At 32.2% G+C, this 115,343-nt stretch carries 111 protein-coding genes and 3 tRNA genes (1 of these 114 running past the window's edge); 66 read left to right on the plus strand and 48 right to left on the minus strand.

Annotation, left to right across the window (positions count from 1 at the left end; translation table 11 throughout):
* The first annotated feature begins 691 nt into the window (after nucleotides 1–691).
* The 6 genes from thrS (at nucleotide 692) to N534_RS0103565 (ending at nucleotide 5,789) form a co-directional block, all read left to right on the plus strand.
* Nucleotides 692–2,638, plus strand: a complete 1,947-nt coding sequence (thrS, locus tag N534_RS0103545; RefSeq protein WP_028891164.1) for a threonine--tRNA ligase — start codon at nucleotides 692–694, stop codon at nucleotides 2,636–2,638.
* Nucleotides 2,639–2,712: 74 nt separating this feature from the next.
* On the plus strand, nucleotides 2,713–3,231 hold the full coding sequence (gene infC, locus N534_RS15185; protein ID WP_081728292.1) for a translation initiation factor IF-3: 519 nt from the start codon (nucleotides 2,713–2,715) through the stop codon (nucleotides 3,229–3,231).
* A 47-nt stretch (nucleotides 3,232–3,278) separates the two neighbouring features.
* The gene (gene rpmI / locus N534_RS0103550) at nucleotides 3,279–3,476 is read left to right on the plus strand and encodes a 50S ribosomal protein L35 (protein WP_028891165.1); all 198 of its coding nucleotides are present in this window, start codon (nucleotides 3,279–3,281) and stop codon (nucleotides 3,474–3,476) included.
* Nucleotides 3,477–3,571: 95 nt separating this feature from the next.
* Nucleotides 3,572–3,916 (plus strand): 50S ribosomal protein L20, encoded by a 345-nt coding sequence (gene rplT, locus N534_RS0103555; RefSeq protein WP_028891166.1) that lies wholly within the window; start codon nucleotides 3,572–3,574, stop codon nucleotides 3,914–3,916.
* A 96-nt stretch (nucleotides 3,917–4,012) separates the two neighbouring features.
* Complete coding sequence (locus N534_RS0103560) at nucleotides 4,013–4,597, plus strand: hypothetical protein (RefSeq protein ID WP_028891167.1); 585 nt, start codon at nucleotides 4,013–4,015, stop codon at nucleotides 4,595–4,597.
* A 151-nt stretch (nucleotides 4,598–4,748) separates the two neighbouring features.
* Nucleotides 4,749–5,789: a hypothetical protein gene (locus N534_RS0103565; protein WP_028891168.1), complete on the plus strand. Its 1,041-nt coding sequence runs from the start codon at nucleotides 4,749–4,751 to the stop codon at nucleotides 5,787–5,789.
* A 76-nt stretch (nucleotides 5,790–5,865) separates the two neighbouring features.
* On the opposite strand, the gene N534_RS0103570 is transcribed toward N534_RS0103565, so the two are convergent.
* Entirely contained in the window at nucleotides 5,866–7,542 is a 1,677-nt protein-coding gene (locus tag N534_RS0103570) for a formate--tetrahydrofolate ligase (RefSeq protein WP_028891169.1), read from the minus strand.
* 207 nt (nucleotides 7,543–7,749) lie between these two features.
* Here N534_RS0103570 and secDF point away from each other — a divergent pair, with 207 nt between their 5' ends.
* From secDF to N534_RS0103590, 4 genes are all read left to right on the plus strand, one after another.
* On the plus strand, nucleotides 7,750–10,728 hold the full coding sequence (gene secDF, locus N534_RS0103575; RefSeq protein ID WP_028891170.1) for a protein translocase subunit SecDF: 2,979 nt from the start codon (nucleotides 7,750–7,752) through the stop codon (nucleotides 10,726–10,728).
* 87 nt (nucleotides 10,729–10,815) lie between these two features.
* Nucleotides 10,816–11,934, plus strand: a complete 1,119-nt coding sequence (locus N534_RS15190) for an adenylate kinase (protein WP_081728279.1) — start codon at nucleotides 10,816–10,818, stop codon at nucleotides 11,932–11,934.
* Nucleotides 11,935–12,004: 70 nt separating this feature from the next.
* Entirely contained in the window at nucleotides 12,005–12,994 is a 990-nt protein-coding gene (obgE, locus tag N534_RS0103585) for a GTPase ObgE (protein WP_028891172.1), read from the plus strand.
* Nucleotides 12,995–13,112: 118 nt separating this feature from the next.
* Entirely contained in the window at nucleotides 13,113–13,676 is a 564-nt protein-coding gene (locus N534_RS0103590; RefSeq protein ID WP_028891173.1) for a hypothetical protein, read from the plus strand.
* Nucleotides 13,677–13,686: 10 nt separating this feature from the next.
* On the opposite strand, the gene N534_RS0103595 is transcribed toward N534_RS0103590, so the two are convergent.
* Genes N534_RS0103595 through surE form a run of 4 tightly spaced genes read right to left on the minus strand, consistent with a single transcriptional unit; the run spans nucleotide 13,687 to nucleotide 16,419 of the window.
* A complete protein-coding gene (locus N534_RS0103595) occupies nucleotides 13,687–14,244 on the minus strand; it encodes a C40 family peptidase (protein ID WP_028891174.1) in 558 nt (185 codons plus the stop codon).
* 7 nt (nucleotides 14,245–14,251) lie between these two features.
* Complete coding sequence (gene lpxB, locus N534_RS0103600) at nucleotides 14,252–15,364, minus strand: lipid-A-disaccharide synthase (RefSeq protein ID WP_028891175.1); 1,113 nt, start codon at nucleotides 15,362–15,364, stop codon at nucleotides 14,252–14,254.
* Between the two features lie 9 nt (nucleotides 15,365–15,373).
* Nucleotides 15,374–15,661, minus strand: a complete 288-nt coding sequence (locus N534_RS0103605; RefSeq protein ID WP_028891176.1) for a hypothetical protein — start codon at nucleotides 15,659–15,661, stop codon at nucleotides 15,374–15,376.
* On the minus strand, nucleotides 15,649–16,419 hold the full coding sequence (surE, locus tag N534_RS0103610) for a 5'/3'-nucleotidase SurE (RefSeq protein ID WP_028891177.1): 771 nt from the start codon (nucleotides 16,417–16,419) through the stop codon (nucleotides 15,649–15,651). The genes N534_RS0103605 and surE overlap by 13 nt, the downstream gene beginning before the upstream one ends.
* A 380-nt stretch (nucleotides 16,420–16,799) precedes the next feature.
* Here surE and N534_RS0103615 point away from each other — a divergent pair, with 380 nt between their 5' ends.
* Nucleotides 16,800–18,920: a carboxy terminal-processing peptidase gene (locus tag N534_RS0103615; RefSeq protein WP_028891178.1), complete on the plus strand. Its 2,121-nt coding sequence runs from the start codon at nucleotides 16,800–16,802 to the stop codon at nucleotides 18,918–18,920.
* Nucleotides 18,921–18,962: 42 nt separating this feature from the next.
* On the plus strand, nucleotides 18,963–19,577 hold the full coding sequence (locus N534_RS0103620) for a hypothetical protein (protein WP_051435836.1): 615 nt from the start codon (nucleotides 18,963–18,965) through the stop codon (nucleotides 19,575–19,577).
* Here N534_RS0103620 and N534_RS0103625 read toward each other — a convergent pair.
* The gene (locus tag N534_RS0103625; protein ID WP_028891180.1) at nucleotides 19,572–20,366 is read right to left on the minus strand and encodes a DUF2797 domain-containing protein; all 795 of its coding nucleotides are present in this window, start codon (nucleotides 20,364–20,366) and stop codon (nucleotides 19,572–19,574) included. The genes N534_RS0103620 and N534_RS0103625 overlap by 6 nt on opposite strands.
* A 66-nt stretch (nucleotides 20,367–20,432) precedes the next feature.
* Here N534_RS0103625 and N534_RS0103630 point away from each other — a divergent pair, with 66 nt between their 5' ends.
* The gene (locus N534_RS0103630) at nucleotides 20,433–21,941 is read left to right on the plus strand and encodes a GH3 auxin-responsive promoter family protein (RefSeq protein ID WP_028891181.1); all 1,509 of its coding nucleotides are present in this window, start codon (nucleotides 20,433–20,435) and stop codon (nucleotides 21,939–21,941) included.
* 2 nt (nucleotides 21,942–21,943) lie between these two features.
* On the opposite strand, the gene N534_RS0103635 is transcribed toward N534_RS0103630, so the two are convergent.
* Genes N534_RS0103635 through N534_RS0103650 form a run of 4 tightly spaced genes read right to left on the minus strand, consistent with a single transcriptional unit; the run spans nucleotide 21,944 to nucleotide 25,644 of the window.
* Nucleotides 21,944–22,408, minus strand: a complete 465-nt coding sequence (locus tag N534_RS0103635; RefSeq protein ID WP_028891182.1) for a hypothetical protein — start codon at nucleotides 22,406–22,408, stop codon at nucleotides 21,944–21,946.
* A gap of 36 nt (nucleotides 22,409–22,444) precedes the next feature.
* A complete protein-coding gene (locus N534_RS14995) occupies nucleotides 22,445–23,698 on the minus strand; it encodes a tetratricopeptide repeat protein (protein ID WP_028891183.1) in 1,254 nt (417 codons plus the stop codon).
* A 51-nt stretch (nucleotides 23,699–23,749) separates the two neighbouring features.
* A complete protein-coding gene (locus tag N534_RS0103645) occupies nucleotides 23,750–25,279 on the minus strand; it encodes a M56 family metallopeptidase (RefSeq protein WP_028891184.1) in 1,530 nt (509 codons plus the stop codon).
* A complete protein-coding gene (locus N534_RS0103650; protein WP_028891185.1) occupies nucleotides 25,276–25,644 on the minus strand; it encodes a BlaI/MecI/CopY family transcriptional regulator in 369 nt (122 codons plus the stop codon). Before N534_RS0103650 ends, N534_RS0103645 begins: the two co-directional genes overlap by 4 nt.
* 119 nt (nucleotides 25,645–25,763) lie before the next feature.
* Here N534_RS0103650 and N534_RS0103655 point away from each other — a divergent pair, with 119 nt between their 5' ends.
* From N534_RS0103655 to N534_RS0103675, 4 genes are all read left to right on the plus strand, one after another.
* On the plus strand, nucleotides 25,764–26,264 hold the full coding sequence (locus N534_RS0103655) for a DUF456 domain-containing protein (RefSeq protein ID WP_028891186.1): 501 nt from the start codon (nucleotides 25,764–25,766) through the stop codon (nucleotides 26,262–26,264).
* Nucleotides 26,265–26,692: 428 nt separating this feature from the next.
* The gene (lysS, locus tag N534_RS0103665) at nucleotides 26,693–28,390 is read left to right on the plus strand and encodes a lysine--tRNA ligase (protein WP_028891188.1); all 1,698 of its coding nucleotides are present in this window, start codon (nucleotides 26,693–26,695) and stop codon (nucleotides 28,388–28,390) included.
* Nucleotides 28,391–28,557: 167 nt separating this feature from the next.
* Nucleotides 28,558–29,430 carry a hypothetical protein gene (locus N534_RS0103670; RefSeq protein WP_028891189.1) on the plus strand — a complete coding sequence of 291 codons (873 nt, stop codon included), beginning with the start codon at nucleotides 28,558–28,560 and terminating at the stop codon, nucleotides 29,428–29,430.
* Between the two features lie 52 nt (nucleotides 29,431–29,482).
* Entirely contained in the window at nucleotides 29,483–31,510 is a 2,028-nt protein-coding gene (locus N534_RS0103675; RefSeq protein WP_028891190.1) for a ComEC/Rec2 family competence protein, read from the plus strand.
* Nucleotides 31,511–31,513: 3 nt separating this feature from the next.
* On the opposite strand, the gene N534_RS0103680 is transcribed toward N534_RS0103675, so the two are convergent.
* From N534_RS0103680 to N534_RS0103695, 4 genes are all read right to left on the minus strand, one after another.
* Nucleotides 31,514–32,035 (minus strand): DUF255 domain-containing protein, encoded by a 522-nt coding sequence (locus tag N534_RS0103680; RefSeq protein ID WP_028891191.1) that lies wholly within the window; start codon nucleotides 32,033–32,035, stop codon nucleotides 31,514–31,516.
* Nucleotides 32,036–32,133: 98 nt separating this feature from the next.
* Nucleotides 32,134–33,897, minus strand: a complete 1,764-nt coding sequence (locus N534_RS0103685; protein WP_028891192.1) for a peptide MFS transporter — start codon at nucleotides 33,895–33,897, stop codon at nucleotides 32,134–32,136.
* Between the two features lie 71 nt (nucleotides 33,898–33,968).
* Nucleotides 33,969–35,513: a peptide MFS transporter gene (locus tag N534_RS0103690; protein ID WP_038005472.1), complete on the minus strand. Its 1,545-nt coding sequence runs from the start codon at nucleotides 35,511–35,513 to the stop codon at nucleotides 33,969–33,971.
* Nucleotides 35,514–35,529: 16 nt separating this feature from the next.
* Nucleotides 35,530–37,674 (minus strand): S9 family peptidase, encoded by a 2,145-nt coding sequence (locus N534_RS0103695; RefSeq protein WP_028891194.1) that lies wholly within the window; start codon nucleotides 37,672–37,674, stop codon nucleotides 35,530–35,532.
* A 137-nt stretch (nucleotides 37,675–37,811) separates the two neighbouring features.
* On the opposite strand from N534_RS0103695, the gene N534_RS14390 reads away from it, so the two are divergent.
* From N534_RS14390 to N534_RS0103710, 3 genes are read left to right on the plus strand one after another with little or no spacing between them, the layout of a single operon-like run.
* Nucleotides 37,812–39,551, plus strand: coding sequence for a hydroxymethylglutaryl-CoA reductase, degradative (locus tag N534_RS14390; RefSeq protein ID WP_255326688.1), 1,740 nt, complete (start codon nucleotides 37,812–37,814; stop codon nucleotides 39,549–39,551).
* Nucleotides 39,551–40,477, plus strand: coding sequence for a GYDIA family GHMP kinase (locus N534_RS0103705; RefSeq protein WP_028891195.1), 927 nt, complete (start codon nucleotides 39,551–39,553; stop codon nucleotides 40,475–40,477). Before N534_RS14390 ends, N534_RS0103705 begins: the two co-directional genes overlap by 1 nt.
* A complete protein-coding gene (locus tag N534_RS0103710) occupies nucleotides 40,477–41,685 on the plus strand; it encodes an NAD(P)/FAD-dependent oxidoreductase (RefSeq protein ID WP_028891196.1) in 1,209 nt (402 codons plus the stop codon). Before N534_RS0103705 ends, N534_RS0103710 begins: the two co-directional genes overlap by 1 nt.
* Before the next feature lie 64 nt (nucleotides 41,686–41,749).
* Here N534_RS0103710 and N534_RS0103715 read toward each other — a convergent pair whose 3' ends face one another.
* The 3 genes from N534_RS0103715 to N534_RS0103725 form a co-directional block, all read right to left on the minus strand.
* A complete protein-coding gene (locus N534_RS0103715; RefSeq protein ID WP_028891197.1) occupies nucleotides 41,750–42,052 on the minus strand; it encodes a hypothetical protein in 303 nt (100 codons plus the stop codon).
* Between the two features lie 22 nt (nucleotides 42,053–42,074).
* Nucleotides 42,075–42,305 (minus strand): hypothetical protein, encoded by a 231-nt coding sequence (locus N534_RS0103720; protein WP_028891198.1) that lies wholly within the window; start codon nucleotides 42,303–42,305, stop codon nucleotides 42,075–42,077.
* Nucleotides 42,306–42,372: 67 nt separating this feature from the next.
* Nucleotides 42,373–42,711, minus strand: a complete 339-nt coding sequence (locus tag N534_RS0103725) for a MotA/TolQ/ExbB proton channel family protein (RefSeq protein ID WP_028891199.1) — start codon at nucleotides 42,709–42,711, stop codon at nucleotides 42,373–42,375.
* A gap of 198 nt (nucleotides 42,712–42,909) precedes the next feature.
* On the opposite strand from N534_RS0103725, the gene N534_RS0103730 reads away from it, so the two are divergent.
* Genes N534_RS0103730 through N534_RS0103760 form a run of 7 tightly spaced genes read left to right on the plus strand, consistent with a single transcriptional unit; the run spans nucleotide 42,910 to nucleotide 49,077 of the window.
* Nucleotides 42,910–43,962, plus strand: a complete 1,053-nt coding sequence (locus tag N534_RS0103730) for a sensor histidine kinase (RefSeq protein WP_028891200.1) — start codon at nucleotides 42,910–42,912, stop codon at nucleotides 43,960–43,962.
* Nucleotides 43,955–44,662, plus strand: a complete 708-nt coding sequence (locus N534_RS0103735) for a LytTR family DNA-binding domain-containing protein (RefSeq protein WP_028891201.1) — start codon at nucleotides 43,955–43,957, stop codon at nucleotides 44,660–44,662. The genes N534_RS0103730 and N534_RS0103735 overlap by 8 nt, the downstream gene beginning before the upstream one ends.
* A 34-nt stretch (nucleotides 44,663–44,696) precedes the next feature.
* Nucleotides 44,697–45,776: a diphosphomevalonate/mevalonate 3,5-bisphosphate decarboxylase family protein gene (locus tag N534_RS0103740; RefSeq protein ID WP_028891202.1), complete on the plus strand. Its 1,080-nt coding sequence runs from the start codon at nucleotides 44,697–44,699 to the stop codon at nucleotides 45,774–45,776.
* Nucleotides 45,777–45,793: 17 nt separating this feature from the next.
* Nucleotides 45,794–46,288 carry a toxin-antitoxin system YwqK family antitoxin gene (locus tag N534_RS15000; RefSeq protein ID WP_051435838.1) on the plus strand — a complete coding sequence of 165 codons (495 nt, stop codon included), beginning with the start codon at nucleotides 45,794–45,796 and terminating at the stop codon, nucleotides 46,286–46,288.
* Between the two features lie 51 nt (nucleotides 46,289–46,339).
* Nucleotides 46,340–47,266 carry a mevalonate kinase gene (locus N534_RS0103750; RefSeq protein WP_028891203.1) on the plus strand — a complete coding sequence of 309 codons (927 nt, stop codon included), beginning with the start codon at nucleotides 46,340–46,342 and terminating at the stop codon, nucleotides 47,264–47,266.
* Nucleotides 47,267–47,275: 9 nt separating this feature from the next.
* Nucleotides 47,276–48,193, plus strand: a complete 918-nt coding sequence (locus N534_RS0103755; protein ID WP_028891204.1) for a geranylgeranylglycerol-phosphate geranylgeranyltransferase — start codon at nucleotides 47,276–47,278, stop codon at nucleotides 48,191–48,193.
* 47 nt (nucleotides 48,194–48,240) lie between these two features.
* Nucleotides 48,241–49,077 (plus strand): pseudouridine synthase, encoded by an 837-nt coding sequence (locus tag N534_RS0103760; RefSeq protein ID WP_028891205.1) that lies wholly within the window; start codon nucleotides 48,241–48,243, stop codon nucleotides 49,075–49,077.
* 34 nt (nucleotides 49,078–49,111) lie between these two features.
* Here the strand turns inward: N534_RS0103760 and N534_RS0103765 are convergent, their stop codons facing one another.
* Genes N534_RS0103765 through N534_RS0103775 form a run of 3 tightly spaced genes read right to left on the minus strand, consistent with a single transcriptional unit; the run spans nucleotide 49,112 to nucleotide 52,205 of the window.
* The gene (locus N534_RS0103765; protein ID WP_028891206.1) at nucleotides 49,112–49,477 is read right to left on the minus strand and encodes a heavy-metal-associated domain-containing protein; all 366 of its coding nucleotides are present in this window, start codon (nucleotides 49,475–49,477) and stop codon (nucleotides 49,112–49,114) included.
* A gap of 21 nt (nucleotides 49,478–49,498) precedes the next feature.
* Complete coding sequence (locus N534_RS0103770; RefSeq protein ID WP_028891207.1) at nucleotides 49,499–51,736, minus strand: TonB-dependent receptor; 2,238 nt, start codon at nucleotides 51,734–51,736, stop codon at nucleotides 49,499–49,501.
* A 58-nt stretch (nucleotides 51,737–51,794) separates the two neighbouring features.
* Nucleotides 51,795–52,205, minus strand: a complete 411-nt coding sequence (locus N534_RS0103775) for a hypothetical protein (RefSeq protein ID WP_028891208.1) — start codon at nucleotides 52,203–52,205, stop codon at nucleotides 51,795–51,797.
* Nucleotides 52,206–52,314: 109 nt separating this feature from the next.
* Here N534_RS0103775 and N534_RS0103780 point away from each other — a divergent pair, with 109 nt between their 5' ends.
* The 9 genes from N534_RS0103780 to N534_RS0103820 all read left to right on the plus strand — a co-directional run bounded on the left by N534_RS0103780 (nucleotide 52,315) and on the right by N534_RS0103820 (nucleotide 60,623).
* Nucleotides 52,315–52,767 (plus strand): GAF domain-containing protein, encoded by a 453-nt coding sequence (locus N534_RS0103780; RefSeq protein ID WP_028891209.1) that lies wholly within the window; start codon nucleotides 52,315–52,317, stop codon nucleotides 52,765–52,767.
* 87 nt (nucleotides 52,768–52,854) lie between these two features.
* Nucleotides 52,855–52,980, plus strand: coding sequence for a hypothetical protein (locus N534_RS15540; RefSeq protein WP_255326689.1), 126 nt, complete (start codon nucleotides 52,855–52,857; stop codon nucleotides 52,978–52,980).
* Nucleotides 52,981–53,125: 145 nt separating this feature from the next.
* Nucleotides 53,126–54,652 carry a bifunctional phosphoribosylaminoimidazolecarboxamide formyltransferase/IMP cyclohydrolase gene (gene purH / locus N534_RS0103790; RefSeq protein ID WP_028891210.1) on the plus strand — a complete coding sequence of 509 codons (1,527 nt, stop codon included), beginning with the start codon at nucleotides 53,126–53,128 and terminating at the stop codon, nucleotides 54,650–54,652.
* Between the two features lie 82 nt (nucleotides 54,653–54,734).
* Nucleotides 54,735–55,763, plus strand: coding sequence for a rod shape-determining protein (locus N534_RS0103795; RefSeq protein ID WP_028891211.1), 1,029 nt, complete (start codon nucleotides 54,735–54,737; stop codon nucleotides 55,761–55,763).
* A 16-nt stretch (nucleotides 55,764–55,779) separates the two neighbouring features.
* The gene (gene mreC, locus N534_RS0103800) at nucleotides 55,780–56,607 is read left to right on the plus strand and encodes a rod shape-determining protein MreC (protein ID WP_028891212.1); all 828 of its coding nucleotides are present in this window, start codon (nucleotides 55,780–55,782) and stop codon (nucleotides 56,605–56,607) included.
* Entirely contained in the window at nucleotides 56,600–57,106 is a 507-nt protein-coding gene (gene mreD / locus N534_RS0103805) for a rod shape-determining protein MreD (protein WP_028891213.1), read from the plus strand. Before mreC ends, mreD begins: the two co-directional genes overlap by 8 nt.
* A complete protein-coding gene (mrdA, locus tag N534_RS0103810) occupies nucleotides 57,103–58,989 on the plus strand; it encodes a penicillin-binding protein 2 (protein WP_028891214.1) in 1,887 nt (628 codons plus the stop codon). The genes mreD and mrdA overlap by 4 nt, the downstream gene beginning before the upstream one ends.
* A complete protein-coding gene (gene rodA, locus N534_RS0103815) occupies nucleotides 58,970–60,247 on the plus strand; it encodes a rod shape-determining protein RodA (protein ID WP_028891215.1) in 1,278 nt (425 codons plus the stop codon). The genes mrdA and rodA overlap by 20 nt, the downstream gene beginning before the upstream one ends.
* Before the next feature lie 55 nt (nucleotides 60,248–60,302).
* Complete coding sequence (locus tag N534_RS0103820) at nucleotides 60,303–60,623, plus strand: hypothetical protein (RefSeq protein ID WP_156025543.1); 321 nt, start codon at nucleotides 60,303–60,305, stop codon at nucleotides 60,621–60,623.
* Nucleotides 60,624–60,634: 11 nt separating this feature from the next.
* Here the strand turns inward: N534_RS0103820 and rpsT are convergent, their stop codons facing one another.
* The 4 genes from rpsT to proS all read right to left on the minus strand — a co-directional run bounded on the left by rpsT (nucleotide 60,635) and on the right by proS (nucleotide 62,731).
* Complete coding sequence (gene rpsT, locus N534_RS0103825; protein WP_028891217.1) at nucleotides 60,635–60,886, minus strand: 30S ribosomal protein S20; 252 nt, start codon at nucleotides 60,884–60,886, stop codon at nucleotides 60,635–60,637.
* A 35-nt stretch (nucleotides 60,887–60,921) separates the two neighbouring features.
* A tRNA-Glu gene (locus tag N534_RS0103830) sits at nucleotides 60,922–60,993 on the minus strand.
* A 111-nt stretch (nucleotides 60,994–61,104) separates the two neighbouring features.
* Nucleotides 61,105–61,176 (minus strand) — tRNA-Glu (locus N534_RS0103835).
* Nucleotides 61,177–61,252: 76 nt separating this feature from the next.
* Nucleotides 61,253–62,731, minus strand: coding sequence for a proline--tRNA ligase (gene proS, locus N534_RS0103840; protein ID WP_028891218.1), 1,479 nt, complete (start codon nucleotides 62,729–62,731; stop codon nucleotides 61,253–61,255).
* 147 nt (nucleotides 62,732–62,878) lie between these two features.
* Between proS and N534_RS15275 the strand changes: the two genes are divergently transcribed.
* The 5 genes from N534_RS15275 (at nucleotide 62,879) to N534_RS0103870 (ending at nucleotide 67,977) form a co-directional block, all read left to right on the plus strand.
* Nucleotides 62,879–64,165 (plus strand): hypothetical protein, encoded by a 1,287-nt coding sequence (locus N534_RS15275; RefSeq protein WP_156025545.1) that lies wholly within the window; start codon nucleotides 62,879–62,881, stop codon nucleotides 64,163–64,165.
* Between the two features lie 15 nt (nucleotides 64,166–64,180).
* Nucleotides 64,181–65,533 carry an OmpP1/FadL family transporter gene (locus N534_RS0103855; protein WP_028891221.1) on the plus strand — a complete coding sequence of 451 codons (1,353 nt, stop codon included), beginning with the start codon at nucleotides 64,181–64,183 and terminating at the stop codon, nucleotides 65,531–65,533.
* A gap of 99 nt (nucleotides 65,534–65,632) precedes the next feature.
* Nucleotides 65,633–66,526 carry a NifU family protein gene (locus N534_RS0103860; protein ID WP_028891222.1) on the plus strand — a complete coding sequence of 298 codons (894 nt, stop codon included), beginning with the start codon at nucleotides 65,633–65,635 and terminating at the stop codon, nucleotides 66,524–66,526.
* A 25-nt stretch (nucleotides 66,527–66,551) separates the two neighbouring features.
* On the plus strand, nucleotides 66,552–67,280 hold the full coding sequence (gene ubiE, locus N534_RS0103865) for a bifunctional demethylmenaquinone methyltransferase/2-methoxy-6-polyprenyl-1,4-benzoquinol methylase UbiE (protein WP_028891223.1): 729 nt from the start codon (nucleotides 66,552–66,554) through the stop codon (nucleotides 67,278–67,280).
* Nucleotide 67,281: 1 nt separating this feature from the next.
* Entirely contained in the window at nucleotides 67,282–67,977 is a 696-nt protein-coding gene (locus N534_RS0103870; protein WP_028891224.1) for a porin family protein, read from the plus strand.
* 279 nt (nucleotides 67,978–68,256) lie between these two features.
* Here the strand turns inward: N534_RS0103870 and N534_RS0103875 are convergent, their stop codons facing one another.
* Genes N534_RS0103875 through N534_RS0103885 form a run of 3 tightly spaced genes read right to left on the minus strand, consistent with a single transcriptional unit; the run spans nucleotide 68,257 to nucleotide 69,870 of the window.
* Complete coding sequence (locus N534_RS0103875; RefSeq protein WP_051435839.1) at nucleotides 68,257–69,075, minus strand: hypothetical protein; 819 nt, start codon at nucleotides 69,073–69,075, stop codon at nucleotides 68,257–68,259.
* Between the two features lie 25 nt (nucleotides 69,076–69,100).
* Nucleotides 69,101–69,295, minus strand: coding sequence for a hypothetical protein (locus tag N534_RS14400; RefSeq protein WP_038005480.1), 195 nt, complete (start codon nucleotides 69,293–69,295; stop codon nucleotides 69,101–69,103).
* Between the two features lie 5 nt (nucleotides 69,296–69,300).
* Nucleotides 69,301–69,870, minus strand: coding sequence for an RNA polymerase sigma factor (locus N534_RS0103885; protein WP_028891226.1), 570 nt, complete (start codon nucleotides 69,868–69,870; stop codon nucleotides 69,301–69,303).
* Between the two features lie 213 nt (nucleotides 69,871–70,083).
* Between N534_RS0103885 and N534_RS0103890 the strand changes: the two genes are divergently transcribed.
* Together N534_RS0103890 and rpe are read left to right on the plus strand one after the other, a co-directional pair.
* Entirely contained in the window at nucleotides 70,084–70,947 is an 864-nt protein-coding gene (locus tag N534_RS0103890) for an RNA polymerase sigma factor RpoD/SigA (protein WP_028891227.1), read from the plus strand.
* 150 nt (nucleotides 70,948–71,097) lie between these two features.
* A complete protein-coding gene (rpe, locus tag N534_RS0103895) occupies nucleotides 71,098–71,754 on the plus strand; it encodes a ribulose-phosphate 3-epimerase (RefSeq protein WP_028891228.1) in 657 nt (218 codons plus the stop codon).
* A gap of 89 nt (nucleotides 71,755–71,843) precedes the next feature.
* Here rpe and N534_RS15280 read toward each other — a convergent pair whose 3' ends face one another.
* Complete coding sequence (locus tag N534_RS15280; protein ID WP_156025546.1) at nucleotides 71,844–72,020, minus strand: hypothetical protein; 177 nt, start codon at nucleotides 72,018–72,020, stop codon at nucleotides 71,844–71,846.
* A gap of 102 nt (nucleotides 72,021–72,122) precedes the next feature.
* Entirely contained in the window at nucleotides 72,123–72,542 is a 420-nt protein-coding gene (locus tag N534_RS0103905) for a CBS domain-containing protein (RefSeq protein ID WP_028891229.1), read from the minus strand.
* Nucleotides 72,543–72,686: 144 nt separating this feature from the next.
* Between N534_RS0103905 and N534_RS0103910 the strand changes: the two genes are divergently transcribed.
* From N534_RS0103910 to N534_RS0103965, 13 genes are all read left to right on the plus strand, one after another.
* Entirely contained in the window at nucleotides 72,687–73,319 is a 633-nt protein-coding gene (locus N534_RS0103910; RefSeq protein ID WP_028891230.1) for a Crp/Fnr family transcriptional regulator, read from the plus strand.
* 65 nt (nucleotides 73,320–73,384) lie between these two features.
* On the plus strand, nucleotides 73,385–74,368 hold the full coding sequence (locus N534_RS0103915) for a DUF3365 domain-containing protein (RefSeq protein ID WP_028891231.1): 984 nt from the start codon (nucleotides 73,385–73,387) through the stop codon (nucleotides 74,366–74,368).
* Nucleotides 74,369–74,372: 4 nt separating this feature from the next.
* Nucleotides 74,373–74,672 (plus strand): thioredoxin, encoded by a 300-nt coding sequence (gene trxA, locus N534_RS0103920; RefSeq protein ID WP_028891232.1) that lies wholly within the window; start codon nucleotides 74,373–74,375, stop codon nucleotides 74,670–74,672.
* Between the two features lie 75 nt (nucleotides 74,673–74,747).
* Complete coding sequence (locus N534_RS0103925) at nucleotides 74,748–76,076, plus strand: cytochrome ubiquinol oxidase subunit I (RefSeq protein ID WP_028891233.1); 1,329 nt, start codon at nucleotides 74,748–74,750, stop codon at nucleotides 76,074–76,076.
* Between the two features lie 3 nt (nucleotides 76,077–76,079).
* Nucleotides 76,080–77,156, plus strand: coding sequence for a cytochrome d ubiquinol oxidase subunit II (gene cydB, locus N534_RS0103930; RefSeq protein WP_028891234.1), 1,077 nt, complete (start codon nucleotides 76,080–76,082; stop codon nucleotides 77,154–77,156).
* Nucleotides 77,157–77,259: 103 nt separating this feature from the next.
* Complete coding sequence (locus tag N534_RS0103935) at nucleotides 77,260–78,717, plus strand: NAD(P)/FAD-dependent oxidoreductase (RefSeq protein ID WP_028891235.1); 1,458 nt, start codon at nucleotides 77,260–77,262, stop codon at nucleotides 78,715–78,717.
* A gap of 34 nt (nucleotides 78,718–78,751) precedes the next feature.
* Nucleotides 78,752–78,880, plus strand: coding sequence for a hypothetical protein (locus N534_RS15545; protein ID WP_255326690.1), 129 nt, complete (start codon nucleotides 78,752–78,754; stop codon nucleotides 78,878–78,880).
* A 209-nt stretch (nucleotides 78,881–79,089) separates the two neighbouring features.
* A complete protein-coding gene (locus tag N534_RS0103940) occupies nucleotides 79,090–79,617 on the plus strand; it encodes a DUF2202 domain-containing protein (protein ID WP_156025547.1) in 528 nt (175 codons plus the stop codon).
* Between the two features lie 120 nt (nucleotides 79,618–79,737).
* A complete protein-coding gene (locus N534_RS0103945) occupies nucleotides 79,738–81,051 on the plus strand; it encodes a TolC family protein (RefSeq protein WP_028891237.1) in 1,314 nt (437 codons plus the stop codon).
* 20 nt (nucleotides 81,052–81,071) lie between these two features.
* Nucleotides 81,072–82,145 (plus strand): efflux RND transporter periplasmic adaptor subunit, encoded by a 1,074-nt coding sequence (locus N534_RS0103950; RefSeq protein ID WP_028891238.1) that lies wholly within the window; start codon nucleotides 81,072–81,074, stop codon nucleotides 82,143–82,145.
* Between the two features lie 87 nt (nucleotides 82,146–82,232).
* The gene (locus tag N534_RS0103955; RefSeq protein ID WP_028891239.1) at nucleotides 82,233–85,439 is read left to right on the plus strand and encodes an efflux RND transporter permease subunit; all 3,207 of its coding nucleotides are present in this window, start codon (nucleotides 82,233–82,235) and stop codon (nucleotides 85,437–85,439) included.
* A gap of 1 nt (nucleotide 85,440) precedes the next feature.
* Entirely contained in the window at nucleotides 85,441–85,746 is a 306-nt protein-coding gene (locus N534_RS0103960) for a hypothetical protein (RefSeq protein ID WP_028891240.1), read from the plus strand.
* A gap of 2 nt (nucleotides 85,747–85,748) precedes the next feature.
* A complete protein-coding gene (locus N534_RS0103965; RefSeq protein ID WP_028891241.1) occupies nucleotides 85,749–85,937 on the plus strand; it encodes a DUF2892 domain-containing protein in 189 nt (62 codons plus the stop codon).
* 4 nt (nucleotides 85,938–85,941) lie between these two features.
* Here N534_RS0103965 and N534_RS0103970 read toward each other — a convergent pair whose 3' ends face one another.
* The 16 genes from N534_RS0103970 to mraZ all read right to left on the minus strand — a co-directional run bounded on the left by N534_RS0103970 (nucleotide 85,942) and on the right by mraZ (nucleotide 102,990).
* Nucleotides 85,942–86,745 (minus strand): zinc-dependent peptidase, encoded by an 804-nt coding sequence (locus tag N534_RS0103970; RefSeq protein WP_038005484.1) that lies wholly within the window; start codon nucleotides 86,743–86,745, stop codon nucleotides 85,942–85,944.
* Nucleotides 86,746–86,907: 162 nt separating this feature from the next.
* A tRNA-Arg gene (locus N534_RS0103975) sits at nucleotides 86,908–86,981 on the minus strand.
* A gap of 11 nt (nucleotides 86,982–86,992) precedes the next feature.
* Nucleotides 86,993–87,439: a GatB/YqeY domain-containing protein gene (locus tag N534_RS0103980; protein WP_028891243.1), complete on the minus strand. Its 447-nt coding sequence runs from the start codon at nucleotides 87,437–87,439 to the stop codon at nucleotides 86,993–86,995.
* Between the two features lie 71 nt (nucleotides 87,440–87,510).
* Entirely contained in the window at nucleotides 87,511–89,370 is a 1,860-nt protein-coding gene (gene ftsZ / locus N534_RS0103985; RefSeq protein ID WP_028891244.1) for a cell division protein FtsZ, read from the minus strand.
* Between the two features lie 86 nt (nucleotides 89,371–89,456).
* Nucleotides 89,457–90,812 (minus strand): cell division protein FtsA, encoded by a 1,356-nt coding sequence (gene ftsA, locus N534_RS0103990; RefSeq protein WP_028891245.1) that lies wholly within the window; start codon nucleotides 90,810–90,812, stop codon nucleotides 89,457–89,459.
* Nucleotides 90,799–91,539 (minus strand): cell division protein FtsQ/DivIB, encoded by a 741-nt coding sequence (locus tag N534_RS0103995; protein WP_028891246.1) that lies wholly within the window; start codon nucleotides 91,537–91,539, stop codon nucleotides 90,799–90,801. The genes ftsA and N534_RS0103995 overlap by 14 nt, the downstream gene beginning before the upstream one ends.
* Nucleotide 91,540: 1 nt before the next feature.
* Nucleotides 91,541–92,887, minus strand: a complete 1,347-nt coding sequence (gene murC, locus N534_RS0104000; protein WP_028891247.1) for a UDP-N-acetylmuramate--L-alanine ligase — start codon at nucleotides 92,885–92,887, stop codon at nucleotides 91,541–91,543.
* On the minus strand, nucleotides 92,887–93,978 hold the full coding sequence (murG, locus tag N534_RS0104005) for an undecaprenyldiphospho-muramoylpentapeptide beta-N-acetylglucosaminyltransferase (RefSeq protein ID WP_028891248.1): 1,092 nt from the start codon (nucleotides 93,976–93,978) through the stop codon (nucleotides 92,887–92,889). Before murG ends, murC begins: the two co-directional genes overlap by 1 nt.
* Before the next feature lie 72 nt (nucleotides 93,979–94,050).
* Nucleotides 94,051–95,241, minus strand: coding sequence for an FtsW/RodA/SpoVE family cell cycle protein (locus tag N534_RS0104015; RefSeq protein WP_028891249.1), 1,191 nt, complete (start codon nucleotides 95,239–95,241; stop codon nucleotides 94,051–94,053).
* Between the two features lie 16 nt (nucleotides 95,242–95,257).
* Nucleotides 95,258–96,592, minus strand: coding sequence for a UDP-N-acetylmuramoyl-L-alanine--D-glutamate ligase (murD, locus tag N534_RS0104020; protein ID WP_028891250.1), 1,335 nt, complete (start codon nucleotides 96,590–96,592; stop codon nucleotides 95,258–95,260).
* On the minus strand, nucleotides 96,593–97,819 hold the full coding sequence (gene mraY / locus N534_RS0104025) for a phospho-N-acetylmuramoyl-pentapeptide-transferase (protein WP_028891251.1): 1,227 nt from the start codon (nucleotides 97,817–97,819) through the stop codon (nucleotides 96,593–96,595). It lies immediately after the preceding gene.
* A 3-nt stretch (nucleotides 97,820–97,822) separates the two neighbouring features.
* Nucleotides 97,823–99,289, minus strand: a complete 1,467-nt coding sequence (locus N534_RS0104030; protein WP_028891252.1) for a UDP-N-acetylmuramoyl-L-alanyl-D-glutamate--2,6-diaminopimelate ligase — start codon at nucleotides 99,287–99,289, stop codon at nucleotides 97,823–97,825.
* Nucleotides 99,290–101,251 carry a penicillin-binding protein gene (locus tag N534_RS0104035; RefSeq protein ID WP_038005489.1) on the minus strand — a complete coding sequence of 654 codons (1,962 nt, stop codon included), beginning with the start codon at nucleotides 101,249–101,251 and terminating at the stop codon, nucleotides 99,290–99,292.
* Between the two features lie 56 nt (nucleotides 101,252–101,307).
* Nucleotides 101,308–101,640, minus strand: coding sequence for an FtsL-like putative cell division protein (locus tag N534_RS0104040; protein WP_028891254.1), 333 nt, complete (start codon nucleotides 101,638–101,640; stop codon nucleotides 101,308–101,310).
* Nucleotides 101,640–102,536, minus strand: coding sequence for a 16S rRNA (cytosine(1402)-N(4))-methyltransferase RsmH (gene rsmH, locus N534_RS0104045; RefSeq protein WP_028891255.1), 897 nt, complete (start codon nucleotides 102,534–102,536; stop codon nucleotides 101,640–101,642). The genes N534_RS0104040 and rsmH overlap by 1 nt, the downstream gene beginning before the upstream one ends.
* Nucleotides 102,523–102,990, minus strand: a complete 468-nt coding sequence (gene mraZ / locus N534_RS0104050) for a division/cell wall cluster transcriptional repressor MraZ (RefSeq protein WP_028891256.1) — start codon at nucleotides 102,988–102,990, stop codon at nucleotides 102,523–102,525. The genes rsmH and mraZ overlap by 14 nt, the downstream gene beginning before the upstream one ends.
* Nucleotides 102,991–103,191: 201 nt before the next feature.
* Between mraZ and N534_RS0104055 the strand changes: the two genes are divergently transcribed.
* Genes N534_RS0104055 through N534_RS0104080 form a run of 6 tightly spaced genes read left to right on the plus strand, consistent with a single transcriptional unit; the run spans nucleotide 103,192 to nucleotide 108,536 of the window.
* Nucleotides 103,192–103,956, plus strand: coding sequence for an alpha/beta fold hydrolase (locus tag N534_RS0104055; RefSeq protein ID WP_028891257.1), 765 nt, complete (start codon nucleotides 103,192–103,194; stop codon nucleotides 103,954–103,956).
* 19 nt (nucleotides 103,957–103,975) lie between these two features.
* The gene (yihA, locus tag N534_RS0104060) at nucleotides 103,976–104,587 is read left to right on the plus strand and encodes a ribosome biogenesis GTP-binding protein YihA/YsxC (protein ID WP_028891258.1); all 612 of its coding nucleotides are present in this window, start codon (nucleotides 103,976–103,978) and stop codon (nucleotides 104,585–104,587) included.
* A gap of 38 nt (nucleotides 104,588–104,625) precedes the next feature.
* Complete coding sequence (locus N534_RS0104065; RefSeq protein ID WP_028891259.1) at nucleotides 104,626–105,312, plus strand: RluA family pseudouridine synthase; 687 nt, start codon at nucleotides 104,626–104,628, stop codon at nucleotides 105,310–105,312.
* 29 nt (nucleotides 105,313–105,341) lie between these two features.
* Nucleotides 105,342–106,373 carry an alkane 1-monooxygenase gene (locus N534_RS0104070; RefSeq protein WP_028891260.1) on the plus strand — a complete coding sequence of 344 codons (1,032 nt, stop codon included), beginning with the start codon at nucleotides 105,342–105,344 and terminating at the stop codon, nucleotides 106,371–106,373.
* A gap of 3 nt (nucleotides 106,374–106,376) precedes the next feature.
* Entirely contained in the window at nucleotides 106,377–107,750 is a 1,374-nt protein-coding gene (locus tag N534_RS0104075) for an aldehyde dehydrogenase (protein ID WP_028891261.1), read from the plus strand.
* Between the two features lie 51 nt (nucleotides 107,751–107,801).
* Nucleotides 107,802–108,536 (plus strand): nitroreductase family protein, encoded by a 735-nt coding sequence (locus N534_RS0104080; RefSeq protein WP_028891262.1) that lies wholly within the window; start codon nucleotides 107,802–107,804, stop codon nucleotides 108,534–108,536.
* Here the strand turns inward: N534_RS0104080 and N534_RS0104085 are convergent.
* Both N534_RS0104085 and N534_RS0104090 read right to left on the minus strand, forming a co-directional pair.
* On the minus strand, nucleotides 108,533–109,090 hold the full coding sequence (locus tag N534_RS0104085; RefSeq protein ID WP_028891263.1) for a hypothetical protein: 558 nt from the start codon (nucleotides 109,088–109,090) through the stop codon (nucleotides 108,533–108,535). The genes N534_RS0104080 and N534_RS0104085 overlap by 4 nt on opposite strands.
* An 88-nt stretch (nucleotides 109,091–109,178) precedes the next feature.
* Nucleotides 109,179–111,563, minus strand: a complete 2,385-nt coding sequence (locus N534_RS0104090) for a penicillin acylase family protein (RefSeq protein WP_028891264.1) — start codon at nucleotides 111,561–111,563, stop codon at nucleotides 109,179–109,181.
* A 156-nt stretch (nucleotides 111,564–111,719) separates the two neighbouring features.
* On the opposite strand from N534_RS0104090, the gene N534_RS0104095 reads away from it, so the two are divergent.
* The 3 genes from N534_RS0104095 to N534_RS0104110 all read left to right on the plus strand — a co-directional run bounded on the left by N534_RS0104095 (nucleotide 111,720) and on the right by N534_RS0104110 (nucleotide 113,731).
* A complete protein-coding gene (locus N534_RS0104095; RefSeq protein WP_028891265.1) occupies nucleotides 111,720–112,847 on the plus strand; it encodes a DegT/DnrJ/EryC1/StrS aminotransferase family protein in 1,128 nt (375 codons plus the stop codon).
* A 16-nt stretch (nucleotides 112,848–112,863) separates the two neighbouring features.
* Nucleotides 112,864–113,265: a hypothetical protein gene (locus tag N534_RS0104100; protein WP_028891266.1), complete on the plus strand. Its 402-nt coding sequence runs from the start codon at nucleotides 112,864–112,866 to the stop codon at nucleotides 113,263–113,265.
* Nucleotides 113,266–113,536: 271 nt separating this feature from the next.
* Complete coding sequence (locus N534_RS0104110) at nucleotides 113,537–113,731, plus strand: hypothetical protein (RefSeq protein ID WP_028891267.1); 195 nt, start codon at nucleotides 113,537–113,539, stop codon at nucleotides 113,729–113,731.
* Nucleotides 113,732–113,809: 78 nt separating this feature from the next.
* Here N534_RS0104110 and fabD read toward each other — a convergent pair whose 3' ends face one another.
* A complete protein-coding gene (gene fabD / locus N534_RS0104115) occupies nucleotides 113,810–114,694 on the minus strand; it encodes an ACP S-malonyltransferase (protein WP_028891268.1) in 885 nt (294 codons plus the stop codon).
* 65 nt (nucleotides 114,695–114,759) lie between these two features.
* Between fabD and N534_RS0104120 the strand changes: the two genes are divergently transcribed.
* A protein-coding gene (locus tag N534_RS0104120) for a queuosine precursor transporter (protein WP_028891269.1) crosses the window boundary here: on the plus strand, nucleotides 114,760–115,343 show its 5' portion. 106 nt of this gene lie beyond the right edge of the window; the window shows 584 of its 690 coding nt (coding positions 1–584); the start codon lies at nucleotides 114,760–114,762; its stop codon lies beyond the right edge, outside the window.

The following is a 115,343-nucleotide window of genomic DNA, read 5'->3' on the forward strand; positions in this document are numbered from 1 at the left end:
AAACTGTTTTTATTCTGACAAAAACTTTTTTAAAGTTTTTTTTAGTCTGTTTTTCGCTGTTTTAATGAACTGTCTCCGTTAAAATCGGACTGCAAAGATACTACCTTTACTTTAAATAAAACAAGAAAAAATTAAACTATTTTTTAACCTTTTCTTATTGTATCACACACCCTATTTTAATGAACTCTTACTAACTTTTTAGCTTACCGCTTTTCCGTTAGCGGGTGCAAATATAGAACCCTTTTTCAATACAACAATGACTTTTTTTGCCTTTTTTTAAACCCAAATTTTAATACCTTAAACCTTAATACTTTATAACCAAAAGCTTTTTTATTCACCTCTCTTCCCTCACGAGCACACTCTCTATTTTACCCCCCTACCATTAAAAAGGTAGAGTTCTTTATTTATACACCATAATAACGGCTACAATTCGCGTTAGGGATTGCAGCGACATCCTTTTGTTTTTATTTTTAAAGTTTAGTTGAGACTAAAAACAAAAGATATAGTGGAAAGCCCGACAGTTTGTATTGTTGTAGCGCAGCGGAAACCAATGACAAAGTGGAACGCCCACACAAATAGATTAGCTTATTTGAAATACCTTATATATATATTGTATTAAAAATGCTTTTACAATATCTTTGCATTTCAAAATTTCCACTTGTAAGGAAATTACACATAACAGATATATATAATGATTAAGATTACATTGCCTGACGGGAGCGTCAAAGAATTTGAAAAGAACAACACTCCAATGGATGTTGCAAAAAGTATTAGTGAAGGTTTAGCTAGAAATGTTATTTCTGCCAGTTTTGAAGGAAACACTATTGAAACCACCACCCCACTTACCACAGACGGCTCGTTAGTTTTATACACCTTTAACGATAATGCAGGTAAGAAAGCATTTTGGCACTCTTCGGCTCACGTATTAGCACAAGCTATTCAAGATTTTTATCCGAACGCAAAGTTAACCATAGGACCTGCTATTGAAAATGGGTTTTACTATGATGTTGATTTTGGTGAGGATACCATTTCTGAAAAAGACTTTGATAAAATAGAAAAGAAATTTTTAGAGCGTGCTCGCGAAAAAGCAGAGTTTAAAATGCGTTCTATTTCTAAAGCTGATGCTTTAGCTTATTATAAAGCACAAGACAACCAATATAAGGTGGAGCTTATTGAAGGTTTAGAGGACGGTGATATTACTTTTTGCGACCATAGTGATTTTACCGATTTATGTCGTGGAGGACACATTCCAAATACTGGAATTATCAAAGCTGTAAAGATTATGAATGTTGCTGGTGCATATTGGCGCGGTGATGAAAAGAACAATCAGCTTACTCGTGTATACGGAATATCTTTTCCGAAGCAAAAAGAATTAAAAGAATATTTAGAACTTCTTGAAGAAGCCAAAAAACGTGATCATAGAAAACTTGGAAAAGAATTAGAACTTTTCACTTTTTCTCAAAAAGTAGGTCAAGGCTTACCTTTATGGTTACCTAAAGGGGCTGCTTTACGTAATAGACTTGAAGACTTCTTAAAAGCCGCTCAAAAGAAAGCTGGTTATGAAATGGTAATGACTCCACATATTGGTCAAAAGGAACTATATGTTACTTCTGGTCACTATGCTAAATATGGTGAAGATAGTTTTCAGCCTATTACTACCCCAAAAGAAGATGAGGAGTTTTTATTAAAACCGATGAACTGCCCTCATCACTGTGAAGTTTACAACCACAAACCTTATTCATATAAAGATTTACCTAAACGCTTTGCTGAATTCGGTACAGTATATAGATATGAGCAAAGTGGTGAACTACACGGTTTAACACGTGTACGTGGTTTTACTCAAGATGATGCACATATTTTCTGTACTCCAGAACAATTAGATGAAGAATTTAAAAACGTAATTGACCTTGTATTATATGTATTCGGATCATTAGGTTTTGAAAACTTTACCGCTCAAGTTTCTATCAGAGATATGGAAAATCCTGATAAATATATTGGTTCTGTTGAAAATTGGGAAAAAGCTGAACAAGCAATTATCAATGCAGCTAAAGATAAAGGTTTAGATTATGTAATTGAAGAAGGTGAAGCAGCTTTTTATGGACCGAAGTTAGACTTTATGGTAAAAGATGCTTTAGGTAGAAGTTGGCAGTTAGGAACTATTCAGGTAGATTACAACTTACCAGAACGTTTCGATTTACATTATAAAGGAGCTGATAACCAATTACACCGTCCTGTAATGATTCACCGTGCACCATTTGGTTCTATGGAACGTTTCATTGCTGTTTTATTAGAACATACCGGTGGGAATTTCCCACTTTGGTTAACCCCAGAACAAGTTATTATACTGCCAATCAGTGAGAAATATCAAAATTATACCAAAAAAGTTTTAACTTTGTTGGAAAATTCCGAAATTCGCGCCCTCGTTGATGATCGCAACGAAAAGACGGGAAGAAAGATTCGTGATGCCGAAGTTAACAAAATACCATTTATGGTAATTGTTGGTGAACAAGAAGAAAAAGATGGCACAGTATCTGTAAGGAAACATGGCGAAGGAGACCTAGGTACATTTACTATAGAAGAGTTCATTTCTCTAATACAGAATGAAGTTAGTAAAACATTAGTTCCTTTCGGTAGTTAAAAAAATAGATAGTAATTTTAAATTTATAAGTCATAGCAATTAGAAGAAAAGGCGGTAGAAGACCCGCAAGAGTAATTAAAGAAGATCAACATAGAATTAACGATAAGATTAAATATGTTGACGAAGTTCGTCTAGTAGGCGATAACGTAGAAGTAGGTGTATACCCTTTAGCTAAAGCTAAAGAGATTGCACGAGAGTTAGAATTAGATTTAGTTGAAATTTCACCTAAAGCAGTTCCTCCTGTTTGTAAAGTTATTGATTACAAAAAGTTCTTATACGAGCAAAAGAAACGTGAAAAAGCTTTAAAAGCAAAAGCTACCAAAGTTACTGTAAAAGAAATTCGTTTCGGACCTCAGACTGATGAACATGATTATGAGTTTAAAAAGAAACATGCCGTTAAGTTTTTACAAGACGGAGCAAAATTAAAAGCATTTGTTTTCTTTAAAGGACGTTCGATTGTATTTAAAGAACAAGGACAAATTTTACTATTAAAACTAGCTCAAGAACTAGAAGAATATGGTAAAGTAGAGCAAATGCCAAAATTGGAAGGAAAACGTATGATTATGTTTATTGCCCCTAAAAAGGTTAAATAAACAAATCTGTAACGATAATATAAGCAAGATAAAACTAAAGATCAAAGATGCCTAAAATTAAAACAAAATCTAGTGCCAAGAAACGTTTCAAGTTAACTGGTTCTGGAAAAATCAAAAGAAAGCACGCGTTTAAAAGTCACATCTTAACAAAGAAGTCTAAAAAACGTAAGCTTGCATTAACACACGCTACATTAGTACACAAGTCTGATGAAGCTAACATTAAGCAACAATTAGTATTAAAATAATTGTTAGCCAGGTAGTAAATTAATTATTAACCATGGAGTTAGGCTCATTAAAGTACTTTTAAATAAGTCGCCTACTACAAAAACACATTTGAATTATGCCAAGATCAGTAAATTCAGTAGCTTCAAGAAATAGAAGAAAGAAAATCTTGAAGCAAGCAAAAGGTTACTTTGGACGTCGTAAGAACGTTTACACAGTAGCAAAGAATGCGGTTGAAAAAGGAATGCTTTATGCATACCGTGACCGTAAAAACAACAAGAGAAACTTCCGTTCATTATGGATTCAACGTATTAACGCTGGAGCTCGTCAGTTCGGAATGTCTTACTCACAGTTTATGGGTAAAGTTAAAGCTAACAATATCGAGTTAAACCGTAAGGTTTTAGCTGATTTAGCTATGAACAACCCAGAAGCTTTTAAGGCCATTGTAGAGAAAGTAAAATAAGTTTCATAACCTTGCTTATACTAAAAACCCAAACCTAAACGTTTGGGTTTTTTTAAACCATCTTATATTCATCAATTGAAATAAAATACCAATCCTATGAAATTTTTCAAAATAGCATTCATCTTTATTTTTACTCAAAGTATTATCGCTCAAGAAAACCTTCCTGAACAACCAAATACTGTTGAGAATCAATTTAATGAACTTTATAAAAAATCAAATAATTACCAGATTTATAAAGTAATAAAGAAGAATGAATACTTAAGACTTCAAAAAAGTATATTAGACAGTATAAAGGTAATTAAAACAGATGCTGCTTCTAAACAAGTTAAAATAAACGAACAACAAAAAAGTATTACTGAGTTACAAACAAAAATTGATACTCTAAATACGGATTTAGCTACTTCTATTGGTAAAGAAGATGCGATTTCATTTATTGGAATTCCTTTAGACAAGGCTACCTATAACACTATTGTATGGGGTATTATTTTTTCATTATTAGCTGGATTAGCTTTCTTTATTTATCGTTTTAATAATAGTAATGTAGTTACTAAAGAAACTAAGAGTTTATTAGCTGATACTGAAGAAGAGTTTGAGCAGTACAAAAGGAAGTCTATAGAAAAAGAACAAAAATTACGTAGACAATTACAAGATGAAATAAACAAACAACGTGGTGTAAATTAACCTCACCACTCGTTAACATAAAAAAGCAACCCTCATCTGGCTACTTCTGTAACCTAAGGGTTGTTTTTTGGTTTAACCTTTTACATTATTTAGATAATTTTTGTCTGTATAAAAAAGCTATTTGAAATTAATACACTTAACAAATTAATTAATGAAAAAGAATTTAACACTCTTACTAATTTTCACTTTCCTGAACACATTTAGTCAAACCAAATACGAGATTAAAGGTTTTTCAGAAAAATATAAAGGACTGTTAACTATTGAAAAAGGTTATGAAAATGAAATTTTTAAAAAAGGAAGTGTTGTCGTTTTTGACTCTAAAACAAATACAAAAATAATAGAAATCTACTCCGACGAATTAACCTTTGAATTAGAGACCATAGGAGTTGTTAAAACTAATATTTTAGAACTTCCTTATGGAGAACAAAGTATTTTAATATATAAAGATTTTAATTTTGATGGCATTAAAGATTTAGCCATTATGGATGGTCAATTTAGCTGCTATCATGGTCCATCTTTTAGAATATATCTAGAAATTAACAACAAACTAACATTTAGTCCTGAGTTTACTCGATTAGCACAAGAATATTGTGGTATGTTTCAAACGAATGACAACACAAAAACCATTCACACTATCACAAAAAGTGGTTGTTGCTGGCATCAATATTCAACTTTTAAAGTAGTTAACAATATACCAACCCCTACTCTAATCATAGAAGAAAGTGCTGAAAATGCTCCTTTTTATTCGACTACTACAACAGAATGGAGTAACAATAAAAAAAGCAAAAAAACTACAAAAACACTAGATTTAGAATATGATGGAATCTCTCAAATACTATCATTTAATCTTATTAAAAACCAAAAACAGGTAGTTCTATTCAGCATGAATGACCAAGAACTTAATTATGCGTTGATTAAGCCTAACGGAGTTGTAGAATTTTCATTTCCTCTTGAAACGATACAAGAAAATCATAATTTCACCCTCAATAGGAAAGATAACACATTGACCTTTAAAAACAGGAATGCAACTTACCAAATCTATCAAAAAGGTGAAGAAAACAAAATTAATAGCATTGGAATACTTGTTACGGTAAATGGTAAAAAATACGATTTAAAAGGAGAACTAAGTTCTATAGAAGGAAGCTTAGAAACTCTGAAAAACATAAAATTAGACAATCTAATCAGCAAATAAGTTTTAGCTTCGAATATTTTCAACAAAAAATCCCGAGTTTGTAACTCGGGATTTTTTTATGTGCTATTCTACCTATTTAAGATAAACCAGAGATTACTCCGTTATTATCAATCTTCATGTTTTCTGATGCTGGCACTGCAGGTAACCCAGGCATACGCATCATTTTTCCTAAAATAGGAATGATAAATTGTGCACCAGCTGCAATTTCTATTTCACGAACATTTACGGTAAACCCTTCCGGCCTTCCTGTTAAACTTTCATTATCAGAAAAAGACTTTTGAGTTTTAGCCATACAAATAGCAAAATCATTAAAACCTAATCTATCTATTCTTCGCAAGTTTAATTCTGCTTTTTTATCGTAAGTTACTCCACTAGCACCGTAAATCTCTTTAGCTATCTTTTCTATTTTCTCTTTTACAGGACTTTTCCAATTGTACAACGGTTTGTATTGAGTTGCTTTATTTTCAACTACATCAACCACAGCTTCGGCTAATTTTTTAGTTCCTTCACCTCCTTTAGCCCATCCTTCTGAAACGACTGCTTGCACTCCTAATTTAGCACAAGCGTCAATTACAAACTGTACCTCTTCATCAGTATCAGAAATAAAAGAATTAATAGCTACAACAGGTTCAATATTGAACTTTCTAATATTTTCAATATGCTTTTCAAGGTTTTTGAATCCATTCTGTACTCGTTCTAAACTCGGCGTATTGTATTCTTCTTTTGGTGAACCTCCGTGATGACGCAATGCTCTAATAGTAGCTACCAATACCACACATTTAGGGTTTAATCCTGCATATTGTGATTTGATATTCAAAAATTTCTCAGCTCCTAAATCTGCACCAAAACCAGCTTCTGTAACAACATAATTTGATAATGACAATCCCATTTTAGTCGCAATAATTGTGTTTGTTCCTTGTGCGATATTTGCAAAAGGTCCACCATGAATAATTGCAGGATTCTCTTCCAATGTTTGTACTAAGTTAGGTTTTATCGCATCTTTTAATAAGATAGCCATAGCATCTTGTGCTTTTAAATCACGAGCAAAAACTGGTTTTTTATCAAAAGTAAATCCAATAAAAATATTCCCTAAACGTTCTTTTAAATCGTCAAAATTAGTTGCCATACAAAGAATTGCCATTACTTCAGATGCTGGTGTAATATTGAATCCGTCTTCTCGAGGAATTCCATTAGCTGTTCCTCCCAGTCCAATCGTTATTTGACGCAAAGAGCGATCATTCATATCAATAACACGCTTCCATAAAATAGTTCTTGGGTCAATATTTAAATTATTAACGCTACTCTGTAAATTGTTATCAATTAACGCTGATAATAAATTGTTTGCTTTTTCAATAGCATTAAAATCTCCAGTAAAATGTAAATTGATATCTTCCATAGGAACTACCTGAGAGTACCCTCCACCTGCAGCACCTCCTTTAATACCAAAAACAGGCCCTAATGAAGGTTCACGTAATACGACAGCAGCTTGTTTTCCTACTTTGTTTAATCCTTCAGTTAACCCAATAGAAACTGTTGTTTTTCCTTCACCTGCTGGTGTCGGAGTTAATGCTGTTACCAACACTAAATTATTCTCTTTTATTTTTTCTTCATCAATTAAATCAAGTGGTAATTTAGCTTTGTACTTTCCATACATTTCTAAGTCATCTTCACTTACTTTTAATTTACTGGCTATATGTTTAATATGTTGTAATTCTTTTGCTTGAGCAATCTCGATATCAGTTAAATGCGCCATGGCAAATTGTTTAAAATTTAAGTTATTTGTTTGTTGTAAAAAGTAGGTAAATATACGCAATATAATCCCTACAAAAACTGACTTTTGTTAGCATTTATTCCCCAATTATTAGCTTATTACATAAATATGATAAAAGAATTGGCTTTTCTTTTAACGAAACGCTATATTTGCACGTTTTTAAAATAAAGTCGATTTAAATTATTTACAATGCAAAACAAAGGATTAATTAAATTATTTGCTATACTTTTTGGTTTAGTAAGTATTTATCAATTATCGTTCTCGTTTTTCGCCAATAAGGTAGAAGACAGCGCGAAACAGTATGCGAAAGCAAATGTTAGTGATAACAATGGAAGAGCTTTAGCAAGATATGAAAGAAAATACTTAGATAGCGTAGCTAACAAAGAGGTAGTAAACTTAGGATTTGCTAAGTACTCTTACAACGACATCAAAGACAAAGAAATGAACCTTGGTCTTGATTTAAAAGGGGGTATTAATGCAATTTTACAGGTATCAGTAAAAGATATCTTAATTGGATTATCTAACGATTCTCAAAACACAACTTTTAAGCAAGCATTAAAAAATGCTGATGAAGCTCAAAAGAACAGTCAAGCGAATTACTTAGATTTATTCTACAATGAGTTCGAAAAATTAAGCAACGGTAACGTTAAATTAAGCGACCCAAGCATTTTTGGAACTAAAGCTTTACGTGATAAAATAGACTTCAATAAAACCAACGAGCAGGTTAAATCGACTTTACAAGAAGAAATCAACACTTCTATCAACACTGCTTTTGAAGTATTACGTAGCCGTATTGATAAATTTGGAGTTGTTCAACCAAACATTCAACGTATTGGAAACTCTGGTAGAATTCAAGTAGAATTACCAGGAGCAAAAGATATTGATCGTGCTCAAAAATTATTACAAAGTACTGCTGAATTACAATTTTGGGAAGTACACACCAATGCTGATGTACAAAACTTCTTCTTTACTGCGAATGCTAAAGTTGCTGAATTATTAAAAGATGACTCAGCTACTGAAGAAGTTAAAGACACTACTAAAACAGCTGATAATATTGATGATTTATTAGGTGAGTCTGCTGATTCAACAAATGTTGAAACTCAAAAGAACTTATTCACTTACTTATACCCTAATGTAGCTCGAAGTCCTCAAGAAGTGAGTCCTTTAGTAGCTCAATCTAGAGTTCAAGATACAGCAAAAGTTAATAACTTTTTACATAACAAAGAAGTAAGAGCTTTATTACCTAACAACTTAAAATACACTAAGTTTTTATGGGATTATAAAGCACATCCAGGTGCTGATGGTAGTGAACTTATAAATTTATACGCTATTAAATCTAATAGAAAAGACAAAGCTCCAATTGATGGTGACGTTATTGCCGATGCTAAGCAAGAATATAATGAAATGAGTAAGCCTGTGGTATCTATGTTAATGAATGCTACAGGAACTAAGCAATGGGCAAAAATGACAAGTGAAAACGTTGGTAAATTCGTTGCTGTTGTTTTAGATAATTATGTATATACAGCCCCTAGTGTAAACCAAGTAATTTCTGGAGGTAGCACTCAAATATCTGGAGGTTCTATGACCGTTACAGAAGCACAAGATATTGCAACTGTATTAAAAGCTGGTAAATTACCTGCACCTGCTAGAGCTATTCAAATGGAAGTAGTTGGACCTTCTTTAGGTAAAGAATCTATCGATGCAAGTATGGCATCATTCGGATTAGCTATTATTTTAGTTTTAGTTTGGATGTTCTTATATTACGGAAGAGCTGGTTTATATGCTAACATTGCCTTAGTGGTAAACATCTTATTCATCTTCGGAATTTTAGCTTCTTTCAACTCTGTATTAACATTACCAGGTATTGCGGGTATTATCTTAACTATAGGTATGTCGGTTGATGCGAACGTAATCATTTTCGAAAGAATTAAAGAAGCTTTAAGCGGAGGTAAAAACTTAGGTGACTCTGTAGAGGAAGGATTTAGTATAAAAGGAGCATTATCTGCAATTATTGATGCTAACATTACCACTTTATTAACGGGTGTTATCTTATATACTTTTGGTACAGGACCAATTAAAGGATTCGCTTTAACATTAATGATTGGTATTGCTACTTCTTTATTTACTGCTGTATTTATTACTCGTTTATTTATTGATGGAGCAGTTGCTAAAGGAACAAGTTTACCTTTCAATACTGGATTATCTAAAAACTGGTTTAAAAACATCTCTATCGAGTTTTTACAAAAACGTAAAATCGCTTATATCATTTCAGGATTCTTCATCGTTGTTGGTTTAGTTTCTATATTCACTGTAGGATTAAAACAAGGAGTTGACTTTAAAGGAGGTCGTTCTTATGTAGTTCGTTTTGACGAAGCTATGAAAGGTAACGAGGTTGCTGAAGAATTAAAAGCTGTATTCGGTACTGCTCCTGAGGTTAAAACTTACGGATCTGATCATCAATTAAAAATTACAACTGCCTTTAAAATTGACGAGGAAGGAACTGAAGTTGATGACGAAGTACAAACTGCTTTATACAACGGATTAAAGTCTCACTTAGGAAATACTTCTTATGAAGATTTCAAACCAGGTTTTGAAAAAGCTGGAAACGGAATTATGAGTTATATGAAAGTAGAACCTACAATTGCTGACGATATTAAGCAGGCTGCTTTATGGGCGGTATTAGGATCGTTAATTGTAGTATTCTTATATATCTTATTACGTTTTAGAAAAATGGCTTACTCTATCGGTGCAGTAGTTGCTGTTTTCCATGATGTATTAGTAGTATTAGGAGTATTCTCTTTACTTTACAAATTCATGCCATTTGATATGGAAATCGGCCAATCGTTTATCGCTGCTATCTTAACCGTAGTAGGATACTCATTAAACGATACCGTGGTAATTTTTGATAGAATTAGAGAGTTTACTGAGGGTAAAAATTCAGTTACTGCTAACTTAGTAAACAAAGCATTATGTAGTACTTTAGGAAGAACTATCAACACCTCTTTAACAACATTATTAGTAATGTTAGCTATCTTCTTCTTCGGAGGAGACAGTATTAAAGGATTCATGTTCGCATTAATCGTAGGTGTAGTAGTAGGTACTTACTCTTCTTTATTCGTTGCAACACCAATTATGTTTGACGTTTCTAAAAAAGAAGAAAACAAATAAGCGCTACTTAAACATATATAAAACCGTTTTGAAGTTTATTCAAAACGGTTTTTTCATTTAATATCAAGAAACTATCTTTGCATTCTGATGAAAATTACAAAACTTCACGATTTATATTTTAAAGAGTTCATTTCAGCTAATGAAATCTCTAGCATTATTACATCTTTAGCTAAACAAGTTAAAAATGATTTACCCAAAGACGAGGTTCCTGTTTTTATAGGGATTTTAAACGGTTGCTTTGTTTTTACTGCCGATTTTTTACGTCAATACAAAGGTGATTGTGAAATAAGCTTTGTAAAATTATCTTCCTATGAAGGTACTAGTTCAACAGAAAATGTAAAAAGTTTAATAGGTCTTAACGAAGACTTGACGGGACGTACTGTTATCATTTTAGAAGATATTATTGATACCGGAACAACACTTCAAGAAATCTACGAGATTTTTGCAACAAAAAATTTAAAAGAATTAAAAATAGTTACACTTTTCTACAAACCAGATGTATATCGTAAAGAATTACATATAGACTATATCGGAAAAGGTATTGAAGATAAGTTTATTGTTGGTTACGGTTTAGATTACAAAGGTTATGGTAGAAATTTACCCGCTATTTATCAATTAACAACACAACCCAAAATGAAAAACATCGTATTATTCGGTCCTCCAGGTGCAGGAAAAGGTACACAAGCAGAAATTTTAAAAGAAAAATACAATTTAGTACACATTTCTACAGGAGACGTATTCCGATTTAATATTAAAAATCAAACTGAATTAGGGTTATTAGCAAAAACATATATTGATGCTGGTGATTTAGTTCCTGATGAAGTTACAATTAACATGTTAAAAGAAGAGGTTAACAAAAATGCTGACGTAGCAGGATTTATTTTTGATGGTTTTCCTCGTACAGAATCTCAAGCAGAAGCTTTAGATACATTTTTAGCTGAAAAAGGTGAGCGCATTAACGGAATGGTTGCTTTAGAAGTTCCTGAAGACTTACTAGTTGACCGTATTTTAGAAAGAGGAAAAACAAGTGGTCGTTCTGACGATATGGACGAAAGTAAAATTCGTAATCGTTTTAACGAGTACAACACTAAAACAGCTGTTTTAAAAGATTTTTATCAAGCTCAAGGTAATTACTACGGCATAAACGGAGTTGGTTCTATTGAAGAGATCACACAACGTTTATCAGACGTATTTGATACATTATAAACAAACAAAAAGGTAAAGGTTAAGGGCAAATGTTCTTTTGCCTTTTATCTTTAACCTAAAACCCAAAACAATGACTGAAGGAAATTTTGTCGACTATATAAAAATTTACGCATCATCTGGTAAAGGTGGTCGTGGATCTGCTCACTTACATCGCGAAAAGTATATCACCAAAGGTGGTCCTGATGGTGGTGATGGTGGTCGTGGTGGACACGTAATTTTACGTGGCGATAAGAATATGTGGACACTTTTCCATTTAAAATTTAAACGTCATTTTAGAGCAGAACATGGTGGTGATGGTAGTGCTAGTCGTAGCACAGGTCATGATGGTGCTGATGTTATAATTCCTGTTCCGTTAGGTACTATTATCCGTGATGCTGATACTGACGAAATTTTACATGAAGTTATTGAAGACGGACAAGAAATCATCTTATTAGAAGGTGGTAAAGGCGGTCGTGGTAACTGGCACTTTAAATCATCAACCAACCAAACACCTCGTTATGCTCAACCAGGTATTGACGGACAGGAAGGTTGGTACCGTATTGAGTTAAAAGTTTTAGCTGATGTTGGTTTAGTTGGTTTCCCAAATGCTGGAAAATCAACGTTATTATCAGTTATTACCGCAGCAAAACCGAAAATTGCTGATTATGCCTTTACAACCCTAAAACCTAACTTAGGAATTGTAGAATACCGTAATCATCAAAGTTTTGTAATGGCAGATATTCCTGGAATTATTGAAGGGGCTGCTGAAGGAAAAGGTTTAGGACATCACTTTTTACGTCATATCGAGCGTAACTCTACCCTACTCTTTTTAATTCCTGCCGATAGTGAAGATATTCAAAAAGAATATGAAATCTTGCTAAATGAATTGCGCAAACACAATCCTGAATTGTTAGATAAAGATCGTTTGTTAGCTATTTCGAAATCGGATATGTTAGACGACGAATTAAAAGAAGAAATTAAACAAGATTTACCAGAAGGTATTGAAACTATTTTTATCTCTTCTGTTGCCCAACAAGGCTTAACAGAACTGAAAGATAAATTATGGCAAATGTTGAATTAATTATTCTGCTAAATAATATTTATAAAAAGCAATCTCTAGTGAGGTTGCTTTTTTGTTTTGGTTATTAATAGACAAAAAATTAAATTAGTAAATTAACTACTCGTTAAAAAAAATTAACATGAAAAAGACAAGTTTACTAATACTGATTTTATTAATTTCAACTAATATTTTTTGTCAAACTAAAATAGATAGTTTAGAAATCTTAATTAACAACCTTAAAGAAGAAAAAAGCATCATAGATGAAAAAATAAAAAATGCAGAAAAAGAAATAATCAAGATTATTAAGGCTGAAGGTTATGAAATCACAGTTAAACTCCCTTATTATAAAAAGTATTTAGAGGTAAAAAACAAAATTAAAGGAGGGAGAATTATCGCCAAAATTAAAGATGGAGAAAAACTTCTTGTTATAGGTAAAGAAGATATTTATCTAAAAGTAAAAATTAAAGACAAGATTGGATTTACTTTTATTTCAAATCTAGAGCCTCCAATTAATTTATTAAGTCAAAAAAAAGAATATTATAATTCTTTCAAAAAAAACACTACTTCGAAATCTTTTAACTATTCTAAAGATAAAACTTATAAAAGTAAATGTTCAAGTACTCAATGCACTGGAAGGACAAAAAAGGGTTCTAGATGTAGAAATAGAACAACTAACTGTAGCGGAAGATGTTACAGACATTAGTAAAAACCGTTTACAACACCCTCTTCGCTTCTATAAAAGCTCGTTTCCAGTAGTTTTCATGTAGTGAGGTTACAATAACTCCTTGCGAAGTGGTAGAGTGAATAAAACGTACATCCCCATTATCAACAGAAGTTACCAAACCTACGTGATTTATAGGTCCTTTCCTCCCTCTTGTTTTAAAAAATAATAAATCGCCTCTTTGCACTTCTCGTAACGAAATTCTTTCACCTTGTCGATACATTTCACGAGAACTTCTAGCTATGGATACATCTCGTTGTTGAAATGACGTAAAAATTAACCCCGAGCAATCCATTCCTTTTTTAGTCATTCCGCCAAAACGATACGGAACTCCTTTGTAGGTAACTGCTGTCCATATAATTTTATCGGCAACGGTTACTTCGTTCACCTTAACCTCTTCAGTAGCTTCTGACTTAACACTTGCTACATCAACTGCTTTAGGAGTAATTGTTGATGCTGTTTTTTGGTAAGTTCCACTCACATTTTTTGACGATCCACAAGAAATCATTAAAAACGACAGTGTACATACAAAGAGGATTTTTTTAATCATAGGTGTTTTATTTTTTTACTCCATCAACAATTAATTTTGCTGCTTTAGCAGAGGCTCCTTTACCTCCTAGTTTTTGTTCCAAATCGAAATACGATAAAAATAATTGCTGACGATGTTCTGTTTCTAAAATACGCTCTAACTCATACTTTAAGCTTTCTTTCGTAAAATCATTTTGAATCAATTCTTTTACCACTTCTCTATCCATAATCAAGTTGACAAGTGATATATAACTTAACGTAATTATTCGTTTTGCTATTTGATACGATATGTTGCTTCCTTTATAACAAACTACTTGAGGCACTTTAAATAGTGCTGCTTCTAAGGTTGCAGTTCCTGACGCTACCAAAGCAGCATACGAAATACTTAATAAATCGTAGGTTTCATTATTGATAAACTTCACATTCGCATCGCCAATAATTTCTTTGTAAAACTCATACGACTGACTAGGAGCACCTGCTACTACAAATTGATACTCAGGAAAATCATCTACCAACGATAACATTACCGATAGCATTTTGGTTATCTCCTGTTTTCTACTTCCAGGTAATAATGCTATAATTTCTTTATAGCCTAAATCATGCTCTTTTCTAAATTTATCTATCGACACCTGCTTTCTACCAGCAATTCCGTCAATTAAAGGATGTCCTACAAAGTGTACATTGTATCCGTACTTTTTGTAAAACTCTTTTTCAAACGGAAGAATCACAAACATTTCATCGATATCACGTTTAATATCTTTTACCCTACCTGCTCTACTTGCCCAAACTTGTGGAGAAATATAATAATTGGTTCTAAAACCTTGTTGCTTTGCCCATTTAGCAATACGAAGATTAAAGCCTGAGTTATCTATAAAAATTAGTACATCAGGATTAAATTGAGCAATGTCTTTTTTACAGAAAGAAATCATACCCAAAATCTTTCGTAAGTTCATCAACACCTCAACAAACCCCATAAAAGCACGTTCTTTATAATGTTTAACCAACGTACCTCCTACTTCTTGCATCAAATCTCCACCCCAAAAACGAATGTCTGCTTTCGGATCTTGTTTCAACAACGCCTTCATTAAGTTTGCTCCGTGTAAATCACCCGAAGCCTCTCCTACAAGAATGTAATACTTCATCTACTAAAATTAGAAAAATTTTAAAATTGCGGTTAATAAAGCTACTGCAATCGTAGTTATTAACACTCCTCTTGCTCTATAATCTTGTTTCTTTTTTAAAAAGACCCAAAACACAAATAAATTAGGTATTGCCGATAATGCTATTACCGATCCTAACATACCTCCTTCTTTTATTTTGCTTAGTGTTTCAGATATGTCTGATTGTGAAATGTATTGTATATACACAAAAAAACCAGATGCTGTTGCCAATAACGATACTAAAATTCCTATGGCTATTTCTTTCTTTATATGTCCCATGAATGTAATTTTTGAATTGCGTGATGTGCCGTCATATCAAACTGAACAGGTACCACAGAAATATAACCGTTTTCTAACGCCCAAATATCGGTATCTTGTCCTTTATCTCTGTTTACAAACTCTCCTGATAGCCAGTAATATTCTTTTCCAAACGGACTTTTACGTTTATCAAACGTTTCTTTCCAATATCCATTTGCTTGTCTACAAATACGAACTCCTTTAATATCTTTCTCTTTTAACTTCGGAATGTTTACGTTTAAAATCACCCCATCTGGTAAACCATTTAGTAAAACATTTAACGCAATTTTTTCTATAAACTTACGTGCAGCTCTAAAGTCGGCATGCCAATCAAAATCTAACAATGAAAAACCTATAGCTGGAATTCCTTCAATACCAGCTTCAACAGCAGCACTCATTGTTCCTGAATAAATTACATTAATGGAAGAATTAGACCCGTGATTAATTCCTGAAACACATAAATCAGGTGTACGATTCAATATTTCGTTCTTTGCCATTTTTACACAATCGGCTGGAGTACCCGAACAACTGTATTCAATTTGCGGACCTTCATCTATGGTAATTGGATTACAATGTAGGACATTATTTACTGTAATTGCATGCCCCATTCCACTTTGTGGACTATCAGGAGCGACAACTACTACATCTCCTATTTTATTCATAATTTCAATCAACATTCGAATACCTGGAGCAGTAATTCCATCATCATTAGTAACCAAAATTAAAGGTCTGTCTTGCATGGTATGTAAGTTTTACAACAAATGTAACACAAAAAAAGGATTCTTTTTTTAACATTTCGTAAAGACAGATTCGTTTATTTTATGTGTAAAATTGTGGTAATCAAACACAAGCGTCATGACACAAATTATTGTTCATCTCTCTATTTTCATTATTTCGGCTTTTTGTGCTATTATTTCAATCTAACACAATATAATTATCTAAGTATTTTTAGATAAATAGTAATGTTACTTACTTGAATGAACCTAAAGTTTGAATTAAGAGTATATAAATTAAATCGCTGCTTTTATAAAAAGCATCAAAACTTAAAAAATTGGCATTATTTTAGTAGCTTAGCAACACAACTAAACTACCCAACACAAATTTAAAGATAGAAGGTTTTATGAAGACGAAGTTTATTATTCCATTTTTAGCAATTACATTATTATTTTCGAACTCTGTTAGCTCGAATACACTTCCTAATAATGACCCAGAAAAAGATAGAGTTATAGTATATGTTTTAAAAAATATTTTAAGTCGTTACCACTATGTTCAAAAAGATTTGAATGATGATTTTTCTGAACATGTATACACTACTTTTATTGATGGTTTAGACCCAAGTAAACGCTATTTTACGCAAGAAGATTTAAAAGAATTTTCTCAATATAAATATCAAATAGATAATCAATTAAGAGAATCTAACATTGATTTTTACAAACTAGTTTATAATCGTTTCCTTGAAAAAATGGAATCAGGAAAAGCAAACTATCGTGCTTTATTAAAACAACCTTTTAACTACAAAAAAAATGAGGTAATTGATATTGATTACGACAAGGTTCCTTATGCTAAAAATGAAACCGAATTAACTGATTACTGGAGAAAACAATTAAAACTATCTATTTTAAGCAATATAGAAGATGCTGAAGCACAGCAAAACGAAAAGGCTAAAAAAGATAAAAACTTTAAAAAGAAATCTTTTAAAGAATTAGAAGTTGAAGCTAGAAAGAAAGTATTAAAAAACATGGACGATTTGTACATGCGTATTGGAGAATTGGAAAATTCTGACTGGTACTCTACTTTCTTAAACAGTGTGGTAAGTGGTTTTGATCCACATACAACTTATATGTCACCTAACATTAAAACACGTTTCGACCAAGAAATGTCTGGTAAACTTGAGGGAATTGGTGCTCGTTTACAAAAGAAAGGAATTTACACACATATTGTTGAGTTAATCTCTGGAGGACCTGCTTGGAAACAAGGAGAACTAGAAGCTGATGATATCATATTAAAAGTTGCTCAAGGAGACGAAGAACCTCTAGATATTGTAGGAATGCGTTTAGATGATGCTATTAAATTTATAAAAGGAAAAAAAGGAACAGAGGTACGTTTAACCGTTAAGAAAAAAATTGATGGTTCTATTAAGATTATTCCTATTATTAGAGATGTGGTAGAACTTGAAGAAACTTTTGTAAAATCGAGTATTGTTGAAAAGGACGGTAAAAAATACGGAGTAATAAACCTTCCAAGATTTTATATTGATTTCAATGACTTAAGCAGAAGAGATGCTGCAAAAGACATGGAGCAAGAAATTGAGCGTTTAAAGAAAGAAAATGTAGAAGGTTTAATCGTTGATTTACGTGATAACGGAGGTGGCTCATTAAAAACAGCCATTGAAATTGGAGGTTTATTCATTAAAGAAGGACCTATAGTACAAGTAAAGTATCGAGGGGAAGACCCTTTGGTAAAAAATGATACTGATTCTAAAATACAATGGGGAGGTCCATTAGTAGTAATGGTAAATGAATTCTCTGCTTCTGCTTCAGAAATTTTTGCTGCAGCTATGCAAGATTATAAACGTGGAGTTATTATTGGTGGTAAACAAACTTATGGTAAAGGAACCGTACAAAACGTGTTACCAATCAATCGTTTTTATGAGCAATACCCTGACGATTTAGGTGCTTTAAAAATGACCATTCAAAAGTTTTATAGAATTAATGGTGGTTCTACACAAATTGAAGGTGTTTATTCTGACATTTCACTACCAAGCAGGTATAGTTACATGGATTTTGGTGAGCGTGATTTGGAAGGTGCTTTACCATGGGATAAAGTTAAGCAGGCTAATTATACTGCTACCAATACCTATAGCAATTTTGCTGATGTTGTTTACAATAGTAAGCAACGTGTAATGAGTAATGAAAAATTCAATAAGATAAACGAGTATGCAAAATGGTTAAAGAAAAACCAAGACGAAAGAATATACTCATTAAATTACGAGACCTTTAAAAAAGAAGGTGAAGCAAAAGTTAAAGAAGGGGAAAGTTTCAAAGATATTTTTAAATTCGATTCTCATTTAACATTTAAATCACCTAAATACGAATTGAACCTATTTAAAAAAGATACGGTTTTAGAAGAAAAACGCGTTACTTGGCATAAAAACTTACAAAAAGACATTTACATTAATGAAGCATTAAATGTATTGAGTGAGTTACGAATGAATAACCACCAAGTTGCTATCAAGAATTAAAAAAACGGGGATATCCCCGTTTTTTTTATCTAATTACTACTTATGCTAAAAAACACTTTTCTAAGTTTGGCTGCTAATTATTCAAGTGACAAAACACTACACCTAACTCTTTGGGAAGAAATCGTTGAAAATTACACTAGCAAAAAGCGATACTATCATACATTAAAACACCTTGAGAGTTTACTTTTTCAACTTACTCCAATAAAAACTGAAATAAACCATTGGAACACCATTTTATTTACTCTTTTCTATCACGATGTAATCTACAATTCATTAAAAAGTAATAACGAAGAAAAGAGTGCTGAATTCGCTATTCAAAGAATGCAACTACTTTCTGTTCCCCAAGAAATTATTAAAAGGTGTGAAAATCAAATTTTGGCTACAAAACACCATAAGCTATCAGAAGATACTGATACTAATTATTTTACCGATGCTGATTTAGCTATTTTAGGCGCGAATTGGGAAACATACGAGCAATACTATAAAAATGTAAGAAAAGAGTACGTTGTCTATCCTAACTTAGTTTACAATTCTGGTCGAAAAAAAGCACTAAAGCATTTTTTAACCATGGATAACATATTTAAAACTGAATATTTCTATAAAAAATTTGAAAAAACTGCTCGAAAAAATATTCAACGAGAAATTGACTTCTTATAAAAGTTCTATCTTCACTACTAACCCTTCATTAGCACGAACATTAAACACCGTTTCGTCTTCAAAAATTAAGTATTGTCCTTTTATACCAACCAATTTACCAGTATAAGTTTCTTGCTTTTCTAAGTTTAAACTCTTAGGTTTTTTGGGGTATTTTTCTACAGGAAATTGAATATTTGTTTCCGTATTCGTAGCTATATAATATTCTTTCGCTTCTTCAGGAATAAACTCTTGTAAACGCTCTCTCCACTCCACCAAATTTTCATCCTTAATATCGTTTTTCAACATCGTTCTCCAATTGGTCTTATCGGCTACATGCTCTTTTAAAGCAACTTCTGTTATTCCTGCTAAATATCGATTTGGCACCTCAACTATTTCAATAGCTTCATGTGCTCCTTGATCTATCCAACGAGTTGGCACTTGTTGTTTTCTAGTTACACCAACTTTTACATTACTTGAATTTGCTAAGTACACGATATGCGGTTGTAACTGCACTTTTTTCTCATACTCTAAGTCTCTATCTTCCTCTCCCAAGTGCGCTTTACTCAATTCAGGACGCATAATCCAATCTCCTGCAGTAGGGATTTCAAAAAAACAGCTCTTACAAAAACCTTGACGATAAATTTTCTTTTCTAAATGGCAGTTTAAACACTCATAAGTAACAAAACTTAAAGACATGTCTCTATTCAATAACTGATTCATATTCAAATAACCAGATGGCATCTCTAAATAATACTGAACAGTTGTAAGATTCTCGGTAGGCATTTTTTTTAAAACTCCTTGGTATTGCATGTCTTAAATTTTATTACTTTTAGCTTCACAAACTTACTGTAAAAAAATTGAATTAAGAGTTAAACTATGACGTTTCCATTTATAAATTCAATCATTTCTTGGTTCTTAAAAAAGCGTAAACATCAAGTAGAGTTGTTTTTAAAGTATCCTATTGATGTGCAAGATGAATTGTTACTCAAACTCGTAAGTACTGCTAAGAATACTGAATTCGGAAAACAACAAAACTTTGCTTCAATTAAAAACTACTCCGACTTTGCTAATAACATTCCTATTCAGCGTTACGAAAGTATTGAACCACTTATTGAACGCTGTAGAAAAGGAGAACAAAATTTGTTTTGGCCAACGCCAATTCGTTGGTTTGCAAAATCTAGCGGTACTACCAATGCAAAAAGTAAGTTTATTCCTGTAAGTGATGAAGCTATTGAATATTGCCATTTCAAAGCAGGAAAAGACATGTTGTGCTTGTATATTAACAACAATGAAAATGCTAAATTGTTTACAGGAAAAAGCCTTCGTTTAGGTGGAAGCTCAGCTGTGTACGAAGACAACAACTCTTATTTCGGAGACTTATCGGCAATTATTATTGAAAACATGCCTTTTTGGGCAGATTTTAGCTCTGCTCCAAGACAAGAAACAGCATTGATGAGTGAGTGGGAAACCAAAATGGAAGCTATTATAAACGAAACCATTCATGAAAATATTACCAGTTTAGTAGGAGTTCCTTCTTGGATGCTAGTTCTGCTAAACAAAGTTCTAGAAAAAACCGGAAAGGATAATATTTTAGAAGTTTGGCCTAATTTGGAAGTATACTTTCATGGAGGAATCAACTTTAACCCGTATCGTGAACAGTATAGAAAATTAATTCCGAAAAACGATTTTAAATACTATGAAACCTACAACGCTTCTGAAGGATTCTTCGCTATTCAAGATCGGAACAACTCTGACGAAATGTTATTGATGTTAGATTACGGAATTTTTTATGAGTTCATTCCTATGGATCAATACGATGGAGAAAACTCTAACGCAATTCCTTTATCCGAAGTTAAAAAAGATGTGAACTATGCTATTGTAATAACTACTAATGGTGGTTTATGGCGTTACTTAATTGGAGACACGGTTAAATTTACCTCAACTGATCCCTATCGTATAAAAATTACTGGGCGTACCAAACATCACATCAACGTTTTTGGTGAAGAATTGATTATTGAAAATGCTGAAGAAGCACTGAAATCCGCTAGCGATAAAACCAATAGTGAAATAAAAGAATATACCGTTGGACCTATTTTTATGAATGGAAAGGAAAATGGAGCTCACGAATGGATCATTGAATTTGAAAAACCTCCTAAAAATCTTGCCTTCTTTACTGAAATGTTAGATAACGCTTTAAAAAATTGTAACTCTGATTACGAGGCTAAACGTTATAACAATATGACCTTGGCAATGCCTAAAGTACATCAAGCCCGCAAAGGTTTATTTTACGATTGGATGAAAGAAAAAGGGAAATTAGGTGGGCAACACAAAGTTCCGAGATTATCTAATGAGCGTAGCTTTGTTGAAGAACTGTTAAAACTCTAAACTCATTTTGTTTGAATTTTTAATGGCAAGTGATATTGCGTAACTACAGGAATACCTCTTTTTGTTGCTGGTTGTATTTGTGGTAATTTTTCAATAGTAAATTTTAAAATACTGTCTAACTCTGGAAGCTGCTGATTAACATCCTCCGATGCTGTAATATTTTTCAATATAAATTTACCTTCTGCATTAATTAGTAAGTCGATAAGCACCTCTTCTTCTATTCCTTCTTGTATTACGAAAGAATATTCTTGTAAACTTTTAGCAAACCTTTCATGGATTTCTTCTCTAAAACACTTTGATTTTTCTTCTTCTGAAAGACTTCTACATCTATTGAAAGCAGGGGAAACATCTACTTTCGTAAAATCTACTATAGTATCAAAAGCTTGAAGATTCCCTTGTTTAGGTAGTGACAAAAAATCACAAGAAGTAGTTAGTAAAAGCAAAAAAACTACATAACGTATATTCATCTTATTGATTTTAAGATGAATATACGGATTTTACCACTAATCTAAAATTTCTCCTTGTAAAAAATAATACTTCTTAATTTCTTCTATCCTATCTTTTGCATGTTCAGTCATAGAAGAATCCTCTCTTTCAAAACGATTTACATAATTTTTATAATGCTTATACGCTATTCTTTTATCCTCATAATAGTTTTCACTCTTTCTTGCTAACTGATACAAAGCCTTATAATTTTTCCTGTTTTCTTCTACCGCTTTTTTATAAAAATTCAACTCTTCTTTAGGATTTCCTAATTTTTCATAAACTCTAGCTAATTGATAATACTCTACATCTCTAGGTTCTTTACCTGCAAAGGTTGCCATCATATAATCTAACTGCGCTTTATAATACTTTTTTTGCGCAAAGTTGATATCTCCCAAATAAGTATATGCTTTAAAATCTGATCGATCTATTTTAAGTGCTTTATTAAAATACTCTTTTGCTTTTTTATACTTCTTCAAATTAAAATAACTGCGCCCTAACATTTTTTGAGTATAATGTTCATTAGGTTCTATAGAATCTATCTTTTCTAATAGTTTAATTGCTTCTTTATACTTTTCTTTTCTGTATAGATTATTAATTTTAAGCTTGTTTAAAGCTATGTGATTTGGATCTACTTCTAATCCTCTATTAATAAAAATACTTGCAGAATCTTTATCTCTTAAAAAAGTATAAGCTAACGCCAATTGATGAATCGATTTAATATGTTCTTCATCATTTTTATAAGCTTCTAAAAAGCTATTAATTTTTAAATTTCTTTTATTCAACATTGCATATCCAACCCCTAATTGATAATAGTAGTTTGCATTGGTACTATCTTGCTGAATTATATTCTTAAAAGTCTCTATTGACTTAGCTGGTTGTTTGGTTTTTGCGTATAATTTTCCTAGTTGATACTGTATCAACAAATTTTCGGCATCTTCATTTACAATTCCTTCATAAATTTCAATTGCCTTTTCTAATTTTTTTTCTTTTTGATACGCTTTTCCCAAATTTACTTTTACAGTATAATCGTCTTGCAATGCCAATGCTTGCTCATAATATTTAGAAGCTTGCTTATTATTATCTATAGAAGCATAAATTGCTGCTATTTTTGAAGTTGATTGAAAAGTAGTATCCAACTCATGTAACTTTGTTAATGCTGTTTGATAGCGTCCTTTGTTTAGTAAACTATCAATAGTTTGAAAAGCCGAAACTTGCGCCTCGACTTTTATTATTCCTAGTACAAAAACAATAAGTAAAATTTTATTTTTCACGTTTCTATTTTTGATATTATTCATTGGTTATCTGTGACCAAGATACTTATTTTATTTCACCTCAAAAGTAATTGGTAAGGTATACCCTACTTGAACTTTTTTACCTCTATACTCACCTGGTTCCATTTGCGGCAATTTTTGTGCCAACTCTTCCGCGTACTGTTGTAATGCTGGGTGTGGTGCTCTTGCTCTTACATCTATTACTTTACCTTCTTTATCTATTTTAAACTGAACATAAATTCGTTTTTTTCCTGCAGAAAGCCCAAGATCTTTAGTTATCGACATATCAAAATTATCTTGAACAAACTTACTCACACTTTTATGAAAACAGTCTTTATCTCCTTCTGCACATCCAGGAAACGTTGGTACTTTATCTAAAAGTGAAAAAGGAACATCGTCTCCCTCTATTATGCTTCCTTTATTAGATTTAATTTTTTTAAGTGAAACACTCATATCCATAAATAAAACTTTACGAGCTTTATTTTCAAACCCTTCATAAACTTTTAAGTCTATGTCTTGACCTTTTTCTTTAAACCTATTTACAACTTCGTTGTATTCGGACAACTCTAAACTCGTTAGATCTTTTAATTGCACTTCTTTTGTTTTAGGTTCTTCAATCCCCATATACACATCCATATAAGATTGTTTTGATTCAAAAATTCGCTTATTAATTCCTGACTCATCTAAATACATTACTGAATTTTCTTTTTGCTGCTCAACATTACTTGTTTCACTTGAACATGCCGTATATAAAATCATACTTCCTAAGAGCGGAATTAACAACAAATACTTTAATTGTTTCACTTTTTTTGATTGTGCTTTCGTCATCATAATAATTCGTTTTTTGATTAATGAATGTTTATAAAATTGATTAATGAATGAAATATGCTCGACCTGAAAAATATCGGTGAGTAAATGGTTTATATAGTTTTCTTTTTTATCTGATTTGCTGGCTACAACAGCATCTGAAATATATTCATGAACCAGCGAAATGCGGTTTTGATACACATACACCATTGGGTTAAACCACATAATAATTTTTAAAAACTCAAAAAACAGCAGATCTAATGTGTGCTTTTGTTCGCTATGTACCAATTCGTGCTGAATGATTTTTTCTTGCTTTGATGATGGAATATCCTTTCCTAAAAAAATATAATTGAAGAATGAAAATGCCTTAGTTTCTTTTGGTAGTAATACCAATTTATAATTTTCTTTTCTAGCAACCCCATATTGTAAGACCAATCGTACGATTCGTTCTAACTTTATTAAAAACACTACAAAAAACAATAAACATCCAATCCAAAATAGTAGATCTAAATAATTAACAGATTGATACCAAGCAGCTTTTTCGATTACTTTTTGTGGAGATAAAACTACTTCAGGCAATAAAATATAATACTCTTGTGGCACCGCCTTTTGAACTGTTGGAATTTTCAACAATGGCAACACAAAGGACAACACCGCTGTACTTAGCAAATACCACCTATTTTTTGTAAAAAATGTTTCTTTACTTAAAAAGAAATCATACACCGCTACAAAAAGTACTTGAAATAATATAACTTGGATAATATAGTTTATCATGACTCCTTATTTTTATTCACCTCTTTTAAAATACTTTCGAGTTCTTGGATATCCATTTTGTTTTCTTTCATAAAAAACGATACCATACTTTTAAACGAACCTCCAAAATAGCCGTCCATAAGCTTATGCAAGCTCTCATTACTATACTCAGCCTTCTCTATTAGCGGATAATACTCATATCCTCTACCCTTTGGCTTATGCCCTACAAACTCTTTAGTTTCTAAAATCCTGATAATAGTTGAAACAGTATTGTATGCAGGTTTTGGTTCTGGTAACTGTTCTATTACTTCTTTTACAGAAGCTATTTTTAGTTCCCATAATACCTGCATTATTTGCTCTTCTGCTTTGGTTAATTGTTTACTCATAATATTCTTGTGACATATTTCTGAAACAAATATAACTAAAAAATTAGTTTAAACTAATTTTTTAGTTAATAAATATGTAACAAAGCTTTAATATCTTCGTCTTATTAATAAAAAAATTAATGGATATATTTTTAGTTATACTAGGGTTTGTATTTGCTTGTTTAGGAATGGTTGGATCATTTTTACCTGTATTACCAGGACCTATTACTAGTTGGGTAGGTTTATTATTATTACACTTAACAAGTGTTATCCCTCAAAACTGGACGTTTTTAGGAATTACCTTAGCTATTGCTATTATTATATTTATCCTTGATTATTTTATACCCGCTATGGGAACCAAACGTTTTGGAGGTACAAAATATGGAGTATATGGTACTACTATAGGTTTAATTATTGGACTGTTTACGCCAATTCCCTTCGGAATTTTAATCGGTGCTTTTGTAGGTGCTTTAGTTGGTGAATTAATTTATGACAGTAAAGATACCAACCGAGCTATTAAAGCTTCATTTGGTGCTTTTCTAGGTTTTTTAGCATCGGCAACTATTAAATTTTCTATTGCTACAGTATACTTAGTATTGTTTATTGTGAAGTTTTTTGAATACAGTAATTCTTTCTTTTAGAAAAGAACTTCATCTATATTTCAATTCTAGCTGATAACTCTAAGATTTCTCTCTTCGGTAGAAATGACGATTCTCATAATTAACTATTTAGCCCCGATTGCAGCATTTGTTTGAGCTCCTCGCAGAGAGCGAGTGCGAAAAGCGGGAAATAGCTTCTAAAAAACACTTAAATTTAATGCAAAAAAAAAGCAACCCATCTCAGGGAAGCTTTCCATTGGTTAACAAAACCATGGTACTATTTAAAGTACCTAACAACACAACTAAATGCTGTCCTTTTAAAATTAGACAGCCTGCAAATATACACCCTTTTTTAAAGTTTGCAAACTTTTATTCTTTTTTTACAAAAAATGTGAATCTGTTAAGCGTTGTTTAATTCTGCAATTGATTGTATCTTTGCAGCTTCATTAAAAATTAATAAAAATTAACCCATGCAATTATCAGAACAAGAAGTTGTACGTAGAGAAAAGTTAGGGAAGCTAAGAGAATTAGGCATCAATCCCTACCCAGCTGATTTATTTCCTTTAAATTCAAATTCAACAAAGATTAAACAGGAGTTTGAAGAAGGAAAAAAGGTGGTGATTGCAGGTAGATTAATGTCACGTCGTATTCAAGGAAAAGCTTCTTTCGCTGAATTACAAGATAGCGAAGGTCGTGTGCAAGTATATTTTAACCGTGACGAAATTTGTACTGGTGAAGACAAAACTTTGTACAACGAAGTGTACAAAAAATTATTAGATATTGGTGATTTTGTAGGTATTGAAGGTGAGTTATTTAAAACTCAAGTTGGAGAAATTACTGTAATGGTAAAAGATTTTAAATTACTAAGTAAATCTTTAAAACCATTACCACTACCTAAAGTAGATTCGGAAGGAAATACGTTTGATGGTTTTACTGATCCTGAAATGCGTTACCGTCAACGTTATGCTGATTTAGTTGTAAATCCACAAGTAAAAGAAGTGTTTGTAAAGCGTACAAAATTATTCAATGCAATGCGTCAGTTTTTTAACGATGCAGGGTATTTTGAAGTAGAAACGCCTATTTTACAACCAATTCCTGGTGGTGCTGCTGCAAGACCATTTATTACACACCATAACGCATTAGACATTCCGTTATACATGCGTATTGCGAATGAGTTATACTTAAAGCGTTTGATTGTTGGTGGTTTTGACGGTGTATATGAGTTTTCTAAAAACTTCCGTAATGAAGGAATGGACAGAACACACAATCCAGAATTTACTGCAATGGAAATTTATGTAGCTTACAAAGACTACAACTGGATGATGGAATTCACCGAAAAATTATTAGAGCATTGTGCTTTAGCTGTGAACGGAACTACTGAAGCTACTTTTGGAGAACACAAAGTTGACTTTAAAGCTCCGTATGCGCGTGTTACCATGGCAGACTCTATCAAACACTTTACTGGTTTTGACATCAACGGAAAATCAGAAGATGAAATCCGTAAAGCTGCTCAAGACATGGGTATCGAAGTGGATGAAACGATGGGTAAAGGAAAGTTAATTGATGAGATTTTTGGTGAAAAGTGTGAAGGAAACTACATTCAACCAACCTTTATTACAGATTATCCAAAAGAAATGTCTCCGTTGTGTAAAGAACACCGTGACAATCCAGAATTAACTGAACGTTTTGAGTTAATGGTTTGTGGTAAAGAAATTGCCAATGCATATTCTGAATTGAACGACCCAATCGATCAACGTGAGCGTTTTGAAGCGCAGTTAAAATTAGCAGCACGTGGTGATGACGAAGCTGGTGAGTTTATCGATCAAGATTTCTTACGTGCCTTAGAATATGGTATGCCTCCTACTTCTGGATTAGGAATTGGAATGGATCGTTTAATTATGTATTTAACTAATAATCCGTCAATTCAAGAAGTATTATTCTTCCCACAAATGAAACCTGAGAAGCAAGCTCCTACAATTGAATTGAACGACGATGAAAAAGCATTGTTAACTTTAATTGAAAAAGCTGAAAAAATAGATTTAAGCGAATTAAAAACTCAAAGTGGTTTGTCTAACAAAAAGTGGGACAAAACTATTAAAGGTTTAACTAAAAATAACCTTGCAAAGGTTGAAAAAACTGAAGAAGGTTTATTTGTAGAAATCGTATAATATATTTCTAAAACTAAATAGAATTGAAAAGCAATCTCATTTGAGGTTGCTTTTTTTGTTTGGTTTTTATGCTTATTTAGATAACTTAGCTATAAACAGATATAAGTCAATAAAACGAACTCATACCCAATATAACGCTTGTAAACATTAACAAAACTCTTACTTAATTGAAACAAACTTATTTTTTAAAAAACACATACTACAACACCAATCAAGAAAATATTACAAAACTGATTGATTATCTAACTTTAATTGGTGGAAAAAACCTAAAATTAAATTGTAAAAGAAGTAATATCTTTAAAGTTAAATGGACTGATAAAGAATTCCCTTTAATAACAAGATGTCATGTGCAATCAAGTATTGACTACCTTAAAACTTTTAATGATGATTTTAAAGAAAAACAGATAAAAATTGTAATCGCTGATATTGCGAATATCATTAAATTTCTAGATAAGAATGAGAACATAGATTTTATCTTAGTGAGTACAAATACACTTCCTTCTGCTATTCATTTTAGCTTTGCCGAAAACCTCTTTTTTAATCATCAGATTAAAGAACAGAATCAAAACAATTATTCTACTGATTTACTAACTATTTATGCATTAAGGTTATCATTAGAAAATCGAATTAGAGGATTATTAGGAATAGATTTTGCCACAAGTAATGGACAAAACATAGGATTATCAACTTTAATCAAAGTTGCTAAAAGCCTTAAAAAAGTTGAATATTCAATGAATGTCAATTGGGATGAAATTGAATGGGTCAACCATTGGTTAAATCATCATATGCATAGACATATTAGACCTTTTCCGTGGATAATATTCCAAGCTATAGAAATACTGAAACCACTGATTGACCCGAAAGAACCTATTTTAATAAATGGAAAAAAAACACACTCTTTTTATAATGCTACAATCATTGAAAATGAATTTGAACTTCAAAAAGAAATTGAATACATTTTAAAAGAAAAGTATGAGAATATTATAATAAACTGGAAATCAAAAAGAGAAGTAGTTAAAATAATTAATAACAATATATAACTAAAAGCCATACTTTTCATATTCATAGTTTTTTTCATAACTTTAAAAGGCTATGAAAAAACTATTACCATATCCTCCTTTTCATTTTTTGCTATGTGCTATTATCGGAATAACACTTCAGTTTTACACACAGATTTGGCAATTTAATTTTCTTTATTTAGGTTATACTTTACTAGGTTTTATAGCTATTCTCTATTTCTTAAAAAGACTTCAAAAGCGTAAAATTTTTAGTTTAGTTAGCTTATTCCTGTTTGTTTTCATTGGAGTTAGCGCCACCTATATTCATAATCCAAAGAATTATGTGAATTATTATGAATATCAATTAACAGATGGCTCGTATTCTATACTTACTATACAAAAAGTATTAAAACCAGGGAATTATTATACAAAATATGTAGCTAAAGTCTCTCAGCTTGATTCTACTACAACCACTGGATATATCCTTCTAAACATTCAAAAAGACAGCACTGAAACCCCATTAAAAATTGGTAATCAAATTTTCATAAAAACTCCTTTTAAAGAGCTGACTCCACCTTTAAATCCGCATCAATTTGACTACAAACAATATTTAGCCAAACAGTATATTTATCATCAAGTGTTTTTAAGCAAACATGAGTTTAAACAACTTAACAATGCTAGTTTTTCTTTAATCGCTTTATCGGCTAGTATCAGAGAAAAAATACAGACTTCCTTAAAAAAGCATCATTTTTCAAGAAATGAATTTGCAGTGATTAATGCTTTATTACTCGGTCAACGTCAAGAAATATCAAAAGAATTATTAGAAAGCTACACCAATGCTGGTGCTATTCATATTCTAGCTATTTCAGGTCTTCATATAGGTATTTTGTTACTACTACTCTCCTATCTATTTAAGCCTTTGGAAAGACTTCCGTATGGGATGATTCTTAAAACTGTTTGCATTGTAATACTACTCTGGTCTTTTGCTTTTATCGCTGGTTTATCAGCCTCAGTAGTACGTGCCGTAACGATGTTTACTTTTGTAGCTATCGGATTATCATTTAAACGAAGTAAAGTTATTGAGTATTCTTTGATAAGCTCTATGTTATTTTTACTATTGATAAAACCGATGTTTTTATTCGATGTTGGATTTCAACTTAGCTATTTAGCCGTTTTTGGAATTGTTTGGGTACAACCATTACTCTATGATTTATGGAAACCTAAATTACGATTTCTAAACAAAGGATGGCAATTGTTTACGGTTTCAATAGCTGCACAAGCAGGCATATTACCTATTAGTTTGTATTATTTTCATCAGTTTCCGGGGTTGTTTATCCTGTCTAATTTAATTATCATTCCTTTTTTAAGTGCAATTTTGTTCGGAGGAATAATAATTATTCTTCTAGCAACATTCAATATATTACCTCAATTTATAGCTGATATATACGGGTTCGTTATTTCTTTGATGAATTATTTTGTTGGCTGGATTTCACATCAGGAAGATTTTCTATTGAAAGAAATATCGACGTCTTTCTTGGAAATGTTGGCTTGGTATGTATTTATTATCTTTTTGTTTCAGCTTTGGGTTCAGAAAACGGCTAAAAGTATTGTTTTCTTTCTGACTTCAATTCTTCTTTTACAAGGAGTTTATTTTTATGAAAAATACCAGCGAGTAAACAAAAGTGAGTTTATCGTGTTTCATAAAAGTCGACACTCAATTTATGGAAAAAGAAATGGCGGTGAACTACACATTTTTAGTTCGTTGAATGATTCTATTCTTCAACAAGAAAAACTTTTACAATCCTACAGAATTGGCGAACATATTCTTTCTAAAAATATAGATTCAATATTTAACTTTACATCTTTCAACAATAAGCAGGTATTGGTAATAGATAGTTTAGGAGTATATCAAATAAAGGGAATTCGAAAGCCTATTGTAATTTTACAAAACAGTCCTAAAATCAATTTAGATAGATTAATTACTACTCTAAAACCTCAGCAAATTATTGCGGATGGTAGTAATTACAAGTCATACATTAATAGATGGAAAGAAACTTGTAATAAACAAAAAACACCATTTTGGTATACTGGCCAAAATGGTGCTTATATTTTTAAAGAATAACTTTTACATGGCACTTTTGAAGTTTTTTTCAAACTCTAGCCAAGGTGTATTCTTATAATTATCTTTGTTAAAGTACGCTAGTATTTTTTCAAACCTTTTTTCTTCTAAATACCCAGGTACATTTTGCAACAATTGTCTTTCTGTATTAAAAAAAGCTGTTGAAGGATAACTTAACTGACCTCTCATTATAGCAGCTGCTAGCTGGTGATACCCTCTTCTTCCTTGGGCTTGGTAAGAAAATGTTTTTCCTTGAAATGTAATATCATGTTTAGCCTCTCCATTTAATTTTACAGGGTAATAATGTGTATTGATATAATCTACAATCACCTTGTTTTTATAAGTAGTTTTATCCATTTTTTTACACCAACCGCACCAATCAGTATAAATATCTACCATAATTGGTTTAGGATCTTTCTCACTCATTTCCATTGCTTGCTCAAAAGTTAACCAATTAATCTTATCATCTTGTGCTCTTACTCCAAATGAAATAATGGTAAAAACAGCTACTAATATTATTTTTTTCATATCCTTAAAGTCTCAATAAGTGTTCCAAATTTACAAAAAAACCTGCCAAGTTATTGTCTTGACAGGTTGTTAAAAGTTCTTTTAACCTAAATTTAGGGTTATTTCACCCCGTGCATTAATTTTTTTGTTACTGGATATAATATTGCTGACAATACAGCTAATCCTATAGAAATAGCAGTTAACAACCAAAAGAAACTGCTTAAACCACTTTCTTTAGCTATACTTTCAGAATGCTCAGCAAATACACCAGCTAATTTCATACCAATAGCTACAGCTAAGTACCAAATACCAAACATAAAGGCAATCATTCGCCCTGGTACTAACTTGGAAACATATGACAACCCTACTGGAGAAATACATAACTCTCCCATAGTATGGAACAGATATACTAAGATTAACCATATCATACTAACTGATGCTGTTTTTGCCCCTGGCTCAATACCTGAAGAACCTATTGCCACACATGCCATTCCTAAACCTAACAATACCATTCCTATTGCCCATTTCATATTTGCATTCGGATTGTATTTGCTTTCCCACCATTTGGAGAACAGAGGTGCCAATGTAATAATAAATAAGGAGTTTAAAACAGAAAACCATGATGCTGGCACTTCTGTTGTATCTTTTAAAAACTCAGTATATAGCATCCATAATGCTATACCCCATACTATTACAAAACTTAGCCCTAAGAAAATATTTGATAACGCATACTTAGCAAAAGTCTTTTTGAATAATAGAAATAACACCCAAGTAATAATTCCTAAGGGAACTATAGTCATTAGTGAGTTAACTACCTTAAAAATTGTCCCTGCACTACCTTCAAGTGTTCTCTGAGTATAATCTTTAGCGAATACAGTTAATGAACTTGGAGACTGCTCAAATATGGCCCAAAAGAAAATCGTTACAAATGCAAAGAAAACTACCGCTAACATTCTATCCCTTAATACGATTGTATACTTAGGAATACGAATTACTAATAAAGCAATAAAAAGACCTAAAGCAACTAAAATAGCGATATTCGAACCTGAAAGTCCAGCAACTTCAAACGGGAATAGATTGTATTTTCCTTCAGAAATTTTGGAAATTGGGTCATTAAATATCCAAGCTAAACCCAACAACGAAGACACTGCTATCATTATTTTTTGAATACTCGTGAATGTATTTCTTCCTTCTTTAGCCTTAACTTCTTCAGCTGTTACTTGATCTATAACATCATTGTTTTTGTTTTTAGGACCATCTCCTATTTTACCAAAAATCCCTTGAGCAAACCAAAATTGTAACATTCCAAATAACATGAAAATACCAGCAACTCCAAATCCCCAAGACCATCCTACTTTTTCTCCTAAATATCCGCATAATAAAATTCCTAAAAAAGCTCCGGCATTTACTCCCATATAAAAAATGGTATAAGCTCCATCTTTCTTCTCTTCTTTTCCTTTATACATTTCTGAAATAATAGAAGTCATATTTGGTTTAAAAAAACCACTCCCTATAACTAGCAACCCTAAACCTGCATATATAAAAAACGGGGTTTCTACTGCCATACATCCATGACCTAATGTCATTAAAACAGCTCCTAAAACTACTGCTTTACGAATACCAATAACATTATCAGCAAAATAACCACCTACCATTGTTGATAGATATACTAAAGAGGTATATGTACCAAAGATTGCGTATGCCCATTCACGAGGCCACCCCCAACCTTCATCCATTAGTGAAGCAGTGAAAAACAAAATTAATAGTGCACGCATTCCATAGTAAGAAAAACGCTCCCACATTTCTGTAAAAAACAAAACGAACAACCCTGCTGGATGCCCTAAAACTTTGTCTTTAAATAAATTTTCGATATCTGTACTCATTTTTTTTAATATATAGTTTATATATAACAAACCTCATGATAGTTTTTTATCATGAGGTTAAATGTTCCTTATTATTTTACTCCGTGCATTAACTTTTTAAGCGGGAAACTTAAAAGGAATAATACTATACCTCCTGCTATTGGAATCCAAACTAAGATGTTAAAGAAATCTGCCATAGAAGATTCTTGAGCAATTTTTTCCATGTAACTAGAAAAAGATCCTGCTAATTTATTACCCATCGCTGAAGCGAAGAACCAGATACCAAACATGATACCTAATAATCTTTTTGGTGATAACTTATTAACATAAGAAAGTCCTACTGGTGATAAACTTAATTCTCCCATAGTATGTAACAAATAAGCTAATACTAAGAAAATCATACTTGTTTTTTGTACTGAATCAACACCTAATCCTGCTGATCCTATTACCATTGGAATAAAACCTAATCCTAATAATATTAAACCTATTGCAAATTTTTGAGGTCCGTTAGGATTGTATTTTGTCTTGGCCAACTTTTGCCAAATCCAAGAAAATAATGGTGCTAAGGTAAAGATGAATAATGCATTTAAACTCTGGAACCATGTTGCAGGTACTTCTGGGTTTTCATCAAAAAATTGGTTGTAAATCATGTACCCAATAATTCCCCATAAAATGACTACACTTAACGCCATAAACATCATTGCTGTAGCATACGTTTTACCAATTGCCTTGAACATCCCTATGAATAACCAAGTTAAAATTATTACTGGCAAAGCAGATAACAAAGCACCAACTACTTTAAAAATTGTAACTCCAACTCCTTCTAAACTTCTGTCTGTGTATTCACTTGCAAAAATGTTCATACTTGAACCTGCTTGTTCAAAAGCTGCCCAGAAAAAGATAGAGAAAAACGCTAAAACACCAACAACAATTAATCTTTGTGTTTCTACTTTTGTTAATGGCTCTTTTTCTACTGCTGCAGTTTCTTCTGAAATTTCCTTCTTTGGTGCTAATCCAATTTCTCCAAACATTTTTTGTGCTAAATGGAACTGAATTAACCCTATAAACATAAATACACCTGCTAATCCAAAACCATAATGCCAACCTAAAGTCTCCCCTAAATAACCACATAAGATTGAGCCTAAGAAAGCTCCCACGTTAATTCCTTGGTAAAAAATAGTGTATCCTGAATCTTTTTTATCACTCCCTTCTGGATATAATTGCCCAACAATTGAAGAAATATTAGGTTTAAAAAATCCGTTACCTACAATTAATAAACCAAGCCCTAGGTAAAAAGCAGGCATTGGTTCAAAAGCTAACGATAAATGCCCTAAAGTCATTAATACAGCACCTATGATAATTGCTTTTCTAAATCCTAAAATTTTATCAGCTATAATTCCTCCAATAATTGGAGTAATATAAACAAGCATTGTGTACCAACCATATAAACTACTAGCATCACTTTTAGTCCATCCTAACCCTGGATTATCACTAGCTACTTCGCTAATTAAATATAAAACCAGTAAAGCTCTCATACCATAGTATGAAAAACGTTCCCACATTTCTGTAAAGAACAACATAAATAATCCTACAGGATGCCCAAATATTTCCCTTTCGGTTGCTACATTTTTAGCCATAATATATTGTTTTAGTTTATAAGTTGTTTTTAATGAAGTTAGTCATCTTAGTATATAAGTGTAAACGCGTATTACCTCCATATATACCATGATTTTTATCTGGGTAAATACCCCACTCAAATTGCTTATTAGCTTGAATTAAAGCTTCAGCCATTCTGTAAGCGTTTTGTACGTGCACATTATCATCACCTGTTCCATGAATTAATAAATATTTCCCTTTTAATAATTCTGGATAATTTAAAGGTGAGTTGTCATCATATCCTGCTGGATTTTCCTCTGGTGTACGCATGTAACGTTCTGTATAAATAGTATCATAAAAACGCCATGTAGTTACTGGTGCTACAGCAATTGCAGCAGCAAACACATCGTTTCCTTTTAATAAACAGTTGGTACTCATATGTCCTCCAAAAGACCACCCCCAAATACCAATTCTATTTGCGTCTACATAAGGTAACTTAGCTAATTCTTTAGCTACTGAAATTTGATCTTCAGTTTCATGTTTTACTAAGTTCATGTAGGTTACTTTTTTGAAGTCTCGACCTTTAAAACCTGTTCCTCTTCCGTCAACACAAACAACAATATAACCGTTTTGTGCTAACATTTGATGCCAATAATCATTAGAACCATTCCAGCTATTCTTTACATTTTGAGAACCTGGACCAGAGTATTGATACATTAATACTGGATATTTTTTGTTCTCATCAAAGTTTACAGGCTTGATAGTGTACATATTTAAGTCGTTTCCGTTAACATTAATTGTAGAAAACTCTTTTTTACTTAAATTATATCCTGTAATAGTTTCTTTTAAAGCTGCATTATCAATAATCGTTTTTAACACTTTTCCTTCATTATTTCTTAATGTATATACAGGCGGTGTGTTTGCATCAGAAAATGTATTGATAAAGTAGTGCATGTTTTTACTAAAAGAAGCTCTATTTGTTCCTGAAGGATTACTTAACAACTTCTTGTTATTTCCGTCTAGAGAAACACTATATACTCCTCTATTGATAGAACCATTTTCTACAGATTGATAATAGATGGTTTTCTTATCAGCATTATAACCGTAGTAAGAAGTAACTTCCCAGTTTCCTTTAGTTACTTGATTTAATAACTGCCCGTCTTTACTATAGTGATAAATATGGTTGTAACCATCTTTTTCACTTGTCCAGATAAAACTATTATCATCTAAAAATGTTAAATCATCATTAATGTCTACATAAGCTTTATCTGTTTCATTTAAAACTAAGTGACTTCTGTATGAGTTAGCATCAACAAAATACATTTTTAAATCGTTTTGATGACGGTTTAAAGTGCGTACAGCTAATAAATTAGCATCTTTTGTCCAGTTAATTCTCGGAATATACTCGTAATCTCCCACTCTAATCTCAGCAGTTTTACCAGTATTTAATGAGAAAATATGTAAGGAAACTTTAGCATTAGCTTCTCCTGCTTTTGGATATTTAAAAACGTGTTGTGATGGATACTTTTCTTTTCCGTAAACATCCATAGAAAACGTTTTTACTTCAGTTTCGTTAAAACGTAAAAAAGCCAAGTTATTACCATCTGCACTCCAATCGAAAGCTTTTACAAAACCAAACTCTTCTTCGTATACCCAATCAGTAATACCATTAATTATCTCATTCTTTTTACCGTTGCTAGTTATTTGAATAACTGTATTATTAGAAAAATCTTTAATAAATAAATTATTTGCTTTAGCATAGGCTACTTTTTTGCTATCAGGAGAAAATGTAGGTTCTTGAATATCTGTACCTATAAGATCCAATGTCTTTTTAGCAATATCGTACACATAGAATGTACCTAAAAAAGAATGACGAAAAATTGGTTTAAAGTTGGTACCTAAAATCAATTTAGTTTCGTCATTGTTAAAACTGTATGATTGAAATGTTTTCAATCCCGCTAAATCTTTACTATTTACAATAGTGGCTACTTTTTCTAGAGTTTCATAGCTGTATTTATCTACTGAAGTACTTCCGTTTTCATAGTTTAGTAGCGAATAAAAATCTCCATTCATAGAGTTTAAAGAATTCATATAATCTACTCTAAACGTGCCTTTTATCCATATATCCTCTAAGGAAATATCTTTTTTCTGAGCTTGCACTAGCGAAGATATCCCTATAAATAATAGTAATAATTTCTTCATATTAAGTTGTTGTTTATCTAAAAAGTTTGCCAAGTTTACGGAAAAATAGCCAAAAATCCCCTCAAAAAAATCATAAAAACTAAATATCACCTCTATTTTAACACGTTTAACTTATCTTTGAACCATCAAAAAATGAATTGAGGATGTCTAAAACAATCTCTGGTTTTTCAAAACTTACCAAAGAGGAAAAAATAGACTGGTTGGCTAAAAGTTACTTTAACAATCAACCAGAAATTACACAAACCATTAAGCAATACTGGAATGTAGATGAAAAACTACAACAGTTGCATGATGATTTTATCGAAAATACTATTTCTAACTTCTATATGCCTTATGGCGTTGCTCCTAACTTTGTAATTAATGGACGTAGTTATGTAATACCAATGGTAGTTGAAGAAAGCTCTGTGGTTGCTGCTGCTTCTAAGGTAGCTAAATACTGGAGTACCAGGGGTGGGTTTAAAACAGAAGTGATTTCTACAACTAAAATAGGTCAGGTACATTTTATGTATGCCGGTGATAAAAAAGAGTTAGAAACTTACTTCAACCAACAAAAAACTGAATTACGTGCTGCCACGGCACCCATAACTAAGAACATGGAAAAGCGCGGTGGTGGAATTTTAGATATTCAATTAGTTGATAAAACTGATAAACTTGCAAACTACTATCAATTACATGTTACGTTTGAAACAAAAGATAGTATGGGGGCTAACTTCATTAACTCTTGCTTAGAAGCTATTGCAAAGGCTTTTAGAAAAGATGATATTGAAATTGTAATGAGTATTCTTTCTAACTATGTTCCTGAATGTTTGGTTAGAGCTGAAGTAAGCTGTAAAGTTTCAGAATTAGGTAGTAAAAATCCTGAAAAATTTTCTCAAAAATTTGAACAAGCAGTTAAAATTGCTGAGATAGAACCTTATCGAGCAGTTACTCATAATAAAGGAATTATGAATGGAATCGACGCAGTTGTTTTAGCAACAGGTAATGATTTCAGAGCTATTGAAGCTGGCGCACATGCATACGCTTCTAAAGATGGACAATATAAAAGCCTAACACACTGTGAAGTAAAAGACGGTATTTTTAGGTTTTGGATTGAAATTCCTTTAGCATTGGGAACCGTAGGTGGATTGACCGCCTTACACCCAATGGCAAAATTATCGTTAGACATGATGCAAAAACCAAGTGCACGCACCTTAATGCAAATTATTGCTGCTGCTGGTTTAGCTCAAAACTTTGCTGCTTTACGCGCCTTAACCACTAAAGGTATTCAACATGGGCACATGAAAATGCACTTGATGAATATCTTAAATCAGCACAAAGCAACCAATGAAGAAAAAGAAGCTGTGGTAGCTTATTTTGATGACAGAACTGCCTCACATAGTGCTGTGGTAGAAAAATTAAACGAGTTACGTAAACCCAAAGTACAATGGGTAGATTTTTTAAATGAGGAAGAAGTACGTAGTACACTTGCTAATTTAAAAACTGATGCAAAACCTTTATTTGGAAAAATGAATGGACAGCAAATGGTGGAGCACGTAAGTGCAGTAACTCAAATAGCTAATGGAAACTGGAATGTCGACATTTATGTTTCTGATGAGAAGTCAGCTAGAAGAAAACCGTTTTTAAATTCTGATAGTGAATTACAAGTCGGGTTTAAAGCTCCATTTTTATCAGAAGACCCAACTCCATTAAAGTTTAACTCTATGGAAGAAGCTGTTGATGATTTAATCGAACAAGTACAATATTTTGAAACTGTTTTTAATGAAAATCCAAACAGAAAGGTAGTACACCCATTTTTTGGTGAGCTAGATTATGAATATTGGAAAAAATTCCAAGTAAAACATTTCACACATCACTTTAAACAATTTGGATTAGTATAATGCGACACTATTCTAACGGAAAATTATTACTCACTGGAGAATATGTTGTTTTGGATGGTGCAACCTCATTAGCTGTTCCTACTAAGTTTGGGCAAGATTTAATTATTGAACCCATCAAGGAACCTCAACTTATCTGGGGAAGTTTTACACATACTGGAGAATGTTGGTTCGAGGCTTCTTTTGATTTACCAAAACTAAGATTAACTTCAGCAACGTTTAATTCAGACAAAGAAGGAAGTGCTGAGTTTATTGCTGAGACTTTACGAGATATTTTACAAGAAGCAAAACGTTTAAATCAAGAATTTTTAAATACTGAGCACGGTTTTATTGTAAAAACCAATTTAACTTTTCCACAAAACTGGGGATTAGGAAGTTCATCAACCTTAATTAACAATATTGCTACTTGGGCAAACGTGAATCCGTTTACACTGCTTTGGAATGCTTTTTCTGGTAGTGGTTACGATATTGCTTGTGCAAAACACAATACACCAATTCTATACAAACTAAAAGAAAAACAACCTCTTATTGAAGAAGTTAATTTTAAACCTAGTTTTTCTGAAGAGTTATTTTTTATTCATTTGAATCAAAAACAAAATAGTAGAGAAGGAATTGCTCACTATAAAAAACATAAAGTAGAAGCTAAAACATTAATTCCTGAAATTGACAACTTAACTCAAGAGTTTTTAAAAGCTAAAACTTCCAAAGACCTGGGTAAAATTATCATTGAACATGAGCGAATCATTAGTTCTATTACAAAGCAAATCACTGTAAAAGAGAGATTGTTTTCTGATTATTTTGGTGAAGTAAAAAGTTTAGGAGCTTGGGGTGGTGATTTTGTTTTAGCTACTGGAAACGAAGACACAATAAGTTACTTTAAACAAAAAGGATTCGAAACTGTTCTTTCGTATAAAGAAATGATTTTATAATGAAAAAAGTAGTTATTATAGGTGGTGGAGCAGCAGGTTATTTTACTGCAATAAATGCAAAAGAGTTCAATCCTAAATTAGACATTACAATTCTCGAAAAAGGAAAAGAGGTTTTACAAAAGGTGAAGATTTCTGGTGGAGGTCGCTGTAATGTTACTCATGCTTGTTTTGAACCCAAAGAACTAACAAAATTCTACCCAAGGGGTGAAAAAGAACTACTTGGCCCATTTCATAAATTTATGACTGGTGATATTTTTGAATGGTTTGAAAATCGTGGAGTTCCTTTAAAAATTGAAGAAGACAATCGAGTATTTCCTGAAGCTAATACTTCTCAAGCTATTATAGATTGTTTTCAAGATGCTGTTGATAACCTCGGAATTACAGTGTTAAAAAACCATGGTGTAAACTCCATTTATCAACAAGGTGAGAAATGGTTTATCAACACAAAAAATCAAGATTTTGAAGCTGATTTTGTGGTTGTTGCTGCAGGAAGCAGTAAAAAAGTTTGGGATTTATGTAAAACCCTAGACCATACTATTATTGAACCCGTTCCTTCTTTATTTACTTTCAACATAAAAGACAAACGAATTATTGATTTAGGCGGAATTTCGGTACCTAATGCAGAAGTTTCACTTGTTGGAACTAATTTAGAAAACTCTGGTCCTTTATTAATTACTCACTGGGGTTTAAGTGGACCTGCTATTTTAAAATTATCCGCTTTTGGTGCTCGTATTTTAGCTGACAAAAATTATCAATACAATGTACTGGTAAATTGGTTAGGGCAAGATACGAATTCTGTTCTCGAAGAGTTACAAGGACTAAAGAAATCACAGGCTAAAAAACAGATAATTTTAAAATCACCTTTTAGTGATATTCCACGCCGATTATGGGAACGATTGGTTACAGCTTCAGAAATAAAAAACAATCAGAACTGGGCTGATCTTTCCAACAAACAGCTTCAAAACTTAGCCAATCAATTAACACAAGGCTTATTCAATGCTAATGGTCGTACTACTTTTAAAGAAGAATTTGTAACTGCTGGTGGTGTGGATTTAAAGGAAATCAACTTTAAACGTTTTGAAAGTAAAAAACATCAAAATTTATTCTTTGTCGGTGAAGTATTAAATATTGACGCCGTTACTGGAGGGTTTAATTTTCAAAATGCTTGGACAGGTGGTTTTATTTGTGCCAAAGCAATAGCAGAATAAATTAAAAATCATTTCGAACAAAGTTTTAAAAGTTCTTTCTTCGTTCGAAATGACTTTACTTTTTTTAATCTTCGTCTTCTCCTTCTTCTTCGTAGCAGTTAAAAATGATAGAGTATCCATACTCTACAGCTTCTTCATATAATTCTTTTTGCTCATCATCTTCTACATCATCAACAGAATCTAGCGTAAAATATTCATCTTCTATTTCTACTATTTTCCAGTCTTCATTTTTGATGTAAAATTTAGCTAATTGCATAGCTCCTTCAATATCTTTATAGTCGATATACAAACTCACATAAGCACCCAAAACTTCATCGTAATGTTCAGAAGATTTTTTAGGTTTTGCTAAGGCATTAATTAAAAACATAGGTTTATTTTTTTTGTGTTACTTAAGCTAATTCTCCTCTATGAGGCTTTAATGCATCTCTAAAAACTTTCATATACTCTTCATCAACCACTATAAAAGCTGTGGTATGCATTTCGTTTAAAGATACAAAATTTACTTCATGATATGGTAAGTTATCTATCTGCGAAAATTCTTTTAAATGAATACAGTGATGCTTTGCCGTTTCCAATCCATCTGGACCTTTAAAATCCCAAATCAATTTAATTTTTCTCATGCAACAAAAATACCCATTTCTATATTAGAAATGGGTATTAAAAGAACTAACTGATCAAAAAACTAGATTAGTCTTCTCTTTTCCATAGCAAGACAATATCAAAGAGTCTTCCTAAAAGAAAAATAAACAATCCAAAAGCTGGCGCCAACATTCCTGCTCTAAACCCTGCCGCTAAAACTTGAGACGAAACTCCGTTTGCTACTGATATAGCCGCCAAAGCACCTAACATACCTAAGACAAATTCAAACACACCAAACACTAAAGAAAATAAGCCAATAGATTTAATAAGTTTAGCATTTTTCTCTGTATTATTCTTCAATCCTCTAACAAATAAAATAACTATAAGTATTAATAATACTACAAGTGTAATCATAAACGGTGCTCCACCTTCAATAATAAAATCCATAAAATTAGTTTTTAAATTATATGTTGTAAAAGTATGATTGACCTCAAATAAAAAATTAAAATTACGATAAACAACCTACTTCTTTCCTCTTTTAACAAGTTTAACTTCCAAAATAGAAAACTGGTTAAAAAACCTACTTAATCCTTATTTCATCTATTTTTACTTTTATTTGAGCTTAAAAATGTGCTTTTTTACAAGATGTTAAAGATATTTACTCCTTTTTTATACAAAATTCCTCTTCATATTTTATTTTGGGGGCTTGTATGGTTATTTTTTTACTTATTCTTTAGTACAGGGAGTAACAACCCTCAATTCCTTTTTTGGTTCACTAGTATTTTATCCGCTATTTCTATTATAACATCCTATGTTTTTGCGTACAACTTAATTCCTAATTATTTACTTACTAAAAAATATTGGTCGTTTTTACTATACACTAGTTATGCTATCATTTTTACACTTTTTGGTGTATTGGCTACTGTTGTTTTTGGGTTTGTTTTCTTTTTTAATTTAGAATTTCAAAACATGCCTGCCTTAACCAAAAGTTCCTCTGTTATTTTGGTATGTGTATTTTTAATCATTGTTTTAGCCAGTGGATATAAAATACTAAGCCATAATTATAAATCGATTGAAGAGAAAAAAACCTTAGAAAATAAATTCTTACAGACTCAATTACAGCTAAAAGAACAAGAACTAAAATTCTTAAAAATGCAGATCCATCCACATTTTTTGTTCAACACTTTAAACACCCTATACGGATTTGCCCTTAAAAAATCGGATACTGCACCAGATATGATTTTAAAGCTTTCCAACTTATTAGATTATATCCTCTATCAAGTTGATAAACCTTCAGTACTATTAAAAAATGAAATTCAACATATTGAAGATTATATCTCTTTGGAGAAAATGCGTTTTCAAGAAAGTTTAGAAGTTAATTTCATCAAAAACTTACATGATGACACTATTCAAATTCCACCAATGTTATTGTTACCCTTTGTTGAAAATGCTTTTAAACACGGTACACAAATTAACAATGTTTTACATATTAATATTAATTTAAAAACTACTGAAGATTTTTTGAGTTTCCATATCAAAAACACATTCAAAGAAAACACAAACAACAAGAAAGGAATTGGATTAGAAAACATTCAAAAAAGATTAGAAATGTTGTACAAGCAACAGTCTAAACTTTCTATTTCATCTGAAAACGATCTCTTTATTGTTGATTTAAAAATCCCGTTAAAAAATGGCTAAGAAAATAACTTGTGTAATTGTTGACGATGAACCAATAGCTAGAGAAATTCTCGAATCGTTTATAAAAAAAACACCTAACTTAGAGTTAATTGCAAGCTGTAAAAATGCAGTAGAAGCATTACAGGTTACACAAACTGATGCAATCGATTTATTCTTCTTAGACATTAATATGCCAGAAATTAACGGATTAAGCTTAGCTAAAATCATTAATAAAAAATCTAACATAATTTTTACCACAGCTTATCGAGACTATGCTGTTGATGGTTTTGATTTACAAGTTACAGATTACCTACTAAAACCTATTGCCTTTGATCGATTCTTACAAGCTGTTCAAAAAATTTCAACACCAAACTCCTTTATAAATACTTCTAAAGAAAATGAAACTTTTAAAGATTTTATGTTTGTAAGAGCTGATAGAAAAATGGTGAAAATTAACTTCTGTGACATCTTATACATTGAAAGTTTAGGCGACTATGTAAAAGTATTTACCAACGATAGCACAATAATAACTAGAGAAACAATTAGTAGTTTTGATGAGAAACTACCTAAAGAACAATTTTTACGTGTACATCGTTCTTTTATTATAGCACTTAATAAAATTGACTCATACACCAATGAGTATATCGAAATTCAAAAAAAAGCCATTTCAATAAGTAGAAGTTACAAAGACACTGTTTTACAAAAATTAGCACAAGTGTAAGTGAAACTTTATCTTTACCGCAAAATTTTACACCTTGAATACATCTGATTTTATATTTCAATCTCAAGACAAAAAAGTAGAAAACTTAACAGTTACTTGGCAAACACCTAGCAATATTGCTTTGGTAAAATACTGGGGAAAAAGCGAACCACAAATACCTAAAAATGCTTCAATAAGCTTCACGCTAAATAACTGCCATACTACTACAAAAATTGAGTTTACAAAGACTGACTCTAAAAACCAAACAGAGTTTGAGTTGTTTTTTGAAGGAAAAAAGAAAGATGATTTTAAGCCTAAAATCGCTAAATTCTTTGAGCGAATTCAAGACTATTGTCCGTATATCTTAGAATATTCTATGGTTATTTCTTCGGAAAATTCATTTCCTCATAGTAGCGGTATTGCTTCTTCAGCAAGTGGAATGAGTGCTATCGCAATGTGTTTAATGAATTTAGAAAAAGAATTAAATCCCACTTTAACTAAAGAATACATTAATAAAAAAGCTTCTTTTTTAGCTCGCTTAGGCTCAGGAAGCGCCAGCAGAAGTATCGAGGGCCCATTAGTTGTTTGGGGTGAACATCCTGAAATTAAAGGAAGTTCTGACCTTTATGGAGTAAAATTTCCACACGAAGTACATCCTATTTTCGAAAATTATCAAGACACAATTTTATTAGTTGATAAAGGAGAAAAACAAGTTTCAAGTACTGTTGGTCATAATCTAATGCACAACCATCCATACGCTGAAAATCGTTTTATTCAAGCGAATGAAAACCTTGAAAAATTATCAAAAATTCTTCAAAATGGAGACATTAAAGCTTTCATTAATTTAGTAGAAAGCGAAGCATTAACATTACATGCTATGATGCTTACCAGTAATCCTTATTTTATTTTAATGAAGCCTAATACGCTAGAAATTATCAATAAAATCTGGGAATATAGGGAGGGAAACAACAGTAATATCTGCTTTACTTTAGATGCAGGTGCAAATGTACACGTATTATACCCTAATTCAGAAAAGTCTGAAATAGAAGCGTTTATTAAGAATGTTTTAGCTACATACTGCCAAAAAAATCAGTATATTTGTGATAGTGTGGGTTTTGGCGCAAAACCTATGTAACCTAAATCTCCATTATTATGAGAAATTCAACTATACTACTATCCTTTTTTGCTCTTTTTATCACTACGTCTATCTTAGCACAAGACACAGTATGGTTTGATAAAAACTGGCAAGAAACGACAAAAGAAAATCACGAATTTTACAGACCCACTCCTAAAAGAATGAATAATGGCTATTGGATTGTAGATTACTACAAGAATGGACAAATTCAAATGGAAGGATTTAGCACTGTTAACATTCCTAATGAAGAGGAATTTGACGGTTTAGTTTTGTATTATCACCCAAATGGTAAACCTTTTCACAAAGCCAATTACAAGAATGGAAAATTACATGGTATACGAAAAGTTTACTACGAATCGGGAGAACTTAAGGAAGAAGGTAAATATGAAGACGGTAAAAGAGAAGGTATTTGGAAAACTTTTTACAAAAATGGTAAAATAGAATCCAAAGGAAAGTACCGCGAAAATGAGAAAGTTGGTATTTGGAAAACTTTTTACAAAAATGTATACTAGTTTGTAAACTAGCACTTTTACTTGTATGTTTGCACTGTAATTAAACTATCTATGAAAGGACCCTTATTTTACGCTAAAATATTACTCTTCGGAGAATATGGAATCATCAAAGATTCTAAAGGATTAGCTATTCCTTTTAGCTCTTATAAAGGCGCATTAAAGTCTGCTAAAAACCTAACGGGAGAAGCTGAAAAATCAAATCAAAGTCTAGCTAAATTTTACACCTATTTGGCAAACTTGAATTCTGATTTAGTTTCTTTTGATTTAAGATCATTAAAAAATGATATCGATAATGGTATGTACTTCGATTCTTCTATCCCACAAGGATATGGAGTAGGAAGTTCTGGTGCTTTAGTAGCATCTATCTACGACCAGTATGCTAATAATAAAATTACTGTTTTAGAAAACCTTACACGCGATAAGTTACTTACGTTAAAACAAATCTTTTCTTTAATGGAATCTTTTTTCCATGGAAAAAGCTCTGGATTAGATCCGTTAAACTCATATTTAAGTTTACCAATCCTAATCAATTCAAAAGAACATATTGAACCAGCAGGTATTCCTTCTCAAAAAGAAGGAAAAGGAGCCGTTTTCTTATTAGATTCAGAACAAGTAGGCGAAACAGAACCTATGGTTAACATCTTTATGAACAAGATGAAAAATGAAGGTTTTCGTAAAATGATTAGCGAAGAGTTTGCTACTCATACTGATGCTTGTATTGAAGATTTTTTACAAGGAAACGTAAAATCGTTATTTGGCAATGTAAAAAAGTTATCAAAAGTAGTATTAGCTAACTTTAAACCTATGATTCCTACCGCTTTTCATAAAGTTTGGGAAAAAGGAATTCAAACTAACGATTACTACTTAAAGCTTTGTGGTTCTGGTGGTGGAGGTTACATCTTAGGGTTTACTGAAGATTACGAAAAAGCAAAAAATAGTTTAAAAGATTATAAATTAGAGTTGGTGTATCGCTTTTAAAATGCTACTATGAGTACATTTAAAAACAACACCTTACTTTTAAAAATATTTAGCCTTTTATCTGTCATAAGAGGTTACAACATTTTAGTATTAATAGCAGCTCAATATTTAGCTGCTATTTTTATTTTTTCTGATACAAAATCAGTAAAACCCGTTGTTTTCGACTGGCACCTACTTTACCTGGTTATCGCTACTGTTTGCGTGGTTGCAGCAGGATATATCATTAATAATTTTTATGATAAAAATGCTGATAAAATTAATCGCCCTATAAAAACAGGGATTGACTCTTACGTAAAACAAGAAACAAAACTCAGACTTTATTTTTTACTGAATTTTATAGGTTTTGGTTTTGGCTGGCTAGTATCTTGGAGAGCTGCCTTCTTTTTTGCTGTGTATATTTTTGGCATCTGGTTCTACTCACATAAATTAAAGAAATATCCTCTAATTGGACTCATCACTGCAACCATTTTAACTATACTTCCTTTTTTTGTCATTTTTGTTCACTATAAAAATTTTTCTAAAGTAATTTTTGTACATGCCATTTTTCTCTTTTTGGTTATTATGACAAGAGAGTTAATTAAAGATTTAGAAAACATAAAAGGAGCAATTGCTAACAATTACAACACTTTCCCTGTAATTTATGGTGAACACAACACCAAAAAAACTATTATTTTATTAATGTTTCTCACATTAATACCTATCGGAATTATAAACACTTACCCTGCGATTGAGTACATGAAATATTACTTTTATTTAGCTGCAATTACCTTAATCTTTGTAGGGTTCTACACATGGAATTCTGTTCAAAAAAATCAATACCGATTAGCACACAACATTTTAAAAGTGTTATTATTAATTGGTGTGTTCAGTTTATTGTTTATTGATAAGTCTTTAATTTTAGATAAAGTAATCGAAGTTTTAGATTAAAAACCAAATAATTAGCGTAAATTTGCGCACTTTTTAAAAACTTAATAATGAATTCAAAAAACTCGTCGAGAGGACGACAAGCTGGACGCAACAGCAATCCTCAAGGAAAAAATCAATTCAAAAAAGATTTCAGAAAACCTAAAACCAACAAACCTGTTCAGAAAAAAGCAGAAGACACTGGTATTCGTTTAAACAAGTTTATCTCAAATTCTGGAATATGTTCTCGTAGAGAAGCTGACACCTACATTGAGCATGGAAGCGTTTCAGTAAACGGAAAATTGGTTACTGAAATGGGGTACAAAGTACAACCTACTGATGAAGTTCGTTTTGATGGAACGTTAATTTCTATGGAAAGAAAGCGTTACGTACTACTTAACAAACCTAAAAATTACATCACTACTATGGAAGACGATCGCGGTCGTAAAACAGTGATGGAAATTATTGCTAATGCTACCAAAGAACGTATCTATCCTGTAGGAAGATTAGACAGAAACACCACTGGTTTATTACTATTCACTAATGATGGTGAAATGGCCAAGAAATTAACGCATCCAAAACACAACGTGCGTAAATTATACCACGCTTCGTTAGACAAAAAATTAACTTTAGCTGATTTAGAAAAATTACGTGGCGATGTAGTTATTGAAGGACGAAAAGTATTTATTGACGCTGTTTCATATGTAGATGGAGAAAAGAAAACAGAAGTTGGTATTGAAATTCACTCAGGAAGAAACCGTATTGTTCGTAAGATTTTTGAACATTTCGGATACACAGTTATTAAGCTTGACAGAGTTGTTTTCGCTGGTTTAACCAAAAAGAATTTACCTCGTGGTAGATGGCGCGAACTTACACAACAAGAAATTAACAATTTACAAATGATGTAATAAAAAAATCCCGAGCCTTAACTCGGGATTTTTTTTATTTCTTAGGCTTTTTGTGATCTTCCTTCACTTGTTCATCACGATATTTACAACATTCATGTAAATTATCATACGCTTCTTTAGGTGCTTTAAAATCTTTCGTATCGTGACCTACACCCGCAATAGTTTTTTTAACTACTTCTGTATTCGTCTTACGTTCATCAATAATTAAACTTAATTCATGTGTATTAACATCCCATTTTGCATACTTTACACCTTTTGTTTTTAGTGCTGCTTTTTCAATACGTTGTTTACACATCATGCAAACGCCATCTACTTCAAAAGAAACTTTAGCATTTTTTTTCTGAGCAAATGCTGATGTACTTACTAGTAAAACTACTGCTAATAAAAATATATTTTTCATCTATTCTTTATTTTTTATTTATTAATTTATTTTAAATCGTAATCCTGCATAGAAGTTACTCCCAAAAACTGGCGCATATATAATTGTGGTATCAAAATTTGCACCAAATGGATTATCACTTCCTAATATAGGATTTTTTTGTTTGTAATTTGTGATGTTTTCAGCTCCAACATACACTTCAAACTTTTTTGAAAACACTTTTGTTATTTGGGTATTTAACAAGTTATAGCTATCCGAATACCTCGGTAACTGGTTATTTGTATTAGGTAAACGTTGTTCTCCAATCCAATTATAAGTTACATCAAACTTCCAGCTAGCATCACTTTCTTCGGTTTTAGTTTCGTAAGATACATTAGCAAAAAAGCGATGTTTTGCCTGCAAAGCTTTTGCTAAATTTCCTGATTTATAATCTGTAGAAACATCATAAAATTTATACGAAAATCGAGTATTAAAGTATGGAATAATGTTTTGATTCATCTCTACCTGAAAGCTATTGGCTATACTTTTTCCTTCTAAATTATAGAAAGAAATTTCTTGCGGGTTTTCCCAATCGACTACCACCTGATTTGAGAAGTTTGTTTGATAAAAATCAAATGTTACATCTCCTTTTTTTCCAAATAACTTATACCCCTGCAAAAAAGACACTCCGTAATTCCAAGCCACTTCTGGATCTAAACCATAAATATTTCCGTCTGCATTTTCAATAGTAATTGCTCTTGATGAAGCAAAAAGCTGTTGATTCTCTGCAAAAATATTAGCGCTTCGTTTTCCTCTCCCAACAGAAGCTCTTAACACACCTCTTCCCCAAGGAACATAACGCATGTGTAACCTAGGTGTTACAAAAGTTCCTAATAAATTATGATGATCTAATCGAAGTCCTGCAGTAACACTTAAATTATCGGCATTATCATAAGCGTATTCAAAAAATGCACCTACAGAGTTTTCTTTTCTATCAAAATTCGGATTCATTGCTGCACTAACAAATTCATCGTATTTATCATAGGTAAAGCTAGCCCCTGTTTTAAATTTATTACGAGTATCTCCAATAATAGAACTAAACATGAAGTTGCTATAAAAGCTTTCATGCTCAATATTATAGTCTCTCAATCCAAAATATGAATCTTGTTTATGACTGCTGTAAGCTGCTTGAATCCCCATATTTTGAAAAGGCATATCTGGAAAAACATATCCTATTTTTAACGATGTATCAAAACGCTTGGTTTTAATTTCACTTCCCCAGACAGTATTAGACCCTTTGTCTACTTCTGGATTGAAGTTAATCTCTCCTACTTGTTTTGAATCGTTTAAATACCTAAAATTGATAAAGCTTACCCAGCCTTTTTCTGTATCTGTATATTGCCAACGATTCATCACGTTAATTTGTTCTGCTAACGGATTATCTAAAAAATTGTCGTTGTTTTTATCAAACTTTTCTCCTCTATAATTTCCATGAACATACAAACCTGTTTGCCATTTCTCACTCACTTTTTGATTAAAATGGGTATTTAATTCTAACCTACCTCCTACTGCTCCATAAGCATTAAGGAAAAACTTATGATTGGTTGATGGTTTTACTAACTCGGTATTTATTTGACCTGAAATACTTTCAAAACCATTTACAACACTACCTGCTCCTTTGGTAATTTGAATACTTTCTACCCAAGTTCCAGGCGTAAATGTTAACCCGAATGCTTGTGCTGCTCCTCTAATTGAAGGTATATTTTCTTGAGTAATCAACAAATACGGACTTGTTAGCCCTAACATTTGAATTTGTTTTGTACCCGTTAATGCATCAGAAAAATTAACATCAATAGATGGGTTGGTTTCAAAGCTTTCGGACAGGTTACAGCAAGCTGCTTTTAACAATTCATCACTATTAATAGTCACCAAGTTCTGTGTTTGTAAATACGACCTTTGTGTTGAGCCTTTTTTGGCTGAAACAGCCACCTCATTTAACGTATTACTTTCTGTTAAATAGTGATTGATTGGTTTTGTACTGTTAACATTTATTGTATCTGTCTTATAACCAACAAAACTTATTATTAATTTTTTATACTCCTTTTTATACGGAATTTTAAACTCTCCTTTTTGGTCTGTTGTAGCTCCAACACTCGTATGTAACCAATATACATTGGCTCCAAAAATTCCTAAATTCTTTTTTGGATAATTTTTATCTTTAATAGTTCCTGTTAACGCCTGTTGAGCAAAAAACATGGATGGTATCAGTAAACATATACTGATTAAAAATTTATTTTTCATTTTTTATCTATCATACTCTATTTTAAAATTCTTATTTACTTGTAATAGAATTTTAAAATCATATGATAAAAACTTCGTGAAGTACCTGTATGTCGGAAAACAGTTCGGGTGGTATATACAACCTGTGTGGAACAAACTGTTTTTCTAAATTTAGAAATAATTGTTTGTTATAAATATATGAAGTAATTACTGTGGCAATCTTTGCAAAGATTACTTTTTCAACAGATGATTTTTGAATTTGAGTTTGTCCTTTTAAAAACTCTGTATCGTCTTTACAGCATGAAGGGTCTATTGTTTTACTCTCACAACTGTCTTTCTCTACATCATTACAGCTATCTACATTACCTACATAAGAAATTGCCACTAAAGAATCTCCACAAAAGTGTTTTTCTACATTAAAAGAAAATGTAGATAGTAACACAACAAGTGCTAAGAGTGTAGCTATTATTTTAGAAACGAATTTCTTCATCCATTACAAACATACAAAAAATTAAAAATTCCGTTTTTTATCACAATACATCCAATTATTTTTGTAAGCTTTAAATACTGTTTACGAACAAGATAAGAAACATAAAAAAATGAACATACAAGAACTAAAAAACAATATTGACACTATAGCTAACAACACCTCTTCTAAAGAAGAAAAACTTCAGCAAATCTGCGATTATTTAGCTTCAGAAATTGCTTACTATGATTGGGTAGGTTTTTATTTTAGAAACGGCAATAAAAAAGAGCTTAAGCTAGCACAATTTAACGGAGAGCCAACCGAACACACTATCATACCTTTCGGAAAAGGTATTTGTGGTCAAGTTGCTGTAAGTAATGAAAATTTTGTTGTACAAGATGTAAATCAACAAGACAATTATATTTCTTGTGGATGGAAAGTAAAATCAGAAATTGTAATTCCAATTTTTGTGAACGGAGAAAATATTGGTCAAATAGACATTGATTCTCACACCGTTAACCCTTTCACCTCAAATGACGAGGCTTTACTAGAGTATGTATGTGAAAGAGTAGCAAGTTTTATCTAATTTTTTTTAGATAATCATTTGATTATTAGGATTTTTTTTATTTTATTTGGTAAGTTTTATAATAAACCCCATTTAATCCCCTTAATTATGAGCAATAGAGAATATCCTTCTTATGCAGCATTAGGTAATGCTAATGCTCGTTCAGCATCACAACAATCTTTATTAGAAAAATTTACTACTTGGTTTCGTAACTTTTTAGAAACTGCAGAGTAATGTTTTCTTTTTTCATATTTGTTGTATGAAAGCGCCACCAGAATTGAATTAATTTTGGCGGCGTTTTTTACTTTTCAAAACTTAAAATTTTATTGTGTAAGCCCTAGCGTTTTACTAGCTTTGCAAGCTTAACAACACAACAATAATGAACAATACAAAAACTATTAAATCAGCATTAATTTCCGTTTTTCATAAAGACGGATTAGAGCCTGTCGTAAAAAAGCTTAACGAATTAGGGGTTACTATCTATTCTACTGGTGGTACAGAAAAATTTATCAACGACTTAGGTATTGAAGTTGTACCTGTAGAAGACGTTACTTCATACCCTTCAATTTTAGGAGGACGTGTTAAAACATTACATCCAAAAGTTTTTGGCGGAATTTTAAACAGACAAGACCACGATGGTGATGTTGCTGAAATGGAAGAGTATAATATTCCACAATTAGATTTAGTGATTGTAGATTTATATCCTTTTGAAAAAACAGTAGCTTCTGGTGCTTCTGAACAAGATATTATTGAAAAAATTGATATCGGAGGAATTTCACTAATCCGTGCAGCTGCTAAGAACTTTAAAGATACTGTTATTGTTTCTTCAATGGAACAATACGAAGAGTTCCTAAATATTATTTCTGAAAACAACGGAAACACTTCTTTAACCGACAGAAAAAAGTTTGCTGCAAAAGCATTTAATATTTCGTCTCACTACGATACAGCCATCTTTAACTATTTTAATGAAGATGAAGTTGTTTACAAAGCAAGTGAAACTACTTCTAAAGTGTTACGCTATGGAGAAAATCCACACCAAAAAGGATTTTTCTTTGGCGATTTAGATGCAATGTTTGACAAATTACACGGAAAAGAGTTAAGCTACAATAACTTATTAGATGTTGATGCTGCTGTAAACTTAATTGAAGAGTTTAAAGGTGAAGATCCTACATTTGCCATTTTAAAACACAATAATGCTTGTGGTTTTGCACAACGTAAAACAATTCATCAAGCTTATGTTGATGCTTTAGCTGGTGATCCTGTTTCTGCTTTTGGAGGTATTTTAATTGCAAATACAAAAATTGACAAAGCTACTGCTGAGGAGATTCACAATTTATTCTGTGAAGTTGTTATAGCTCCTGCATACGATGCTGATGCTTTAGAAATTTTAAAAGGTAAAAAGAACAGAGTAATCCTAGTTCAAAAAGAAATAGAATTACCAAAACAAACAGTTAGAACTGCTTTAAACGGGGTTTTAGTTCAAGATAAAGACTATATTACTGATAAATTAGAAGATTTATCATACCCTACTAACAATAAACCATCAGAAAGTGAGTTAGAGGATTTGTTATTTGCATCTAAGCTATGCAAAAACACAAAATCTAATACAATTATCTTAGTAAAAGATAAGCAATTATTAGCTGGTGGTACTGGTCAAACAAGTAGAGTTGATGCTTTAAGACAAGCGATTGAAAAAGCAACAAGCTTTAACTTCGATTTAAACGGAGCGGTTATGGCTAGTGATGCTTTTTTCCCTTTTCCTGACTGTGTAGAAATTGCAGATAAAGCAGGAATTAAAAGTGTAATTCAACCAGGTGGTTCTATTAAAGATCAATTAAGTATTGACTATTGTAATGATAACAATGTAGCAATGGTTTTTACTGGAACAAGACATTTTAAACATTAATTATATTCAATGTAAATTACCCACAGATTTTTATTAGATTTGTGAAAATACATTAAACTAAATATAAAATAACGAAATCTTTATGGGTTTTTTCGATTTCATGACAGAAGATATTGCAGTAGATTTAGGTACTGCCAATACACTTATAATTCACAATGGTAAAGTTGTTATCGACAACCCATCTATTGTTGCTCGTAACAGAATAACAGGTAAAATTATTGCCACAGGTCATGAAGCAAATAGAATGCAAGGAAAAACCCATGAAAATATCAAAACTATACGTCCTTTAAAAGACGGTGTCATAGCAGATTTCCAAGCTTCTGAAGAAATGATTAAGGAATTTGTAAAACAAATTCCTGCAATTAAAAAGAGGCTTTTTCCACCATCATTACGTATGGTAATTTGTATTCCTTCAGGGATTACTGAAGTAGAAAAACGAGCGGTAATTGATTCTGGTCGTCATATGAACGCTAAAGAAATTTATTTAATCTTTGAACCTATGGCTGCTGCTATTGGTGTTGGTGTTGACATAATGGAGCCTAAAGGAAATATGATTATTGACATAGGTGGTGGTACCACTGAAATTGCTGTTATAGCATTGGCTGGCATTGTATGTGATCAATCAGTAAAAGTAGCTGGTGACTTATTTACAAGCGATATTATGTACTACATGCGTACCCAACACAACTTATATGTTGGAGAAACTACCGCTGAAAAAATAAAACTACAAATAGGTTCTGCTACTGAAGATTTAGATAATCCACCTGAAGACATGATGGTACAAGGTCGTGATTTATTAAGTGGAAAACCTAAGCAAGTACAAGTTTCGTATCGTGAAATTGCTAAAGCTTTAGACAAGTCTATTCTACGTATTGAGGATGCTGTGATGGAAACATTATCTAAAACTCCTCCTGAATTAGCTGCCGATATTTATAATACTGGTATTTATCTTGCTGGTGGAGGATCTATGCTTAGAGGTTTAGATAAACGTTTGTCTAGAAAAACAGATTTACCTGTATACGTTGCTGAAGATCCGTTACGTGCGGTTGTTCGTGGTACTGGTATTGCGTTAAAAAACATAGAGAAATACAAAACAGTATTAATCAAATAAAATTGAATGACTATTTATGCAACAGCTTATTTATTTCTTTCAGAAGTATAAGTTCTTCTTATTTTTTCTATTTCTAGAAATTATAGCTGTTGCATTAATCATTAACAACCACTCTTTTCATAAAAGTAAATTTATCAGTTCTACTAATTTTATTACTGGTGGTTTATATCAAAAATCTTCTAACTTATCCGAATATTTCAGTTTAAAAGAAAAAAATTTAGTTTTAGTTGAAGAAAATTTATCCTTAAAAAATAAATTAGAAAGACTGAACAGCTACTTTGACAGTATTTCAAGCCATCAGGTTATAGATACAATTAAACTGAACCCTGATTACACTTATACCTCAGGGAAAATAATCAAAAACTCCTATAGCAAAACTGATAATTTTATAACAATCAATAGAGGGAAAAACGATGATATTTCAAAAGAAATGGCTGTAATAAACAGTAAGGGTATCATTGGAATCACTGATAATGTATCTAATAATTTTGCTAGAGTACAGTCTATTTTAAACTCTAAAAGTAACATTAACGCTAAGTTTAAAAACAACCATCACTACGGAACATTAATTTGGAATGGTGAAAATTATAATATTGTTCAATTAACAGACATTCCTCGTCAAGCAGTATTCAAAGTAGGTGACACAATTATTACAGGAGGTAGATCTACTATTTTTCCCGAAGGAATTCCTATTGGTACTATCATAAAAGTTCCTGAAGAATTATCTGCTGTTAACAGTATTGATATTAAACTTTTTAATGACATGTCTAACTTAGGGTATATTTATGTCGTAACGAATCTTCACAAAGAAGAAATCAAAAATTTAGAAAACAATAATGAATAGAACTATTTACTTAATACTTTTATTTGTTTTTCTCTTGTTACTACAAGTACTTGTTCTTAATAATATTTTATTTTTAGGATATGTAAATCCTTACATATACATTGTATTTATCTTTCTATACCCTATTAAAGAGAATCGTTTTTCTATTCTAATTACTGCTTTTTTTTTAGGACTCTCGATAGATGCATTTTCTAACTCCGGAGGTATACACACTTTTGCTACCTTGTTTATAGCTTACATTAGACTATTTTTTTTCAAGGTTATCTTTAAAAAAACTACTACAGACTATCAACTTTTTAACTTAAGACACGAATCTTTTGATAAAGTGTTTAACTACACTGCTATTTTAACACTTATTCATCATTTTATCTTGTTTAGTTTAACTAACTTTAGCTTTTACAATTTTACTAACGTACTTATAAATACACTATTTTCTAGTATTTTCACGTTACTCTTGTATTTTTTAGGAAGTTTTATATTTAGGAAAAAGCTAACATGAAACGAAGTTTTTTACTCATATTTTTAATTACCCTTATCGGAGTTATTTATATCTCAAGATTGTTTCACTTACAAATAATGAAAGGAAGTGAAAATAGTCTTACTCACAGCGCTACTATCAAGGTTGAGTATGATTACCCTGAACGAGGTTATATATACGACAGAAACGGAAAGTTACTCGTAGCAAATCAATTATCTTATGATGTAATGATTGTTCCGAAAGAAGTAGAACCTCTTGACACATTAGAATTTTGTAGTCTTTTAAAAATAGACAAAGAAGATTTTAAAAAACGATTTACTAAAGCTGAAAATTATGCTCGTTGGTTACCATCTGTATTTTTAAAACAATTAGCCAAAGAGGATTACGCCTACCTTCAAGAAAAACTACCTAAATACAAAGGTTTTTATATTCAAAAACGTATTATTAGAAACTACCCCGTTAAATCCGCTGCAAATGTATTAGGATATATTAGTGAGGTAAGTGAATACAAAGCTAAACAAAGCGACTATTACGAACAAGGAGAATTAATTGGTGCCTGGGGTGTAGAAAAACAATACGAAAAAGAATTAAGAGGAGTAAAAGGAAAAAGATACTATAAGAGAAATAACTTAAATGAAATTACTGGTTCTTTTAAAGATGGAATCTATGACACTTTAGCAGTTCCTGGAAAAGATTTAATATTAACCATTGATAGCGAATTACAACAATACGGAGAACTATTAATGTCTGGTAAAAGAGGAGGAATTGTAGCTCTTGAACCTCAAACAGGTGAAATTTTAGCACTAGTAACTGCCCCTTCTTATGATCCTAATTTATTAGTCGGACGAAATCGCTCTCCAAACTCAGTAAAACTTTTTAATGACACAATTGACATGCCTACTTTCGACAGAGGTTTACAAGCATCATACGCACCAGGTTCTCCTTTTAAAATACTTACAGGTTTAATTGGCTTACAAGAAGGTGTTATTGATGAAAACTCAGGTTTCTTCTGTAATCATGGTTATCGTTATGGTAGAAGACCAAATGAATTTATGGGATGTCATTGTAGAATTGTTGGTCGTCCTGTTCGTTTAAAAACAGCTATTGCTAAATCGTGTAACACATATTTTGCTAATACTTACAGAAAAATTGTAGACAAATACGAAAATGCAACCATTGGCACAAACGCTTGGAGTGAACATGCTAAAAGTTTTGGGTTAGGAAATTATTTAGGATACGACTTGCCTTCTGGTCAAAAAGGACGAATTCCTGATGGGAGCTTTTACGATAGAAGTTATGATTTTAGATGGGGAGCAACAACCACTATTTCAAATTCTATTGGTCAAGGTGAAGTAGAAACCACACCTATTCAGTTGGCAAATATGACAGCTGCTATTGCTAATAAAGGTTATTTTTACACCCCACATATTGTTAAGAAAATTGAAGACAAACCTAATCTTGATTCTATATATGTAACTCGTAGAAATACAACAGTTTCTCCTAAACATTTTCCTATTGCAATTGAGGCGATGTATGAAACATTTACCAGAGGTACAGCTAGGTATAGTCAAGTTAAGGGAATAGACATTTGTGGGAAAACAGGTACCGTTGAAAACTTTATTAGAGTTAACCGAAAAAAAGTCCAGTTAGTTGATCATTCAATCTTCGTTGCTTTTGCCCCTAAAGATAACCCAAAAATAGCCATTGCTATTTTTGTTGAAAATGGAGGCTACGGATCTACAATCGCAGCACCTATCACAAGCCTTTTAATTGAAAAATATTTAAACGGTGAAGTTACAAGAAAACATGTAGAAGATAGGATGATTAATTTAAGTCTTCAGGAACGATACGACAACCAATTACTAATTCAAAACACAGATACAATTGCGACAAGAACGAAATAATATTTTTGCAGGAATTGACTGGCTACTTGTTTTATTATATATCATCTTAGTTGGTTTTGGATGGATGAACATTTATGCTTCCTCTTCAACAGAAGAATCTAGAGAAATATTTGACTTCTCAACAAAATATGGAAAGCAACTTATTTTTATAGGATTAAGTATACCTGTAATTATTTTTATCCTATTCTTTAATTCAAAGTTTTACGAACAATTTGCAAGTGTTTTATATATAATTTCGCTAGTGCTACTGGCTGGCGTTTTAGTTTTTGGAAAAAAAATTAATGGCGCAACTTCTTGGTATAACTTTGGAGGAATTGGATTACAACCCTCTGAATTTGCAAAAGCTTTCACTGCATTGGCCTTAGCTAAATTGATGAGTGATCGGCAATACAACCTTAAACTATTAAAAAATCAAGCAAAAACTTTTATTGTCATCTTTTTGCCCGCTTTTTTTATTGCTCTTCAACCTGACATGGGTTCTGTATTAATTTACTTTGCTTTCTTTTTTGTATTAAACAGAGAGGGGCTTACATTAAGTTATATCTTATTTGGAGCAACAACTATTATTCTATTCATATTAACCATTTCTTTTGGTTCTAAATGGGTTCTTAGCTCTTGTTTATTTATTATAACACTTGCCACACTATATGGTATTTATAAAGACAAACGTTTTTTCCGCTTTAATGCATTAAAAATATTTAGCTCATATGTTTTTACTACTTTGTTTATTTTAGGTATAAGCTACACTTATAACAATGTTCTTGAGCAACATCAAAAAGATAGATTTGACATTTTGTTAGGAAAAGTTGAAGATAATAAAGGAATCGGATACAACTCATTTCAATCAGAAAAAACTATTAGTTCTGGTGGCCTCTCTGGAAAAGGATTTTTACAAGGAGATAGAACACAAGGAAACTTTGTTCCAGAACAACATACGGATTATATATATAGTACCGTAGGTGAAGAATGGGGCTTCATTGGAAGTACTTTAGTTATTATTTTATTTATGATACTTCTATATAGGATTATATACCTTTCTGAAATTCAAACTAACAAATTTGCAAGGATATATGGCTACAGTGTAGCCTCTATCTTCTTTTTTCATGTTGCTGTAAATATAGGCATGGTAATAGGTTTATTTCCTACTGTAGGAATCCCTCTACCCTTTTTTAGTTATGGTGGTTCATCCTTATGGGGATTCACACTACTCTTATTTATCTTTATTCGTTTAGATGCTCATAAGAAGTATGATTGGTAACACCTTAAAAATATTTGCTTTTATTTTTCTCTTTATCTCATGTAACAAAAAAGAGATGAAAATTTATGGAAAAGTAGTTGATATTAACTCCAAGAAAATCATTAATAATGCAACTATATACAGTAGAGCCTGGGTTTATAACATTAAACTAGATGAATCTTACCCATTAATAGACTCTATCAAAGTGACAAATAATGGTAGCTACACAATTTACATAAAGGAAGCTGAATCTGTTGATTTAGTAGCTGTAGCCGACGGTTACCTTAATCAAATTAAACATATAGATGCTTACGCAGCAAAAAAGAAAATAAACTTCAATTTAATAAAACAACAAAAAACGCCCCGATTAAATCGAGGCGTTTTAACTATTAACTAACCTTAAAACTCTTATAAAGCTGCAACGTGCTTAGCCAACTTTGACTTTAAGTTTGCTGCTTTATTCTTATGAATAATGTTGTTCTTTGCTAACTTATCTAACATAGATACAACAGTCGAAAACATTCCTTCTGCTTCCTTCTTATCTTCTGTAGCTCTTAATTTTCTAACAGCATTACGTGTAGTTTTATGCTGATATTTATTTCTTAAGCGCTTTGCTTCGTTACTTCTGATTCTCTTTAATGCTGACTTATGATTTGCCATTGTACTAAATTCGTTAATTGTTTATAAAAAACTTGTAGTCCGTACGGGAATCGAACCCGTGTTACCAGGATGAAAACCTGGCGTCCTAACCCCTAGACGAACGGACCAAAACAATCGTTCTGATTGCGGGTGCAAATATACAACTCTTTTTGTTATTTGCAATAATTTTTATCTTTTTATTAGTTTTATTTTTTCTTCTAAAACTAACTTAGAACTTGTAGTCCGTACGGGAATCGAACCCGTGTTACCAGGATGAAAACCTGGCGTCCTAACCCCTAGACGAACGGACCAAAACAATCTATTTTGCGATTGCGGGTGCAAATATAGAAACTGTTTTTTATTGCACAAAGTTTTTTTTATTTTTTTTTAATAGGCTTTGGCAAAAAGCACTCTTTTACCAGATGGTTTACCTGTAAACACACATATTCCCTCCTCTTCTTTTGCGTCGTTAGGAATACATCTTATGGTTGCTTTTGTTAATTCTTTAATCTTATCTTCTGTTTCAATAGTACCATCCCAGTGTGCAGAAACAAATCCTCCTTTATTCTCTATTACATCTTTAAACTCATCAAACGTATTTACTTCCGTAATATGGTCGTTTCTGTAGTTTAATGCTCTTGTATATAAATTCTCTTGAATCTCTTCTAATAAATTAGCTACAACGTCAACTACCTCTTCTCTAGAAACAGTTTGTTTTTCAAAAGTATCACGACGAGCAACCTCAACAGTTCCGTTTTCCAAATCACGTGCTCCCATAGCAATTCGCACAGGAACACCTTTTAATTCGTATTCTGCAAACTTAGCTCCTGGTCTAAAAGTGTCTCTATCATCAAACTTTACCGAAATTCCTTTAGCTCGTAATTCTTTTACAATTACATCAACTTTTTCTGAGATTGCATTTAACTGCTCCTCTCCTTTATAAATAGGTACAATTACTACTTGAATTGGCGCTAACCTTGGAGGTAATACCAAACCTGCATCATCAGAATGTGTCATGATTAACCCTCCGATTAAACGAGTTGACACCCCCCATGATGTTGCCCATACATATTCTTGCTTTCCTTCTTTAGAAGTATATTTTACATCAAATGCCTTAGCAAAATTCTGACCTAAGAAATGAGAAGTTCCTGCTTGTAATGCTTTTCCATCTTGCATCAATGCTTCAATAGTTAAAGTATCGTCTGCTCCTGCGAAACGCTCACTTTCACTTTTTGCTCCTTTTACTACTGGCATAGCCATAAAATCTTCTGCAAAAGTTGCATACACTTCTTGCATTTGTTTTGCTTCTGCTATTGCTTCAGCTTTTGTAGCATGTGCAGTATGACCTTCTTGCCATAAAAATTCTGCAGTACGTAAAAATAAACGTGTACGCATTTCCCAACGTACTACATTTGCCCATTGATTAATTAATAATGGTAAATCTCTATGTGATTGAATCCATCCTTTATATGTATTCCAAATAATTGCTTCGGAAGTTGGACGAACAACTAACTCTTCTTCTAATTTTGCCTCTGGATCCACACGAAGTTTCCCCTCATTTTCAGGATCATTTTGTAAACGATAATGCGTAACTACCGCACACTCTTTCGCAAAACCTTCGGCATTTTTTTCTTCAGCTTCAAACAAACTTTTGGGAACAAAAAGAGGAAAATATGCATTTTGATGTCCTGTTTCTTTAAACATTCTATCTAACTCTTTTTGCATGTTCTCCCAAATTGCAAATCCGTAGGGTTTAATAACCATACAACCTCTAACCGCTGAATTTTCAGCTAAATCAGCTTTGACAATCAATTCGTTATACCATTTCGAGTAATCTTCGGCTCTTTTTGTTAAATGTTTGCTCATAATCAAAAGTTTGGCATAAATATTGTTATTTTTTATGCGTAAATTGTGTCTGCAAAACTACATTAAATAAGGTAACAAGCCCAACAAAGAAATTAATTTTTGCTGCTCAATAAAAAAATAATTTGCATTAACTAAAAACATAAGGTCATGAAGTTCCAATACGCCAATACCAAACTTCCTCTTTATATTCTATCTATTATTACGGTAGCTACATTCGTTTCTTGTGGGTCTGCACAAACGGTTACTAGTAACGACGACGGAATTTATGCGGACGACATTGAACAACCACAACGTAGAGTAATTATTGCTGATGATAGGCAATATGATGAATATGAAGAAAATTACTTTACCAAAGAAGTAGAACGCTTAGGTACTTTAAACGGAACAGATATTTTTACAGATATAGAAAACTACAAATCTGAAAATGCTGATTATTATGATGACGAAGATATTATTTATGAAGATGAGCCTGAAACAAGAATTACTTATAATGACAATGAGCCTTGGGGATATAGTAACAGTAGTGACGTAGTTATAAACATTAATACATATCCTAGATGGAGCTATTATAACGACTGGTATTGGGACTCTTATTATGGCTATGGATACAATTATTACAGACCTTGGTGGTATTACAGCCCTTGGTGGGGATCTCGTTATTATAACTACTGGGGGCACAGCAATTGGCACCCTTACCACTGGAACTCTCCTTACCATAGATACAATTATTACAGACCTTATTATTATAATAGATACTATAATAACAATTACTACAGAACACGTAGAGGAGCTAACTACTACAGAAGCAATAGAACCGCTACAACTTCTAGAAGAGGCTATACAACTGGACGCAGAGGGACTACTGTATCAAGACGCTCATCTGATGTTTATAGAAGAAGCAGTGACAGAACCTATCGAAGCTCTAGAAACACGCGCTCTACAAGAAATACAAGAGGATACAATACAAGAACCAATAGATCTAACGACAGAAATATAAACCGTTCTACAAGAACAAGAAGTTACAATTCAAGCGGAAGTCGTTCTAACGGAAGCTACAGAAGTGTACCACGTACTACTAGAAGTAGAAGCTCTAGAGGACATGCTGCAAGAAGTCATAACGACAACTCATACAACAACAGAAGTACAACAAGATCTACCAGAAACTCTAGAAGTTATAACACCAACAATACTAGATCCGTAAAAAAATCTACACCAACAAGAAGTTCTCGTAGCTACACTAGATCTAATAACCGAAGTAAAAAAGAGTATGCTTCTCGTAGCAGCAATACTAGAAATAACAGAAGCTATTCAAGATCGTCTAACAGATCTTCATCTTCTCGAAGTTATTCTGCTCCTTCAAGAAACTCTCGAAGTAACTCTTCAGGAAATAATTCAAGCTCAAGAAGTAGTAATTCAAGAAGTCCAAGGAGATAATTTAAACATGAACACATGAAAAGAATTTTAACTTTTGCGATGATAATTGCGAGTACTTATACAGCCTTTTCTCAATCATTAGGATATAATGATTTAGGAATTTTATTCTCAAAAGACGATAATTACGGAACAGCTCGTTTTGAAGCAATGAGTGGTGCTTTTGGAGCATTGGGAGGAGATATTTCTTCCTTTGGAATTAACCCAGCAGGTAGTGCCGTTGCTATTAAAAGTACCTTTGGTGTTACTTTAGGTAATAGAAACACTGAGTACATCTCTAATTACTATAGAAATTCTACTAGCACAGAAGATGATTTTTTCAACATAACTCAAGCAGGAGGTATTTTATCTTTTGATTCTGCCTTTAGCTCTGATTGGAATCGTTTTGCATTGACTTTTAATTACCGAATCAAAAAAGATTTTAGCGGGTTCCATGCTGCAGAAGGTAATAGTCAATATTTAATTTATAATGAACACGTTGCTGATCCAAAAACTATAAAAACTCAATTCGACAGAAGTCTCGATCAATATAACTCTAGTTATATTGATGGTAAATCGAGTGTATTTAGTTTAGGTTTCTCTTCTGTACACCAAAACAAATTATATGTTGGTGCTTCTTTAAACTTTCATGATTTAGAATTTTACAGAGAACACCTTTTTAATGAAGTAAATGACGACATAGATGGCAACATTTTAGATGTAGAAAATTATACTGAAAGCTACATACAAGGAACTGGTTTTTCTATAGGACTAGGATTTATATATAAACTTAACCAAAATATTAGATTTGGTTTAGCCTATGAAACACCTACTTGGTATCAGGAGGTTTTAGAAGACTATTATGATGAGCTTTTAATGAAAAGAGTTGAAAATTTAGGCATCCCTGAAGATTTTGATGTTATTGGTCCTGAATCATATTTATACAAATTTAAATCCCCTAGTAGATTTACTGCCAGTGGAGCTTATGTAATAGGGAAACAAGGGTTGATAAGTGTAGACTACACCTATAAAGATTTTAAAAACATAAAATATAGTGGAGGAAACTTCACTAATACAAACACTAATTTTTCTAACGATTATAGAAACACACATGCACTAAATATTGGTACAGAGTGGCGCTTTGATAATTTAAGTGTTCGTGGCGGATATCATTATGAAAAAGACCCTAATTTACTTTTAGGCAGCAACACTAACAATGATAATGTACAAGGATTTTCTGCTGGATTAGGATATAATTTTGGCAACATGAAAATTGATTTAAGTTATAGCAAATCAAACAACAATGAATATTATACAATTTATCAAAATAGTGATTTAAACATAGAAAACAATACTTCAAGAATTTCAGGAACTGTAACATTTAGTTTATAATTCTTAACAATACTATATAAAAATCCTGCTTCCATGCAGGATTTTTTATATATCCATATCTCAGTTTTTTACCTTAATTTTGCTCCTTATTTACAACTTATGAGTTCTATCAAAATAAACATACAAGAAACCAATAACGAAACCATCTTAAAATTTGTTAGCAATAAAATTTTAGTCAACGGTGGTAGTTATGAATACAATAATATTGACGAAGCTAAAAACTCACCTTTAGCTCAACAACTTTTTTATCTTCCATTTGTAAAAAAAGTATTAGTTACTGCTAATTTTATAGCAATTCAACGATACGACATTGTACAATGGAATGATGTTGAAGAGGAAGTTAGAGAACAAATTGAAGCTTATATTCAAAGTGGAAATTCGGTAGTAAAAGAAGAGACTACCAAAAAAGATGCTATTGAAGTATATGCTGAAGTTACTCCGAACCCAGCAGTTATGAAATTTGGCACCAACAAAGCTTTAACACAAACCGATGTTGAGTTTACAAATATTGAAGAAGCCAGTAAATCTTCTCCTTTAGCTCAATCCTTATTCAATTTTCCTTTTGTAAAAGAAATTTTCATTTCTGAAAACTATATTTCTATTACAAAATACGATATGATTGAATGGAATGAAGTATACCAAGAGGTTCGTACATTTATCCGCAATTTTCTTCAAGAAGGTAAAGCAATTATTACTGAATTACCAAAACAACAAACAAAACAAAACGTTGAAATTCCTAAAGAAAGTTTAACTGATGTTGAAGCTAAAATTGTTGATATTCTTGATGAATATATCAAACCTGCTGTTGCTTCTGATGGAGGAAATATTGCTTTTCAATCATACGATTCAGAAAGCAAACGAGTAAGCGTAATTTTACAAGGAGCATGTAGCGGATGCCCGTCTTCAACAGTTACACTGAAAAATGGTATTGAAACCATGCTAAAAGAAATGTTACCAAACCAAATCAACGAAGTAGTCGCTATTAACGGATAATTTCACCGTAAACTATACAAAACACATGTCTGAAAACATCAAACCATATAAAGATTCTGAATTAGGAAAAAAAGAACAAGTTGCTAAAATGTTTGACAATATTTCTGAAGATTATGACGGGTTAAACCGTGTTATTTCTTTTGGAATAGATGTTAGTTGGCGTAAGAAAGTAGTAAAACTAGTAGGAGAAAATAATCCGAAGCAAATTTTAGATATTGCAACTGGTACTGGTGATTTGGCCTTGATGATGTCGCAATTAAACCCTGAAAGAATTGTTGGTTTAGACATTTCTGAAGGTATGCTACAAGTAGGAAGACAAAAAGTTGCCAAAGCCAACTTATCCAACAAAATAGAAATGGTTGTTGGCGATAGTGAAAACATTCCTTTTCCTGACAGCACTTTTGATGCTATTACAGTTTCTTTTGGAGTTAGAAACTTTGAAAATTTAGATAAAGGTTTAACTGAGATATTTCGTGTATTAAAACCTGGAGGTAAATTTGTTGTACTAGAAACTTCAAATCCAACTAAATTTCCTTTTAAACAAGGGTATAAATTGTACACAAATTTTATTTTACCTATTATTGGTAAACTCTTTTCAAAAGACAAAGTTGCTTACTCATATTTATCTGAAACAGCAAATTCTTTTCCTTTTGGAGAGGCTTTCAACAATATTTTGCAAAAAAATGGGTTTAAGAATGCAAGGAATACACCTGTTACATTTGGTGTAGCATCAATTTATACCGCTTTAAAATAGTATGTTAAAAAGGCTTTTACTTTTCGGAATTTTCGCAGCTTCAATCTCTGCTCAAGCTCAAAGAGAAAAAATATTAAAATTACCTAGTTTTGACAAACCTCTTTTTCATTATGGTTTTTATTTAGGAGCTAATAATAATAGTTACAAAATAGGTTACAAACCAAGTAGTATTAGCAATCCCGAAATTGAAGTAGAATCGTCTATAGGTTTTAATGTTGGTTTAATTGCTGATTTAAGACTTCACAATAACATAAATCTTCGTTTTGAACCTGGTTTAATGTCTAACACCAAAACATTACGTTTTAATCATATACCAGGTCCAGAAAACATAAACACACGTGAAGTTGGTGCTACATACTTACATTTACCTTTATTATTAAAGTTTAGCACAAACAGACTTAACAACATGAGGCCTTATGTGATAGGTGGAGTTTCGTACGATCATAATTTTTCGAGTAACGAACGCAACAATGATGATAATTATGCTGGTGAATTTAGAACAACAACTAATAATTTTATGTATGAAGTTGGTATAGGTGTAGATTTTTACCTAAGTTACTTTAAATTCTCTCCTTCTATTAGAGGGGTTTTTGCCATAAATAACGAGGTTAAATATGATAATAAAGCTTCTCAATGGACAGATCCTATTAACTACTTAGGAACAAGAGGGGTATTTTTACATCTAGCTTTTGAGTAAGATTATATTTTATTCTATATATAGAAAAGGCTATCAGAATTCTGATAGCCTTTTTCTTTACATTAGATATAGAAATCCCCCGAAATCTATTTACTCTATTAGTTTAGACACATTTTATATCTATAAGTCACATTTTTAAAATAAAAAAAGGTCACTTTCGTGACCTCTTTTCATAAAGATTTCTCTTTATTATTAGATAGAAGTCCCCCGAAATCTATCGTACTGTAAAAACATTGTTTTTATACAACTTCAAAGATATAAAAAAATGTTAATTTTTTGCTAATTTTTTATAACTATTTTATTATCTACCACATCTCTAATTGGTAAAATAACCTTACCTTCTACAGTAGCAATAGTTACACAAATATTATCAATAGCAACAACAACCCCTTCTATATCATTAATAATAACCTTAGCTCCTATCTCTATGTTTTTTCTAGAATAATAACCATAAAGTAATCTAGAAACTGCTTCTCTTGCTCCAAAACCAAAGGCTAAAGTAAAAGCTAAAAGTACTGATCCTATTAATAATGTTACATTACTTTTTATTACTGAAGTATCAACTCCTGCTTGGTCTAGTGCTGTGATAGACAAGAACACAACTATCAAATAAAAAGCAATATTTCCTACTAAGTTTCCTCCTGAAACCTCAAAAGATTTAAACATTGATTGGATTGCTTTTTTAACCATAGTTCCTAAATAAGCCCCCGCAACAAAAATTCCTAACGCAGTTAATAATTTAGGTAAGTAAGCAAAGAAACTTTTTATTCCTTCCGAAACAACTTCTAAGCCAAACATTTCTGCTCCTACCATTACAAAAACAAAAATTAAAAACCACTTTAATACAGCCAAAATCACATTCGTTAATACAATATTTATTGTACTATCACCAAAAATTTCTGTCTTTCGTAATTTTTTTGACCATTCATCTATTTTTGTCTTCGCTAATGCTTTTCTAACTACATATAAAAATACCTTTATTACTAGCCATGAAAGGATTATAAAAAAAATAAACATTGCTACCATTGGCAACGTGTTTATAATTTCTTGAAAAATATCTTTAAAAGGCTGTAAAACATCTATTTCTAAAAAATTCATAACTGCTATACTATATTTGGTTCAATTAATTATTATCGTCTTTTTTATCTTGGGCTTTTCCTCCTCCCATTAAATCTATAATCGTGTTGGGGTATTTTACAACAAATAAATCAGCCATATCAATGGATAGTTTTATCATTGCGACATCATTAAGCACTCTACTTTTAAGTACTTCGGGCAACTCTTCGTTATGTAATATTTTTTTGAATGGGTTATCCATAATTATTACAATTCATTATACGCTTTAATTACTTTCTCCTTAGCTCTTTTTAAGCGCATTTTTACAGCACTTTCCCCTAATTCTAACCCCTCTGAAATATCCTTTATACTCATTTCGTCTTGATATTTCATTAATAATATCATTTTCTCAGAAGGAGAAATCATTTCGAGTGCTTTAGCCAGTTTATCTGACTTTAACTCGAATAATGTAGTATCATCTATATCGTTAACACTATTTTCCTCTTTTATCTCATCTGTTACTACAGTTACTTTTTCTTTTCTTTTCTCTTTATTTCTTTGTACGTAATTCACACAAAAATTGTAGGTAAAAGAATACAACCATGTAGAAAACTTCGACTTTCCTTTAAAAGTTCTCAATTTTACAAATAAACGAATAAACACATCATGCGTTAAATCTTGTGCTTCCTCTTTACTTGATGAAAATCCATAACATTTGTTATACACCACACCAGCATAACGGTCGTATAAAGCAGCAAACAAATGAGTATCATTTTTTTCTACTATTTTACGAACCAATTCTTCGTCGCTTAATTTTGTTACATCAATACTCTCCAAGGGGCAGTATAGTTAGTTTTCCTTTAGTTATAATGGTTGTAAGACACAGAATTTTAAACGGGGGTCACTAACTTTTTCTTTTAATTTACAAAATTAACAAAACATTAACAATTAAGTGAATTATCTCAAAAAAATATCTTTTTTTTGTAACAAAAGATTCTATGCTTACGTATAAGATAATGTAGAGTGAAATTAAAATACATTTGAAGTAGAATGAGACAGCTTAAAATTACAAAACAGGTTACCAACAGAGAAACCGCGTCTTTAGACAAATATTTGCAAGAAATAGGAAAAGTAGACTTAATTACTGCCGATGAAGAAGTAGAATTAGCGCAAAGAATTAAAGCTGGTGACCAAAGAGCTCTTGAAAAATTAACCAAAGCTAACTTACGTTTTGTGGTATCGGTTGCAAAACAATACCAAAATCAAGGATTAACACTTCCTGATTTAATTAACGAAGGAAATTTAGGGTTGATTAAAGCTGCGAAACGTTTTGATGAAACTCGTGGATTTAAGTTTATTTCTTATGCTGTATGGTGGATTCGTCAATCTATCTTACAAGCGTTAGCTGAACAATCTCGTATTGTACGCTTACCTTTAAACAAAATTGGTTCTATTAATAAAATTAATAAGATGTATGCTTTCTTAGAGCAAGAAAATGAGCGCCCTCCAAGTGCTGAAGAAATTGCCAAGAAATTAGACATGACTGTAAATGATGTTAAAGAGTCGATGAAAAATTCTGGTCGTCACGTATCGATGGATGCTCCATTAATCGAAGGTGAAGACTCTAACTTATATGATGTATTAAACTCTGGTGAATCGCCAAATCCAGATAAAACTTTATTACACGAATCATTACGTATCGAAATTAATCGTGCTTTAGAAACATTAACTCCACGTGAAGCTGATGTTGTAAAGTTATACTTTGGTTTAGGAGAGCACCAGCCAATGACTTTAGAAGAAATTGGTGAAACATTTGATTTAACTCGTGAACGTGTACGTCAAATTAAAGAAAAAGCCATCAGAAGATTAAAACATACATCTCGTAGTAAGATTTTAATGACTTACTTAGGTTAATAATATAAACAACAACAAATAGTTATCGTAACTATTCGTTTTTTGATTAATGAATGAAAGCTCTCAAATTTGAGAGCTTTCTTTTTGGTTTTAATGCTCTTAGTTTTAACTATATTTGCAATTAATAACAACACAACAACTTATATATTAATGGAAAAACTTGTAGCCCCATCAATTTTAGCGGCTGATTTTGGTAACCTACAACGTGATGTTGAAATGGTTAATGATAGTAAAGCAGATTGGTTTCATATTGACATTATGGATGGTGTTTTTGTACCAAATATTTCTTTCGGAATGCCTGTTTTAAAGTCAATTGCAAAACATGCTAATAAAACTATTGATGTACACTTAATGATTGTAGATCCTGATCGTTACATTCAAACTTTTGCTGATTTAGGCGCCGATATTTTAACCGTACATTATGAAGCTTGTACACATTTACATAGAACTGTACAGGCAATAAAAGCTGCTGGTATGAAAGCTGGGGTTGCCTTAAATCCGCATACACCTATCGCAGTTTTAGAAGACATAATAAAAGACTTAGATGTAGTTTGTATTATGAGTGTAAACCCTGGGTTTGGCGGACAATCATTCATTGAAAATACGTACAAGAAAATTCAACAATTAAAAAACTTAATTGAATTTAGCGAAGCATCTACCTTAATTGAAATTGATGGAGGTGTAACTGACCAAAATGCAAATAAGCTAATCGAAGTTGGTGCTGATGTATTGGTTGCTGGTAGTTTTGTTTTTAAAAGTGACGACCCTACAGATACAATTGAAAATTTAAAAAATATTATAAATTAAGAACAACATACTTTTAGTAATAAGTAGGATTAAATAATATTATTAAAAAAAGCCATATAAATATTTATATGGCTTTTTTTCACGAAAGCTTATTCTCCTCCGCAGATAACATCATTCATACAAACATAACCTCTAGGAAGAGGTTCACAGTTATGACATAAAACATAAATCCATCCCCCATTAACTGATTTTTGTTCTGACTTATTTAAAACTGAACCTAAGCTTGAAATATTTTTTAACATAATAAAGTGTTTTAAGTTTCTCAAAAATAAATTCTGTCAAATAATTCGCTTCAGAAAAAGCCATAATAAAAGTAAGGTATTTCCTTATTATTAACTTATTATCTGTGTTTATTTCCTATATAAAAACTAAAACTGTTCTAATAAATAATTAATCAAATCGGTCGTTGTTACTATACCTACTAATTCATTATTATTTACAACAGGTAACGCATGAAACTCTTTTTTTGCTAAAATCTCAGCTACCTCTTTAATCGTTGTATCTGAGTTTACAGTTACCAGATTTTTCGCCATTACTTGGTCTATTGTAAACATATTATACACTACTGTATCTACGTCGGTTTCATTTTCATCAACTGCATCTGCAAAACTTATTCGTAATAAATCTGTATAACTTAACATTCCTTTTATTTCGCTTCCACTTACTACTGGAATATGTCTAATATTCTCTTTCTTAAATATTTTTTCAGCAGTCATTAAATCATCAGTACTACTTAAAGTGATTACTTCTTTTGTCATTATTGCTGAAACTGGAGTTCTTTTTTTCATCTTTACTATAGTTTTGTGTTATTATCTATTTCAAATTTCAGCATTATATTTAAGTAAAAAACTGATTTAAATCATAGATTCACTCCTATTTTATTTATATCTAAAGTGTAAATATTTACTTATTTTTACAAAAAACATTTTATCTTGACTGAAGACTTAAAGAAATACTACGGCTACTTATTTGAAGATGCATTATTAAAAGAAATAGCTGATGTCGCCATAGCAAAAGATGTAAAAGCAAACGATGTTATTATTGATATAGGAAGCTACATTACCTCTATACCTCTGTTATTAAGTGGTGCCATTAAAATTTTACGTGAAGATAAAGAAGGGGACGACCTTGTTTTATACTATATTGAAAAAGGTGACACTTGCGCCATGACTCTTTCTTGCTGTATGGGGGAAACTAAAAGCAAAATAAAAGCGGTTGCTGAAACTGATGTGAAACTTTTAATGATACCTAAACAAAAAATGAGTGAATGGCTTAGTAAATATAGAAGCTGGCAAGAGTTTATCTTACATAGTTATCATAGCAGATTACAAGAGTTCATTGATGCTATTGATACCATTGCTTTTTTAAACATGGATCAACGTTTATTAAAATATTTAAAAGACAAAGCATTGGTAAATCATAACGATACTATAAATGTAACACACCAACAAATTGCTAATGATTTACATACCTCTCGAGTTGTTGTATCTAGACTTTTAAAAGCTTTAGAAAAACAACATAAAATAGAGTTATATCGTAACCAAATTAAAGTGTTAGAATTATAAGCCTGTAACTTAAGTTACATATTTTACAGGAGAATCGTTCTATCTTTATAGTAAATTTTAGAACGATGAAAAAATTAATAGCTTTACTTACTATTTTATCTATTGTTAGCTGTAATCAAGCTAAAAAAAGTGATTACTCTAAGAAAAACTCCAAAAATATTGTAACAGAAGAAGCTAGTATTCCTCCTGGAAAAAAACTGCTTGAAACAAAATGTTTTGTTTGTCATAATGCCGCTACACCACATGACGAAAGGGTTGCTCCACCAATGATCGCCATTAAAGCGCATTATATTAACGAGAACACCTCAGAAGAAGAGTTTACTAAAAGTTTCATAAATTTTGTAGCAAACCCTACAAAAGAAAGCGCTAAAATGAGAGGCGCTATCAAACGATTTGGACTAATGCCTTATCAAAAATTTGATGAAGAAGACCTTAAAAAAATAGCTAATTACTTGTACAACTATCAAATTGAAGAGCCTAGTTGGTTTAAAGAGCATTGGGAGTCTAAGCAAGGTAAAAGCTATATTAATTCAGGTAGAAAGATAAGCGATATCCAACCTAGCAAAACTCCTGAAGAAACTGGATTAGAGTACGCCATGGAAACTAAAAAAACATTAGGTAAAAACTTAATGAGTGCAATTCAAAAAAAAGGAACTTTACACGCTTTACAATTTTGTAATGAAAAAGCTTACAAGCTAACCGATAGTATGGCTACAAATTTTAATGCTTCCATTAAAAGAGTTTCAGACAAACCAAGAAACCTCAACAATACTGCAAACACTGAAGAGTTAAATATTATTGAAGGATACAAAAGAATTGTACATAATAACGAAACTATCAATCCTATTACGAAACAAATAGGGAACAAAACCCAATTCTATTACCCTATTATAACGAATAACATGTGCTTACAATGCCATGGAACCCCTTACACACAAATAAAACCTGAAACTTTAAAAGAATTAGCTCTCCTATACCCTACCGATAAAGCTCAAGGTTATGATGTAAATCAGGTACGAGGAATTTGGAGCATAACATTTAAAAATTAAAATTATGGGAAAATTTTCTGAAATAATTAAAGGAGACAAACCTGTTTTGGTTGATTTCTTTGCTGAATGGTGTGGTCCATGTAAAATGATGGCTCCTATATTAAAAGAAGTAAAAGAAGATTTAGGAGAAAATGTTATTATTTTAAAAATAGACATTGATAAAAATCAACAAATAGCCAATACCTACCAAATTAGGGGTGTTCCTACCTTTATGCTTTTTAAAGAAGGCAAACTATTATGGAGACAATCAGGAATGTTATATAAGAACGATTTGATTAGTATTATTAATAACCATGTGAAATAATATCATTATTTTTATTCCTCCTTATTGCTACTAAAAAAACGTTCTTATTTAATAACCTCATAAACAATCTTCGGTATGGAAGACATGCTCTTTTATGATAGAATGCAGTTTGCTTTCACTATTACTTTTCACTACTTATTTCCACAATTAACAATGGGACTATCGTTAATGATAGTTTTCTTTAAATGGAAATTTTTAAGAACTAAACTTGAAAAATACAACGATGCTGCTAAGTTTTGGATGAAAATATTTGCTTTAAACTTTGCCATGGGAGTAGTTACTGGGATTCCTATGGAATTTCAATTCGGAACTAACTGGGCTAAGTTCTCCGAGCTTACTGGGGGTATTATAGGTCAAACATTAGCTATGGAAGGAATGTTTTCTTTCTTCCTAGAATCTTCCTTTTTAGGATTATTTTTATTTGGTGAAAAAAAGCTAGGACATAAACTTCATTTTTTAACTGGGTTCCTTGTCTTTTTAGGCTCTTGGGCAAGTGGCTTTTTAATCATTGCTACACATTCTTGGATGCAAAATCCTGTAGGTTATGAAATACTAGCCAACGGTAAGTTTGTACTAAATAACTTTTCAGCCTTATTCTCAAACCCATGGTTATGGCCTTCTTATTTGCACAATCAAGCAGCCTCCTTGGTTACCAGTTCTTTTGTAGTTGCTGGTATTGGAGCTCTTTACCTTTTAAACAAGAAGCATTTAGAATTTGGTAAATTATTTTTAAAAACTGGAGTTGTTTTCGGAGTTGTAGCATCTATTTTAGTTGCTTTTCCTACAGGCGATTTAGCCGCTAAAAATGTAGTAAAATATCAACCTATAACCTTTGCCGCTATGGAAGGAATATTTGAAACAGAAAAAGGAGGTTCTGAAATAGTTCTAATTGGACAACCAAATATGCTGGAGAAAAAATTAGACAATAAAATTGCTGTTCCTAATATCTTAAGCTTTTTAACCTATCAAGAATGGAATGCAGAAATTAAAGGACTAAATGAATTTGATGAAAAAAACTACCCAACAAACATACCTGGTTTATATTATGCATATCATATAATGGTGGGGTTGGGAACTATTTTTATTGCTTTGATGTTAGCTAGCATTGTTCAATTATTTAGAAAAAAGTTATATGATACAAAGTGGATTTTATGGTCTTTACTCTTCATAATTCCATTTCCTTATATTGCTAATACCACCGGTTGGTATACTGCTGAACTAGGTCGTCAACCTTGGTTAGTTTATAATTTGCTACGAACATCTGCTGGAGCATCTCCTACAGTATCATCAGGAAACACTTTATTTACTCTTTTAGGATTTATCGGATTATATCTACTATTAGGAATGTTATTTTTAATTTTAGTCGGAAAAATCATTAACAAAGGACCTCAAACAACACGTTAAGTTATGGAACTATTTTGGTATGTAGTATTAGTTACAATGTTAGCCATTTATGTTATTTTAGATGGTTATGATTTTGGCGCAGGAATTATTCATTTATTCTTTGCTAAAAAAGAAGAGGACAAAAAAAAGGTTGTAAAAGCAATAGGGCCATTTTGGGATGCAAACGAAGTATGGTTGATTGCTGCTGGTGGTGTTTTATTTTTTGCTTTCCCTACTTTATACGCTTCATCATTTAGTGGTTTTTACCTCCCTTTAATGATGGTTTTATGGTTACTAATTTTTAGAGCTATTGGTTTAGAACTTAGAGGACAAATACACAATAGAATATGGGAAAGTATTTGGGATAAAGCTTTTGGAATTGCCAGCTTACTTCTTGCTTTATTTTTTGGAGTTGCATTAGGAAATGTTGTGCGTGGTGTTAATCTAGGAAATGTGGTAGATGGTGTTTCTACTCATGAGGCACATTATTTTTTCCTCCCTTTATGGAATTCAGAATTTTCTCCTCATTCTGAAACACTTGGTGTTATTGACTGGTTTACTTTACTTCTAGGAATTATTGCGGTAGTATCACTAACAATTCATGGTGCCAATTGGGTTATTTTCAAAACCAATGCTAGTATTAATAACCAATTAAAAAAAGTTGTTTTTACTCTTTCTTTTGTTTTATTAGGTTTAGTAATTATTTCATTATTCGCTTGGCATATTATAGAACCTAAACCATTTCATAATTTTATAGAACATCCTTTCCTTTGGATTTTCCCTCTACTAACTTTTGTAGGGTTATTTGGTTTATTCAACATAAAAAAACACACAAAGCACATCACAGGGTTTGTATATTCTTCGTTGTTTTTATTAGGAGGTTTGGCAACTACAATTGCATCAATCTTCCCAAAAGTTTTACCCTCTACTAATAGCATAAATCCAGATTTAACAATTTACAATGTAGCTGCTGATAAATACGGTTTATCTGTTGGTGTAAATTGGTTTTTTATAGCTGCCATACTAGTAGTTGTTTATTTTGTTATTCAGTATAAAGTTTTTAAAGGAAAAATGGATGATGTAGACTATGGTGAGCATTAACAATGCATACAATCAATTTTTAGTTATGTAACAAAAGTAACTGTACGTAAACATTATAATGAATAACTTGTTCTCATTATCATTATATTAACAATAACTGAAAATGTCAAAAATAGTTATTCTCGGAGCAGGTATCTCAGGTCATGTTGCTGCCGCTCACTTACGTAGAAAGCTTCCCAAAAAACACGAAGTTTTAGTAGTATCACCTAACAGTAATTACCAATGGATTCCATCAAATATTTGGGTAGGAATTGGCAAAATGAAACCTAAAGATATTCTTTTTCCGTTGGCTCCATTATATAAGAAAAAAAACATCGGCTTTAAACAAGCTAAAGCTGTTTCTTTTCATCCAGAAGGAGATTCAGTAGAAAAAAAACCTTATGTGTTAATTGAATATGTTTCAGGTGAAAAGAAAGGAACGAAAGAGAAAATAACCTATGATTTTTTAATCAATGCGACAGGTCCGAAGCTTAATTTTGAAGCAACAGAAGGGTTAATTCCAGGAAAAAACAAAACATATTCAGTATGCACTTATGGTCATGCAGAACATGCATGGAAAGGTCTGGAAGCACTTATTAAAAAAATGAAACAGGGTATAAAAACAAAAATTCTTATAGGTACAGGTCATGCCAAATCAACTTGCCAAGGAGCTGCATTTGAATATATTTTAAATGTAGAAAAAGAACTAAGAGACCATGGCGTACGAGACAACGCTGAAATTACGTGGATTTCAAATGAATATGAGCTAGGAGATTTTGGAATGGATGGAATATTATTAAGGTATAAAAATATTAATATGAAATCTAGCGAAATGGTCGAAATGATTTTTGAAGACCGCAGTATAAAACATATAACTAAAGCCGGAGTTTATAAAATAGAAGATGGTATAGCCCATTACGAAACATTAGAAGGAGATCATAAGAAAGAAACATTTGATTTTGCCATGCTTATCCCAGCCTTTTCTGGTCACGGATTTAACGCTTTCGACAAAAAAAACGAGAATATAACACATAAACTATTCAAAGGTTTTATGATTGTTGATGCCAATTATACGAGTAAACCTTATGAAGAATGGAGCGTTCAAGATTGGCCAGAAACTTATCAAAACCCCAATTATACCAATATTTTTGCTCCTGGAATTGCGTTTGCTCCACCACATACAATTTCCAAACCCAGAACAAGTAAAAACGGTACCCCTATATTTCCAGCACCCCCTCGTACAGGAATGCCTTCTGGGATAACGGCGAAGTTAGTAGCCAATAATATAATTAATCATCTTCTAAAAGGAACACCATTAACTAAAGATAAAGGTTCTATGGGAAATATGGGAGCTGCTTGCATTGCTTCTGCTGGGTATGGAGCTTTTAGTGGTAGTGGAGTAAGTATAACAACATTTCCTATTGTTCCTGATTTTAAGAAATATCCAAACACTCACGGAAGAAAAATGAACAATACCTTTGGTGAAATTGGTTTAGCAGGACATTGGTTAAAATTAGCCTTACACTATGCCTTTATTTATAAAGCAAAAATGAAACCTTTTTGGTGGTTAATTCCAGAATAAACAACCTTAAAAACTTATTTAAAACATATTACCAATGGAGAGAATACCCCAAAAAGCGAAAAGAAGAATGCAAAATCCTATAATTCAGTTTTTTAGATTTATTTACTTGAGCTTAAAAATAATGATTGTTGTTGCTGGAGGACACGGCGGAACGAGATCTTAAGATTTCGTTCAAAAAAGTATCCTTCATTATAAAACCATCTAACAAATAGCTAAAGTATTGTTACAATAGCTCATGTGAATACACTTTTATTATAATATTAGTTATTGATTGCTCTGTTTTATGTCTCTAAATTTACTATTATGTAACTAAAGTTGCAGACTACAACCTATACTATATTTAAATTAGTATATAATTTAAAAGCTGTTATTATGAAAACTTTAAACACAATAGGCTTGCTATTCTTATTACTTTTTTCAAGTATTAGTAGCTCTTGCCAGAATACAAACAATACCGATCTTACTCTTTCTCAACAAGAAAAAAACGAAATGCTTTTTATGTTAGAGGAAGAAAAATTAGCTTTTGATGTTTATAACTTCCTTAATGAAAAATGGAACCTACGTGTTTTTGGAAACATCAGTCAAAGCGAAGAGCGACATATGAACGCCATGAAAGGTTTATTACAATACAATAATATTGCCTTTACCTTAAATAAAGAAAGAGGTGTTTTTAAAAATTCTGAACTTCAAAAGTTATATGATGAGTTAATAAGTAAAGGACAAAAATCTAAACTAGATGCACTTGAAGTAGGTAAGTTAATTGAAGAAAAAGATATTGAAGATCTACAGTTAGCTATTAAGAACACCAATGATGAATACAGTATAAATGTATATACCAATTTATTAAACGCTTCATACAATCACTTAAACGCATTTAACAGAAACATTTCCAAGTATTAGTTGATTTTTAATTGTTAGTTAATAACGTCTAGACTTTTGTTTAGGCGTTTTTTCATTGTAACATTAGTTACTGACTACTGTGTTTTATGCCACTAAATTTGCTGTAACAAAACAGAAAAAATGAAAACATCATATATTAGTTTATTTACGGTGGCACTTTTTATATCTGCTACTACCCTAGCTCAAACTAAAATTTCCATTTCAAAAGGTGAAGTTTTAAAAAGAGTTCAGGAAAATAACACCTCTTTAAAAATATCTGAACAAAACTATCAGCAAGCACGTGCCGATTATAAGCAAACCAATGCTGTATTCTTACCAAATATTACTGCCTCTCATACAGGAATTGTAACAACCAACCCATTAATGGCATTTGGTAGTAAATTGAATCAGGAAATTTTAACACAGGCAGATTTCAATCCTGATTTATTGAATAACCCAAAACGAACACAAAACTTCGCTACTAAAATTGAAGTACAACAACCTTTAGTGAATTTAGACGGTATTTACCAACGTAAGGCTGCTAAAACTAAAATGGAAGCAACCAACTTGCAAACACAACGTACTCAAGAATATTTATTACTTGAAGTAGAAAAAGCATACATGCAATTGCAATTAGCTCACAAGGGAGTTTCAGTATTAGAAAAAGCATTAAAAGCTGCAGAAGCAAACCAACAAATGGCAGAAAACAGCTTTAAGCAGGGATATTTACAACGTGCAGATGTACTAGCAGTTGAAGTTAGAGTTACTGAAGTAAAAAATCAGTTACAAACAGCAAAAAGCAATGTGCTAAATGCTTCTAACTATTTGTCTTTTTTAATGAATGAAACACAAAACAACATTTATGAACCTTCAGATAGTTTGCAAGTACACTTAACGAATCAACTAGCTGACGTTACTATTTCTGAAAACCGTTCAGATATTAAAGCAATGGAATTAGCTTCTGAGGCTTATCAAAAAATGCACAAAGCCGATAAGATGGATTTTCTTCCACGTTTAAATGCTTTTGGTAGTTACGAACTATACGATGATAAAATTTTCAATGTTGATGCAAGTGGTTACGTAATAGGAGCGCAATTAACTTGGGATATTTTCAAAGGCTCTAAACGCTACGGAAAAGCACAAAAAAGTAAAGCGCAGTATGAAAAGTCTAGATTAGAATACGAACAGTACAAATCTAAAAGTCAATTAGAATTAAATAATACTAAACGATTGTTAACTGATGCTGAGGAACAGTTAAAACTAACCGAATTGGCCTTACAACAATCAGAAGAGGCCTTACGAATCAGAAAAAATAGATTTAAAGAAGGGTTAGAAAAAACATCCGATTTATTAACCGCTGAAACGCAATACGCTCAAAAACAACTAGAATATTACCAAACCATATATCAATACAACTATACCAAAGCTTATTTAGATTTTTTAACTAAAGAATAATCAACAGTAAAAACGAACAAATGAAAACTATATATACAATAGCCCTTGCCGCATCACTTTTAGCATTAAGCTGTGGTAAAAAAGAAACAACAAACAATAACAACAAACCAACAGTAGCTGTAAAAGTTACTAAAGTAACCGCTAATGATAACAATCCGTTTATAACAGCAAGTGGAAAAGTGGAAGCTACCAACAGTGCTGAATTAAGTACTCGCATGATGGGTTATGTAACTAACATACACGTAAAAGTTGGTGATAAAGTAAATAAAGGTCAATTATTATTATCTATCAATAACAGCGATTTACAAGCTAAGAAAGCTCAAGTAGAGGCTAACATTATTAAAGCGAAAGCAGGATTTTCAAGTGCTGAAAAAGATTACAATCGCTTTAAAAACTTATTTGAACAAAATAGCGCTTCTCAAAAGGAGTTTGACGATATCACTGTTCATTACAATGTTGCCAAAGCTAATTTAGAAGCTGCAAAACAGATGAGAAATGAAATCAATTCTCAGTTTGCTTACACGAATATCAGAGCCCCTTTTTCAGGAGTAGTAACGAACAAATTTATTGATAAAGGTGCAATGGCGAATCCTGGAATGCCTTTAATTTCTGTAGAAGGAAAAGGCGGATTTGAAGTTACTGCGTTAGTACCAGAAAGTGATATTTCTCAAATTAAAAAGGATACTAAGGTTGATGTAACTATCAAATCAATCAACAAAACAGTTACAGGTAACGTATCAGAAGTAAGTACCTCAGCAAAAAACACAGGAGGACAATACTTAGTTAAAATTAACCTAGATAAAACCGATGTAAAATTGTTATCAGGAATGTTTGCTACTGCTCAGTTTCCTGTTGAAAAAACACAAAAAAGTACTGACATGGTTTTAATTCCGTCAGAAGCTTTAGTACACAAAGGACAACTATCAGGAATTTATACGGTAAGTCAAAGTAATACTGCTGTATTGCGTTGGTTACGCTTAGGAAGAACTTTTGGAGATCAAGTAGAAGTTTTATCAGGTTTATCTGCCAATGAAAGTTATATCGTTTCTTCTGAAGGTAAGCTATACAACGGAGCGAACATTACAATTAAATAAGTAAAAAATTGCGTTAGGGATAGAAGCAAGCTACCATGTAGCGCGAATAGCCCGACCACCTAGTGGTAACGCCCAAAATAATAAAACATGAAAGAAGGTTTAGCAGGAAAAATAGCCAAAGGGTTTATAGGCTCTAAACTTACCATATTATTAATGGTAGTGTTTATGGTAATTGGTGTGTACAGTTCTTTTTTAATTCCGAGAGAAGAAGAACCACAGATTGATGTGCCTATGGCTGACATTTTTGTAGGGTATCCAGGAGCGAGCCCTACAGAGGTAGAATCGAGAGTTATCAAACCCTTAGAAAAAATAATTTCGAACATCAAAGGAATAGAGTACGTATACTCTACTTCGATGAAAGAACAAGGAATGGTCATTGTTCAGTTTTATGTTGGAGAAGACATCGAACGCTCGTTCGTAAAACTATACAATGAGATTAACAAACATATGGATCAAATGCCGAAAGGTGTTACGATGCCTTTGGTAAAAACACGTGCAATTGATGATGTACCTATGCTAGGGTTGACATTATGGAGTGAAAACTATGATGACTATCAATTAAAACAAATGGCACAAGAACTTACCAACGAAATCGAAAAGGTAAACGATGTAGCAATTACTCAAAAAATTGGAGGTAGAAATCGTGAAGTACGTGTGGTCGTAGATAAAGATAAATTAGCCGCTAGTGGGCTAGACTTTTTATCGGTTACTGAAATGCTAAAAGCTAGCAATCAACAACTAAGTGCTGGAAGTTATGATAAAAATGATACCGAGTTTTTAGTAACTACAGGAAAGTTTTTACAATCTGCTGAAGATGTTAAAAACTTAGTCGTTGGTGTACAACAAAATCAACCAATTTATTTAAAACAAGTTGCGAACGTACTAGACGGTCCAGAAATTCCTAAAAACTATGTAAGTTTTGGGTACGGACAAGCGAGTAGTAATGCTTCGACATATCAATCAGAATATCCAGCGGTAACCATATCGGTAGCTAAACGAAAAGGTGCAGATGCAATGCAAATTGCCGATGTTATTTTAGCTAAGGTTGATCATTTACGTACCAACTTGATTCCTGATGATGTACATGTTGAAGTTACACGTAACTATGGTGAAACAGCCTCACAAAAAGTATCAGAATTATTATTACACTTAATCGGTGCTATTATCGCCGTAACTTTAGTCGTAATGTTGGCCATGGGATGGCGAGGTGGTTTAGTGGTATTCTTATCAGTTCCCATCACTTTTGCGCTTACCTTGTTAAGTTACTACATGTTAGATTATACCTTAAACAGAATTACCTTATTTGCTTTGGTATTTGTAACAGGTATTGTGGTAGATGATTCCATTATTATTGCCGAAAACATGCACAGGCATTTTAAAATGAAACGACTACCGTTTAAGCAAGCTGCCTTATATGCTATTAACGAAGTAGGTAACCCAACTATATTAGCAACCTTTACCGTAATTGCTTCAGTATTACCAATGGCATTTGTTTCTGGATTAATGGGACCTTATATGAGTCCGATGCCTATTGGAGCTTCTATCGCCATGATTTTGTCATTATTTGTTGCATTAACAATTACTCCATATTTAGGATATATTTTCTTACGCGAAAAAGACAAGCACGGTGCGGAGGAAAAGGTAGAAGAAGATGAAACCAAAGCAATGCAAAGTACTTTGATTTATAAGTTGTATGAACGATTCGAGCGTCCGCTTATTGAAAATAAAACTAAACGTTGGGCATTCTTAGGAATCACTATTGTTTTATTACTGGGTTCTATGTCGTTGTTCTTTACCAAATCGGTAGCCGTAAAAATGTTGCCTTTTGATAATAAAAACGAATTCCAAGTAGTAATTGATATGCCCGAAGGTACCACATTAGAGCGTACCGATGCTGTAACCAAAGAAATTGCACAGTACTTAGCTACACGACCAGAAGTAGTAAACTACCAAAGTTATGTAGGTACTTCTGCCCCAATTACCTTTAACGGATTGGTACGTCACTACGATTTACGTGGTGGTAGTAATATGGCAGATATTCAGGTAAACTTGGTTGACAAACACGACAGAACTATACAAAGTCACGATATCGCGAAATCAATGCGTTCTGACATCCAAAACATTGCTCAAAAGTTCAAAGCAAATGTAAAATTAGTAGAAGTTCCACCAGGACCACCTGTATTATCAACCATTGTTGCTGAAGTGTACGGGCCAGATTATGAAAAGCAAATTGAAATTGCCAACGAAGTTCAAAACATCTTACACAATACAAATGACGTTGTAGATATCGATTGGATGGTAGAAGACAATCAAACTGAATATGAATTTGTAATCGACAAGGAAAAAGCAATGTTGTATGGTGTGGCACCTCAGCAAATTGCCTACACTTTGAATATGGCATTATCTAACAGAGCGGTTTCAACTTTATATGATGAAGACGCTTCCAATCAAGTAGGAATTGTGTTTGCTTTGGATGAGAAAGAGAAGTCTTCTGTTCAAGATATTGCTCAGTTACAAATCAAATCGCAACACGGCAACATGGTTTCTATAAGTGATTTGGTTTCTATTGAAGAAAAGAACAGCGCAAAAAGTATTTACAGAAAGAATCAAAAACGTGTGGTATATGTGATGGCTGATATGGCTGGGGAATTGGAAAGTCCTGCTTATGCTATTTTAGGAATGGAAGAAAAATTAAAAGAGATTCCACTTCCAAAGGGATATGAATTGAACGAATTATATATTAAACAACCCGATTTTGAAGATGATTATACCGTAAAATGGGATGGTGAATGGCAAATTACCTTAGAGGTGTTTAGAGATTTAGGTATTGCCTTTTTAGGAGTAATCATTATTATTTATATGTTGATTGTAGGGTGGTTTCAAAACTTTAAAGCTCCAATTGTAATGATGGTTGCAATTCCATTATCAATGGTAGGAATTATTTTAGGACACTGGATGATGGGAGCTTATTTTACAGCTACTTCATTTATTGGAATGATTGCCCTAGCAGGAATTATGGTACGAAACTCCGTCTTACTTATTGACTTCGTTAATTTACGTTTAGCAGAAGGAATTCCGTTAAAACAAGCTGTTATTGAAGCAGGTGCAGTACGTACCACTCCTATTCTACTAACTGCAGGTACGGTGGTTATTGGGGCATTTGTTATCTTATTTGATCCTATTTTTCAAGGATTAGCTATCTCTTTAATGGGAGGAACTATTACTGCAACTGTACTAACCTTATTAGTAGTACCATTAGTATACTATTTAATTGAACGTAAAAACTATAAATAAGATGAAGTTATTAATAATAACCGTAGTTGATGGACTTCAAAATGAAGTAATGAAACTATTAAAAGAAGCAACTATAGATAATTTTAGTGCTTCTGATATTGAAGGTTTTCGAAATTCTTTTCCTGTAATTTCTGTAAATGATTGGTTTTCTGGAAATGAAAAAGCAACTGGTTCATATATGTATTTCTCATTTACTGAAACTGATAAAATAGATACACTGTTTAACTTAATTGAAACTTTTAATAAAAATTTAGAAACAAATAATCCAATACGAGCTGTTGTGGTTCCTATTGATAAATATATTTAATTATGAAGAATAGAATTGTACGTGGTATTGCTGGTAGTTTTATACTTATTAGTTTAATCTTAGCAATTAAAGTAAATATTAATTGGTTATGGTTTACTGCTTTTGTAGGTGCCAATTTATTACAATCATCATTAACCAAATGGTGTTTAATGGATGATATTTTAACCAAGGTTTTTAAAGTAAAAGAGTAACTATTTATACTACAGAATAGTTTAACATGAGTTGAATCTTTTTATACAATTGTGGAAATTGTTGCTGTAAATCTTCTGGAGTTTCAAAAAAGTGCTCCATAATTACAGCAACAAATTCCAATTTATTTGTTAATGCATAGGGTCTAAAATAACCTGATGATTTAATTCTTTCAGCATTCGCTTTATCATCCATAAAACTGGTTATTTCTTCAAATAAACGGTAATAAATTCGGGCACTTACATCTTTCGATTTTCTTCCATGAAAGGTTAACGCATGAGAAAATTCGTGAATTCCTAAGTTTAGGTTATCATTTAATATGATGTTTCCGATCAAAAAATCTTCCCAAGAAAATACAATTGTTTTTAAACTTGGATTAAATTCTCCTTTATGATATTGTTTAGTTATTGTTGAATAAAAACTGGTTGGATACACTATAATTTTGTCGAACGTAGTGGTGAGGTATCTTCGCATACCAAAAGTAAGTTTTATATACGATGCAGCTATAAGGACTTTTGCTTCTGGTGTTAACTCAAAGTCATCTCTTTCAATAAAATCATAAGTTCTGATAAACTTGGTCAGTCGATGTTCAAAATACACTTTTTGTTTTTCACTTAGTTTTTTATAGAACCTTACATTTTCAACTAAAAATTTTTTCTTTTTTTTAGGCAGTTTCTTCTTTATTGGGTAAAAATGTACAAAAATAGGTTTGTTAAATATAGATACATAAACGGACTCAATAACATTAACTCCAACCCCAATAAAACCAATAAAAATGGCAGTATATTTAATTAAAAAAATAGGTTTCATATCAATTTTGAAAAAATCAAATATAGCTTATGTAACTTAAGTTACATTACTTAACAATAGCTTTTTTTAATTTTACAATCAATTAAGCAACCTTTCCCCAATATTTCCCTTAAAGATAAAAAAACAGCAGAGAGCTTATCTTCTGCTGTTTTAATTTTTTTGCGACCCAGAGAGGACTCGAACCCCTAACCCTCAGAGCCGAAATCTGATGTTCTATCCAGTTGAACTACTGAGTCTATAAATTTTATTAAGCTAATTTAGCTTTTACAATTGCTGAGATAGTTTTTCCGTCTGCTTGTCCTGCTAATTGTTTAGAAACAATTCCCATTACTTTACCCATATCTTTCATTCCTTCAGCACCAACATCTTCGATCGTTTTTTCAACGATTTTACCAATCTCTTCATCACTCAACGCCTCTGGCAAAAACTGTTCTAAAACAGCTGCTTCAGCTAATTCTGGTTCTGCTAAATCATTACGTCCTTGTTCTGTGAATACGGCTGCACTATCTTTACGTTGTTTTACCTGCTTTTGAACAATTTTTAACTCTTCTGCTTCTGATAACTCCCCTGCTCCTGCTTCTGTATTTGCTAACATAAAAGCCGATTTTAAGGCTCTTAAAGCTGTTAAAGCTACTGTATCTTTCGCTTTCATAGCTTCTTTCATTTTATCCATTACCTGTTTTTGCAAACTCATAATTTTATAATTTTAACTATTAAAAAAAATCCCGATAAATCGGGATTTTAAAAATACGTGTTATTCTTTTATTAATCTACATTATCGTGTAAAAACGAGTTATTTGATCTTAATAAATCGTTATTATCCGTATTTAATGCTGTATCTGATTTACTAATATCTGAACCAGAATCAATATCAACTCCTAATCTTTTATAAGCCGGTTGACGCTCAATTTCATCTATATTTTTACTTACTTGATCGTTAAACTTATAGTTAAAACCTTTCATCTTTTCACGTCTTTCTTGTGCTCTTTTTTGCACTTCAGAAATTGTTAAGTCTAACGGAGAAACTTCTTCGCTTGAAGTATTAATGTTATTAATTTCCTCTTGCGTTTTAGATTTTACTTCAAAACGTAATTCTTCTTCTACTTCATCTTTTATAATAGGTGTAGAACTTTTGCCTATTGTTGGTTCTGCATTAAAATCATCTAAAACATATCGTTTTTCTACCTTATGAAATTTAATTTCTTGTGCAGTTACTTCAATATTTTTAATCTCATTTGTAGTTTCAACTAAATGAGAAGCTGGTTTTATTTCTTCGTAAGAATTCAACGGTAAATCAAACAATAAATCTTGTTGAACTGGTTGTTGTCTTACTTCTTCTTCTACTTTTGGCTCAGCTATATTTGTAATAATAAAATCGTCTTCTGAAATAGTTTCGATAGCGATTTCATCGTACACTACATCTATATTTTTAATAGCCTCTGTTGTAGGGATTAAATTCGATTTAGGCTCAACAATTTCCTCTTCTAATACATGAACAACTTTATCTGTTGGTTTAGTAGGTAAAGGTTCATTTATACTAGGTGAAGTTTGAATTTTCTGATCTCCAAAATTGTAAGTAGCTTTTTGCTCATCTTCTAAAGTATGAACAATCTTTTTTACTTCTGTATTAGTAATATTTCCTTGTTGATCAGCAGCGAAACCCGTTGCTACAACTGTTACAGCTATTCCGTCTTCTAATGATTCATCTTCACCAATACCCATAATAATATTGGCATCATATCCTGCTTCATCTTGAATATAATCGTTGATTTCTCCAATTTCATCTAAAGTAACTTCATTACCTCCAGAAACAATCAACAACAATACATTCTTAGCTCCTGTAATTTTGTTATCATTTAATAACGGTGAATCTAACGCTTTTACAATTGCATTTTTAGCTCTGTTAGCTCCAGTTTCTTTTGCAGACCCCATTATCGCAGTACCACTATTAGACAATACCGTTTTAGCATCGTGTAAATCGATATTTTGTTTGTAGTGATGTGTAATTACTTCTGCAATACCTTTTGCCGCTGTAGCTAAAACTTCATCTGCTTTTGAGAATCCTGCTTTAAAACCTAAGTTACCATAAACTTCGCGCAGTTTATTATTATTGATAACGATTAACGAATCTACATTTTTACGTAGCTCATCAATTCCTTTTTGAGCTTGTTTTGAGCGCATTCTTCCTTCAAACTGAAATGGCATAGTAACGATTCCTACCGTTAAAATATCCATATCTTTAGCAATTTTGGCAATGATTGGTGCTGCACCCGTACCGGTACCTCCACCCATACCTGCGGTAATAAATACCATTTTGGTATGCGTACTCAACATTTGTTGAATTTCTTGAATACTTTCAGCCGCTGCCTGTGCTCCTATTTCAGGGTTTGCACCCGCACCTAACCCAGAGGTTAAATGTGCTCCTAATTGTACTTTATTAGGAATTGGACTGTTTTCTAATGCTTGTGCATCTGTGTTACAAATTACGAAATCTACTCCGTGAATTTGCTTACTATACATGTGGTTTACTGCGTTACTTCCTCCCCCACCAACACCAATTACTTTAATGGCATTCGATTGTGTTTTCGGCATGTCGAATGAAATGTTATCAAATTCTGCGCTCATAATAACTTTTCTTTTTTTTTTATTCTTATTCAATTTACACTCTCCTTCTTAGGGGATTAATTCGGAGTAGTTTTTTATATATACTTTTACTCTGCGTTATCTAAAAACTCTTTAAATCCTTCAGTGAATCGCTTGGTAAACTTTTCAAAGATTGATTTAGACTTTTCTTTCGCTGGTAGTTCCTTCTCTTCTTGAGCTTCTTCTATAGCTTCTTTTTCTTCTTCAATAGCTGGTTCTTCAAACACTTCTGGAGCTTCTTCTACTGCTACTACTTCACTTTCTTCTTTTTTCAATCCTTCCATTAACAACCCTACTGCAGTTGCAAATGCTGGACTTGATAATACTTCATCTGAATCTCCTGCCAAATGTTCATTTGGATACCCAATACGAACGTCCATTCCAGTAATATATTCTACTAACTGACGTAAATGTTTTAATTGGGCTCCTCCTCCTGTTAAAACAATACCTGCAATGAGTTTTCCTTTTTGAGTTTCGTGTCCGTAGTTTTTAATTTCTAAGTACACATGCTCAATAATTTCTTGTACTCTAGCGTGTATTATTTTAGATAAGTTCTTAAGTGTTATTTCTTTTGGTTCTCTTCCTCGTAACCCTGGAATAGAAACAATTTCAGTTTCTTTATTTTCTCCTGGCCACGCAGAACCAAATTTAATTTTTAACAACTCTGCTTGCTTTTCTATAATCGAACAGCCTTCTTTAATATCTTCAGTAATTACATTACCTCCAAAAGGAATAACTGCTGTATGACGAATAATTCCGTCTTTAAAAATAGCTAAATCTGTTGTTCCGCCACCTATATCAATCAACGCTACACCTGCTTCTTTTTCTTCTTGACTTAATACTGCTGATGCTGATGCTAAAGGCTCTAATGTAATATCAGATAAATTTAAACCAGCACTTTTAATACACCTTCCAACATTTCGGATAGAAGATACTTGACCAACAACAACATGGAAGTTAGCTTCTAACCTACCTCCATACATTCCTATAGGTTCTTTAATATCTGGCTGACTATCTACCTTAAACTCTTGAGGTAACACATGAATAATTTCCTCACCAGGTAACATTACTAATTTATGAACCTGATTTACTAAGTTTTCAATATCATTTGCATCGATAACTTCCTCAGCCTTTTCTCGTGTTATATAATCACTATGGTGCAAACTTCTTATGTGCTGACCAGCAATACCTACTACAACATTTTCTATTTTTTGTCCTGAAACACTTTCTGCCTCATCAACAGCTTGTTGAATGGATTGAATGGTTTGTGTAATATTATTAACAACCCCTCTTTTTACACCTAAACTTTTTGCTTTACCAATACCTAAAACTTCAAGTTTTCCGTATTCGTTTTCACGACCAATCATGGCAACAATCTTGGTTGTACCAATATCTAAACCAACTGCAATTTTATTGTTTTCCATCTTGATTTTGTTTTGTGCACACAACTTGGTTGTGGTATTTTACATTTATCGTTTTGTAATTACTTATAGTTTTGTCTTTAAGAGCTTTGTTATAAAACGCTGTTAGCTTTTTAAACTTTTCTGCTGCATCTTTAAACTCACCAAAAATTATCTCATAATCACCGCTACGAACTGTAAATGTATATTCGTTTTGGGCGTCTTTTTGAATAGCAATAATTTCTTTAGCGAAAAAACTATTACTATTAATTGTTTTTATTAACGTTGTTAATTCTTTGATTTCTTCAGGTCCCCTTATTCCTGAAACTAACGGTACTCTTGCTGAAAAATTTGTTGATAAAGGTATTTCTGCCCCATATTTATCAACATAAAAAGATTTATTCTTATCAACAATTCGAGCTATCGGTGTTCGTTGTTTTATTAATGTTTTTAACACCCCATCTACAGTTAAAAACACCGCTGTTTTTTCAACATACGGATTCGCCGAAACATTAGCCTCCAGAAAGTGTAAATCTACCAATCTTTTCGGTTGGTTTTTAACAAATTCATTATTTTGTATTAACAATTTATCAACCATACTGTGCGTCAAAAAGTTATTATCACCTGCTTCAAACTCAACCACGGTGTTTTTTACCTTTTTTAAGCCATTTCTATTGGTTGTAAAGCCATACAAGAACGCCAAAAACATCAACAACAAGAAAAAAGATAGATAAGTTGCTACTTTTTTCATACTAGATTTTGTGTTTTTCTTTAATTTTATTTTTCACTTCTTCTACCAATAAACCAATATCTCCTGCCCCCAACATCGTCACTATTTTTGACTCAGATTTAAGCACTTCATCGCTTAATTTTTCTTTAGATACTAGCTTTTTATTTTCTAATGTCATTTTATCCAATAACCAACTTGAAGTAACACCTTCAATCGGTAATTCTCTTGCTGGATAAATATCTAACAACAACACTTCATCAAACAATGATAATGCTTCTGCAAAATCATCAACAAAATCTTTTGTTCTACTAAATAAATGCGGTTGAAAAACTGCTAAAACTTTTTCATTAGGAAACATTTCTCGAACCGATTGTGCTACTGCTTTTATCTCTGTTGGATGATGTGCATAATCATCAATTAAAACAACATCATCTGTTTTTATTTTGTATGAAAATCTTCTTTGTACTCCTCTAAAAGATTTTAATTGCACCTTTATTTTTCCTAACGGAACTCCGTACACATCTGCCATTGCCAATGCCGCCAACGCATTCATCATATTGTGATTTCCTGGTAAATGGAATTCGATGTCTTTAATTTCAGATGTTGGTGTTTGTACATCAAAAATATACTTACCCACTTCAACCCTAACATTAAAAGCTTTATAATCCGCATCTTCATTTACAGCATAGGTCAATCCTTTTAATGGCAATCCTTTTGCGACAATTAACGTATCGGAAACTTTATTCGCAAACTCAACAAAAGACTGCTGAAGCATTTCATTCTCTCCATAAATATCTAAATGATCTGCATCCATAGAAGTCACACAGGCAATATTTGGAGATAATTTTAAAAACGAACGATCAAACTCATCTGCTTCAACCACCGATACTTTATCTTCACCTAAAATTAAATTGGAATTATAATTTTCTGCAATTCCACCTAAAAAAGAAGTAGCGTTTTCAGGCTGCATTATGTGCCCTAAAATTGAAGATGTTGTTGTTTTGCCATGTGTTCCTGCTACAGCTAAACAAAAAGTGTTTTTAGTAATTTCTCCCAACACTTCGGCTCGTTTTAAAACCGTATATCCATTATTTACAAAGTAATTTAACTCTTTATGGTTTTTAGGAACTGCTGGTGTATACACTACCAATGTAGTCTTTTTATCTAAAAATGAAATCGGAATATTCTTTACAGCATCTTCAAAATGAATCTCTACTCCTATTTGGTCTAAACTTTTAGTGATAGGTGATGGTGTTTTATCATAGCCCGAAACCACCTTACCATTCTCAGAGAAATATCTAGCTAAGGCACTCATTCCTATTCCTCCAATACCTATAAAATAAACGTTATGTATCGTTTTTAAATTCACTAACTGATTAATTTTTCTATTTCGTTAACGATATGACTTGTAGCATTAGGTAATGCCAATTCGTTAATATTTTCACTTAAACTCTCTTGCTTCCCTTTATCTTTTAATAACGTTTCTAATACCACAGGAAACGTTTCTAACTCACTTTCTTTAACTACAATTGCTCCGTGTTCTTTTGCTATTGATTTAGCATTTTTTGTTTGATGATCTTCTGCCACGTTAGGTGACGGAATAAAAATGGTTGGTTTACCCACAATACATAGCTCTGACACCGAACTTGCTCCTGCTCTAGACACAATAAAATCGGCCGCTGCATAAGCCAAATCCATTCGGTTTAAAAACTGATGTACTTGTACATTTTCAATCTCATTGTATTTTTTATATTCATCAAAATACAACTTACCACATTGCCAAATAAGCTGTATGTTCTGATTTTTAAAGAAACCTAAATTAGCTTCTATTAGCTGATTTATTTTACGAGCCCCTAAACTTCCTCCTAAAACCAATAATGTTTTTTTAGAAGCATCTAACTCGAAAAATTCTTTACCTTCTTCAATCTTTGTATGAATAAATAGTAAATCTTGTCGAACTGGATTCCCTGTTTTTATTATTTTATCCTCTGAAAAAAAACGCTCTAAATTATCATATGCTACACATATTTTCTGTGCACTTTTTCCTAAAAATTTATTGGTTATTCCCGGATATGAATTTTGCTCTTGAATTAAGGTTGGAATCCCTCTTTGATTAGCAGCCATTAATGTTGGCCCACTAGCAAAACCTCCTGTACCAATAGCCACATCAGGCTTGAATTTACTTATAATTCGATGTGCCTTCCATAAACTACTTAACAATTTGAATGGAAACATTAAATTTGTTAGGGTTAGTTTTCTTTGAATACCTGAAATCCATAATCCTTCAATTTCATATCCTGCTTGCGGAACTTTCTCCATTTCCATTTTATCTTTTGCTCCTACGAACAAAATATTAGCTTCTGGGTAACGAACTTTTATTTCGTTAGCAATTGCTATTGCAGGATAAATATGACCTCCTGTACCTCCACCGCTTATTATGATATTAATCGACTGTTTCATACAATCTTTTTTATTTTAACATTATGGTTGTATGTAACACTTATAGCAGTTCCAACCCATAAATTTATACTTTTAATCAAGTGTTTCATGTAAAATATCTAAAGGGTTATCGTCTAAAATTGTTTCTTCCGTTTCGTTTTTAGAAGCGCTTACACTTAAAATCATTCCTAATGCGAAACATGTCATCCAAATAGAGGTACCTCCACTACTAATTAAGGGGAGTGTTTGTCCTGTTACTGGTAAAATATTCACCGCTACCGCCATGTTTATCATCGCCTGAAAAACAATCGGGATTCCCACACCTATAACTAACAAAGTTGCAAATATGGTAGTAGCTTTTTTAGCTGTTATTAATATTCTAAAAAGTAATAAAAAGTAAATAAAGATAACTACAACTGCCCCTGCCAAACCATATTCTTCTACAATAATTGCATAAATAAAATCGGATGAAGATTGAGGTAAAAAGTTTTTTTGAACACTTTTTCCTGGCCCCTTACCTACAACACCACCCGTAGCTATGGCTATTTTTGCTTTTTCTACTTGATAATTCTCTTCTCCATTGGGTTGTGAGAAACTTTCAATCCTACTTTTCCATGTATTTACACGGTTTGGCATTGCATCTGGAAACGCTTTAGCTACTAAAATAAAAAACAAAAAAGCAAAAAGCCCCATTCCTAATATATAGCCAATGTACTTTAAGGGATACCCTCCTATAAATGACACTAACAGAATCATAAAAAATATCATAGCTGTTGTTGAAAAGTTTGCAGGTAATATCAACACCAACACAATACCAACTGGCAACCACAACTGTAACAAACTCTCTTTAAAAGAAATAACTTTTTCTTTATGTTTCGCTAAATATCTCGCTACATATACCATTAACACAAGACCCGCCAATGTAGATGTTTGAAAACCAATACCTACAAACGGAATTCGTATCCATCTACTAGCATTTGCACCTCCAATGGTTGTTCCTTGAGCTAGGGTAAAAATCAACAGAACAATAACAACTGGAAACATTAAAACAGACCCTCCACTAAAATACCTATATGGAATTTTATGTACCCCGTAAATCACAGCAAAACCTGTAATTAACAACACGATATGCTTTATTAAATGCCCAAAAGTAGAACCATTACCCACTACATATACTAAATTGGTACTAGCACTATATATTGGCATAAACGAAAATATTGCCAACATTGTTACTATGGCCCAAATAGCTCTATCTCCTTTAATATGTCGAAAGATGTATTTCATCAATCTTTTTTAGCTTTTATAAGTTTCTTACAGCTTCTTTGAATTTACTTCCTCTATCTTCGTAACTTTCAAATAAGTCAAAACTGGCACAGGCAGGAGATAATAATACAGTATCACCTTTTTGTGCAATTTTATAGGCTACTTTAACCGCTTCTTCTGCTCCTGCAGTTTCTACCAAAATATCAACTACACTTGCAAAAGTGTCTATTATCTTTTGATTATCTAAGCCCAAACAAACTATTGCCTTTACTTTTTCTCTTACCAATGGCAATAAATCTGAATAATCATTTCCTTTATCAACACCACCTACAATCCAAACTGTTGGATTATCCATGCACTCTAATGCATAGTAAGCTGCGTTTACATTGGTCGCCTTGCTATCGTTAACGAATTCTATTCCGTTAACTTTTTGTACTTTTTCTAAACGATGTTCTACACCTTCAAAATCAGACAAACTTTCAGCAATCGTTTCCTTTCTTACTTTTAGCAATCGCGCAGCCATTGATGCCGCCATTACATTTTTAGTATTGTGTTTTCCTTGTAATGTTAATTCAGAAACCTTCATTAATTTTTCTTCTGTATTTAATTTCATCAGTATCGTATCTTGTCTTAAAAAAGCTCCGTATTCCAATTCTTTCTCTATTGAAAATGGTACTAGGGTTGCTCTTGTTTTGTTATTTTTTAACCAATTTTGAATTGCTTCATCATCAGCATCGTATATTAAAAAATCGTCTTCCGTTTGGTTTTTAGTAATACGGAATTTCGAGTTTATGTAATTGTCAAATTCATATTCGTATCGATCTAAATGATCAGGTGTAATATTTGTAATTACCGCTATATGTGGTTTAAAATTCTCAATTCCATCCAACTGAAAACTACTCAACTCCAACACATATTCATTGTAATTATCATCAGCTACTTGTTCCGCGAAACTATCACCAATATTCCCTCCAACTCCTACATTCAATCCCGCTTTTTGCAACACATAATGTGTTAACATTGTAGTGGTCGTTTTTCCATTTGAACCTGTAATCCCCACAATAGTTGCATCTGTAAACTGGGCAGCAAATTCAATTTCTGAAATTACTTTTACTCCTTCTAAATGTAGTTTTTTTACCAGCGCCACTTTATCTGGAATTCCCGGACTCTTCATTACCACATCAGCACTTAAAATTTTACTTTCAGTATGCTGATTCTCTTCAAAATCGATTGAATTATGTAAAAGAACTTTTTTGTATCGTTCTGCTATGCTTCCTTTATCAGAAACAAAGACATCATATCCTTTTTTCTTTCCTAAAAGCGCTGTTCCTACACCACTTTCTCCTCCACCAAGCACAACTAACCTCTTCATTTATCTTAACTTCAATGTTACTATCGTAAATACTGCCAGTAGGATTCCAATAATCCAAAAACGGACTACAATTTTACTTTCATGATACCCTGACTTTTGGTAATGGTGATGTAAAGGTGACATCTTAAATATTCTTCTTCCTTCTCCAAATTTCTTCTTCGTGTACTTAAACCACGATACTTGTAAGATTACCGATAAATTTTCTACTACAAATATTCCTGCTAAAATTGGCAGCAATAATTCTTTTCGAATAGCAATGGCTATAACTGCTATAATTCCTCCAATAGTTAAACTTCCGGTATCTCCCATAAATACCTGAGCTGGGTAAGTATTATACCATAAAAACCCAATTAGAGCTCCTGCAAACGCTAGGATAAACACAGTCATTTCTCCTGATTTCGGGATATACATTACATCTAAATAATCAGCGAAAATGATATTACCCGACACCCAAGCAAAAATTGCCAAAGCCATCACCATTATTGCAGAAGAACCTGCTGCTAATCCATCTATACCATCAGTTAAGTTTGCTCCATTTGAAACTCCTGTTACTATAAAAACAGTAACAAAAATGAATACTATCCATCCGTATTTTTCATATCCATCTCCCAAAAAGCTTAAAGCTTTTGCGTAGTCTAATTCATTATTTTTTAAAAACGGAACTGTAGTTTTTGTTGATTTATGCTCTTCTCCAAACACTTTTTTCTTTCCATCTACTTGTACAACTTGCTCTGATACAGATAATTGCTCTTTAATAGTTACATCTGGATGAAAATACAGCATAGAGCCTACGATTAGACCTAGACCTACTTGACCTAAAATTTTAAACTTTCCTTTTAATCCAGCTTTATCTTTTTTAAATACCTTTATATAATCATCAGTAAAACCAATGAACCCCATCCAAACAGTCGTAATCAATAGAATTATGATGTACACATTTCCAAGTTTCGATAATAACAATACAGGAATCAACGTAGCAAGAATGATAATAACACCTCCCATTGTAGGAGTTCCTGCTTTTTGTACTTGTCCTTCTAAACCTAAATCTCTTACAGTTTCCCCAACCTGTTGTCTTCTTAAATAATTAATGATTTTTTTACCAAAAATGGTTGATATCAACAAAGACAAAATGAACGCCATTGCAGATCGGAATGTGATAAACTGGAAGACACTGGCTCCAGTTAAACTGAATTCACTTTCTAGATATTGAAATAAATAATATAGCATTCGTTAGTGTTTTTTTAGTTGATTAAAGCAATTGGTTATTTCTTCTAAATCATCAAAATGGTGTCGTATCCCATTTATTTCTTGATAGGTTTCGTGTCCTTTCCCTGCAATTAGTACAATATCTCCTGTTTTTGCCAATCTGCAAGCTGTTTTTATCGCTTGTCTTCTATCTAAAATCGATAATGTTTTTTTATAGTTCTCAGCAGCAACTCCTTCTTCCATCTGATCGATAATCGATTGTGGATCTTCAGTTCTTGGATTGTCTGATGTGAAAATTGCTTGATTACTTAACTGCGAAGCAATCAACGCCATTTTTGGTCGCTTAGTTGCATCTCTATCCCCTCCACAACCTACTACTGTGATTACTGTTTCATTTCCTGTACGGATATCATTAATAGTTTGCAATACATTTTTCAATGCATCAGGAGTATGTGCATAATCAACAATTGCCGTTACCCCTTCATTTGAAATTGTATATTGAAATCTCCCACTTACACTTTCCAACTCGCTTACAATTCTTAAAATCTCTAATTTTTCAAGCCCTAACAACTCCGCTACTCCATAAATAGCTAATAAATTATACGCATTGAACTCACCTATTAACTTAGTCCAAACTTCAACTCCATTAATTGTCAACAAGGTTCCTGAAAAACGTTTTTCTAACACTTTTGCTTTAAAATCTCCTATCGTTTTTAGCGCATAGGTTTGCTTAATAGCTTTAGTGTTTTGTAACATTATTTGTCCATTCTTATCATCAATATTCACTAAAGCAAATGCTGATTTTGGTAGAGAATCAAAAAAAGACTTTTTCACGTCACGATATTCTGCAAAGGTTTCGTGATAATCTAAATGATCGTGAGATAAATTCGTAAACACCCCTCCTACAAACTCTAATCCTTCGGTGCGCTTTTGATGAATTCCGTGAGAACTTACTTCCATAAAACAATATTCCACACCTTCATCAACCATCTTAGACAAATATTCATTTATCGTTACTGAATTTGGTGTTGTATGTGTTGCTTTATATTCTATTTCATCAACCATAATTTTAACGGTTGATAATAATCCTACTTTATACCCTGCTTTTTTAAACAGCTGATACAATAAGCTTGCAATTGTAGTTTTACCATTGGTACCTGTAACTCCTACTAATTGCAAGCTTTTTGACGGGTTGTTATAATAATTTGCTGCTATTATTGCTAAAGCAACATTTGAATCTTCTACTTTAATATAGGTAATTTGTTCGCTTCTTTTTTCAGGAACTTCTTCACAAATCACTGCTTTTGCACCTAGACTAACAGCCTTTTCAATATATTGATGACCATCAACCGTTACTCCCTTTTGCGCTACAAAAACATCATTATCCTGCACTTGTCTACTATCAAACTGAATATTGTTTATATCAATATCCGTGTTTCCATAAACTTCTTTTACAGCTACCTTATATAATATGTTTTTTAAATTCTTCAACTATGATAATTTTAAATATACCGTTGCTCCTTTTTGTACTTTCTTTCCGTTTTCAACAGATTGCTCTGTTACTTTTCCTACACCAGAAAACTTAACTTTTAACCCCATGTTTTCTAATAAAGCAATGGCATCCATACCACTCATACCTGTTACCTTAGGCATAATGGTTTTATATTTCCTTAAATTTTGATAATACTCTTGGTATTCTCCATCAATAACTTCATCTGAAATTTTATCTGCAACAAATTGCTTGTTAATAGCAGTTGAAGTATATATTTTCTGAGCTATTTCTTTAAAAATTGGTGCCGCAACTGTAGCTCCATAGTATCCTTTTTCTTTTTTTGGACTATGTACCACTACTATACAAGAATATTTGGGCTCATCCGCCGGAAAGAACCCTGCAAAAGAAGCTACATATTTCTCATTAGAGTAATAACCTCCTTCGTACTCACCCTTGGCATTTTTAGTTCTTGGAATATATTTTTTTGCAGTCCCTGTTTTTCCTGCCATAGAAAAGTTTGGTGAATAGATCCCTTTACCTGTTCCATATTTTATAGTATTTTCCATCACTTTTCGGACTTTATCTAAGGTTTCTTGTGATGCTATTTTTTCTTTTACTACTTCTGTTCCAAAGCTTTCTTCTACTTTACCTCCCACTCTTAACTCTTTAACAAAATAAGGTTTTACTAATTTACCATCATTAGCTACGGCGTTGTAAAACGCCAAAGTTTGTAAAGGTGTTAATGACACTCCATACCCCCACGCCATCCATTCTAACGAAATAGGACTCCACCTTTTTTCTGACGGATCCGGTATATAAGGCTTACCTTCTCCTTTTATTTTCACTCCCGTCAATTGATCTAATCCAAATGATTTAATTCTTTCAGTAAACTTCTTAGGATTTTTATCATAGTACTTTTGTATAGTTTTTACAATTCCAACATTAGAAGAAACTTCAAACACTCTACCCATAGATATTTTTCCAAAACCTCCCCACCTACTATCTTCTACTTTGTGATTATTAATATAAATTCGTCCTTTTTCACAATCTACCACTGTTGAAGTATCCACCACTTTATCCTCTAACGCCACCATTAAACTTGCCAGTTTAAATGTAGAACCAGGTTCATGACTCTCCCAAACAGCATAATTTCTTTTTTCGTAATACTTCCCTTTTGATGTTTTTCCTAAGTTTGAAATCGCTCTAATCTCACCTGTCTCCACCTCCATTACTACAGCACAACCATGATCTGCCTCGAAATACTCCATTTGTCGTAACAAAGCATGATGTGTAATATCTTGAATATTCACATCAATTGTTGTTATCACATCACTTCCATCAATAGGCTCTTTTTCATTTACATCATTAATTGGTTTCCATTGACCTTTAGCTATTTTTTGCTTTAGTCGCCAACCGTTTTCTCCCTCCATATAATCAGCAAATGCACCTTCTATTCCTGCTCCTCCTCTGTAATCATCATACCCAATAGTTCTTTCAGCTATTTTCCCTATTGGATGCACACGTACTGTTTGTTGTTCTGCAATAAAACCACCTCGATATACTCCTCGATTAAAAATTGGAAAGCTTTTCATCTTTACATAATCGTTATACCCAACATTTCGAGCAATAAACAAATAGCGGTTCTTACGTCTTTTAGCTTCTCGCAACCTATTTTGATAATAACTTGCAGGCTTTCCTAATAAATTAGAAAGAGCTTCTGATAATCCACGGATATTTTTTTCAAAAACTTCTGAATCTACAGCTACCACATCCATACGAATTGTAAACTTTGACATTGAAGTTGCCAACAAATTCCCATCAGCAGCATACACATTACCCCTATTCGCAAAAATAGTATCGTTCTTCGTAGTTTTCTCTAAGGATAATTTACGATACTTCTCACCCTCAACATATTGAAGATTAAAAACTCTAAAAATGATAACAACAAAGAAAAGCGTCATTAAAACAACTATTACATAGAGTTTGTTTAATATGCTTTTTTTAACGACCATTTATATTATTCTTTATTATATGTTACTTTAATTTTTTGAGGAGGTGTTTTTGCAGGGTACAATCCTTTACTTTTCACTCTATCTCGAATACTACTTTCTAATTTCATCTTCATAAGTAGTATACTTGTATCCACATCTTCATCCCGCAACTCTCTTTTCTTCTTATTCAACTCTGCTATTTGAACCACTTTAGCATCTGCACTATGCGCGCTATAAATCATCATCAATAACAGAAGCACTACAAAGGTTAAAATCCGCCAATTTTTAAACGAGCTTTCATCTGTAAGAAAACTTCCTCTTAAAAGATTGTATACAATATTCTTCTTTCCGTTCGACATTACTTTAGCGTTGCTATTCGCAGTTTTGCACTACGCGCTCTATTATTCTCTTTAATTTCTTCTTTTGTAGGCACAATCATTTTACCTACTTTTTTCATTGGCTCATTCGTGTTTCCATAAAAATCTTTTTCTGGCTCTCCACTAAACAACCCTGTTCTTATAAATCGCTTCACCAACCTATCTTCTAAAGAATGATATGAAATCACACTCAACCTACCATCTTCATTTAACAACTGTGGAATCTGTTGCAAAAACTCTTTCAACACCTCCAACTCTTGATTCACCTCAATACGTATTGCTTGAAAAATCTGCGCTAGAATTTTATGTTCTTTTGCCTTCGGAAGAAATCTTTGCAACACCTCTTTTAACTCGAAGCTTGTTTTGATTTCTTTCTCAGCTCTCGCTTCAACAATTGTTTTCGCTAATGTTCGCGCATTTCGTAACTCTCCATACAAAAACAATATATCCGACAATTGCTCTTCAGTATATGTGTTTATGATTTTCTTACCAGATAATTCTGATTTCTGATCCATTCTCATATCCAAATCAGCATCAAAACGAGTTGAAAACCCTCTTTCCGCCTCATCAAACTGATGAGAAGACACACCTAAATCCGCCAACACTCCATCAACTTTTTTCACCCCATAAAAGCGTAAGAACCTAGAAATAAATCGAAAGTTCTCACCAATTAACACAAAACGCGGATCGTCAATTTTATTTTGTTGCGCATCTGGATCTTGATCAAAAGCAAACAACCTTCCTTTCTCTCCCAGTCGACTCAATATTTCACGTGAATGCCCACCTCCTCCAAAGGTCACATCCACATACACCCCATCTTCTTTAATACTAAGCGCATCTACACTTTCTTTCAACAAAACTGGACTATGATAACTCATCTTCTCCTATATTACCCATTACCTCTTCCGCTAAATCAGCAAAATCAACAACAGCATCATCTATTACTTTTTCGTACTTATTCTTATCCCAAATCTCAATAATGTTTACTGCAGACGAAAGCACTACTTCTTTTTCAATTTCTGCGAATTGACACAAATCTTTTGGAATTAATATCCTACCGGAAGCATCCATTTCAACCACTTTCACACCTGCTGTAAACCTCCTGATAAAGTCATTATTTTTCTTTACAAATCGATTTAGTTTATTGATTTTTGCCATCACCAAATTCCACTCTTGCATAGGATACAACTCCAAACAAGACTGAAACACAGAACGTTTAATCACAAAACCTTCTTGCAACACAGAAGACAACTGCTTCTTGAAAGCTGATGACATCATCATCCTTCCTTTAGCATCCACTTTGCATTCGTATGTTCCAATTAAATTTACCACGTAAAGAAACTATAGTTTGCATCAAAAATAAAAAATATTTACCACTTTTTACCACATTTTACCACTTTGTTAATAAGTTTTGATTTTCACCCTAAAAAACTGACGCTTAAGCTCTTTCAAAGAATATAAACCTCTGAAATAATAAAAATGAAATTTTAACAAAAAAGAACTACATTTGTGGTTAAGTCAAACAAGAAATCTATGACTGAATTTTTAAAGAAAGAAGGCAAATTTACATACGCAGAAGCAGGAGAAGGAAGTCCGATTATTATACTTCATGGCTTAATGGGCGCTTTAAGTAATTTTGACTCAACTTTTAATCACCTTTCAAAAAAAGGATACAAAGTTATTATTCCAGAATTACCCCTATACACCTTACCTCTCCTTAAAACTAACGTTAAGAATTTAGCTAAATTCTTACACGACTTTATCGAATTTAAAGAACTTGAAGAAGTAACTCTTTTAGGAAACTCTTTAGGAGGACATATTGCTTTATACTTTACCAAACATTACCCTCAAGAAGTTAAAGCTTTAGTTTTAACTGGTAGCTCAGGATTGTATGAAAACTCTATGGGAGATAGTTACCCAAAAAGAGGTGATAAAGAATTTGTTAGAAAAAAGGCACAAGATGTTTTTTACGACAAAGAAATTGCTACTGATGAACTTGTAGACCAGGTATATGAAGTTATTAACGACAGAAATACTTTAGTTAAAACGTTGGCGATTGCTAAAAGTGCAATTCGACACAACATGGCTAAGGATTTACCTGATATGAACCAACCCACTTGTTTAATTTGGGGAAAACAAGACAGTGTTACTCCACCTGAAGTAGCTGAAGATTTCCATAAATTATTACCTAATGCTGATTTATTTTGGGTTGATAAATGTGGGCACGCAGCTATGATGGAAAGACCTGAAGAATTTAATGAAATTTTAGAAAGCTGGCTTTCTAAACGCGAAATATAACAACAGCTTAACTTATAATATGAAGATTAAATCTGCTGATTTTGTAATGAGTAACAGCAATGTTATCAACGCCCCAAAAGATCGTATTCCAGAATACGCTTTTATTGGTCGTTCTAATGTTGGTAAATCCTCATTAATCAACATGTTGATGGAACGTAAGGATTTAGCTAAAACTTCTGGAAAACCAGGAAAAACGCAACTTATCAACCATTTTAAAATTAATGATGAATGGTTTTTAGTAGATCTTCCTGGATATGGTTATGCGCAGGTTTCTAAGAAAAAAAGACAAATCTTTCAATTTTTTATTGAAAACTACTTTAAAGAGCGTGAGCAATTAGTTTGCACTTTTGTTTTAATTGATTCTCGCCACGATCCACAAAAAATAGACTTAGACTTTATGCAGTTTTTAGGTGAAAACCGCATTCCGTTTTGTATTGTTTTTACCAAAGCTGATAAATTAGGAAGTTCAAAACTCAACAAACAAATCACCTCTTACAAAAAGAAATTATTAAACTATTGGGAAGAGCTTCCAATGTCGTTTGTTACTTCTTCTTCAACAGGAATGGGACGTGATGAATTTTTAAACTTTGTTGACCAAGTAAACGAAGACGTTGCTGAAAATTTTAAATAGCCTTTCAACTACAAATAGGGTAATACCTATTATATATTATGCACTCTACAAAAGAAAACTTACACGTTTTATATGAAGACAACCATATTATAGTGGTTAACAAACGTGCAGGTGATATTGTACAAGGTGATAAAACAGGCGACAAACCGCTTTCTGATGTGGTTAAAGAATATATTAAGGAAAAATACAACAAACCTGGTAATGTTTTTCTCGGAACAGTTCACCGATTGGACCGCCCAACTACAGGTGTTGTTATTTATGCACGTACATCTAAAGCTTTAGAACGCTTGAACAAGATGTTACGAGACAAAACCATTAAGAAAACCTATTGGGCTGTTGTTCAAAATCAACCTCAAAAAGCAACAGACACCTTAACGAATTATCTAAAAAAGAATCCGAAGAATAATAAATCTACTGCTTTTACTAAAGAAGTAGAAGGAAGTAAAAAAGCAATCCTTCATTACAAAACACTTAAAAACCTAGACAATTATTCGTTACTAGAAGTTGACTTAGAAACAGGTCGTCATCATCAAATTCGTGTACAACTTTCTAATATTGGCTCTACCATTAAAGGTGATTTAAAGTATGGTGCTAAAAGGAGTAATAAAGATGGAAGTATTCATTTACATGCTCGAAAAATAGAATTTACGCATCCAGTTAGTAAAGAACTTATTAAAATCACTGCTCCAACTCCTTCTGACCCAGTTTGGGATGCTTGCTTGTAATTTGTATATTTAGACAAATTTCACGTAAGATGAAAGCTCTTAAATTTTTAACTATCTCAATACTCCCTATAACTGTATACATTTCGTTTACGAGTATGGGTTGGTTAACATTATTACCTTTAGTCGTATTTTTTGGGTTTGTTCCACTGCTCGAACTACTTTTCAACCCAGACAAACAAAACCTCAGCAAAGAACAGGAAGAGCGAGAAAAAGAAAACAAACTATACACTTACATATTATATATAACAGTTCCTGTTCAATTAATTTTCTTAGGATGGTTTTTATGGATGATGAAAGACTCTCAATTAACTACTTTAGAGTATATAGGAAGAGTTTCTGCCATGGGATTAATGTGTGGCGTGATTGGTATTAATGTAGGTCACGAACTTGGGCATCGCAGCAATCGTTTTGAGCAATTTTTAGGCGAAATATTACTGCTAACATCTTTAGATACTCACTTTTTACCCTATCATAATGCCGGACATCATTTTAATGTAGCTACACCTAAAGATGCTGCAACCGCAAGAAAAAATGAAATAGTATATCTATTCTGGATCCGTTCTCATTTTCAAAGTTATTACCAAGCTTGGGAAGCTGAAAATAAACGATTGAAAAATTCTGACAGAAATTGGTTTCATCTACAAAACAGAATGGTTATCTATACCCTTTGCAACATACTGTTATTAGTAGGTATTTTCTTTCTCTTTGGATTAAATGCTCTACTTGCTTTTACAGCAGCAGCTGTTTTTGGAATTTTATTATTAGAAACTGTAAACTATATAGAACATTACGGACTACTACGTAAACAAAACGAAAAAGGTCGTTATGAACGTGTAAAAAGAACTCATTCATGGAATTCTGATCACAGAATTGGTATGTTAATGCTGTTTAATTTATCTCGCCATTCCGATCATCACTATAATGGAAGTAAACATTATCAACTCTTAAAATCATTACCTGAGAGTCCTCAAATGCCAACAGGATATCCAGGTATGATGCTCGTAGCTTTGGTGCCTCCATTATGGTTTTCAATAATGAATAAAAAAATACAAGATATATAACCTATGAATATTCCCGAATTGGTTCAGACGCAAAAAAATTATTTTGCAACACAACAAACCAAAGATATCTCCTTTAGAAAAAGTGCTTTAAAAAGACTACAAAAAGAGCTTATTACAAGAGAACAAGATATTATCAAAGCTTTACATGATGATTTTAAAAAATCAGAATACGAAGCTGTGATGACTGAAACTTCTATCGTACTGGCTGAGTTAAAAATGGCGATAAAAAACATATATTCTTGGAGCAAACCCAAGCGTGTATTGCCTTCTTTATTAAACTTTCCATCATCAGCAAAAATTTATAAAGAACCTTATGGTACTGTTTTAATTATTGCTCCTTGGAATTATCCGTATCAACTAGCATTTGCTCCTTTATTGGGAGCCATTGCAGCAGGAAATACTGTAATCTTAAAGCCTTCTGAACTAACACCTAACACAAGTAAAATCACCAAAGAAATCATTGAAGCTGTTTTTGATAAAAATCATGTAGCTGTTGTAGAAGGTGGTGTAACTATTTCTACAGAATTATTAGCACAACGTTGGGATTATATTTTCTTTACTGGAAGTGTACCTGTAGGAAAAATTGTTGCTAAGGCTGCGGCAAATCACCTAACTCCAGTTACTCTAGAATTGGGAGGAAAAAGCCCATCTATTATTGATGAAACTGCAAACATCAAACTAGCTGCAAAGCGTTTGGTTTGGGGGAAATTTATTAATGGTGGACAAACTTGTATTGCTCCTGATTATTTATTAATTCATAAGTCGGTAAAAGAACAGTTTATACAAGAGTTTAAGGAGGAAATTTTTAGAGCTTACGGTGAAAACCCTCAAAATTCCTTTGATTTTCCACGTATCGTAAACACTAAAAACTTTGATCGTTTAGCCATTATGCTAGAAAATGAAAAGTGTGTAATTGGCGGACAAACTGATAGAGATGATTGCTACATTGCCCCTACCTTAATTGATGAACCTAGTCTGGATAGTGAAGTAATGAAAGGCGAAATTTTTGGACCTATCTTACCTCTAATTTCCTATGAAAATGAAGTTGATATTGAAAAAATAACAGCAAAATATGATAAGCCTCTGGCTTTATATGTTTTCACCAATAGAAATTCATTTGCTAAGAAAATGATTGAGCGTTTTTCGTTTGGTGGAGGTACAGTAAATGATACTACAGTACATTTTGCTAATCATAGGTTGCCTTTTGGTGGCGTGGGAGAAAGTGGTATAGGTAGTTATCACGGAAAAAAAACTTTTGATACTTTTTCTCATCATAAAGGAGTGGTTTCTCGCGGAACTTGGCTAGATGTACCTACTAGATATGCACCCTACAAAGGAAAACTTCAGCAATTAAAAACCTTAATGAAATTAGGATAGTTTTATTAGACAAAAGATTAGTAGACATAAGAATCAAGACACCCCAAATAAATGAGTGAAAAAACCGTATCAGAAGCTGTTAACTATCGTCGTTCGGTAAGAGTGTACGACCCTGAAAAACCGATAGACACTTCCATTGTAAAAAAATGTTTAGAACAGGCGAGTTTAGCTCCTACCAGTAGCAACATGCAACTGTGGGAGTTTTATCATATCACTGATAAAGAAATTATAAAAAAAATGGCTCCATTATGCTTTAATCAAAATGCAGCTAAAACTGCTCAGCAACTAGTGGTTTTTGTGACTCGTAAAGATTTGTGGCGTAAAAGAGCCAAAGCTAATTTAGCTTTTATGGATACAGTTTTTGGTAAAAACAATCCAAAATCAGAACAACGAAGTAGAGAAAAAGTAGCACGTAACTACTACGGAAAACTAATTCCTTTCACGTATTTTGATTTCCTAGGAATTTTTGGTTGGTTGAAGTATATACTATTTTCTATTGTTGGGGTATTTCGTCCTATTTATAGAGAAGTTCGCAATAGTGACATGCGCATTGTAGCTCACAAAACTTGTGGATTAGCAGCACAAACATTCATGCTCTCTATGGCTGCTGAAGGTTACGACACTTGCCCTATGGAAGGTTCTGACACTTGGCGTGTAAAACGTTTGCTGGGGTTACCTTTTGGCGCAGAAGTTAATATGATTGTTTCTTGCGGAATCCGTAAACCCGAAGGTGTTTATGGAGAACGTTTTAGAATTCCTTTTGAGGAGGTTTATAGGGAAATTTAATTCTCTGAAAAAGGAACAAAATCATACTCTTCATCTAGATTACTGATAAAAATCTTAGAAATTCCCTCTAGAATGACCTCTGCTTTATCCTCAGAAATTAAAACACTTGTTGTGTAAATTCTTAGAGGTAATCTTGCTTCGTTAGCATAATCTACAATTATTAGATCTCCTTTTTTAGTTTCACCCTCTACTCTTTGAACTTCAAAACCAACACCAAGTTCGCCTACTTTTAGTGTTTTTAGGTTCGTTTTATACCAGCCATAATCGAAAGAAGAACTAAGTGAGTTTTTATTAATTATAATATTTTCTATGCCGTACAAATTCCATAAACAATAACGTCCCACGGAATAAAAAAACAAACACGGAACTATAATTATTGGAAGTATTAACTTAGGTTCTTCCTTAATATTAATTTTACTTAAAACAAGTGTTAAAATTACTAACACCAAACAATTAACTAATATTAAAAAAGCATTCGCTATTTTGTTAGAAACCACTCTTAAACTAACGTATACGTTTATACCATCGCTAGTGATATCGACTTCATTATTCATAGATTTTTTTTTAAGTAAAAGTATTAACTTTTTTCATATTAAGAAATTTCAACAGAAAGATCGCTTCGTTCCTCTCAATGGCGCTAAATTATTCCTTCGGTAAAAACACCAATTTATTTTTACTCTTCTTTATAGCTGCCTCATTGAGGCTCATTTTTACAAACTCACCATCTACATATTTTTGTGCTTGATCTTTATAATACGGACTAAACACATTCCCTGATTGCCCAGTTGGTAAAATTGCAATGCTATTTTCTACATCAGAAAAGTCAATAACTCTACGTGTTGAAGGCCCTCCGTGAATTTTATATACTCCTGTACTATCCAATTTAAAAATCTGGTTGTTAATCACCTCATTTCCTCCAATAGTTTCAAACGGACCTACATTAAAAAACTTTCGTAACAAACCACCTGCTTTACCAATAGCGTGTTCGTATTCCACTGAAATTACGCGATTCCACGTCCAATTATCTACATTTTCTCCTAATTGATTTTGTAAAAATGTGATGGATTTTTGAAAAGCTGTGGTAATTATTTCATTTCTAGTTTCAACTTTATTTGTTGTTGAAATATCATCCCACCAAACTGATTGTTCTCTTTTAGCCTGCTCTGCTAACACTTGATCTTGTAATTGCGTATCAATAAACAACTGAAAACTATCCCCTAATTCATCTTTATAAGTAGCAGTTAAAAATTCATATAAAAATCGATTATAAATAGTCGGAGCTACATTAGTTTTTAAATATTCTCCATCCCACTTTTCTAACACCGAATATGCTTTTTTTGCCGAAGGAGATAGTGACGATTTATCTACACTTACCAACAATTCTCTCCCGATTTCTGGAACTACAGGTGAGGTTACATCGTAAATCATTTCAGCTACATCCTCTTTCGTAAAATCGTTTTTAGGTTCTAATAACTGAACAATTCTCTTCGCTCTATCTTCAGGCTGATAGTATCCAGGATACAATTTTCCTCTTACCGAATCAGGTTGATTATTTGCTGAATACACATAATTCCAACTAGGATTTTCTGCTTGCGGATTTTCTTCAAATTCTAAATATTCTACAATTTCATCGTTACCAGAAGCTCCGTTCAAATACATTTTAGAAGATAAACTATCTCTTAACTCATATAGTTTTGCTGAGGCAAACCAACCCACATTTCCTTTGGCATCACCATACATTACATTTAGTCCTGGTGCATGTATTTTTGCAGTTCCTGTTTTAAAATCTTTCAACGAACTAGCATGCGACATTTTATACGAAGCCTCCAATAATTTATTTGGTAACTGCGTATAAATCCAGTTCATTGCCACGGGTCTATCATCAGTAATATGCTCAATTAACCCGTTCATAATTGGTCCGTGCTTACTTACTTTTACTTGATACGTGGTGTCTTTTCCTCCTTTAATTTTTATATACTTATCCCACAACTCATATTTCTTATACCCTTGAGGAGTTTTATATTCCAACGGATTTTCAGGATTGTTTTCTTCCACATAAAAATTCAAATCATCATTTGCCAACATTGTTAATCCGTAAGCATACTCTTTATTATGTCCTAATAACGGATATGGCATCAACGCTAAATTAAATCCGTAAATTTCAAAATCAGGAGTTTTTATATGGTTTTGATACCAAACTGAAGGCTGCGAAAAATTAATATGCGGATCATTAGCAAAAATCACCTTACCGTTTTTGGTTTTAGGGGGTGCAATTACCCAAGAATTACTTCCTATAAATGGAGAAACAGGTAGTTTGTCCATTATTTCACTTACTGCAATTGAAAAATCAGCATGAATTGTTTTTTTATTAGTTGTCTTATTCAGTGTTAAATTTTTATCGAAAGAATTCAACAACTCGTTAACGTATCGTTCTCCTAACTTTTCTTTTACTTCAGTAAGAAATGGATCTGTTTTATGCGCAATAGCAAAACTAAATGCCATGTAACCGAAAACATTATACACATCTTTAACTGTATAATTTTCTTTATCAAGCCCTACTAAATAAAATTCTAATGGTGTTGCTCCTTCTTCAATAAACTGATTAACTCCGTTTAAATAAGCTTCCGTTAATTTATAGGCTTCTGAATTTTTATCTAATTCTTGAATTGTTTTTTCTGCCGCTTCTTCAATCCCTAATCCAGAGAAAAATTTATCTACTCTTACCAAATCTTTTCCAAAAACTTCTGCTAATCTTCCTGCTGCAATTCTTCTGATTAGTTCCATTTGCCACAATCGGTCTTGAGCATGCACATACCCTAAAGCAGTATAAGCATCTAGTTGATTTTGTGCATTGATATGCGGCACTCCAACCTCATCATAATACACCGTAACTTTATCTGAAATATTAGCTAATGCTAACTCTCCTTTATACGTAGGATGTAAGGTTTTTGTAAATAACCAAACTCCAACACTTAGTAACACTAAAAGTAATAGAACAATTTTTAAAGACTTTTTAAATAACTTCATTAGGGATGATTTTCTTCAAAGATAACAGAATTATTATTTACTTCTCTACTCCTTAAATATGTAAAAAAAATCTTCCATTATAAATTATTTTAGAAATCTCTACAACATCAATCATAGATTGTTCGTATTTTTGATGCTTATAAAAATCATGTCAAAATGAGAAAAATTCAAATGGTTGACTTACAAAGTCAATATCAAAAAATAAAAGATACAGTTGATACCTCAATTCAAGAAATTCTGAATTCTTCAGCATATATTAACGGACCGTACGTTCATGAATTTCAAGCTGACTTAGAAAATTATCTAGACGTTAAGCACGTAATTCCATGTGCTAATGGTACTGATGCTTTACAGATAGCCATGATGGGCTTAGGTTTAGAGCAAGGAGATGAAGTTATCACTGCTGATTTTACATTTGCTGCCACTGTAGAAGTAATTGGTTTATTAAAATTAACTCCTGTATTAGTTGATGTTGAACCAGATACATTTAACATAGATATTGAAGCTTTAAAAAAAGCAATTACCCCAAAAACGAAGGCAATTGTTCCTGTTCATTTATTTGGGCAATGTGCTAATATGGAAGCTGTTTTAGAAGTTGCTAAAGAACATAACTTATTTGTTATTGAAGATAACGCACAAGCTATTGGAGCAGATTATACTTTTTCTAACGGAACAAAGAAGAAAGCAGGAACTATGGGTGATGTTGGTACTACCTCTTTCTTCCCTTCTAAAAACTTAGGTTGCTATGGTGATGGTGGTGCTATTTTTACGAATGATGATGAATTAGCGCACACGCTTCGTGGAATGGTAAACCATGGTATGTATAAACGTTACTATCACGATGTAGTTGGAGTAAACTCTCGTTTAGATTCTATTCAAGCAGCTGTATTAAAAGCTAAGCTACCTTTATTAGATAGCTATTGTGATGCTCGTAGAAAGGCTGCTGAATATTATTCAAACGCTTTTGCTAACAACCCAAATATTATCACACCAACAATTAGTGATTTTACAACGCATGTTTTCCACCAATATACCTTGAGAATTACCAATGGAAAACGTGATGAATTACATCAACATTTATTAGATAACGAAATTCCTAACGCTATCTATTACCCTGTACCGCTACATGCTCAAAAAGCATATCAAGATGACCGATATAACGAGGCTGATTTTACGATTACCAATCAATTAATTGATGAAGTAATTTCGTTACCTATGCATACAGAATTGGATGAAGAGCAATTAGCTTTTATTACGAAAACTATAAATGATTTTATTCAATAATTTGGACTGAAACCTTATGGATCAAAAAATTAAAACTTTAAAAATTATCCACCTTGCCTTAGTTGCCGGTATTACTCTTGCTTTTACCATTTTAGGTAATTTTAAGATTATGTTCGACATGGTGATTGATAATTCTTCTTTATTTTATGCTTTTATTCCTGCAATAGCTTATGTTGCTAGTAACTTTATGTTTAAAAACATGTTAAGCAAAATCCAAAAAGATGCTAGTAATGAGGAGAAATTTGCGATTTACCAAACTGCTTCTATAGTAAGATGGGCTATTATTGAAGGTGCTTGTTTTTTGATTTTAATTTTAAAACCAGATTTTTTGCTACTAGGAGTAATCTTATTAATTTATTTAATTCTCTTAGCTCCAAAAAAAGCACAAATATTCAAAATACTAGATATTAGAAACTAGTCGTTTCTTACAAAAAAACATTAAAATCACTCATTTTTGATTATTTTCAATCAATTTCGAGTGATTTTTTATTCATTTCAGTTAAAATCAGCTTTTTTACATTTCTAATTTGTGAATTGTTTACACTTCCTATTATCATATTCTTAAAATAGTACACTTCAAATTTAAGAACACATATTTATTAACTGATTTTTAATGTTTTAACATTTATTAATTGACATCACGCTTTAAGCTTTTTAGTTTTGTACCCTAATTAAATGATACTAGAATAATGAAATTGATTAAAATTAAAAGAGAAACACGTTTAGAAAAACGATTTTCAAGAAAAATGGGTAAACTTCATACTAATGTTACCTACATTAAAAAAATGTTTTTAAATATCATACCGCTTGAAACGGTACACAAATACAGAGAAACCTATTATGGTGAAGTTAAAGATTGTGAAGACTGTGTTTTAGCTAAATAATAACTTTCTTTTTCACAAAAACAAAAATCCCGTTCCTTTGGAACGGGATTTTTCTATACTATATTTTGTTTTTACTATTTATGCTAAAGAAGCTCCACTAGCTGCTACGTTTCTATCAATCTTACGCATTAAGCCTTGTAATACTTTACCTGGACCAACTTCAACAAACTCTGTACCACCATCAGCAACCATTGCTTGTACACATTGTGTCCATCTTACTGGCGCTGTTAATTGTGCTATCAAATTTTCTTTAATTTCAGCAGGATTTGTTACTGCTTTTGCTACCACATTTTGGTATACTGGGCAAATAGGTTCGTTAAAAGTAGTTTCTTCAATAGCTGCTGCTAATTCTTCACGAGCAGGCTCCATCATTGGTGAGTGAAATGCTCCTCCTACAGGTAACACTAACGCTCTTTTTGCTCCTTTTTCTGTTAACGCTGCACATGCTTTTTCAACTGCTTCAACTTCTCCAGAAATTACTAACTGACCTGGGCAATTATAATTTGCTGCTACTACTACTCCATCAATTTCAGCACAAGTATTCTCTACAACTTTATCTTCTAATCCTAAAACAGCTGCCATTGTTGATGGTTGAATTTCACATGCTTTTTGCATTGCTAAAGCACGTTTAGAAACCAATTTTAATCCATCTTCAAAAGATAGTACTCCGTTTGCTACTAATGCTGATAATTCTCCTAATGAATGACCTGCAACCATTTCTGGTTTAAAATCATCCCCTAAAACTTTCGCTAAAATTACCGAATGTAAAAAGATCGCTGGTTGTGTTACTTTTGTTTCTTTTAATTCTTCAGCAGTACCTTCAAACATCACATCAGTAATGCTAAAACCTAATATATTATTTGCTTTTTCAAAAAGTTCTTGAGCTAATGGTGAATTTTCATATAAATCTAATCCCATTCCTGTAAATTGTGCTCCTTGACCTGGAAAAATATATGCTTTCATCTATTTATTTTGTTGTTTGTTTAACGATGCAAACATACAATTTTTAAAATTACTATCTTCGTTTTATGACGGCACAACTAAAAAATCAAGCGCAACTTATTTACTTAGTTTTAGCAGCTTTATTTATTGCATCTTTAGTAACTTCGAATTTAATTTTTCAGAAGTTTTTTTATTGGGAACCATTTAATTTATTTAGTTTTGAGGTTTCCGTAGGTATTCTTCCTTATCCAATCACTTTTTTAATTACAGATATTTTATCAGAGATTTATGGGAAGAAAAAAGCCAACCAAGTAGTAATCGCTGGTATTTTTGCCTCCTTTTTTTCTATGCTTATTATTCTAGTAGCCGATTATACCCCCGCAATAAATAATTCTCCTATTGATAATGGTACATTTACAAAAGTTTTCGGATTATCTCCATTGGCCGTTTTAGCGTCAATGCTAGCTTATTTAGCTGCTCAGTTTATAGACATTCGAATATTTCATTTTTGGAAGAATCTAACCAAAGGAAAACATTTATGGCTTCGTAATAATTTCTCTACTTTTTTATCACAATTTATAGATACTTTTACCGTATTATTTTTACTAAGCTCTTTTAAAATTCTTCCTTGGAATATCTTTGGAAGCCTTTTATTAAGTGGATTTTTATT

Origin of the sequence: Tenacibaculum sp. 47A_GOM-205m (assembly GCF_000518405.1) — a bacterium.
GTDB classification, from domain to species: Bacteria; Bacteroidota; Bacteroidia; order Flavobacteriales; family Flavobacteriaceae; genus Polaribacter; species Polaribacter lutimaris.

Excerpts from the sequence above, each read along its gene's own strand:
- rplT (WP_028891166.1), top strand. The coding sequence starts at position 3,572 with ATGCCAAGATCAGTAAATTCAGTAGCTTCAAGAAATAGAAGAAAGAAA.
- N534_RS15275 (WP_156025545.1), top strand. The coding sequence starts at position 62,879 with ATGAAGTTCCAATACGCCAATACCAAACTTCCTCTTTATATTCTATCT.
- cydB (WP_028891234.1), top strand. The coding sequence starts at position 76,080 with ATGGAACTATTTTGGTATGTAGTATTAGTTACAATGTTAGCCATTTAT.
- lpxB (WP_028891175.1), bottom strand. The coding sequence starts at position 15,364 with ATGAAGTATTACATTCTTGTAGGAGAGGCTTCGGGTGATTTACACGGA.
- N534_RS0103750 (WP_028891203.1), top strand. The coding sequence starts at position 46,340 with ATGAAAGGACCCTTATTTTACGCTAAAATATTACTCTTCGGAGAATAT.
- N534_RS0103905 (WP_028891229.1), bottom strand. The coding sequence starts at position 72,542 with ATGAAAAAAAGAACTCCAGTTTCAGCAATAATGACAAAAGAAGTAATC.
- N534_RS15545 (WP_255326690.1), top strand. The coding sequence starts at position 78,752 with ATGGAGAGAATACCCCAAAAAGCGAAAAGAAGAATGCAAAATCCTATA.
- N534_RS0103940 (WP_156025547.1), top strand. The coding sequence starts at position 79,090 with ATGAAAACTTTAAACACAATAGGCTTGCTATTCTTATTACTTTTTTCA.
- N534_RS0103760 (WP_028891205.1), top strand. The coding sequence starts at position 48,241 with ATGAATTCAAAAAACTCGTCGAGAGGACGACAAGCTGGACGCAACAGC.
- N534_RS0103950 (WP_028891238.1), top strand. The coding sequence starts at position 81,072 with ATGAAAACTATATATACAATAGCCCTTGCCGCATCACTTTTAGCATTA.
- N534_RS0103720 (WP_028891198.1), bottom strand. The coding sequence starts at position 42,305 with ATGAGAAAAATTAAATTGATTTGGGATTTTAAAGGTCCAGATGGATTG.
- mreD (WP_028891213.1), top strand. The coding sequence starts at position 56,600 with ATGAATAGAACTATTTACTTAATACTTTTATTTGTTTTTCTCTTGTTA.
- N534_RS0104080 (WP_028891262.1), top strand. The coding sequence starts at position 107,802 with ATGAGTGAAAAAACCGTATCAGAAGCTGTTAACTATCGTCGTTCGGTA.
- N534_RS14400 (WP_038005480.1), bottom strand. The coding sequence starts at position 69,295 with ATGGATAACCCATTCAAAAAAATATTACATAACGAAGAGTTGCCCGAA.
- N534_RS0103935 (WP_028891235.1), top strand. The coding sequence starts at position 77,260 with ATGTCAAAAATAGTTATTCTCGGAGCAGGTATCTCAGGTCATGTTGCT.
- rpsT (WP_028891217.1), bottom strand. The coding sequence starts at position 60,886 with ATGGCAAATCATAAGTCAGCATTAAAGAGAATCAGAAGTAACGAAGCA.
- N534_RS0103675 (WP_028891190.1), top strand. The coding sequence starts at position 29,483 with ATGAAAAAACTATTACCATATCCTCCTTTTCATTTTTTGCTATGTGCT.
- N534_RS0103645 (WP_028891184.1), bottom strand. The coding sequence starts at position 25,279 with ATGATAAACTATATTATCCAAGTTATATTATTTCAAGTACTTTTTGTA.
- lysS (WP_028891188.1), top strand. The coding sequence starts at position 26,693 with ATGCAATTATCAGAACAAGAAGTTGTACGTAGAGAAAAGTTAGGGAAG.
- N534_RS0103685 (WP_028891192.1), bottom strand. The coding sequence starts at position 33,897 with ATGAGTACAGATATCGAAAATTTATTTAAAGACAAAGTTTTAGGGCAT.
- yihA (WP_028891258.1), top strand. The coding sequence starts at position 103,976 with ATGAAGATTAAATCTGCTGATTTTGTAATGAGTAACAGCAATGTTATC.
- N534_RS0103780 (WP_028891209.1), top strand. The coding sequence starts at position 52,315 with ATGAACATACAAGAACTAAAAAACAATATTGACACTATAGCTAACAAC.
- N534_RS0103715 (WP_028891197.1), bottom strand. The coding sequence starts at position 42,052 with ATGTTTTTAATTAATGCCTTAGCAAAACCTAAAAAATCTTCTGAACAT.
- N534_RS0103725 (WP_028891199.1), bottom strand. The coding sequence starts at position 42,711 with ATGGATTTTATTATTGAAGGTGGAGCACCGTTTATGATTACACTTGTA.
- N534_RS15540 (WP_255326689.1), top strand. The coding sequence starts at position 52,855 with ATGAGCAATAGAGAATATCCTTCTTATGCAGCATTAGGTAATGCTAAT.
- N534_RS0103695 (WP_028891194.1), bottom strand. The coding sequence starts at position 37,674 with ATGAAGAAATTATTACTATTATTTATAGGGATATCTTCGCTAGTGCAA.
- N534_RS0103965 (WP_028891241.1), top strand. The coding sequence starts at position 85,749 with ATGAAGAATAGAATTGTACGTGGTATTGCTGGTAGTTTTATACTTATT.
- N534_RS0104040 (WP_028891254.1), bottom strand. The coding sequence starts at position 101,640 with ATGTCGAACGGAAAGAAGAATATTGTATACAATCTTTTAAGAGGAAGT.
- N534_RS0103655 (WP_028891186.1), top strand. The coding sequence starts at position 25,764 with ATGGATATATTTTTAGTTATACTAGGGTTTGTATTTGCTTGTTTAGGA.
- rpmI (WP_028891165.1), top strand. The coding sequence starts at position 3,279 with ATGCCTAAAATTAAAACAAAATCTAGTGCCAAGAAACGTTTCAAGTTA.
- N534_RS0104100 (WP_028891266.1), top strand. The coding sequence starts at position 112,864 with ATGGATCAAAAAATTAAAACTTTAAAAATTATCCACCTTGCCTTAGTT.
- N534_RS0103945 (WP_028891237.1), top strand. The coding sequence starts at position 79,738 with ATGAAAACATCATATATTAGTTTATTTACGGTGGCACTTTTTATATCT.
- N534_RS0104075 (WP_028891261.1), top strand. The coding sequence starts at position 106,377 with ATGAATATTCCCGAATTGGTTCAGACGCAAAAAAATTATTTTGCAACA.
- N534_RS0103590 (WP_028891173.1), top strand. The coding sequence starts at position 13,113 with ATGAAAAAGACAAGTTTACTAATACTGATTTTATTAATTTCAACTAAT.
- N534_RS0103730 (WP_028891200.1), top strand. The coding sequence starts at position 42,910 with ATGTTAAAGATATTTACTCCTTTTTTATACAAAATTCCTCTTCATATT.
- N534_RS0103960 (WP_028891240.1), top strand. The coding sequence starts at position 85,441 with ATGAAGTTATTAATAATAACCGTAGTTGATGGACTTCAAAATGAAGTA.
- N534_RS0103570 (WP_028891169.1), bottom strand. The coding sequence starts at position 7,542 with ATGGCGCATTTAACTGATATCGAGATTGCTCAAGCAAAAGAATTACAA.
- proS (WP_028891218.1), bottom strand. The coding sequence starts at position 62,731 with ATGAGCAAACATTTAACAAAAAGAGCCGAAGATTACTCGAAATGGTAT.
- N534_RS0103565 (WP_028891168.1), top strand. The coding sequence starts at position 4,749 with ATGAAAAAGAATTTAACACTCTTACTAATTTTCACTTTCCTGAACACA.
- N534_RS0103795 (WP_028891211.1), top strand. The coding sequence starts at position 54,735 with ATGGGTTTTTTCGATTTCATGACAGAAGATATTGCAGTAGATTTAGGT.
- N534_RS0103705 (WP_028891195.1), top strand. The coding sequence starts at position 39,551 with ATGCGACACTATTCTAACGGAAAATTATTACTCACTGGAGAATATGTT.
- N534_RS0103980 (WP_028891243.1), bottom strand. The coding sequence starts at position 87,439 with ATGAGTTTGCAAAAACAGGTAATGGATAAAATGAAAGAAGCTATGAAA.
- N534_RS0103770 (WP_028891207.1), bottom strand. The coding sequence starts at position 51,736 with ATGAAAAATAAATTTTTAATCAGTATATGTTTACTGATACCATCCATG.
- secDF (WP_028891170.1), top strand. The coding sequence starts at position 7,750 with ATGCAAAACAAAGGATTAATTAAATTATTTGCTATACTTTTTGGTTTA.
- obgE (WP_028891172.1), top strand. The coding sequence starts at position 12,005 with ATGACTGAAGGAAATTTTGTCGACTATATAAAAATTTACGCATCATCT.
- mreC (WP_028891212.1), top strand. The coding sequence starts at position 55,780 with ATGCAACAGCTTATTTATTTCTTTCAGAAGTATAAGTTCTTCTTATTT.
- N534_RS0103680 (WP_028891191.1), bottom strand. The coding sequence starts at position 32,035 with ATGAAAAAAATAATATTAGTAGCTGTTTTTACCATTATTTCATTTGGA.
- ftsA (WP_028891245.1), bottom strand. The coding sequence starts at position 90,812 with ATGGAAAACAATAAAATTGCAGTTGGTTTAGATATTGGTACAACCAAG.
- N534_RS0104095 (WP_028891265.1), top strand. The coding sequence starts at position 111,720 with ATGAGAAAAATTCAAATGGTTGACTTACAAAGTCAATATCAAAAAATA.
- surE (WP_028891177.1), bottom strand. The coding sequence starts at position 16,419 with ATGCAAGACAGACCTTTAATTTTGGTTACTAATGATGATGGAATTACT.
- N534_RS0103710 (WP_028891196.1), top strand. The coding sequence starts at position 40,477 with ATGAAAAAAGTAGTTATTATAGGTGGTGGAGCAGCAGGTTATTTTACT.
- N534_RS0104055 (WP_028891257.1), top strand. The coding sequence starts at position 103,192 with ATGACTGAATTTTTAAAGAAAGAAGGCAAATTTACATACGCAGAAGCA.
- mraY (WP_028891251.1), bottom strand. The coding sequence starts at position 97,819 with ATGCTATATTATTTATTTCAATATCTAGAAAGTGAATTCAGTTTAACT.
- N534_RS0104110 (WP_028891267.1), top strand. The coding sequence starts at position 113,537 with ATGAAATTGATTAAAATTAAAAGAGAAACACGTTTAGAAAAACGATTT.
- N534_RS0103650 (WP_028891185.1), bottom strand. The coding sequence starts at position 25,644 with ATGAGTAAACAATTAACCAAAGCAGAAGAGCAAATAATGCAGGTATTA.
- trxA (WP_028891232.1), top strand. The coding sequence starts at position 74,373 with ATGGGAAAATTTTCTGAAATAATTAAAGGAGACAAACCTGTTTTGGTT.
- N534_RS0103755 (WP_028891204.1), top strand. The coding sequence starts at position 47,276 with ATGAGTACATTTAAAAACAACACCTTACTTTTAAAAATATTTAGCCTT.
- N534_RS0103625 (WP_028891180.1), bottom strand. The coding sequence starts at position 20,366 with ATGCAATACCAAGGAGTTTTAAAAAAAATGCCTACCGAGAATCTTACA.
- N534_RS0104035 (WP_038005489.1), bottom strand. The coding sequence starts at position 101,251 with ATGACGCTTTTCTTTGTTGTTATCATTTTTAGAGTTTTTAATCTTCAA.
- ubiE (WP_028891223.1), top strand. The coding sequence starts at position 66,552 with ATGTCTGAAAACATCAAACCATATAAAGATTCTGAATTAGGAAAAAAA.
- N534_RS15190 (WP_081728279.1), top strand. The coding sequence starts at position 10,816 with ATGAAAATTACAAAACTTCACGATTTATATTTTAAAGAGTTCATTTCA.
- N534_RS0103690 (WP_038005472.1), bottom strand. The coding sequence starts at position 35,513 with ATGGCTAAAAATGTAGCAACCGAAAGGGAAATATTTGGGCATCCTGTA.
- N534_RS0103955 (WP_028891239.1), top strand. The coding sequence starts at position 82,233 with ATGAAAGAAGGTTTAGCAGGAAAAATAGCCAAAGGGTTTATAGGCTCT.
- N534_RS0103925 (WP_028891233.1), top strand. The coding sequence starts at position 74,748 with ATGGAAGACATGCTCTTTTATGATAGAATGCAGTTTGCTTTCACTATT.
- N534_RS0104085 (WP_028891263.1), bottom strand. The coding sequence starts at position 109,090 with ATGAATAATGAAGTCGATATCACTAGCGATGGTATAAACGTATACGTT.
- N534_RS0103870 (WP_028891224.1), top strand. The coding sequence starts at position 67,282 with ATGTTAAAAAGGCTTTTACTTTTCGGAATTTTCGCAGCTTCAATCTCT.
- rpe (WP_028891228.1), top strand. The coding sequence starts at position 71,098 with ATGGAAAAACTTGTAGCCCCATCAATTTTAGCGGCTGATTTTGGTAAC.
- N534_RS0103620 (WP_051435836.1), top strand. The coding sequence starts at position 18,963 with ATGCTAAAAAACACTTTTCTAAGTTTGGCTGCTAATTATTCAAGTGAC.
- fabD (WP_028891268.1), bottom strand. The coding sequence starts at position 114,694 with ATGAAAGCATATATTTTTCCAGGTCAAGGAGCACAATTTACAGGAATG.
- mrdA (WP_028891214.1), top strand. The coding sequence starts at position 57,103 with ATGAAACGAAGTTTTTTACTCATATTTTTAATTACCCTTATCGGAGTT.
- N534_RS0103605 (WP_028891176.1), bottom strand. The coding sequence starts at position 15,661 with ATGGGACATATAAAGAAAGAAATAGCCATAGGAATTTTAGTATCGTTA.
- N534_RS15000 (WP_051435838.1), top strand. The coding sequence starts at position 45,794 with ATGAGAAATTCAACTATACTACTATCCTTTTTTGCTCTTTTTATCACT.
- N534_RS0103860 (WP_028891222.1), top strand. The coding sequence starts at position 65,633 with ATGAGTTCTATCAAAATAAACATACAAGAAACCAATAACGAAACCATC.
- N534_RS0103855 (WP_028891221.1), top strand. The coding sequence starts at position 64,181 with ATGAAAAGAATTTTAACTTTTGCGATGATAATTGCGAGTACTTATACA.
- N534_RS0104015 (WP_028891249.1), bottom strand. The coding sequence starts at position 95,241 with ATGAAATACATCTTTCGACATATTAAAGGAGATAGAGCTATTTGGGCC.
- N534_RS0103775 (WP_028891208.1), bottom strand. The coding sequence starts at position 52,205 with ATGAAGAAATTCGTTTCTAAAATAATAGCTACACTCTTAGCACTTGTT.
- N534_RS0103635 (WP_028891182.1), bottom strand. The coding sequence starts at position 22,408 with ATGAATATACGTTATGTAGTTTTTTTGCTTTTACTAACTACTTCTTGT.
- N534_RS0104065 (WP_028891259.1), top strand. The coding sequence starts at position 104,626 with ATGCACTCTACAAAAGAAAACTTACACGTTTTATATGAAGACAACCAT.
- murG (WP_028891248.1), bottom strand. The coding sequence starts at position 93,978 with ATGAAACAGTCGATTAATATCATAATAAGCGGTGGAGGTACAGGAGGT.
- N534_RS0103995 (WP_028891246.1), bottom strand. The coding sequence starts at position 91,539 with ATGAAAAAAGTAGCAACTTATCTATCTTTTTTCTTGTTGTTGATGTTT.
- N534_RS0104090 (WP_028891264.1), bottom strand. The coding sequence starts at position 111,563 with ATGAAGTTATTTAAAAAGTCTTTAAAAATTGTTCTATTACTTTTAGTG.
- ftsZ (WP_028891244.1), bottom strand. The coding sequence starts at position 89,370 with ATGAGCGCAGAATTTGATAACATTTCATTCGACATGCCGAAAACACAA.
- N534_RS0103735 (WP_028891201.1), top strand. The coding sequence starts at position 43,955 with ATGGCTAAGAAAATAACTTGTGTAATTGTTGACGATGAACCAATAGCT.
- N534_RS0103615 (WP_028891178.1), top strand. The coding sequence starts at position 16,800 with ATGAAGACGAAGTTTATTATTCCATTTTTAGCAATTACATTATTATTT.
- purH (WP_028891210.1), top strand. The coding sequence starts at position 53,126 with ATGAACAATACAAAAACTATTAAATCAGCATTAATTTCCGTTTTTCAT.
- murD (WP_028891250.1), bottom strand. The coding sequence starts at position 96,592 with ATGAAGAGGTTAGTTGTGCTTGGTGGAGGAGAAAGTGGTGTAGGAACA.
- N534_RS0103560 (WP_028891167.1), top strand. The coding sequence starts at position 4,013 with ATGAAATTTTTCAAAATAGCATTCATCTTTATTTTTACTCAAAGTATT.
- N534_RS0103595 (WP_028891174.1), bottom strand. The coding sequence starts at position 14,244 with ATGATTAAAAAAATCCTCTTTGTATGTACACTGTCGTTTTTAATGATT.
- N534_RS0103915 (WP_028891231.1), top strand. The coding sequence starts at position 73,385 with ATGAAAAAATTAATAGCTTTACTTACTATTTTATCTATTGTTAGCTGT.
- rsmH (WP_028891255.1), bottom strand. The coding sequence starts at position 102,536 with ATGAGTTATCATAGTCCAGTTTTGTTGAAAGAAAGTGTAGATGCGCTT.
- N534_RS0103875 (WP_051435839.1), bottom strand. The coding sequence starts at position 69,075 with ATGAATTTTTTAGAAATAGATGTTTTACAGCCTTTTAAAGATATTTTT.
- N534_RS0103820 (WP_156025543.1), top strand. The coding sequence starts at position 60,303 with ATGAAAATTTATGGAAAAGTAGTTGATATTAACTCCAAGAAAATCATT.
- N534_RS0104070 (WP_028891260.1), top strand. The coding sequence starts at position 105,342 with ATGAAAGCTCTTAAATTTTTAACTATCTCAATACTCCCTATAACTGTA.
- N534_RS0103970 (WP_038005484.1), bottom strand. The coding sequence starts at position 86,745 with ATGAAACCTATTTTTTTAATTAAATATACTGCCATTTTTATTGGTTTT.
- N534_RS0103765 (WP_028891206.1), bottom strand. The coding sequence starts at position 49,477 with ATGAAAAATATATTTTTATTAGCAGTAGTTTTACTAGTAAGTACATCA.
- N534_RS0103630 (WP_028891181.1), top strand. The coding sequence starts at position 20,433 with ATGACGTTTCCATTTATAAATTCAATCATTTCTTGGTTCTTAAAAAAG.
- thrS (WP_028891164.1), top strand. The coding sequence starts at position 692 with ATGATTAAGATTACATTGCCTGACGGGAGCGTCAAAGAATTTGAAAAG.
- N534_RS0103890 (WP_028891227.1), top strand. The coding sequence starts at position 70,084 with ATGAGACAGCTTAAAATTACAAAACAGGTTACCAACAGAGAAACCGCG.